Here is a 115,343-nt window from a genome sequence, read left to right on the forward strand (position 1 = left end):
GGCGGCTGCACGCCTTTGATCGGCAACGGCGAGATGGGACATTCGTCCTCCGTTTCTTCACGGCCAAGGATCGGGCGCCATCCGGCGTCCGATCCATTGTGCTGGTCGCGTTACTTGCTCAGCAGGTTCTGCTTGACCCAGTCGAGCGAATAGCTGGGGCTGATGATCTGGCCGCCCGGCAGCTTGGCGTAGTCCTTGAGGTTGCTGGCATCGACGGTTGCGACAGGCATGATCATCATCTTGGGCGCCTTGGCGCCTTTGAGCAGGGACAGGCCGAGCCAGAAGGCAGCGCCGCCAATGCCTGGCGTCGTGTTCATCGAGACCGTCTGGTAACCGTTCTTGGCGTTCTCGTCGGCCCACCATTTGACGAAGTCGGTGCCGCCGCCACCTTCGATGATTGGCATCTTGCCGGCATAGTCGCCGCCATACTGGACGAAGGCCTGTGCGATGCCGACGTCGTCGCTGCCGCCCTGGCCGAGCACGGCGTCGACATGTGGCAACGAGGGCAGCACATTGGCGATCGCGGCCTGCGCCACAGAAGCGGTCGCCTGGCCATAGACGGTGGCCACCACCTTGATGTCGGGATATTTCGCCAGCACCGACTGCTGCGCATTGAACATATCATTGTCCGGGGCCGAGCCCTTGACGCCGCGCACCTGGATGACGTTGCCCTTGCCGTCGAGCATCTTGAACACGGCCTCTGCCTGGGTCGCCTTGTAGCCCTTGAAGTCGAAATTGAGCTGGTAGTTGCAAGGCGCCGACGCGACCGAATCGAAGGAGACGACGATGATGCCGGCCTTGCAGGCTTTTTCGATGATGCCGTTGACCGCGGTTTCCGAGGCGGCGTCGACCGCCAACACGTCGACCTTCTTCAGGATCAGTTCGGCGATCTGGCTGTTCTGCTGCGCCACCGAGCCGTCGCCGTTCATGACGATGTAGTCGGCGATCTGTCCGGCGGCCTTGGCTTCCTTGGCCGAAGCCTCGAACGCTTCCACCATCTGGTGGCGCCAGGTGTTGCCGTAATAGGCATTGGTCAGCGCGATGACCGGCTTGTCCGACGACGCCATTGCGGGCAGCGCCACTACACTGATCAGCGCGGCGCTGGCCACCCCCGCCACGATTGAACGTTTCATTGTATCTCCTCCCAGAAAAACCATAGGACGCAGCGCATCTGCTGAGGATCACGCTATGTCAGGTACATATTATACCAGCATACCAAATAGGCAAGGGCGTTTGCTTTCCCCCGCGAGGCGTAAGCCTGTCCCAGGCGTCGAGTGATGGTTTCGGCGGTACGCTCGGCCATGCTTTTGGGGGCGGCATCAAGCCGAACCAGATCAGGCAAATGCGATTCCGGGATGGTCTTCAGCCTGCCATCGTCCGAATGAAATCGCGGAAGTGGCCTGTCGAGGAAGGCCCCAGACGATCACAGCGGTTCGCCAAGGGCCTATCGGTTCAACCGAGGTTTTCTCCCATGCGGGTGAAGCGGGCCGGGTCGGCCTTCTCCAACCGCAACGCCAGGAGGTATCCCACCACGGCGGCAGCCGGGATCAGTGCCGGCAAAATGATCCCGAGTGCACCGCCGGTGGTAACGGTAAGATCGCCGAAATGCACGAAGATGTAGACGAACAGGGCTGCCATGATCAGGCCGGACAAGGCAGGCAGGATCAAGGTCGACAGCGCCGAGGCCTCTCTCTGCCTCCTGCGGAAGAAGACGATCACCGAGAGTGAGGTGACGGTCATCATGCCCAGCACGCCGAGCGTGCCGATCTGGCTGATCCAGGTAAACATGTTGAGCACGGGATCCAGATGGAGGCCGGCGAAGATGGCGAGTGCGGTCAGCGGACGCTCGAAAGGCGGCATCATGCATTCCATCGCGCCTTGCTGGCCGCCTGCAATTCGCCCTGGACGCTGGAATTCTTCGAACGGCTCTACGCGGCGACCGAGCGCTAAAGGTTCTGCTCGCATCGGCATTGCCGGTGGGTCGTGATGTCCAGGCCGAGCACAGCGCGCTTGCGCAGGCTGCGCTTGACAGGGACGCCGAGAGGGCCTCGGTGCTGCTGAGCCAGCATTACTTTAGGACGGTGGAAGATCTGGCGGGGGCTATCAGCTTTAACGAAGTGAAGCTGCGTGCCTCACACTGATGAAATACGCCATGGCCAAGCCATTTGCGACAAAGCCCTCAATGCGGATCGGCTGGCGAAGGGGCGACGCGACGCTGAAAATATTTTCACGGCGAATGGCTGGTCACCATTGGACCATGCATGCCGGTGTCCTGGACGGAATTTTCCCGGCAACCGGCGGCACAGGAAAATACTGGGTCGTTGTCTGGACATCGATAGCAGTCTCGTCGTCGAAAATCCGGGCGATGAGGTGCAGCGCTTCGTCGAGACCCGACGATATGCCGCCGCCGGTCAGTCGGTTGCCTGACTCGACAAAACGCGGGTGGCCCCTCGCCACCTTGATTGCCGGGAAGCGGCGCAGGCAATCGACGAATGCCCAATGCGTCGTCGCCCTGTGGCCGTCGAGCAGTCCGGCCCGGGCCAGCAACAGCGCACCCTCGCAAACCGAACAGACCCATTTCGCATGTTTTGCGACCTGGCGCAGGTAGGCAAGATATGGCGATGCCGGGTCGCTCATGATCCTTGCGAGCGCATCGGGATCACCGCCGGGCACCCACAGTATGTCCAGTTTGGGCGTCGCCTCGAAGCTGGCTTGCGCCTCAAAGCGCACCCCATTCAAGCTGGTGACGGGCGCGCCATCGATCGACAGGAGAACCGTCGCCAGCCCCTTCTTCTTGTCGACCCAGGAGAACATCTCAAGTGGACCGGCCACATCGAGCAGGTTGACGCCTTCATAGACCGGGATGCCGAGTTTCATTGGATCGCTTCTCCCTGCTCGAAATGCCCATGGCGTGTTCCTGACCCGCCTCCCGATCCTCGCCATGGCTGCGACGCCGCCGTTGCCAAAACGGCGTGTCCCATCGTGCGGCGGCTGCATAATGCGCGGCAAGCGCCGGGACGTAGTCGGCAAAACCTTGCGCGGCGATTGCCGCGTAGCGGGCGCGAGCGAAATCGCCGCGCCCTTCCAGCATGTCGGATGCCGCGTAGGCTGCCAGGATGCCCGAGCGCAACGCGTGCACGATCCCGCGTGACGACAGCGGGTCGGCGCAGAACAGACTGTCGCCCGCCGCGACCCAGCCTTCGCCGGCGGCCGGATCGATCGTTGCGGTTCCCGCCGACTTGACCATGCTTGCGGTTTCGACAGCGTCGGGCGGCACGAGCGGCGCGATGGAACGTGTTTCGGCCAAGGCGCGATACCAGTGGTTTGCATCGCGCAACTCGCTCCCCAGATCGGGATCGGTGAGGCATGCCACCACGCGACGCTCGTCCGGCAGGTCGGCGCTGTACCACCAGCCTTCGGGGCGGGCCTCGACGACCATCCGGCAATCGCCCGGCGCGCAGTCGAAGAAGCGTGTGTAGGCTGCAAGGTGTCCATGCATCCGGAGCGTCGCGCCGAAGCACCGCGCCAGCCTCCAACCGCGGCCGGTCGCCCAGATCACCCCGCGTGCGGCAATATCTGCTTCGGCCAGCTTGAGCCGCCAGCCTCGATCGTCGCGCACTGCCGCATGCACGGTTGAGCCAAGCCGCGTCTCCACGCCCGCCGCTTTGGCTCCCTGTAGCATCAGCCGGTCGAATCGCGCCCGGTCGAGTTGCCAGCCGGGTCCTTGAGCGGAAAACATGCTGTGCCGCTCGGAGGGAGCTTCATCGGCCCACACTGAAACAAGCGCGCGATTTTCAACGAAGCCGGCCTCGGCAAACGTCGTCCACATGCCGAGCTGACGCAGCAATCCTTGCGCCACCGCGGGCAGCACTTCTCCCGGCTTTGGCCGGTCGTGCCGTCCAGCCTCCAGCAGGATCACACTCCGCCCAGGCGCATGACGGCGCAGCATCAGCGCCGCGGCAGCGCCCGCCGGCCCGCCGCCGATGACGGCGAAGTCAACTTGCCCGGACGGCATAGAAGGACGCCACCACCCCTGCCGGGTTGGTGCTGCCGCCATCGCCCGAATGCGGGATGGTGCGCACCACCGAGCCGACGATCGCCGGCACCTCCAGCCGGTCGGTGCTGTTCGGCCAGACGGGGACGAGCCAGCCAATATAGTCGTAGATCCACTCCTCGCCGCCGACTACGCCCTTGCCCTGGAAACGGACCTGCATCGGCGAGCCGTAGCCAAAGCCGCCGCGCAGATCGAGCGACCATCCCGGACCGCCGATCGTTCCTGCGAGTTCCGTGTCCGATTTCTCCGCGATGGCCAAGGTGCCTTCGCCGAAGAGCAGGTCGTTGGCCGCCTTGCTGATATCGGGGTCGTTGAGGAAGCTGCGATAGGTCCAATTGCCGACAAAAGGATTGGTCATCGTCATTCTCCCGAATCTTCGACGCAGATGTATTTGACGCTGGGCGAGGGCTGATCGAGCCCGCCGCCGGGATTGCGGATCATGAAGCCGAGCTTCGACCACTCGGTCACCATTTTGAGGTCGCCGGCCAAAGTCTGCGGAATGCCGCGCGCCCAGTTGCGGAACTGGGGATCGGGCTCGGCGGGGTAGTAGACCTGCATCGGCCGGTGCGCCGGCCACCACAGCGTCTCCCACACACGCCGCTCGCGCTCCATCAGCGTGTCGCCGACGCTGTCGGGATAAAGCACGTTCCATTCCTCGTAAGTGACGTCGATCGTCTGGGTGGAACATTCGTTGAAGTCGGCCTGCCAGGGCAGGCCGCTGAGCTTGGTCAGGTCGCCCGGCTGCAGACCTGTATCGAAATCGCTGCCTTGCGACAGCGGGTCCGAGGCATAGGCGATATAGCCTTCCTCGCTGACACCGGCGCCCCAGCGGTTGGCGTTCTCCTGCGCCGCGGTCAGCGCGAAGCTATACCATTCGGGGTCGGCTTTGATGCGATAGGGCTCGCGCCAGATCGCCGGGTTGCGGATGATCCACGTCACCTCGCCGCCGGGGCAGAAGGCGCCGCCGAGCCCGTTGGACAGCACGCCCTGGTCGAGGCCGCGACCGCCCGGCACGTTCCAGTCCTTGTAGGGCTGCCATGGATCGATGGGCGGCGCGAAGCCAGCATCCACCTCGTCGATGAAGATGCCGGCCGCCCATTGCCGGAGCAAAAAGAGCTGCGTGTCGGTCAGCCGCAGGAACTTGCTGACCGTCTTGTTGGTGATCGGGTTGTCGCCGGCCAGCATTGGCATCAACGGCAGGTGATAGGTGCGCGTCGCCGGGTTGGCTTCGAGCCGGAACAGGTTCTCCTCGCCAGGCTTGCGCAACAGGTCGAACAGATATTGCCGCGCGGAGCGGCCCGGATCGGTCGTCGCGTCCTTGGTCGCCGCGGCGAGCGCACGGTCCAGCAACTGGCCGGAACGGTACTCGAATGCCAGCCGGCGCAGCGCCGCTTCGATCGGCTCGTCCGGGTCGCTCGTGCGGTCGGGCTCCGCCGGCTCCTGGCGCGAGGACGAGCGGGCAAGCGTCAGCAACCGCTTCTTGGGTGGCGCAGCGGCTGCGGCGATGCGCCCGATGACGTCGGCGACGGCCGCATCGAATGCGTTGCGCGCTCCTTCATACGTGCTGTCCGCCGCGGCGTCGTTCTCGCTAAACACCTGCCGCCAGCGCATCGCATAAGCACGCGGCGCCTCGCCATCCTCAGGCGGGCAGACTGCGGTGGTGAAGGCAGTGGCAGCCGCCTTGAGCATGGCGCCGGCATCGCCGACCAAATCGTCTTTCGCCGCGCCCGGTGCTTGCGTCGCGTCGAGCAGCATCAGGCTCGGCTCGACCGCCGCCTCGAGCAATCGTCCGGCGACATGATCGTCTTTCGCCCGGCCTTCCTTTTGCGCCAGCGCGCGCGGCGCGACGCGTGGCGGGATGCACAGGCGATAGGGGTCGAACGTCCCCCGGCTCGATTGATTGTGCGGAAAATTCGACTGTTGCAGGATGTTGGCGAAATAGGAAAATTCGTCGGCGCGGAAAATGATCGGCCAGATGTCGCGCCAGAACCAGGGCCGGTAGGCTGGATTCCACTCCACCGGTCCCGCTTTCCAGTGCAGCAGGGCCGCCGTATCGGTGGGATCGATCTTCTGCGGCGCGTCGAAAGCCCCAGCCGTGCCGTACATGTCCGTGCGATAGGCGAATTCGCGGATCGACATGTCCTCGACCACGTCTTCTAGCGTGATCATGTCGAGCACTTCAGGCGCATAGCGGGGATAGCCGACCAGCACCCAGGCCGGATATTCGACATCGATATAGCGCAGCTTCTGGACGCGCTCCTCCATCATCACCAGCCGCGCCATCACCGGCCCGTCCGAGATGTCGTCGAACCAGCCGTCGCTGTTGGCGTAGGTCTCGATGCGCGGATGGCCGAAGCCTGAGAGGAACGAGCCGCTGTTGCCATGCCCGCCCAGCACCAGCAGCCGCCCGTCATCGTCGGTCATCATATCGCCCAGCGTGTCGATGTCGTTGGGCACCATCCCGGTCGGGGGGAAGGTGACGGCATAGGCCGGATTGGTGTCACGCCCGAAGCTTGCCTTGCGCCGCGTCTTACAGTCGACGGCCTGCGGCCCGGCGTCGATGATCAGCCTCTGCCGTTCGATCGGATCAGTGATATCGGGGTTGCGTTGCGGCGTGCCGGCGGGATAGCCCGCTTCGCCGCGCAAGCCGTCGAAGGTGAACCATGCCGCCTTCTTGTTGGCGAGCTGGACACGCCACTGGATATCGACCAGCTTGCCGCTGTTACCGCCGCCCTCGACATGGTCGTCGATCTTCAGCGGCACGCCTTCAGGGTGTGCCTCGTCATAGGCGAAGATCTGGAACCGCGCGGCCTGGCGCTTGATGCGGCCCTTATTGTCCTTGAAGTGCTTGATCGGCGCATCGCCCTTGGCGGCATTGCCGTTGGCGTCGCATTCGATCGGCAGCTGCGCCGGCTTTTCCGGCGAGATGCAGAAGGCTTCCGGGCTGTCGCCGAGCCGGGCGATGCCGACGGCGGGGTGGATGCGATAGGTCATTGGGTCGGCCATTTGATTTTCCCTCGGGTGCCAGTGCCGGCCGTGTCTTCTTGATTAGTCGAGAAAGTTGAGCGAGACGCCGTCGAGCCACAGCAGCTCGCGGTCTTCCTCGTAAGTCGCGCCGATGACCATCAGGCTTACCGTGATGCTGGTGGCGCCGACGGCGATCAGCCGCCGCGCGGCGCGCGTCACGTCGATGCGATGGTTGCGCGGCGTGTTCATCGAGCGCTCGCGCAAGTCGAACTTGCGGCTCTCCGCTGGCGGAATTTCACAATGGCCTGGCCCGCCATAGCATTCGCCATGGCCGAACACCGCGGCATAGCCGGCATAGCCAGGCACGTTGAGCGGCGTGCTTGCATCGGCGTCCGGCGTGTTGAGGAACACGCGGATGAAGCAGGAGCGCGGCAGTTGCGGCACACGGTGCAGCCGCACCTCGGCCGAACGGAAGCTTTTCGTCGCATCGGGCACCGCGATCGGCGCCGACACGAAGCGTCCGACCGGATTGGTCAGCCCAACCGGCATCAGGCATCCGCCACGCACATATTCATAGCCGAAGCGGTTCATATCGAGCGTGTCGCGCACCGCGTAGCTCCACGGCGTCAGCGCCGAATCGAGATCGGCAGGCAGCCCGTCGGGATGCTCCTGCTGCCAGCGCCACCATAGCCGGTCGATGTTGGCGTGCACCGGCCAGAAGATCGGATCGTAGGACGCGGTCAGGTTCGAGAACATGTCGCCGAACTGCGGCTCGGAATAGAGGTCGTCGCGCTGGTGGAATTTTCGGCCGGCAACGCGCACCGCGCTGTTGCGGTCGGCGGGCGCGTCGGTCTTGAAGGCCGGGTTCATGCCGCCGGTCCAGATATGCATGGTGTTGTGCGGGTTCTGGTCGAGGAAGCCGAAACTGTCGACATAAAGGCTGCCGCCACCGAAATCGCGGAAGGTGCGCAGCGACAGGATCTCGTCAATGTCCTCCTGCGCCGGGTAATGATAGTGGATGACGGTGTTGATCGTGCCTTTGCCGAACTGGCCGGAATAGCGCAGCGGATACCAAAGAGAATTGGCGTCGAGCAGCGCATCGATCAGCCGCTTGCGGTTCTCGCCCGTCACATAGTCCTTGCCGCAGGCGTCACTGACCGCGTCATAGATCTCGGTCGGGTTGGCCCAGAGCTGGCCGACGAGCGTGTCGATCTTTGCCGGGAAACCGTGATCGCGCAGGAAGCGTGCCGAGTCTTCCGTCAGAAAGCCTTTGAAAGCATCGGGGAGGATTGCGCCCTTGCCCGGATCTTGCGGCTTGTAGCGCTCGGCCGGGAAATCCCACCACGGCATGGTCACATCAGGGCAGAAATCCTGCAGCGCCTGCTCGAATTCATAGAGATACACGCGATGCCAGGGCAGGAAGCGCTCCCAGCCATGCTGGCAGTGGTTCTGGTGGATCAGCGCCAGATTGTTGTAGCTGCGTTTGTCGCCGACCCATTTGTTGAGCTTGTAGAGCTCGCGAAAGGCGTGACGCAGGCGCTCCTTCTGCGGGCCATCAAGCACGTCGACATCCATGCGCTGGCGCAACTCGCCCTTGGCATAGCGCCACGCCGCCGGATCGGATGCAGGGCCAAAGATGGGACCGGGGAGACCTTTCACCTCGACGCGGGCCTCGGTCGCCACGCTGACTTCGCCGGCGAGCGCGACCGTCTCGATCAGCTCTCCGGGGCAGCCTTCTTCGATCCAGGTCTCGATGCGGTCTATGTCGTCGTCGGCGACCGGCTTGCCGCCCCAGGGCAGGCGAGGGAACTGCTTGCCGTCGAAGGGCGGCAAGCCGCGCAGACCGCGAACCAGCGCCGAGCGTGCACCGCGACCCTTGGCGTCGCTGGTGCCGCAGCAGGTGTTCGAAAGCGGCGCAATCAGCGGCATGCCGTGCAATTGCAGCCCGAGGAAATCCGGCAGCGTCAGCCCCGTCAGGCTGCCTGGCCCCTCGTTGCCGCCGGCTGCGGTGAGGATCGCCTCGACGTCACTCCAGGTGAACGGCGCGCCGGGATTCGGCGCCTGCGCCTTACTTGTGGGCATCGTGGCCACCCATCTGCATTTGCCCATCCATCCCCTGCATCAGCATGGCGTCGCCCTGCGTGGGACCGACCACCTGGTCGGGCAGCACCACGGCAACGTTTTGCATCATGCCCTGGTCCTCATGGTCGAGGATGTGGCAGTGGAGCACGTACTCGCCGATATAGCGTTCGTAGCGGGTGCGCAGCGTGATCGTGTAGATGCCTGAAAAGCCCGTGGGCAGGGTTTGCGGTATCAGGCTCTTGATCCACAACGTGTCTTTCCACACGCCCTTGAGCCCGGGATATTGCGGATCGGGCGCGCCGGCGATGTCGTCTACCGCTCCAGGAGCGCTGACGTCCTTGCCGAGGGGATCGGTGATCGAGACGATCTGGAACGGATTGACGTGGATGTGGAACGGATGGCTGACGAAATGCGATTGCAGCGTCCAGACCTGCGCCTTGCCGAGCGGCAACTGGCGGTCGATGCGGGTTGGGTCATAGGGTTTGACGTCGGCGGTGTTGAGGCTGTTGCCGACCTCGAACTTCACGTCAGGCCCCGTCGTGTCGATGAAGAAGGTCAGTTCCTGCGTGCCGTTGCCCTTGACCTCCGCGTCCGTGATGTCGGGGTGCGGCGTGAAGCTGGTCAATTTCATGCCGGCCTTGAGATTGGCCACCACCGTCGCCTTGACGTCGGCGGGCATGTTGGCCTCGGCAAGTGCAACCAGCTTGCCGTTGATGTAGGTCTCGACATTGTCGACCGGCTTGCCCGGCGCGACATCGACCAGGCCGAGCAGCTGCGGCCCGACATCAAGGCCGTTGACCACGCCCGATTTCGGGGCTGAGGAATCGATCACGCAGTAGCGCCCGGCCTCCGGAAAGACCACCAGCGCGTCGAAGCGGTAGCCGGGTTGGAACGTCGCCAGCTTGGTCATTTGCGCCGCCGCCATCGTCAGGCCATCGGCGGCGACCAGCGCATAGGGCACCGGCTTGGTATCGCAGGTGTCCTTGATGAAGGAAGCCGTGGCGTCAGCCGAGAGCAGCGTCTTGACGCCAGGCTTGAGCTTGCCGTCAAGCACCTTGAAGAATTGCAGGCTGATCGTATCGCGCACGCCGGCGTGGATCATGCGCCAGCGCTCGATCTGGCCCTGTTTCGCCGTCAACGGTTTGTCGGGGTTGAACACCTCGCCGTTGAGCGAGGTGTAACGCCCGGATGCCGGCCATGTGCCAGGCCCGAACTGGTCGTAGCCCTCGATGCCGCCGACATCGCCGGGGTCGCAGAAATAGCGGCCCTTGATGTTCTGCTTGATCGGGCCGAGGTCGCCGGGCCTGGCCGCCGGCCCGCGGCAGGCATACTGGATCTGCTGCATCACCAGCACGCGCTCGGGCACCGCCGAGGTCGGGATCAGCGTGTCGATGTCGCCATGCGCTGTCGGCGTCGGCGGACGGTTGCCGCGAATGATCAGCGCGCCAGCCATGCCGCTCGACACCTGTAGCGCCGTCGAGCCGTGGCGGTGCGTGTGGTACCAGAACGTGCCCGAGGGATGATCCGACGGGATGTTGTACTCGTAGGTGAACTTCGTCTGCGGGTTGATCGACAACAGCACGTTGTCGCTGTTGCCGGTCGGGCTGACCCACAGCCCGTGGGTGTGCAGATTGGTGCCGTTGAAACAGTGCGGGATGTCGGGCATCTGCCCGCCGGGCATGCAGCCCGGATCGCCGGGCTGCGGCCCCGCCGGCAACTGGTTGTCGAGCCTGATGCGCACCGTGTCGCCCGGAATTGCCTCGATCGTCGGCGAGACATAAGGCGCCTTCGGATCGACGCCCTTGCCGCTATAGCCGCGCAAATGCACCTTGTCGTATCCGCCGGTCGACGGATTGTAGATCTGGTTGTCGATATACTGGATCTTGAGATCGAGCAGTCTGTCGCCGCGCACCGGCGCCGTATTGCCCGGCAGCGGCGCGGCAGGCGCCACTTCAGTCAGGATGGGCTTGGCAATCGGTGCGCGCTCGTCCTGCAGCACCGGCGGATTGAGGATCTCGGCCGCCGCGGGCAGCGCCGCGATCAACCCCAGGCCGCTGCCGAAAACACCGGCGAAAAACCGCGCACGCGTCATCGATCCTCCACGCAACATGGGGCTCCCTCACTCTGGCTATTGATTATCCTCTCCAAGCATATTGCGCTCGATGCTGAGGTATGTCCAGCTTCTGTTGCTGTAGATCGCAAAATTTTACTTGAGCGAAATCTTATGAACGGATTCCGCCAACTCGCTTATACGGCTCATGATCATTTCGTTTCGAATTTCGTTCTATTTGTAACAAGTTGAGAGATGGCGGTTGCCTGTCACGCCAAGCTGGCACGATCGCTGGTTGCCGCCTTTGGCAAGCCATGGGACCCATCAACTCTCATAGACAGTAATGAGCGGTGACCGGCTGCCGGCATCACATCGGGTTCAACGTCACCGTAGGCGCGGTCGTCATGACCTTGGGGCTACCGCTTGCGATGGCGCCGCTGCCGAAATAGGCGATGTACACAAGGGCAGTGCCCCATTTGAATTCGAATGAATAGCTGTTGCCACCAGCCGTCGCGTAGTATCCGGCCGGCGCCGCCTTGGCCGTTCCGGGGCCGGTGTCGCCATATTGCCAATTCAGCGCAATCGCATAGGCATTGTTGCCGCTGGCGTCCTGGGGGCCGCCAATGAAGGCGAACAGGCAGAGATCCGCTGAATTCGCGTGAAAGCCAAGCTGCATCCATTGCGGCACGGTGGTCGCACTCAGCGTGCTGTAGAGGGCAACCGCGATAGGCTCGCCGGTGATCGGCAAGATCGCCGGCTTCGCGCCATAGCCTGGACCGAAGGCAGCGATCCAGATCGGCGTGTTGGTGCTCACGCTGGTGTTTGTGAGGGTCAGATTGTTGCCCTGCCAGTTGTTGATCAGAACCATCGGCTGCAAGAGCAACGCCGGAGCGACCAGGAACTGCGGCTGGCTGCCGCCGCTGGTCAGCGCCAGCTTGCCGGAATTGTTCATTTGCGATGTGTTCTGGTAGGCCAGGATCATCGATCCATTCGATGTCGGCTGCATGGTTGCGCTGTCGCGCACGGCAAGCGTCAGCGGCGCGCCATTCCAATTGGTCTCCACAAGGGATTGGCCCAGAATGTTGAAACCCGAAGGTGGTGGCATGGCTTCCGTCTGAACTGCGTTACGGCAACTCTACAGCGATTGCAGCAAAGCCGTCACTGGCGATGCAGTCTGCGGCGAGAGATTGACGACATAAACCGTCGCCGCTCCCCAATTGAAGGGCAGTGCGTATCTGTTGCTGCTGGTTGTGGCGTAGAATCCGGCCGGTGGAGGCGGCAATGGGGGCGGGCCTGTGTCCCCGCCCGGCGCGTTCAACGCGATCACATAGGCATTGTTGCCGGACTGGTCCTGCGGGCCACCGACGACTGCGACGACCTCGAGATTGCTGGTGCTCGAGGAAAACTCCAGCTGCATCCAGTTCGGCGTCGTCGTTCCCTGCACCGCCTGGCGCATCGCCAGCTGCATCGGCGTGCCGGCCGTCAGCACACCCGGCTGGACGCCGGGGATGCCGGGGCCGTAAGCCTGCACCAGGATCGGGGTTGCGGTATTGATGCTGACATTGCTGATGTTCAAATTGTTGGCGTGCCAGTTTGATGTGAGCACGCTGATCATCCGCGCCAGCGCCGGAACCGGAAGGAATGTCGGATCGCTGCCGCCGGAGGTCAAGGCGAGCTTGCCGGCATTGTTCTGCTGCGACTGGTTGAAGTAGCCGACGATGAGCGAGCCGTTGGGCGTCTGCGGCATGCTCACGCTGGCGCGATACGTCAGCGTTTGGGGCTGGCCGTTCCAGGCCGCATTCACCGTGCCCCCCGGGACGAGGTCGCTCATATCGGTTGTCCTCCCTTTCGCTGGCTAACTCTTTGTTGGGGCATGATCTCTGGACAAGACGGTTCCCATTTGGTCCGGCAAAAGCCGGTAGCCACTTTTTGGGATCATGCTCTTGCGCGGGAACCGGCGGCTCGGCACCGCCGGCTCCCGTGTCTGGGTTAAAGAGACAAGAGTTCCGCCGTCAGCGACGACGCCGTCGAAGGCGACATGTTCGCCACATAGACAACCGAGGAGCCCCAGTTGAACTCGAACGAGTAGTTGTTGCCGCTCGTCGTCGCGTAATAGCCTTGCGGCGCCGGCGGGCCGCCCGGGCCGGTGTTGCCGGCCGGTGAGTTCAGCGCGATGGCGTAGGCGTTGTTGCCGGTCGCATCCTGTGGGCCGCCGACGACGGCAACGACGATCAACTGGCCGGTATTCGTACCAAGCGTCAGTTGCATCCAGTTGGGGGTCGACGTTCCCTGCGCGATGCCGCCCGGCTTCAACGTCAACGCCGTGTTGATGGCAAGCGCCACCGGCTTCTGGCCCGGCAGCCCGGGACCGAAGGCCTCGATCCAGATCGGCGTCGCGGCCGCGACGCTGACATTGGTGACGGAGAGGTTGTTGGCCTGCCAGTTGTTGATGAGAATGCTGGGCTGCAGGAGCAGCGCCGGAGCAGTCAGGAACGACGGCTGCGAACCGCCCGAGGTCAGCGCCAGCTTGCCGGCATTGTTGAGCGAAGCGGTGTTCTGGTAGGCGAAGACCATCGATCCATTGGTCGTCTGCGGCATTGCCGCGCTTTCGCGGTAGGCAAGCGTGGTCGGTGAGCCATCCCAGTTCGCATTGGATTGGTTGACGCCGAGAATTTCGTATTTTGGGGCCGTTGCCATGATTTTCCCTCGCGGTTTGCGGTTTCGAACTGTCGTACCTGAATGCGTGTTGCAGAGCGGCGGGCCTGCAGGTCGAAGCGTGCCGGCGCGCTCTGTCGGTTTGTCTCAACATTGATCGGCCAAACCGGTTTGGCCGGTCTGGCCCGAAGTCTGGTTTCGAAACATTTCCTCCTTTCCAATCATGCGCTGCGTGACGCCGTCGCAAGTGCCCGCCTTGAGCGGTCAGTTCGCATCGATGTCCGTCAGGTTCAGTTGCAGGTTGCTGAAGCGCAGCACCGGCGTGTTGACGCCGCTGAGCGCTGCGTACAGCGTGATATCGAAGACCAGCCTGGCGCCCGCCGGCTCGGCATTGGCGCCGAAGACGATGCTTTTGCAGGAGGCCCAATTGGCGATTGTCGCGGCAAACAGCGCCGCGAAATCTCCGAGCTGCGCCGTCTGCTGGCCGTCGATCTCGAAGGACCGCGCCAGCACGATCGGAACCAGCGGGCTGATCGAGGCGCCGTCGAAGGCGCCGCCGGCAACGGCGGGGAACGGGAACTGGTAGGAGCAGGCGACTTTGACCCGCCTTGTCGTTCCGCTGGTCACGCTGGCCGCCGCATGCGCCCCAAGCAGCGACTTTTCCTGCGCAGGGTCGGCCAGCAGATCGGCCATGACGGTGTAGATGCGCTGGCACAAGCTTGAAGGCGATGCCGGGCAGGCCGCACCCGATCCCTGGCCCGGCAACGTCACCACGTCGATCGGCGTCGCATTGTCGATGAACGGCGTCACCGGCTGGCTCGGCCGCACCTGCGGTGTCTTGTAGATGAACTCCGGCACCACTTGCCACTGCGTGTTGTCGGCGGCTTCAAGCGTGATCAGGTTGCGTTCGATCTGCACCGAGGCAAGCGCATTCTCGGCCGCCAGCACGTTGAGCGCATCGACCTCGATCGTGTGCGCCACACCGAAATTGCCGGGCGGGGCATTGTCGACCTCGAACTGCAGGCCATCCGTGGGTGGCGGCTGGATCGGATGCTGGTTCGGGTACGGCGTCAGGTTCGATGGGTCGAGAGCGGTGACGGTGAGCGCGACATTGGCGAAGCTCGCTTCACCTTGGCTCGCCGTCCATTGCAGATCGATCAGCCGTGTCGTGCCGTCCGGCTGCAACATGTCGGTGACGACATAATTGTCGGTGACGTTGACCAGGCCCTGAACGAAGTCGAGGTTGAAGACCAGATTCCAGTCCTTGTTCGCCGTCACCTCGCCAATGGCGGTGGCAAAGGCGGCGACCGCGTCGGCCCAGGCCGGGTCGGCCGGGTCGCGCAGCACGGGGCCGATCGCGGCGTAGACAGCCGAGGTGCGCGCCAGCGCGGTGAACAGATCGAAGGGACCGCTGGGGCCGGCAGCGCCAAAGAGGTTGGGTGGCGGGTTCGACGCAGCACTGAGATCGGTGTTGTAGGTGACGGCGGTGTTGATCTGGTCCTGCGCCACGAGGAAGGCCTGGTAGGTATAGAGGTAGCTCCAGTCGGCACCGTCGGCGATCGGATTGCCCGAGCCCGATGTCGGCGTGAAGCCCGACCAGGTCTGGCTGATCAATGTCGGCGGTGTCGGATACTGGCGATACACGACCGGGATCTTGGTCAGCGCGCCGGCCGGTCCGACATGCGGCACGCCCTGCGGATAGGGATCGACAAGCTGCAGCCAGATCGAGGGACGCGCCTCGCCGGGCGAGCCTGCCGGCGCCAGGAAGAACTGCAGATTGGTGACGGCAAAGCGCAGGTCGAAAGGCACCACCGCGGCAGCACCGGCATCCGGGTCGCCATAGAGGAAGGTAAGCGGGCTTGCGCCTGAACTCACGATGCCGACATGGGCGGTCGACAGGCCGGCATTCTGCTGCGTGGCCGCGAAGGTGCCGGCGCCCGAGCCGCTGGCGGTGGTGGTGATGGTGAAGGTGGTGTCGCCGGTGACGGTGGCGGCGTAGACGCCATCGTCCGGCGCTTGGCCCGAGCTCGCCTGGAAGATCATCAAAACGCGGCTGCCATCGGTCAGCCCGTGCGGATTGGTTGTTGTCGCCGACAGGCTGACGCCGCTCCAGCCGTAACTTCCGGCGAGCACCGCCTCGATCTGGCCGAACAGTTCGATGTTGCCGTCGGCCGCGGAAGACACCGTCTGGCTCCAGGTCACGTCATATTGAACGATCGTGTCGACGGAATAGGCCGTCATCAGCGCGGCGCGCATCTGTTGCTCGAACACGTCCCGAGCGACGCCCAGTGCGGCCGTCGTGCCGGTGAACGGCGATTGCGGACCGAACAGCCAATCGACCTCATACTGCGCATATTTCTGCGCCAGCGTTTCGCGGCCGAGCGCGATCTTGCCGTAGGAGTCCGGAGCGAGTTCGAAGGCCTTGGCCGCCGAGGCAGGCGACAGCACTTCGTCGACCGCCTGGAAGAAGCTGCGGTTGAGCTGGTCGAGGTCCGTGTCGATGAACAGTTGCTGCGCCGGCAGCGCCGGCAATTTGGACGAGAGCGTCGGCATGGGAACGCTGGCACTGTTCAGCACATTGTCGAGCGGCTTGGGCGAGAGGAAGCGCGGTCCGCCTCCGGCGGCACCGATCGAGATGTCGAGCAGCGAGGCGGCCGCTGCCCAGAGAGATTGCGAGCCGGCACGGGCGCTGCCCGAACCGTCATGGGCAAGCTTCAACGCCTTCAGCCGCTTGCGCGCCAGGCCCGTGCTGGACAGGGCTTTGCTGGACAGTTTCTGCGGCGATGATGCGTCGGCACCGTTCATGCCGATGGCGAGTTTCTGGGCCGGGAAGGCGCCGGTGAAGTCGGCTGCGAACTGCGACATGGCGCTGGCGCCCCCGGTCGCGGGCGCAAACCCCGTCGCAACGTTCTGCGCCGACGGCACCATCACCGTGCCGAACTGGTCCTTCAGATAGGGCGAGATCAGATCGACATTGCGGGCGATGCCGAACAGCACGACGATCTCGAACAGCGGCGGCAAGGCGCCGGGTCCGCTCACCGGCATCGAGATGGTCACCACGCCGGGGAAATTGGTGCTCAGCCCCGCCAGCCAGTTGACAAGGTCGGCGACCATACCGGTCACCTTGCTGGTGTCGGCCGCCGAGATCGGGAAACTGACAAAGCTCGTGCCATCCGCCTGCAAGGCAAGGCTAGTCTCGATATAGAAGGAGACGCCGGGGCCGGTGATCTGGTCCTCAATGGTGCGGTAATTGGCGAGCGCGGCCGCCTTCTGGTCGGCGGACATGCCGCTGAAGGCCGCCTGGCTCGGCGTCAGCACGATCTCGACCGTATTCGCTTGCGAGGCGTTAAAGCCATAGGTCGGCAAAACGCCCGGCCATTGGTCGACGGGCACGATCGGATCGAAATAGAAATTGGTATCGCTGTAGCTTGCCGGCGTCGGCAGCTGGTTGCCGAAGGCGTCGTTGACGAAGAATAACAGCGTGAACTTGTCGTCGATCGAAGCGTAGCGATTGGGTGTCGTCGAACCGGCATTGTCGGTGGCGACGTTGTAGAGCGGCGCGAACACCCGGTAAGTGCTGGTGGTCGCGGACTGGTCGGGCTTTTGCGGCTGGATCGGCGCCGACAGATTGCTCAAGCTGAAGCCCGTCGTCGCCTGGATCTGATAGGTGACGAGGCTGTAGAGCGCGTTGAGCGACGCCTTCGCGTCGCCCGCCGCGGCGAGGGCCTTGTGCAATTCGGCGTCGTCGGAGACACCTGAGGCGCGCAGCGCCGCGATGACATCGCCGCGCGAATGCGTCGTCGCCTTGGCGAGCAGCCCGGCCTCGGCGAGGGCTGTAGGCGCCTTCAACTGCATGACGCTTTCGGCGCGCGTCAGTTCGACGCCGAACGTGCCGGCGGCAACCTTGACGTAGCGGGTCTCCAGCGCCGGATCGGCCGTCTCGGCATAATAGACGAGGCTGGTCTGTGTGCCGGCGAGCACGACAGCATTGTAGTAGGGTTGTATGGCAAGTGGCGAACCGGGCTGGTTGGTTCCGCTGCCGGGCTTGTAGGTCACCAGCATCGTCACCTGCGCGACACCTTTGGCGAACAGCGCCGTCGGCAGTGAATTGCCTGTTTTGTCGACAAAGCGCAGATAGTAGCCCGATGCATTGGTGACCGTCGCCTGCTGGATGATCTGCAGGAAGCCGTAACCGCCGTGGTCGCCGATGTTGGTGCTGGCGCCGAAGGAGACAGTTGCGGGCACGCCGAGCGCGAAGCCCATCAGCCCTTGCGGCGGCTGCGACACCGTCGTGGTGTTGGTGCGCAGCGCAAAGACGGCGTTCGGATCGACCACGGCCGAGACAAGGCCCGGCGCCCCCGCCGCCGTCTGGAACAGAATCTGGATCGCGTCGACCGGCTGGTCACCGCCTTTGAGATCGTCAAGGATCCTGCCGAGCAGCGCTTCGTCCGCCTGGCTGGCGCCGGACAGCGCATAGACGTCGGGCAGCACGCTGCCTTGCGTGGCGCCCGGTATCTGCTTGACCGTCAGCGTGATGCTGGTGGCGAAGGTGATGTCGCCGGCAGGCAGCGGCGTGCCGTCCGGCAGATAGGCGCCTTGCGCCTGGCGCGATTTCACCAGAACGGGAATGGCTGATGTGCCTTCATTTGCCTGCAACTTCACCAGGCTGGGCGCGAACGGCCGCAGGCTGAGCGCGCCGGCGCTTGGCGGCGTCCAGGCGATGGCATTCTCCAACGCGAAGGATTGCGGCCCGGTCGAGCTGAGCGCGATCGGCATCGGACTGCCCGGCGCGGCGACCGAAGCCTCCTTCAAGCCGAGATACTTGCCCAGGACGTCCTGGGTCAGCGAGTACGAGGCGTTGACGGTCAGCCAGCCTTGCGTCGCGTCGGGATTGCTCAGCGCGATTGAGTATTTGCCACTGCTGGTAAAGCCGCCGGCCGGGAATTCCTGCCACAGAAGCGCAAACAGCGGATTGGTGGTCGTCAGCGCGGTTCCGCCGGGCACGGTAAGGCCGGCGGTATAGGGCAGGCGCACGCCGCCGCGGAACGCGCTCGACATCTGGCCGGCGAGACCCTGGAAGCGTGTCTGCGCGCCGGGTGTCGGTGCGGCCACCGCCGCCGTGAACAGCTTGTCGAGCGGCGACGAGGTCAGCCCGGCATTCTGCATGGTGACCAGCAACTCGTGCACCGCGCCACGGATCAAACCTTTGAAGTAGTCTAGGAAGATCTCCTGCGACAGCGGCGTCGTGCCGCCGGTCGGGTTGGCGGAACCTGGGTTCGAGGTCTGGTTGACGAACAGCTGGTTGAAATAGGTGTCGACCGTTTGCAGGTAGGTGTCCGAGACCGGGTTCTTCGACTGGAACTGATAGGCGAACTCCTGTGCATTGCCGTTGCCGTCCGTGCGCCCCGTGGTGGCGAGGTTGAGGAAGGGCGGCATTGGAAACACACTCGCCTTGGCGGCGGCGGTCGGCACCGAAAGCGTGGCGCTGAAATTGGCGAGCTGGCTGAGCACCGTCGGGTAGTCGAGCCAGCCGGTCAACGCATCCGGATCGCTGTCGATGTCCTTCAATCCGAGCGCACCGCTCACCGGATCGAATTCGAGCTGGACGACGGAATTGTAGGCCGGTAGGTTCAGCGCGTGCATGAGCGCGAACGTGGCAAGCTGCGTCGTCACCGCCTCGAAAGGCTGGAAGTCGGCATAGGTCGGATTTTGCGGCGGGTTGTCGTCATACGGCACGCCGAGCGAGGTCACGACCCATGGGGCGCCATTGCTCACCGCGTCCGGAAACACAACCGTCAGCTCCGGCAGGAACAGGATCGGCAGGTCCTTCGGCAGGTTCGGCAACAGGCCGATGGCGGGTGCCGCATTGGCAAGCAATCTCTGCCTGAGCCGCGCGAAGCCTTCGATCTGAGCCTGCTGCGAGGAACCGGCCAGTTGCCATTCGAAACGGAACGAGGCGTTGAAACTGAAGCTGATGGAAATGGAGAACAGGAAGAGGTTGATCTCCACCGTCACGCTGACGCTGACCGAGGCCTCGATGTAGAGCAGGATCGAGCCGCCGCCGCCGCCCGGCACGCTTGGCGGTTCCAGCGCCAGGATGATGCCGATCGAGGCTTCGAGCCGCACATTGACGCTGGCCTTTATGATGACGAAGTCGAGCGAACCGTAGAGCTCGCCGATGATGCCGAACTGGCCTTGCAGCGACAGCGCATCGGGTTTCTTGGCTAGGTCGCCGCCGCCGCTGGTGAGATAGCCGGCGGCACCCTGGATGATGCCGAAAAAGGTGACGCTGACACCTGCCTTCAGCGGCCCGGCGGTAAAATCCTTGCCGACGCCCAGCCGTGCGGCAAAGCCGAACGCGAGGATACTCTGATAGGTGCCTTTGAACACGTCGGGGTCGGTGGCCGAACTGAGGCTCGCTATGTAGAAGCCGCCGGAACCGGTCACGGGGATAGGCCCGGCCTGCGCCTGCACCTGGAAGCAGACGCTCCAATTGTCGCCGTCGGGGAAGCCGAGATCGACCTTCCAGTCGCCATTGGTGTAGACGTCGACGCTGAGCGTCGGCAGCGTCAGTGAAGCAGCACCCACCTGGAAGGTGCGCAAACTGTCCGGCAGGCTGAAGACAGCGGCGAACTTGCCGATCGTGTCGGAGATCTTGGTGTAAACGATCTCGAATTCCGCGCCCTTGCCGGCGCCGCCGGTGAGCCTCAAAAGCAGCGCGTAGAACGGCGTCACGTCATAGAAGACGAAGCCGACCTCAAGCACCTTCAACAGTGTGAAGTCGGTGACGATGATCCACTTGCCGTTGGGATGGTAGATGTCGGAGAATTTCTTGTCCTGCAGCCTATCCCAGAACTCGCCTTGCATGAATTTCAGGAACTCGTCGAAATTGGGCGGCGGCTTGGCCGGATCGGGACCGACGCGCTGGCCGACGCCGAGATAGACGAGATCGAAGACGTCGCTGACCGCGCCGAGCCTGGTCGGCACGGAGGCCACCAGCTTTTCCTGCGTATCGCCGCCGCCCCCGCCGCCGTCCTCGCCCTTGTTGTAGGCGCCGATCCAGCCGATCTGGTCGGCGCCTTCGGTCGGCGCGAACAGGCCGATGCTGATGGTGCCGTCCGGCGGCAGCCGCTGCCCCAGGATCTCGATGAAGCAATTGTGCATGCCGAGCACCAGCATCTGGGGCTCTGCGTCTTTGGCATATTCGAGATTGAACTGCTCGATCGAGATGGTCAGCACACCCTCGATCTTGATTTCGAGCTTGCCGTCGACCTGGGGCAGCTGGATGCCGAAGGCCAGCCCACCGCCATCCTCCGGGCTCAGCCAGCCGATCAGCACGCTGAACTTGAAGGCCGAGAGCGAGCCGACCAGGCCGCCCATCGAGCCGAGATCGAGGTCGAAGATCAGCGCGTAGTTGAACTTGTCCTGCAGCGTGATGCCGTTTTCCGCCAACCCCGGCAGTGTTCCAAGCGAATAGTAGTTCAGGCTCTCGATCGTCTCGTCGGCCTCGCCCGAATAGAGGAACGATTTGAGCTTGAACGGGATCAGATCGAGCAGGCTGGCAGCACCGCTGCGCTTTTCCGTCGCGCCGAGATCGAGCCGCAGGTCACCCGGCGAAAAACTGAGCGACGGCGTGCTCGTCGATGGCTGTCCGCTGGCCGGGATCGTCAGGTCGAAGCCGACTTCGATGCCGAGATTGGAGAAGGCGAGCTTCTCGAACGCGAACAGGTCGAGCACCTGGAACTCGTTGAACTCGATGTCGCCCCAGATGGCGAAATGCGCGCTGATGTGGGTGGTGTTGGCCTTTGGCGGCGTTGCCGCGGTTTCGTCGTCGAACGAGAACTGCAGTTTCGTCAGCGTGATCTGCTTGAGATATTTGTTGTTGGCCTTGCCGCTGTCGTCGGTGAAATTGAAGACGAATTCGCCATGGGCGACGAAGGAATAGACGCCTTGTCCCGAACTCGTGTCGTCGCCGCTGGTGCCATGCGCCTGATAGGAGCCCATGATGGCGATGACGTTGCCGCCCGCGGCGGCGGCGGCATTGCTGGCCGTGCTCTGCTCGGCATCGAGATTGACGCCGGTCTTGAACAAATCGTTGATGGTGAGATTGATCTCGCAGGCAAAGCTGCGCAGCTCGGAATTGGTGAACAAAGCGCGCAGATATTCGACCTCGAAACCGTAGTCGATGTCGAAATCGGCAGCGGCTGCCGTTTTGCTCGCCGCCTTTTCATAGTCGACCAGCGCGAAGGTCGCGCTTTGCGCCAGCACGGGCGCGGTCTGCTTCGGGTCGGCATCGGTGTTGTTGATGGCGATGCCGACATGATGGACGCGAAAGCCGGCAATGCCGGGATCTGTCATGCCGCCAAGCACGGCACGAACCGCGGTCGGCAGTTCGTCGAGCTGCATGTTGCAGTTGACGGCAAGGACGCCGTTGAAGGTGGGGTCGGTCACCGTCTGGTAGAAATTCCAGTAAAGCGACGTCGTGTCGGGCTGCGAGCCGCCATTCGGGAACACCGAGGCCTTCGCCTCGGCGATCATCGTCTGCAGGTAGGTCTGGGTAGCAGCGGCGGTGAATGTCTTGTTGAACGTGTCGGGCTGCGACCACAGCCTGGTATCGGCGACGAGTTGTTCGATCGTCTCGCCAGGATAGAACTTCATCATGAAGATCGGTGGCGTGCCGTCGGGAGCAGAGCGCCCGCCCGACGACAGATCGAACGTCCAGTCGCCGATCTCGAGCTTGTCATTGGTGAAATCGAACAGCGCCTGTCCGGTGCCGAGCGGGTCGGCATTGGCCGGGTTTTCGCTGACCACGGTGAAGATCTGGTTCTGCTGCACGGCCTTTGAGATCGACGGCCCCATGGCCTCGAACTCGAGGATGCCGGCGGCACTCGTTGCCATCTGCAGCCCGGTCCATGCGAGCGGCGTGCCGGCAAGCTCGGCCAGCATGCCTTGCGGCGTCATGGCCAGCACGCTCGGGTCGCCAGCGGCGGCCTTTGCCGCGCTGCGCTGCTTCGGCGCTGGAATGAAACCGGCTGCGCGCCTGGGGTTCAGCGCGCGCGACTCCATGTCGAGATAAGCGGCGGCTTTCAAATTGGGATTGGTCGAGAAATCGAGCCCGGCATAGGGAACCAGCGGTACGGCCGGCGCGTTGCCGGCATCCGTCCATGACGGCACGTGGAAATAATTGAGGAGATAGACGGTGAGGCCGGAGGCAGGCGCCGCGCCGGCAACCATCGCAGCCGAGCTGTCCGGCTGCTTGTAGAGTGGTGCGCGCTCCGGCTGCGACACGTAGGTGCCTTGCGAGGAGACAAGCTGCGCCCACGAGGTCGTCGCGGTGGTATCGAGGAAAGCGGGGTTGGTCGGCGAATCCTGCGCAGGCTGGATGCGGTAGGCCGGCTGGGCCGGCACGAATTCAAGTTTGTCCGGCGTCGTGCCGACGTTGACGGTCACGAATTCGGTGCCGGTGACGCCGCACAGCATCTGCACGGTTTCGTCCGCCGCGGCAGCGGCTTGATTGGCACCGGTGTCGAGCGCCAGGCTGAACTGCCCCGCCGGCGTCAGATAGTAATAGCGCTGTTCGCTCGGCGACTGCTGCGGCCGGCCGGCAAAGACGAGGCGGCTCGCCGTGGCGATATCGCCGGTGTTGACCGTGGCGAGGGCGAAAGGCTTGCCGTTGGCGGTGACGAAAGTCGAGCCGAGCAGCGGATCGGTGAACTGGAAGAAGCTGCGCGTCGCATCGAGCGGCCCAAGCACGTCAAGCGTCACGTCGAAGCCAAATGGCGTCGTCGAGCCGCCGGCGCCGCGAAAAATCGGATAGGCCAGGGCGTTGACCAACCCGCCATCGACCGGCGGGCTGAAATACATCATGCCGGCTTCGAACTGGACGAGATCGGCGGTGGCCAGTTCAAACGCCGTCCTGGCGGTGCCGGCGAACGGCCCGGAAAGGGGCAGACTTGCGAATGGCGCTTGCGACTGGAACGTGACGGTGGCGCCGGCGGGCGGCGTCGCCGTCAAGAGCAGTGTGGCCGGCGGCTGGCTGTTGGCGATCTGCAGGCTGTTGGAGGCGTCGTCGAACAGCACCGTCGTCGACAGTTCGAACAGATCCGGCTGGACTTGGAACGTCACGCTTTGCCGGAATGTCAGCGAGAAGGATTCCGCAACGGTTGGTGACGACGTGCCTTGTCCGGTGACCGAGACCAGAACCGGCGCGATGCTCAGCGGCTCGGGAAACCAGCCGATCTGCGTGCCGGCATTGGCAACGAAGGTCTTGCGGACGCTGCCCTCGAAAGCGGCCCAGTCGCGTGTTGCCGACGGCACGAAGAAGGCGATGTAGCCGAGCTGACCAGGATCGATCCAGTTCTGGGCGGTAAGATCGAAAGTCGGGTCAGTGCGCGACTGGTCCTGAAACAGGAAGGCAACGCGGGCGTTGGCAGGGGTATCAGCCAGATAAAGGCCACTCGTATCGCGTTTGAAAGCGATCATCCCCCACCTCCGTTGTGGCCATGGCGCAGCCATCCAAGTCCTGCAACCGTCGGCTGAAGACTTGGGATCGGCGCTCATTATACCTTGGCGCGAAGTACAACGATAAGACGAAGAAATATGTTTGTAAAAGACTATATTTGGGAGGGTTTCAAAGTGATATAAATTTTATCTATTTGTTGCTCCAGATAACCTATTTTTCTGTACATTAGCTCTATCGCAAGAAGGATAAAACCACAAATGCTTAGGTAGAAAAATCAATGGCTTAGTATGGTCGGACCGAATGATCTACCTCTGACCGCAGCCTTGCAGTATTCCCCGAGCGCGGCCGACCAGCCGTTTTTCGTGCATGGAGAGGCCGATCGTTTCGCTGGGCTTTGCCGTCAGGATCGGTTCTCCTCCATTGTCATGGCCTCACATTCGCGAGCGCCGGCCGCGCGTACCTCATCGGCAATGTCGGCGCCCGCGCGTCACAGCCACTGATGCGGGGCAAAGGTGGAGAAGCGACCTTCCAGGTGCGCTGTATCCCTTTCGGGGATTGGCACTGCCCTCGCGGGCGTTGATGAAGGTACTTTTGAAACGGCTTCTCCGCCACGTCGGTGCGACTCTGAAGACTGAGGCCGACGCGGTTACTGAGAACCTACTCTTTCTCAGTGGCGCTTTCTTTCGATCATCGCTATCAGGCAATCGGCAGCTTGCGTGCCGCTGAGGCCCAGATCCCGTACGCTGTTCATGTGATTGCGCCCATCCAGGCAGAGGTTGCGGACACCGTGCCCCTGCGCGCGCAAGAGTGTTGCGAAGTCGGCCGCCTGCTGGTGAAAAGGTGGCGTTTCCTGATCTCCGACGACAATGGTCGCTGCCGTGTTCGGGTCATGCCACCGCGTCATTGGCGTGAAGGCAACTGCCTCTTCGTCGGTGATGCCGATCAACGGCTTGAGGAAGGACGTCTGCAGCGGCTTCAGGTCGTAGAGGCCGCCCAGCAGCAGCGCTGCATGGATGCGCGATGGCATGGGCGTCTTTTCGAACAGGAAGGTGGCAAGGTGCGCGCCCGCAGAATGGCCACTGACGCTCAGCCGACCGGGATCGCCGCCGTGGCCGGCGATGTTGTCCAGCACCCATTGTTTGGCGCGTCGGACCTGCTCGACAATCTCTGCCATCCGGACCTCGGGCATCAGCGCATAGTCGACAATGACCGCAATCGCGCCGGCTTTGGTGACTGTGTCCGCGACATAAGAATAGTCGCTCCTGGAAAACATGCGCCAGTAACCACCATGGATGAAGATGTGCACTGGAAGGTCGCTGCGCCTTCCCAGGGGAAAGAACAGGTCGAGCCTCTCGGCTTTGCCTTCACCGTAGGGGACATCGGCGACCATGGGCAGCGTCGCCCGGGTTGCGGCGCTGCGCGCCACGATATCGGCGACGATGTCGTCAAAGTCGGCAACGTGATCGCGTGTGCGGAAGGGGTCTTTCGGCATGGGTGCCCGATCAGAAGGTGACGGCGATGTATTTCGCCTCCATGAATTCAGCGATGCCGTGGTGCTGGCCGCCTTCGCGGCCAAGGCCGCTTTGCTTGACGCCGCCGAAGGGCGCCGCCGGATCTGACATCAGCCCCCGGTTGAGGCCTATCATACCGGCCTCGATACCCGACGCCACACGCATGCCGCGCCCCACATCGCGCGTATAGATATAGGCTGCAAGGCCATATTCCGTGTCATTGGCGTATGCGATGGCCTGGTCCTCGGCTTCGAACATGGTGATGGGCGCCACCGGCCCGAAAATCTCCTCATGCGCCATGTCGGCTTCGGGCGAAACCGCAGACAGCACCGTCGGCGGGTAGAAAAAGCCTTCGCGGTCCAAAATCGAGCCGCCGCAAAGCACCTTGGCTCCCCGCTCAATCGCGTCTTTGACGAGACGGTCGATCTTGTCCACGGCCTTTCTTGTGATCATCGGACCGCACTCCGTATCGGCATTGGTGCCCGCTCCCACTTTGAGCGCCGCCATGCGCTTGGAAAGGCCGTCGGCGAACGCGTCATGAATGCCCGACTGCACATAGATGCGGTTGGCGGCGGTGCATGCCTCGCCGGCATTGCGCATCTTGGCGATCATGGCGCCGTCGAGCGCCGCATCAAGATCGGCATCGTCGAACACGAGAAAGGGCGCATTGCCGCCCAGCTCCATCGAACAGGAGATGACATGCTTGGCAGCCTCGGCAAGCAAGGTTCGGCCGACACCGGTCGAGCCGGTGAAGGAGAGCTTCCTGACGCGCGGATCGGCCAGCATGGCGAAGGTCAGCGGGCCGGGACTGGTCGTGGTGATGACGTTGACGACGCCGGCCGGCACCCCGGCCTCGCTGTAGAGCGCGGCCAAGGCGTAGGCCGTCAGTGGCGTTTCGCTGGCAGGTTTCAGGATCACTGTGCAACCGGCCGCCAATGCCGGCGCAATCTTCCGGGTCGCCATCGCGGCCGGAAAGTTCCAGGGCGTGATCAGCACGCAGATCCCAATCGGCTCATAGTCGACCACGATCCGGTTGGTGCCGGACGGCGCGGTGCCGAACTCCCCGGTGATGCGGACGGCCTCTTCGGCGTTCCAGCGGAAGAATTCGGCCGCATACGCGACCTCGCCGCGCGCGTCGCGCAACGCTTTGCCGTTCTCCAGCGCGATCAGCATGGCGAGCGTTTCAGACCGTTCGACCATGAGTTCGAAACAGCGTCGAAGGATTTCCGAGCGCTTGCGCGGCGCCGTCTCCCGCCATCCTTTGGCGGCCCTGGCCGCAGCCTCGACGGCGGCTGCGGCATCCTCGAGCGTTGCATCGGGAACCGCGGCGATCACGGCCCCGGAGGACGGATCGACGACATCGATGAGCCGGCCGTCGGAAGAGGGGCGCCACATGCCGCCGATGTAAAGCCCGTGCGAAAACCGGCGCACGTCATAGCCATCCTGGTCGATCTGCTGGGCAAGGTTCATCATCTTGTTCCGTTCGCTCAATGGGCGCTGGCCGCGAGATCGCCGTCATGGGCCGCCTGGACCAGGCGTCGCATGGTGGCGAGATCGAGGGGGCGCGGATTGTTCTTGATGAGTCGGTCGATGCCGAGCGCCTGCTCGGCGGTCCAGTCGAGCTTATCGGCGGGCAGGCCGAGATCCGCCAACGTCGAGGTGATGCCGATCGCGGCGAACAGCCGCCTGATCTCTTCGATGGCAGCGCCGGCCTGTTCGTCGTCACTGCGCCCATCCGCGGAGAGCCCGAGCGCGCGGCCGATCTCGGCCATTTCAGCAGCAGCCACACGCCTGTTGTAGGTCATGACGTAGGGCATCATGGTTGCTACGCCCAAGCCGTGCGGGGTGTGCGTGAGCGCGCCGGCCGGATACTGTACGGCGTGCGCCGCCGCCGTACCGGCGGTGCCGAACGCACACCCTGCCGCCAACGCGCCCATCATCACATCGGCACGCGCATCGGCGTCAGTGCCGTCCGTGCAGGCTTTCTGCAGACTGCGCCCCAGCAGCTTTATGGCCAGCAGCGCGAAATGATCCGTCAGCGCGGTCTTGCCTATGAACACGTGCTTTTGCGGCAGGTCCGGGTCCTCGCCGCGCCGCATGGCGGTGAAAGCCTCGATCGCATGGGTCAAGGCATCGGCGCCGGCGATCGCGGTGAGGGCAGGGGGGCAGGTCATCGTCAGTTCGGGGTCGCACAGAGCGACGGCCGCGATCAGATAAGGGCTGGATATGCCGACCTTGAGCGTCCGGTCGGGATCGGAAATCACGGCGACCGGTGTCACCTCGGAGCCAGTGCCTGCCGTGGTGGGCACCGCGATCAGCGGCAGCGTCGGGCCGGGAACCTTGAACTCCCCATAGTAGTCCTGGAGTTTGCCGCCATGGCTGAGCAGCAAGGCGGCGCATTTGGCGAAATCGAGACAGCTGCCGCCGCCGATGCCGATCACCATCTCGGGCCGGAACCCCTTCGCCTCGTCGACGCAGATGCTGACTGTGTCACGCGGCACGTCGGGGAGGACGCGGTCGTGCGCCAGCACCTCCATCGAGGCCGCCTGGAGCGATTTGACGATCTCCGCGAACACCGCGGTGCCGGCGAATCGCTCGTCGGTACAGACCAGCGCGCGCCGTCCGAATCTGCTGGCGACTGTCGGCAGCGCATGACGCTGGCTTTTCCCGAACAGGATTTCACGCGGAAGCCGGAGGGCGGCGAAGAGGCTCATGATGATCTTTTGTCCTTTGACGGCGGCTCAACTGGGAACTGGGAAAGGCTATCGCTACGGACCTGCCATCTGTCCGCAACGCCGCTTGAACGCACTGCGGCGACGCCCATGTGACGGCTCAAAAAAGTATCCGCTTTAAAATCGTATAGGATATAGGATTGCATTTTCTGGAGCATCGTGTTAGCAGTCCTCACTGTCAAGGGGCAAAAAGATGCAGACCGTGAGCTTAACCGACACGACTGAAACGACGGCCGGCGGCGGTCGCATCCAGCGCTCCAACAGCCTGGTCGAGGATGTTTACGAAGCGATCTTCGCGCAGCTTATGGCGCTGAAGATCGCGCCGGGCTCACGCATCACCGTTGATAGCCTGGTCAAGGAATTCAACGTCTCGCACACACCTATCCGCGAGGCGCTCGGCCGCCTCGAAGGCGAAGGCCTGGTGCTCAAGACGCATCTCATTGGTTATCGCGCAGCACCCCAGATTACCCGGCGCCGTTTCGACGAGTTGTACGAGATGCGCCTTCTGCTCGAGCCGCATGCTGCGGCCAAAGCCGCCGCTGCCATGGACGAAGCAAAGCTCAACACTTTGCTGGAAGCGGCCGGCGTGATGTCACGGCGCGAGGGCAAGGACGATCGCCTGCGCTATTCGAATTTCGCCCGGCAGGACGCGATCTTCCACGACAAGATCATGGAGTTTTCAGAAAACGAACTCATTCGGGAGACGTTGAGCCACCAGCACACCCACTTCCACATCTTCCGCTTGATGTACCATTCCCGCGTGACCGAGGAAGCGCTCGACGAACACGAGGCGATTCTCGCCGCATTCGGTCGGGCCGACGCGGACGCCGCCCAAGAGGCGATGCGCGTCCATATCGAGCATTCCCGCGATCGCTTGCTTCCGGCATTTGATTGAGGCCGGAATCGATGTCCATAGCCGGTGCGCGGCGCCGTCAAGCTCGATGCGCCGCTGATCACCCAGGCCAACGCCAAGGAATACTATTTCCCGGACTCGCCATTCTGACCCGATCCGATTTCACCGAAAGGCAGGGCGCGATCTGCGCCTTGCCCAGCCCAAAACATTGAGAGGAAGAGCCATGCCAGGTAAAAAAATACTGATGCTGACCGGTGAGTTCACCGAGGAATACGAAATCTTCGTCTATCAGCAGGCGATGGAAGCCGTTGGTCACACCATCCATGTGGTCTGCCCGGATAAGAACGCCGGAGACTTGATCAAGACCTCGCTGCACGATTTCGAGGGCGACCAGACCTACACCGAAAAACTGGGCCACTATGCGCTGATCAACAAGACGTTCTCGGAAGCCGAGAGACAGCTCGACCAGTATCATGCCGTCTATTGCGCTGGCGGTCGTGGCCCCGAGTATATCCGCACCGACAAGCGCGTTCAGGCGATCGTTCGTCATTTTCACGAAGCTCAGAAGCCGATCTTCACGATCTGCCATGGCGTTCAGATTCTCATTGCCGTCGATGGCGTCGTGCGCGGCAAGAAGGTTGGTGCATTAGGGGCATGCGAGCCGGAGGTGACACTCGCCGGCGGCACCTACATCGATCTGTCTCCGACAGAGGCCTATGTCGACGGCACAATGGTTTCGGCCAAAGGCTGGACAGCCCTCGCAGCCTTCATCCGCGAATGCCTGAAGGTGCTGGGAACGGAAATCCGGCATAACTAAGGATCGTCCAAGCAGACTTGGAGCGGTTCACCCATCCTGGTTTGAAGTTGCACCGCTCCAAGTGCACAAAGTTTTGGTCGAGACGCGCTGGTGATCCATACGCTAGATGGTTCTGCTAGCGCCTTGCGCTGCGCCACGCCTCGTATTCTGCGCGGGCGTCGTCATGCAGCGGATAATAGCGTTGCAACGGGGCGCCCTGGAGGAGCTTCTCGCGCGAGAACTCTTCCCAATCGTGATGCTTCTTCGCTTCGTCGATGACCTTTGCGGCCATTGCCACGGGAACCACCACCACGCCGTCATCATCGGCGACGATGATGTCGCCGGGGATCACCGTGACACCGCCGCAAGCGATCGGAACGTTGACGGCATTGGGATAGATGCTGGTCTGTACATGATAGTTGGGCGTCCAGCCGCGCAGCCAAAGCGGCAGGTCGAGCTTCTCGACATTGGGCCGGTCACGCATACACCCGTCGATCACGATGCCCGCGCCGCCTCTGCCCTTGAAATAGGTCGACATCATATCGCCGAAGACTCCCGAGCTCATGTCGCCGCGCGCGTCGACCACGACCACATCGCCCTCCTGCGCGTGATAGAGCACGTGCCGGTGCAGTTGCGTCTCCGGATCGGCGTATTCTCCTTCGTTGAAGAGGTCCGGCCGCTGCGGCAGGAACTGCAGCGTCAGCGCCGGCCCGACGATCGACTTGCCGTGGTTCTGCGCCACCGGTCCGACCATATGCGGATTGCGGAAGCCCATATGGCCAAGCGTGCCGGCAACCGTCGCGGCGCCGATCTCCCTCAATCCCTCGATCAGATCCTTGGACGGCCGGATGATGTCGGAGGTATGCGTCATGGTGAACTCCGGTTGAAATTGAACTACCAGTTGGTGACAGAACCATCGCGGCGCTTGAGGTGGGGCGCTTCCCAGAAACGGAAGCTCTGCGCCTGGATCGCTTCCTCGTTGACCTCGACGCCGAGCCCCGGCAGATCGCCGACCGGATAGTCAGGGCCGTCGAGTTGTGGTTGCACCGGGAAGAACTCGGAGCTGTCGAAGCCCAGCTTCCTTTCCGGCACTCTGGTCTCGAGCCAGGCGAAATTGGCGACTGCGGCGGCCAGATGCACGGTCGCGGCCGTGCACACCGGGCCGAGCGGATTGTGCGGCATCAGATCGACATAGTGCGCTTCGCTCCAGCCAGCGACCTTCATCGCTTCGGTGAGCCCGCCGACATTGCAGATGTCGAGCCGGTTGAACTGATGGATTCCGCGTTCGATGTAGGGCAGGAACTGCCACTTGCTGACAAATTCCTCGCCGATGGCGAACGGAATGTCGGTCATCGTGCGCAGGGATTCGTAGGCCTCCGGTGTCTCGTCGCGTATCGGCTCCTCGAGGAAATCAAGCACGCCGCGGCCTAGCTTGTTGCAGAAGCTGGCCGCCTCGGCCACCGACAGCCGATGATGATAGTCGATGCCGAGCACGACCTCGTCGCCCAGTGCCTCGCGGGCCTTGTTCAGCATCCGCGCGGTCACGCCGATCGACTCGCGCGGCTCGAAAATGTCCTTGCTGCTTTGCCCGGCGGGGAAGAAGCGGATCGCCTGCCAGCCCTGCGCGCGCAGCTCCCGGGCTCGTTCGATGGCAACGTCGCCCTCGGCCTCGTCTCCGGTCGAGGCAAAGGTGGGGATGCGGTCGCGCTGCTTGCCGCCGAGCAACTCGTAGACCGGCACCCCTAGCGCCTTGCCCTTGATATCGTGAAGGGCGACGTCGATTGCGGAAATCGCTGCCTGTAGAACGCGCCCGCCTTCGAAGTACTGGCTGCGATAGGCCTCCTGCCATATCCGCCCGATCTGCATGGGGTCGTGGCCGATCAGGAACTCGCGATAGTGCTCGACGGCGCCGGTCACCGCCCTCTCGCGGCCGCTCAAGCCGCTCTCGCCCCAACCGGAGATGCCCTGGTCGGTCTCGACCTTCACCAGCATCTGGTTGCGCGTTCCCACCCACACCGGGTAGGGCTTGATCGCTGTGATCTTGAGTCTCGTCGTCATCCAGGCCCCCGTCCCAAACGTCTGTCTCAGGCGGCCTCGAGAGCCATTTCGGTTTCGCCGTCGAACAGGTGCATCCGCTCCTGGTCGAACTCGAGCCAGATCTGCTCGTCGGGTTTGACGGCAATGTTGGGGGACACGCTGATGTTGACGATGGCGCCGGAGAGGAAGGCCTGCACGAAGGTGACGTCTCCGGTTGGTTCCACCGTATAGGCTTTGGCCGGAATGGCGCCGGGGACCGCGCTCTTGTGGAGTTTGATCGTCGAGTGCCGCGCACCCAGCACGATCTTCCTGCTGGTCGCCCTCTGGGCCTTGCGCGCGTTGGGTTGCGACAGCCCGAGGCTCCAGCCTTCCGCGCTCCTCAGAACGGTGTCACCGTTTGCCGTCGAGGCCTCCAGCGGAATAAGGCTCATCGCGGGGCTGCCGACGAAGCTGGCGACGAACGTGTTGGCGGGATGCGCGAAAACCTGCGCCGGCGAATCGTATTGCTGCAGATAGCCGCCGTTCATCACAGCCATCCTGTCCGCCATGGTCACGGCCTCGAGCTGGTCGTGCGTCACATAGATGATGGTTGCCTTGAGGTCCTGATGGAACCGCTTGATTTCGGAGCGCATCTGCACGCGCAGCTTTGCGTCGAGATTGGAGAGCGGCTCGTCCATCAGGAACACCGCCGGATCTCGAACAAGCGCGCGGCCGAGCGCCACGCGCTGTTGCTGCCCGCCCGATAGTTCGCGCGGCTTGCGCTCGAGCAGCTGTGTCATGTCGAGCACCCGTGCCGCTTCCCGGACCTTCTTGTCGATCTCGGCCTTGGGCAGCTTGCGCATCTGCAGCGGGAAGGCGAGGTTCATGTAGACCGACTTTTGCGGATAGAGCGCGTAGTTCTGGAACACCATTGCGATGTCCCGGTCCTTGGGATCGAGGTCGTTGACCACCTGGTCGCCGATGACGATGTCGCCCGATGTGATCGGGATCAGCCCGGCGATGAGGTTGAGCGTCGTTGTCTTGCCGCAGCCTGAAGGGCCGACGAGCGCAACGAACTCACCGTCATTGACCGTCAGCGAGACCTCGTTGACGGCTTTGAAGCCGCCATAGGTCTTGACGAGATCTTTGAGGACCACGTGGGCCATCGGCAACTCCCTAATGCTTGACCGCGCCTTCTGTCAGGGCGCGTACGAAGTATCGTTGCAGGACGAGGAACAGCACGACGACGGGCACGCTCATGATGAAGCTGGCCGCCATCAGGCCCGGAAAGTCCGTGGTGTTTTCCGAGAAGAAGCGCTGGATGCCGACCGGCAGCGTCAACTGTTCGTTCTTGGAGAGGAAGGTGTAGGCGTAGATGTACTCGTTCCACGCGCCGATGAAGGAATAGATCGCCGTGGCGATGATGCCCGGCGTCGAGAGCGGCATCACGATCAGGATGAAGGCCTGGAGCCGCGTCGCGCCATCGATGCGCGCCGCCTGCTCGAGCTGCACCGGGATGTTGTCGTAAAAACCCTTCAGCAGCCAGATCGCCAGCGGCAGGCCGAATGTCAGGTAGGTGAGAACGAGCGAGCCATGCGTGTTCACCAGCCCGATCGCGCGCATCAGGATGAAGAGCGGCACGAGAAAGATCACCGCAGGAAACATGTTGCGAAGCAGGACGGTGAAGAACAGGAAGTTCCGGCCCGGAAAGGTGAAGCGCGAAAACGCGTAGGCCGCGGGAACCGCCACGATCACCGAAAGGACGGTCGTTGCAGTGGAGACGAAAAAGCTGTTCCAGAAGAAGCGGAGAAAGTCCTGGCCGACACTGTTCTGCGGATCGAGCAGCTTCTGGTAGCTGGCGAGGGTCGGTTGGTCTGGCCACCATTGCGGCGGGAATTGCATCGCGGCGAAGCCGGACTTGATCGAGGTGAGCAGCATCCAGATCATCGGCAACGCTGTGTAAAGCAGCATGAACACCAGGAAGATGCGCCCGCCCCACCGCCATCCGTCGAAGCGGATGCGGCGACGCGCCTGGCCTCGAGCGGCTGTCTCGGCAATCGTGCTCATGCGCTTCCATCCCTCCGGTCGTTGCCGCTCAGCGCGCGGACGTAGAAGTAGCCGAACGTCATCAGGATGAGGAACAGCAGCACCGAATAGGCCGAGGCCACTCCCCAGCGCTGGCGGCCGAAGGCGAGCTCATAAATGTGGGTGATCCAGATATGCGATGCGTTCGACGGCCCGCCGCCGGTCATGATCCAGGGGATGATGAAGGAGTTGAAGTTGGCGACCGCCAGCAGAAGGATGGTCACCGTCGAAACGTTTCTCAAATGCGGGAACGTGACGTGCCAGAAGCGCTGCCATGCATTGGCTCCGTCGACTTTCGCGGCGCGCAGCAACTGGTCGGGGACCGTCTGCAGGCCGGCCATCATCATGATCATGGCGAACGGAAATTCGCGCCAGATGTTGACGACGATCAGCGAGGGCAGCACCGTCGAGACGCTGTCGATGAAATTCGGCGGCCGGTCTGCCCATCCGAGGCCGACCAGCACCGCGCCGATGATGCCGAAGTCCGAATGGTAGATCCACTTCCAGATATAGGAGGCGGCGACCGCGCTGATGACCCAGGGAATGATCAGGATGGCGCGCAGGACACCGCGGCCGAAAAAGTCGCGGTGGAGCGCCAGCGCGGCGGCAAAGCCCAGGATGAAGGAGATGCCGGTGGACCCCACCGTCCAGATCAGAGTGTTCCAGGTGACTTTCCAGAACACCCCGCTGGTGAGGATGGCCGTGTAATTGTCGAAGCCGATGAAGGTCTTGTCGCGAAGCTGCAGGCCGGGTGGCGTGCTGAAGAACGACAGCTCGATCGTGTAGTAGATCGGATAGGCGATGACGACGAGCATCACGGCAATCGCTGGGAGCACGTACGCGTAATCGGCGCGATGCTCCCAGATCTTGCGCAGCAAGCCGGATCCACCCGGTTGCAATCTTCGGCGAGCCTCGGTCTTGCCGGTCACGATCGTCACTTTGGCGTGCCCTTGTTGTTCGGAACGGACCGGCTGTCCCCTGGAACAGCCGGTCGGATCGCAGGTCAGGCTCGGACTAGAGTCCGCCCATCAGGTCCTTCACCTTCTGGGCCGCGTCGTCCGCTGCCTGATCGACGGTCATCGCTCCGGTCAGGGCATTCTGCAGCATGTCCGGGATGATGATGTTCATGATCTCGGGAGATTGCGGCAGCGCCGGGAACGGGATGCCGTATGGCAGCATCGAGGTCGTGACGTCGAGGAACTTGATGCTGTCCAGACGCTCCTTCATCCATTTGGTCTTGAAGCCGTTGAGATTGCCCGGATTCGAGCCTGCATAGGCCATCTTCAGCGACCATTCCGGGCTGGTCCACATGCAGATGATGGCCTTCGCGGCCGGTTCGTCCACCTTGCCGCCCTCGACATATTCAGGCTTCAGAATGTGGATGTTCGAACCGCCGAACACGACGGCGCGCTTGCCGTCGGGGCCGGTCGGGATCAGGCCGTAGCGCATGTTGTCGATGACGGTCTGCGCCTTGTCCTTGTCGGTGCCGGTCGCCTTCTTCTGCAGGTCGAGCATGACATTGTAGTCGGACGGGTGCGAGATCATCATACCGAGCTGGCCGGCGAGGAACAGCGGCTGGTTGTCGGCCTGCTGGTTGGTGAGTGCCGAAACCGGAACCGACTTGTCGCGAACATACATGTCGTAGGAGGCTTGCAGGGCGGCCTTGCTCTGCGGGCTGTCGAGCTCGATCTGCTTATAGGTCGGGTCCGCCGTGGCTTCGTCAAAGACGCCGCCGCCATAGGCCCACAACTGAGGCATGAAGCGGTACGGTGTATTGCCGGCATTCTTGCGGGCCACGAGGCCGTAACCGGCGATGCCGAGCTTGTCGTGGATTTGCTTGGAATACTTGACGACATCGTCCCAGGTTGCCGGAGCCTTGTTCGGATCGAGGCCCGCACGTTTGAAGATATCGGCATTCCAGATGAAGGCCATCGTTTCATTGTTGGTCGGAATGCCGTAGGTGACGCCGTCCCAGGTCACGGCTTTCATGGCACCGGGCCAGAAATCCTCGGTCGAATATCCCACGTCCTCGGGTTTGAGCGGCTGCAGATAGCCCTTTGAGGCGAACTCCGTACCACCCAGGATTTGCAGCCGCACCGCCATCGGCGCGGCATTGCCAAGCAGCGCCGTACGGAATTTGTCCAGGAGATCGTTGTAGGTGAGCGCCTGGTCCTCGAGCTGGATATTCGGATAAGTCTTGCGGAAGGTTTCAAAGAAGTCCTTGTAGTACTGGCGCAGGAGGTCGGGGTCGCCCTCGAACACGCCCTGATACCAGAACGTCAGTCGCCCCTTGTAGTCGAGCGGGGTGACCTTGGCGCAATCGCCTGCCGTATCAAAATCCTGTGTGCCTGCAATGGAGCGCACATATTCCGGCGACCACTTACTCAAGTCGACCGGCGCCGCACCCAGCGCCGGTGCGGACATCAACGATGCCACTAAGGCAGTGGAGACAGTGCCGCGCAGGACGGCACCGCCGAGTGTAATCCTCGTCATAGGTATCCTCCAGGTTTTCTCTCCCATGCCGCTCCGCATCGAGGTGGGCGGGCTTTACTCGTCGGCTGCGGGACATCTCCTCAAATGTATCCCTTCGAGCACTTTATACGTTTTCAGATCGCAGATTGGCTGTCAACGAAACAAATCGTACATTGTTTATGGAAATCGTGCGTGATATCGAGAAAGGCGTGTATTTATGGAAGGGGGAGCCGGCCTTGGCCGAAACGCGGGAATTCAAAGCAGAGCCACCCGAGGGCATCGATCCGCTTGGGGCCTCGAGCGAGGGCGCCTCGCTTTACGAACTGATCAGGGAGGACATCATCGAGGGGCGGCTCGCCGCCAATGAACGGCTGGTGGTCACCGATCTGGCCCGGCGTCACGGCACCTCGACCAATCCCGTGCGCGAGGCTCTGCAACTGTTGCGCGGGGAAGGCTTCGTCACCTTTCTCCCCAATCGCGGGGCACGCGTGCGGCCCATAGATCAGGATTTTGTCCGGGATATCTACGAGATCGGAGTCCTGATCGAGCCGGCTCTAACGCGATGGTTCGTGAATATGGCCACCGTCGAGGACATTGCCGAACTCGAACGCATCCAAGGTCTGATTGAAGAGAACAACTTTGCCGACACGTTCAGGCACAGCGAGCTGGATACGGCTTTCCACACCGTGATGTACCAGAGGCACTACAACCGCCATGCCGCCGAGCTTTGGTGGAAGCATCGCGAAGTTCTGCGCGCGGTGAGCCGGCGGTTCAATTTCACGCTCGCCCGGCGTGCCGCGATCCTTCGCGAGCACCGCGAACTCATCGCGCTCGTAAAGGCGGGAGAGGCAGACAAGGCAGCCGAACTCATTGCGCGCCATGTCGAGGGTTCCGGGCGCCATGTCCTCGAACACATGCGCGCGCGCAACGCCGCTCGGGCAGGGTAGAACATCAGGTCAGGAACGTCGTTGTCCTGGCCATTTCGGATAAAGGCAGTTGAAATGAAAATCACGAGCGTTCGGCCGTGGCTGATCCAGTCCGATGCTTCCTATTGGGGAGAATACCTGTTCGTCGAAGTGACGACCGACGAGGGCGTTAGCGGCTGGGGCGAGATCACCACCACGACAAAGCTGGCCAACCGCGCGCTCTGCACGATCCTGCGGCAGATCGGTGCCGCCGTGACCGGCGAGGATCCCGCGCGCATCGAGTATCTGTGGCACAGGATTTTCCGCAGCTTCACCTATATGGGCAGCCGCGGCGCCGCCGTTGAATGCGTGAGCGCCATCGACATAGCCCTGTGGGATATCGGCGGCAAAGTCCTCGGCAAGCCGATCTATGAGTTGCTGGGCGGGCCGGTGCGCGAGGAAGTCGCGCTCTACACACATCCCAACCAGGCCAAATTCACCAGCAAGGAGGCTGTGGTCCGCGAAATTCGCGACATTGTCGAATCCGGACACACGGCCCTCAAATTCGATCCGTTCCCGCATCAGGGCCGTAGCCCTGATGGGCAGTCGCGCGAGCAGCGGGACGGCTACCTCGATGGCAGCATGACCCGCAAGGACGAGCGCGAAGCGGCGGAACTCACGGCGCTGATCCGCGAAACGGCGGGCCCTGACGTCGACATCCTCATCGATGCGCATGGCCGCTTCGACGTTCCCACCGCCATTCGTCTCTGCCGCAGCCTCGAGGAAGCCGGCCAGATCGACTGGTTCGAGGAGCCCTGTCCGCCCGAGAGCCTCAACGCCCTCAAGCAGGTGCGTGACAAGGTCAGTGCCCCTATCTCGTGGGGCGAGCGTGGCCATACGAAATGGGATTTCGTGCCGGTGCTCGAGAACAAGCTCGCTGACTACATCATGCCTGACGTCACCTGGACCGGCGGCATTACCGAACTGAAGAAGATCTCCGCCCTGTGTGAAGCCTACTACATCCCGGTCTCGCCACATGACGCCGCGGGACCGATCAACGTGGTTGCGGGAGCGCAGGTGATGATGACCGTTCCGAACTTCTACAAGCTCGAAACGTCGGAGTGGAACCTGGGCAAATACGATCACCTCATAGACAGACCGCTCGATGTTTCGAACGGCAGCCTCAAGCTGACGTCGAAGCCTGGTCTCGGTGTCGAGATGAACCGCGATTACCTTCAAGCCCATGAGATCGAGCTGAATTAACAACGCTCGATGCCGACCGGCGCTGGGGAGCGACAAGCCCCCACGAGAATGAGGACAAGTCATGCCAAAGACGGGTGGAGCCGGCGAGGCTCTCAATCGGATCAACACGAATTCCAGGCCATCCGAGCTTCGCATCACCGACATGCGGGTGGCCGAGATCGTTGGCGCGCCGTTCACCTCGGCGCTGCTCAAGATCTACACCAACCAGGGCATCGTCGGGCTTGGCGAGGTGCGCGACGGCGCCAGCGCCACCTACGCGCTGATGCTGAAAAGCCGGCTGCTTGGCGAGAACCCTTGCGACATCGATCGCCTGTTTCGCCGCATCAAGCAGTTCGGCGGTCACGGCCGGCAAGGCGGCGGCGTGTCGGCGGTCGAGCTCGCGCTGTGGGATCTCGCCGGCAAGGCCTATGGTGTTCCGATCTACCAGATGCTCGGCGGCAAGTTCCGCGATCAGGTGCGCGTCTATTGCGATACCGATGCCGAGAAACCGAGCGGCACCGAAACCGGGAAGCGCCTCAAGCAGCGTATGGACCGCGGTTTCACCTTCCTCAAGATGGACCTGGGCTTGATGCAGATTGCCCATGTCCCGGGCGCCGTCGCCGCGCCCGCCGGCGCGCTCGAAGGGTTTCACGCCAACCCGCGCAGCCGTGGCGGGACACCAGAGGAGCGCAAGGCCCGCAATCTCGCCTATGACGCGCAGAACGTGCAGCACCCGTTCACGGGCCTGCATTTCACCGAAAAGGGGATCGACCTGCTCGAGCAGTACATCCACGAGGTCCGCGAGGTGATCGGATACGAGATCCCGCTCGCCATCGACCATGTCGGCCACATCTCGCTGCAGGACGGCATACGCCTGTCGCGCCGTATCGAGAAATACGTTCCGGCGTGGCTGGAGGATGTGATCCCATGGCAGCACACCGAGCAGTACCGGCAGTTGCAACAGGCCACCACGGTGCCGATCTGCACCGGCGAGGACATCTACCTCAAGGAAGGATTCGAGCCTCTGCTCAAGAGCGGCGGTCTCTCCGTCATCCACCCGGACCTACTCACCAGTGGGGGCATCCTGGAGACCAAGAAGATTGGCGACATGGCGCAGGACCACGGCGTCGCCATGGCGATCCATATGGCCGAAAGCCCGATCGCCGCGATGGCCGCCGCGCATGTCGCCACCGCGACGGAAAACTTCATGGCGCTCGAATACCACTCCGCCGATGTCGACTGGTGGGACGACATCGTCACCGGCCTGCCCAAGCCGCTCGTCAAGGACGGCTTCATCACCGTGCCCGACAAACCGGGGCTGGGCATAGACGATGTGGTCGACGAGGTGATCAGCCGGCATCTGCAGCCCGGTGTCTCGGGGATATGGCAATCCACCGAGCATTGGGACAATGAATATAGCTGGGACCGGACCTGGAGTTAGCCCAGCCCTCCTGCCATCATTCCCCCAGGCTCACAGGGCCAACGACCGACCATTCGTGTCGACCTCGCCCAGGCGAAGAAAGAAACGGACGAAACCATGATCTACGAACTGCGTATCTATGACTGCCTGCCGGGCAGGCTGCCGGCTTTGCTCAAGCGCTTTTCCGAGCAAACGCTGGCCATCTGGGAGAGGCATGGCATCCGCCAGGCCGGGTTTTTCACCACGGCGATCGGTGAAAAAAGCAATCGCCTCACCTATTTCCTCGCCTGGGAATCGCTGGCCGAGCGTGAGGCGAAATGGACGGCTTTCGTGACCGATCCGGTATGGCAAAAGGCCCGGGACGAGTCTGAGCGCGACGGGCAGATCGTTGCCAATATCAGCAGCCAGCTGCTCACGCCGACGGCTTTCTCGTCTGTGAAATAGGACTGCGCCATGAAGATCACCGACCTGCGCTGCGCCGTCATCGGCAAGCACCCGATCGTCCGCATCGTCACCGACGAGGGTCTTCATGGCCTTGGCGAAGTCGAGTTCACCAAGACCTATCTCAAGCCCTTTGTGCTGCATTTTCGCGAGGCGTTGATCGGCGAGGACCCGACCGACGTCGAGCGGGTGATGCTGAAGATCCGCCAGCGCGGCTCGTTCAAGCCCTATGGCGCCGCCGTCTCCGCCATCGAGCATGCCTTATGGGACATCGCAGGCAAGGCGGCGGGCGTGCCGGTCTACAAGCTGCTCGGCGGCAAGCTGCGCGACAAGGTGCGCGTCTACAACGGCTCGATCCGCCGCAAGCGCGCCGGCGACCGGCCGGAGGACTACGCCGCCGACGTCAAATGGATGATGGAGCAGCCGCAGAACTTCTTCATGGTCAAGCAGGGAATCTCGTTCCACTCCAACATGAAGGACAGCATCGAGGGCTTCCATTACGGCGTGACGCAGAAGAAGGCCGGCTATCACGGCGCCATGGATCAAGGTGTGATCAGCGAACGCGGTTTCAATCACATGCTCGACTGCGTGATCGCGATGAAGGAGGTGCTGGGCGACAAGGTCAGCCTGGCGCTCGACTGCGGCCCGGGCTGGATGCTGCCTGATGCGATCAAGTTCGCTCGCGCGGTCGAGAAGTACAATTTGATGTGGCTGGAGGACATGCTGACCGGCGACTATGTGCCGTGGGTCAATCCGCAGGCCTATCGCGAGCTGACCACCTCCACCTCGACGCCGATCCATACCGGCGAGCAGATCTACCTCAGGCACAATTTCAAGGAGCTGATCGAGACGCAGGCGGTCCGCGTCATCGGTCCGGACCCGGCTGATATCGGCGGCATTGCCGAGCTCAAATGGGTCGCCGAGCATGCCTATATGCACTCGATCCTGATGGCGCCGCACGGCACCGCGAACGGCCTGCTCGGCCTCGGCGCACTGATCAACGTCTGCGCCACCTTGCCCGCCAACTACATCGCCTTCGAGTATCCGAGCGCCTCCGACCCCTGGTGGGAGGATCTGGTGGTCGGCCTGCCGGCGCAGATCGTGAAGGACAGCATGGTGGACGTGTTGGAGGCGCCGGGGCTGGGTCTCGATATCGACGCTGAAGCGGCCAGGAAATATCTCATGGAAGAGGATATGGGTTTCTTCGACTGAAACTCCATTCGCCCTGCACGACGCTACCCGTCAGGGCATCAACCGGGTCGTTGTGTGCGCCAGTCATGCTCTTGCCGGAAGCCAAGGACGTCGCGCAGCTTGCGGTTTGAGATCGGTCCCTCGAACAAATCCATATCTGACTTTTTTCTCACGAGAAACTCAATAAAATCAACGATCTTATGCGTCCTCCGGGCGCCGATCTGCTGACAGAGACTTGCCCGGATTCTTGGCGACAGAATCGAACCAAACGTGAAGCTGTGGTGCGACGCTCATCGTGACTTTGAGGCAGGCTGCGCCTCCGCATTTGCATGTGGCTGGGCTCTGTGCGGTTGCGACCGCACGGCCCGAGTAAACCGAAGTCTAGGTCGCTGCGGCAGCTTCGCTTGCTGTTGCTCTGAGCAGCATGCCGAAGAGGTCGCGCGGCTCATCGGGGTCGGCCAGCATGTCGAGTTCCTGGTAGAGGCCGGTCGACTTCAGCTGATCCCTGACATAGCGCAACGCCGAAAAGTCCTCGATGGCGAAGCCGACGGAATCGAATAGCGTGATCTGGCCGGCATCGCGCCGGCCCTTAACAGTGCCTGATATCACCTGCCACAGCTCGGTCACCTGATGATCCGGCGCCAACTGCTGGATCTCGCCCTCGATGCGGGTTTGCGGCGGATATTCGACGAAGATGTCGGAGCGCAGCAGGATATCGCGGTGCAGTTCGGTCTTGCCCGGGCAATCGCCGCCGACCGCATTGATGTGGACGCCGGAGCCGACCATGTTGTCGGTGAGGATGGTGGCATACTGCTTGTCGGCGGTGACGGTGGTGATGATGTCGGCGCCCTCGACCGCCTCCTGCGCGGTGGTGCAGGCGGTCATGTCGAAGCCGAGGCCGGCGAGATTGCGGATGCATTTTTGCGTCGCCGAACGGTCGATGTCGTAGAGGCGCAATCTGTCGATGCCGAGCAGCGCCTTGAAGGCCAGCGCCTGGAATTCGGCCTGGGCGCCATTGCCGATCAGCGCCATGCTGCGAGCGCCGGCCGGCGCCAGGTGCTTTGCCGCAAGGGCCGACATCGCCGCCGTGCGCAATGCGGTCAAGATGGTCATTTCCGATAGCAGCACCGGATAGCCATTGTGGACGTCAGCGAGCATGCCGAACGCGGTCACCGTCTGGCGACCCTCGCGCATGTTCTTCGGGTGGCCGTTGACATATTTGAAGCCGTAGACCTCGCCATCGCTGGTCGGCATCAGTTCGATGACGCCCTCGGCGCTGTGCGAGGCGACGCGCGGCGTCTTGTCGAACAGCTGCCAGCGGCGGAAGTCGTCCTCGATGTAACCGGCAAGCTCCACCAGGAAACGTTCGACGCCGATCTTCAGCACCAGCTTCATCATATGATCGACGCTGACAAACGGCACGATGTTGAGATTGGGGATCACGGTCAAAAGCTCCTGGTCGGGCGGTCCATGATCCTGCGACCCATCAGGCTGGCCGTCAGGTCCACCATCAAGGTGGCTGTGCGGCCGCGCTCGTCGAGAAACGGATTGAGCTCGACAAGGTCGAGACTGGTGACGAGGCGGGAATCATGCAGCGTCTCCATGACCAGATGCGCCTCGCGGAAAGTGGCGCCGCCGGGCACGGTGGTGCCGACCGCCGGTGCAATCGATGGATCAAGGAAATCGACGTCGAAGCTGACATGGAGCATGCCGTTTTCCGCCGCGACGCGGTCAAGGAACGGGCGCAGCAGCTTCTGCATGCCGTGCTCGTCGATGGCGCGCATGTCATGCACGGTCACGCCTGTCTCGGTCAAAGCCACCCGTTCGGCGGGATCGACGCTGCGCACGCCGAAAGTACAGATACGGGTGGGATCGACGCTCTCCTGCAGGTCAGGGAAGTAGCCGGCGAAGCCGGGCCGACCGCTGACATAGGCCAGCGGCACGCCATGCAGATTGCCGCTGGCGGTGGTGTCGAGCGTGTGAAAATCCGGATGCGCATCGAGCCATAGCACGAATAGCGGACGCCCAGCCTCGGCGGCGCGGCGGGCGAGGCCCGACACGGTCCCGGCCGAGATCGAATGGTCGCCGCCGAGAAAGATCGGCATGGCGTCCTCGCTCGCCGCGTAGGCGGCCGCGGCAATGGCGGATGTCCAGGCCGATATTTCGGGCAGGGCCTTCAGCGCCAGATTGCCATGCATAACGCGCCTCGCCGGAATTGCTTGGACGGCACCCATATCGTCGACAACGTGTCCGAGGCCGGACAGCACCTCAACAAGGCCCGCGGTCCTCAGCGCACTCGGCCCCATTTCGCAGCCCATTCTGCCGGCGCCGTCCTGCACCGGTGCCCCGACGATTTTGCAACGCATTGTTTTTCCCGCGACCAAATCCTGATAGCCGCGAGCAGATCATGGCGAGCCGGCGATACGAATAGGCAGAATTGGCAATCCGGAAAGCATTCTCTATCATAATGGCAGCAGAACTGATCAAAATGGTAACCTCGATGGGTGCGCCCGATGGATACGCTTGACGAACGGCTGGTGACCTTGCTGCGACATGACGCGCGGCGCAGCGTGTCGGATCTCGCCATCGATCTGGGCGTCTCGCGCGCCACGGTCAGGGCGCGCATGGAGCGGCTGGAACGGTCCGGCGACGTCATCGGCTACACGGTGGTGCTGCGCGCCGACGCTGTCGATCAGCGCATCCGCGGCATCATGCTCATCGAGATTGAGGGCCATGCCGCCGACCGCGTGGTGCGGGCACTGGGCGGCTTCCCCGAAGTCTCGACCATCCATACCACCAATGGCCGCTGGGATCTGGTGGTCGAACTCGGGACCGCATCACTGACCGATTTCGATGCGGTGCTACGGCGCATCCGCCTCATAGCCGGCATAACAGGCAGCGAAACCAGCCTGCTCTTGGCCACGCCGCGCACAACCCGAGCACGACTGACTTAGAACCCCATCAAGACCGGCATGCTGCCAGCCGGTTCCTTCAAGATACCGTCAGGGTAGGTGAGGCTCGTGACAGTACTTTTTCGTCTTAAACAGTTGAACATAAAAGAGTATCCTGCCACGGACGATGCGCGCAAAGCTGCACCGTGACTGGCAGGTTCCCAGCTTTTCTACTCCGTTGTGCCAGCTTTTTTTCTGCGCCGATTGGTGTGCGACTGCGCGACGGCCATTCTTAACTCGGGTGTGATTTCCAAAGGCGCATTCTCTGCCTCATGTGGGTTCTGCAGCCCCTGGACGTGGACGGTGGGGAATGGGAGTTCGATGCCCTGCTCCTTGAAGGCCTGGCGGAGGCGTAGGAAGAATCTGCCTTTCATACTGAAGGCACCTCCCGGTCTGGTTGTGACCTTGACCCTCAAGACGATGCCGTACTCGCCGAACTCCTGTACGCCCTGCATCTTGATCGGTTCGATCACCCAGTGTTTGAATTCTGGATCTTCCGCCAGTTCGAGGCCTATCCGCTTGATCAGCTTGCGCGCGAGCTCGATATCGGTGTCATAGCCAACGGTGACGTTGAACTTGTCGGTGACCCAGTCGCGGCTCTGGTTCTGCACCGCCCCCAGTTCGCCGAAAGGTATTGTGAACAGCGGGCCACGATGGTGGCGCAGCTTCACCGAGCGCAGCGAAAAGCTCTCCACCGTACCCCTATAGCTGCCCGATGAAATGTATTCGCCGACACGAAAAGCATCGTCGAGCAGATAAAACACGCCTGAGATCACATCCTTGACGATGGTTTGTGCGCCAAAACCCACCGCGACGCCGACGACGCCAGCGCCGGCGATCAGCGGGCCGATCTGGATTCCAATTGAGGCGAGCATCATCAGCACCGCCATCACGATGATCACCGCGAGCAGAATGTTTTGGATGATCGGCAACAGCGTGTGCAGCCGCGCCTGATGCGGATCGAGGGTCAGGATGTCCTCATCGCCGATCACCGCATGCGGTGTGTGGATGCCCAGCTTTCGTTCGATCAAGGCTTTGATGATGGACCAGCCGAAATCGGCTGCAAGCGCAATGACCACGACATTGATCAAGCCGCTTAATATGAGCATGGTCGTCGTATCGCTCTCCCGCATGGATTGCATGTCCAGACCCCAGACACGCGCGAGAAAGTAAGCCGCCGCCAGGATCAAAATCATCCTGATGCCGCGATCGATGACTGCGATTGTCACCGCCGGGATCGTCGGCCGGCCAGCATCTTCCGAACCCGGCCGCAGGACGAAATTAACCCCGCGCTGCGTCAGCACGATTGCCAAGGGCAGGACGAATGCGGCGAAGGTAAACCAGAACCATGTATACAGGCCGGCGATGCGCTCCAGGAACAGAACGACGAAATAAGCAGTCAATAACCAGGTCACGCCCACATGACCGCTGCGGTGCGCGCCATCTGCCGCCCTTCTTGGTCGTCGCCAAGCGGCAAGCAACCACAGAAACAGCATCACGAAATCGGCGCCCAGAGACAGGACCATCATTCCGTCCCGATCGATGCCGAGACCGGGCAAGAGGTTAAAGGCGGCGGCGAAGAAGGCGAAGACACCGACGATCCGCGGCAGCCAATAGAACCAATGGTCAGCCGTTTCGTTGGTGATCGGCAAGGCACGAACCTCGACGGCGTTCTCGACCTTCATGAAGGAAGGGACGAGCAGGGCCAAAACGTAAGTGCGCACACCCCATGTGAAGACCGCAGCCATCAGGAATGTCAGTACAATCTCGCGGATCAGCATTGGCCAGTCGAACAGCATGAACGCGCCGGCGCTGCCCAGTGCGAACGAGACGATCAGCATGCTGGAATAAAGCAGGCGGCCACCAATCTTCTTGGCTCGCCCGATGGGCGTATCCTTCGATTGCGCGATGATCCAAAGACGAAACGGGCGGGTGAGCTTGTATGTCGCCCAAGTGAGCGCCAGGCCGGCAGCGATGAATATCGTAATCAGCACCAATACGCCGGCAGGCCCTTTGCTGGACATATCCTCCATGGTCTGTGCCCGAACGCGCGCGAACTGGCCTGGCAGCAAGGGCAAAGTTCGCACGATTCTTTCGATATGATGTTTGATCCGATCGAGCGTCGAGGATGCCATCGTATTCATCTGGGCTGGTGCGGCCTCGGCGCTGGACGATGCGTCGGCCGGCGAAGCGCCTGCCTCGGCAGGCGTTCCTGTTGACCCGGCGTCCTGTTTTCGTTGTTCGGCCACCCAGGCCTTCACTGACGGATCATCGAGTAGCTCGAACAGCTGTTTGACCCTCTCAGGCGGGACGGTCGCCGGTGACTGCGCCTGTACCGGGCCAGCCAACAGGAGGGCGATCCCAAAGACGAGCGGCCTGGCAATCAGGACAAACGTCGCCGTCAGATCTTCGAGACGCCATGCCGGGCGCGCCAGGTTCCTGGCTCCCAATCGTGGAATCATGAGTGACATCGTGCTGTAACCTTCCGGCCAAATCGGCGAGCGACGACATCTATGTCCGTCGTTGCTCCTACCTTGAACAAGCCGATGTTGTGGTGCAAGGCGTCATCGGTCCGGGCTAGATCGTTGCGCCGGATACTTGGCGATGTCTACTAGCCGCAGGGGCAGGGCATTTCGGTCTCGGCCCGGGTCTCCGGGCGTTCCATAAACCGGGCATCGGTGATTCCGGGCGCAGAACGCCGGCACCAGGTCCCAGGCCCATACTATGAGAGCATGAGCGCGCTTGCCATTCAGCCCTGTCACCAAGTCTTTTGCCTGTCTCTAATTCGCCCCGACCTTGACAGAACAGAGCTGCCATCCGATGCCGTCATCCGTTTTTGACATTCGCCGACTCTTGCCGAAGAAAACGAAAGCTCGATGGCCAAGGATAATGCGAACGGCGGTACTGCTTCCGAAGCCCTCGCGTGGACCGCGTTGTGGAACGCCGCGTCGGATTGCGGCCGCGGCTCGCGCTCGATCGACCCGCAGCCCCTGCGCGCGCTGCCGGCAGGACGCAAGTGGGTGCGTGAGGCAGCCAAGGTGGTCTTCGATGGGCTTATGGCGGGAAGCCTGTCGGCGCCAGGGCAATTGGCTGCCAAGTGGGACAGGTTCGGCGGGGCCATCACAGAGTTGATCGTCGAACTCGGCAAGATCTGGGGCGATCCCGCAGCGGGTCGCCGCGTCCAGTATCTCCTTGAGCAAATGCTTCTCGACGTCGACGACCTTGCCGCGCCGCGCAGACTGGCCCTGACACTCGGAATTCGCGTCGACGCGCAAAATCCGACCTCGACCGAACTTCCGGAGGGGGTAGATCAAATCTGCGCCCGGCTGATGATGGATAGCCAGATAGAGGCTCGCGTGCAGTTCGGCGCACTCGGGACAGTGACAAGGCGTCATTGGCTTGAATTGACCCAGGATTTCGTGCCCATTGAGCGGCTTGAACCCCGGTCTGATCAGGACAGCCACTTCGCCAAACTCGCGCAATTGGCCGCAGAAGCGCAGGAGCTGGTCCGGTCGAGTGCCGAGCCTATAGAACCCCTTCCAGCGCCACGCCGTGCACCGGCCGCGGATGGGCACGACAAGGATCGGACGTCGTTCTGGGATCGCCATTTCGCGACCCAGGATCCCTGGAAGTACGGTTCGCCCTATGAGCAGGAAAAATATGAACGGCAGCTCGAAATTCTGCCTGCCGGTGCCATCGGACGGGCGCTTGAGCTGGCCTGCGCGGAGGGCCACTTCACGCGGCAGCTGGCGCCGCGAGTGGGCCATTTGACCGCAACTGACATCTCCGCCGTAGCCATCGGGCGGGCGCGCGCGCGATGCAGCGATCAGCCGAATGTCGAGTTCGGCGTACTGGATTTCTCTGCCGATACGCTGCCGGGCGAGATGGATCTGATCGTCTGTTCGGAAGTGCTCTACTACCTGAATGATCTCGCCGAGTTGCGGCGCGTCGCTAAAAAACTCGCCGAGGCGTTGGCGCCTGGCGCCAGTTTCATCAGCGCGCATGCATTCGTGCTGCGTGACAATGTTGAAAAGACGGGCTTCGACTGGAACACATTCGGTGCACAAGCGATCTCTGAGGCTCTGGCGGCGACCGAAGGCCTCGTCCTCGAGCAATCGATCCAGACCGAGCTCTATCGCATAGACCGCTTCCGCCGCCTGTCACCAGACGAGGTGGCGGCGGAACCGAGGATTGATCATGTGCCAATCCGCGCCCGCATCGAAATAGGGGTCGCGCGAAAAATCGTCTGGGGCGGGGCGCGGGCCTTGCGCCGCGACGTCGCCCGCAGCGAGCGGCGGCAGCGTGTCCCTGTCCTCATGTATCACAGCATCGCCGATGATGGTCCGGCCGCGCTCGCCCGTTTTCGGTGCACGCCCGCCGCATTCGGCAGCCAGATGGCATGGTTGCGCGCCAATGGCTTTCACGCGATTGCGTCCGAGCAGCTGGAATGGTCCATCGCCAAGCGTGAGCCTTTCGCTGGCCGCCCGGTGCTCATCACCTTCGATGACGGCTTCCAGAACTTTGCCGACCATGCCTGGCCGATCTTGCGCGCCAACGACCTGACCGCGGAAGTGTTCCTGGTGACGGACCTGGTGGGTGAAAGTGCACGGTGGGACGCCCACAGCGGGCCGCCGACGCCGCTTATGGGGGCCGGAACGGTGCGACGCCTCGCCGGTGAGGGTGCCTTCTTCGGAAGCCATATGGCGACGCATCGCGCGATCGATGGTCTGTCGAGCTCTGACTTGGCCGCCGAGCTCCTGCGCTCTCGTATGTTCATCGAACGATGGACTGGTCGGCCGACCACGGCGTTCACGGCACCCTTCTCTGTAACCGACCGACGGCTTGGCCGGCTGGCCAGGGAGTGCGGCTATCGGATCGGCTTCGGCGGCAGACACGGACCGGCGGGCCTCGATGGTGATCCCATCGACCTTCCACGCATCGAGATTCGCGGGGATCGCTCGCTTGATGACTTTGTTGCCATTGTCGAGGCCGTGCTCGATGAACGGTGAACTTGCCTATTGGGCGACTTGCGACACGGCCGACATCAGCTCCCGTGGGTTTGGCGCCCCAAACATGTATCGCCCACCCTCCGGAACCTCCGTGAAGCTCCAGCGCACGATCCCCTGCCGGTCGAGCAGGAACTGACCGACCAGTTGTCCGTGTCCCGTTGCCATCATCTGTTCGTCGGCCTCGGTCACTTCATAGGGGTCCTTCTTCTCGAGGAACTCGCCGGCCGCAAAAGGATCCATTGGGCCGGGCAGCACGCCTGGTATGTCGACCCGCAAGCCCTTTGCCGCTGCCATCGCGACCTTGTACGGCCAGTTCGTCTCGTTTTCGGTGAATTCGAGATTGGGCAGTCCAAAAGCACGATGTGAAGCACGTTCGGGGTCGGAGGCCGCAAGCAGATTCGGCATCGGGTGGTAGCGGAAATAGAGACGCGCCCGTTCGATCGGCGTGTTGACCACCGTCAGGCTCTCCACACCCTTTTCGCGCAGCTCCGGATCAAGCCGCGCTTGGGCGGCGATATGGCGCCGGCAAAACGCGCAATGCAGACCTCGAAACAGGCCGACCAGCACCGGCTTTTGTCCACGAAAGTCGTCAAGGGCGATCTTGCCTTCCTGGGTAATGGCGTCGAGTACCACGTTCGGCGCGCGGTCACCCGGTTGAAGCGGTACCAAGTCACTAGGCGCGGACATTTCAACCTCCAATCCCGGCTAGTCGAGGAAAGGCAGCACCACGAGCGATTCCGGGTCGAGCCCGTGCTGGGCGCATATATCCTGCGCCAAGGAAAAGTAGCGTTCGGCCTCGGCCAGGTTGTCGAGGTCGAGATTAAGCGTTGCCAGGCCATCATAGCATGGAAACAGCAGTTGGGGTTCGCCCGTTTCGCGGGCCACGTCCAAAGCGTCGTGGAACAGGCCAACCGCCAGTTCCGGACGGCCGTTGCATTGGTGGATCTGCCCGAGCACGATCAACGGCACCGGCAGGTGCTCGCGCTGGTCGAGTGCCCGGTCGATCTCGATGGCCTTCTCGGCGGCAGGCACGCCCTCTGTCGGACAGCGATCCGTGAAGGTACAGCAGGCGACCGCCAGATTGGCCAGCAGGCGCGCCTGGAAGCCCAAATCACCGATACGGCGCGCCACGTCGAGACCGCGCCGACAGACTTCGATCGCCCGTGCCGGATCGATGGTCGTGTAAAGCACGCCGAGATTGGTGTAGCCACGGCAGGCAGCGCCCAGCAGACCGGCGGCTTCGGCCAATTCGATGCTGCGCTCAACCTGACGCACGGCCTCATGGTTTCGCCCAAGGCGAGCCAGCGCGACAGCCTTGGTATTGAGTGCCTCGGCGGTCACCAGAGTGGCATCGCGCCCCACCTCGGAGACATGCTCCGTTGTCAGACTGCCTACGCAATCCAGCGCCGCGTCCGCCCATTTTGCCGCGAGAGCGTGATCTCCGCTGCGGAACGCCTGCCGGCCACGCTCTTGCCAGAGATGCGCCTGCTCGACCGGGGCATCCGCTCCCTCGAGGAGCGCTGCCGCTTCGGCGTAGCGGGATTCTGCGTTGTCCCGCTTGCCGACGTCCCAGAGCAGCCTGCCGATCTTGCGCAAAACGCGCGCCGAAGCGACACGATCGGCTGACCCGCGGTATGCCTGCAGCACGGTCTCGTAATGCTGGTGCGCGATCTCGCGGCGGCCTGCCGGGCCGCTCAAATCGGCAATGCGTTCTGCAATTGCCAGTTTGAGCGGTGTTTGCCCGATTGCGCCCAACGCGGTCAGTGCCCGCTCGTAGAGACGAAGCGCGTCGTCATTGGCGTATATCATTCGAGCGCGGTCACCCGCCGCCTGCAGGTAGCGCGCGCCTCTCTCCCGCTCGGCGCTCAGTGCGAAATGATGACCGAGCACGGTCAAATCCTCGAGCCGTTCCGGCTTGTCGCCGTACAGTTGCTCCAAGGCGGCACCGACCCGCCCGTGGATGTCGGTCCGGCGTTGCAGGAGCAGATTCTGGTAGATCACGTCCTGCAGCAATGTTTGCGTGAAGCGGTAGCTTTGCGACGAGACCGAGCCTGATCCGGCAACTTCCTCGATGATTTCCGCATCGCAAAGCAGTTCGCAGCCGGCTTCCAGCCGGCCGGGGTCGGCCGTCACGGTTTTCAGAAGCGTGGCATCGAAGCGCGGGCCGATTACCGCCGCTTCCTGGGCCAACCGGCGCACCTCTTGGGGCAGCCGGTCGACGCGAGCAAGCAACATTGCCTGGATCGTGGCGGGAATGTCGGTTGCGACTTCGCCCGCCACAGTCCGCCATCGCTGGCCCTCGCGCATCAGTGCACCGCGATCGATAAGGCCGCGAACGATCTCCTCTACAAAGAGCGGGTTGCCGCCCGCGCGCTCGAGGATCTGGTCGAGAAGCCGTCCTGCAGAGTTTACCCAGCTCTCGCCGAGAAGCGCCGCCAGCAGGCTGCGTCCGTCATCCCTGTTGAGCGGCGAAAGCCTGAGCGCCGTGTGGCTGACCCGACTTGAGTCGAGCTGGCCGTTGTCCGGCCCCGGACGATGCGTGACCAGCAACATCAATCGCGTGCGCTCCAACCTGTCCATCACGAAACGGAGTGCCTCGAGCGACACGGCGTCGGCCCAATGCAGGTCTTCGACGACAATCAACAGCGGCGACAAGGCAAGCCGCCGTTCGATGATCGTGCGGACGGCGTAGAGAATTTGCCGCCGCAACTGCTCGGGCTCGACATGCTGCAAGGTGGCGTCGGGGTCGCCAAGGCCAAGCACATGGTAGAGCAAAGGCATCAGCCGCTTCGCTTCTTCGCCATGCAGGCCGAGATCGGCAAGCAAGCCTGCGAGCTTCCCCCGCATTTCGTCCCCATTGTCGTTTTGCATCATCCCGGCAGCACTGCGCACCACCGCGCCCAGGGCGCCGAATGATTGTTCGCCCAGCGGTGAGCAGGTGGCCTGCCGCACGGCGACGTTGCGAAAACGATCCTCGTCGTCGACCCGGGCGACGAACTCCTTCACCAGCCGCGATTTCCCGATGCCGGCTTCTCCGACGAGGCGGACAAGTTGGGCCGAGCCGCCGCACGCCTGGTCAAGGCTCGCCAGCATTCTGTGGAGCTCCGCGCCACGACCTATTATCGGCGCGCTGAGGCCGAGTGCCTCGAGCCCACGCGCTGCACGCGGCGCCGCAAGCGGTGCATCCAGTCGATGGACGAGCACACTGCCAGCCTTGCCGCGCAGCACGACATCACCCAGCGGTTCGTAGGAGAAGGCATGCCGGGTCAGCCTGTGCGTGAGCTCGCCTACCAGCACCTCACCCGGTGCGGCCAGCGATTGCAGGCGTTGCGCCGTATTCACCGTATCGCCGGTCACCGAATAGGATTTGGCGGTGCCGATGCCCAATCCGCCAGTGACGACCGGTCCGGTGTTTATGCCGATGTGGAGCAACAGAGGCGTACCGGAGTGGCGGGCGTTTTCGCCGAGCCGCGCCGTCCGGGCGATCATGTCGAGAGCGGCGCGAAGCGCACGTTCCGGATCGTCCTCATGCGCGACCGGCGCGCCGAACAAAGCGAGCAGTGCATCACCGATGAATTTGTCGACGAAACCACCAAAGTTTCGCACGGCCGCCGTCAATTCCTTGAACAGTTCGTTCTGCAGCGCTTGCATGACCTCGGGATCGAGCTGCTCGCTGAGTGTCGTGAAGCCGCAAAGGTCGGCGAACAGGACCGTTACCGTCCGGCGATCGGCGTCAGAGACGGGATGGAGCCCATCTTCGCTTTCGATGTTCGCAAGCAGCGACGGCGTTCGAGACGGCGGCACAATGGTCCGGCTTGGCGTCGGAGCAGGCCGTTCGACGGCTTTGGCGGGCGCACCGACGCTTGTCCCACATTTCGGGCAGAACTCGAAATCCGGTGCGCAGCGGTAGCCGCAACTGGCGCATGGCGCGGGCTGGCGCCTGCCACATTTCGGACAGAAGGCGAAGCCGTCCTCAACCTCGAAACCGCAGCCCGAGCAGTCCATCGAACAAGACCCCACTTGGGGCCGTGACGGCGTGATCTCGCTACGCAGTTCACGGCCAGCGTATCCACAAGGATGAACCGATATACGTCGGCCAGCAAGCGGCAGCTCAAATGGGCACCGGGGCGATCGGCATGGGCCTGTGGCAGAGCGTTGCCGATCCGGGCGGCTGCGTGGCCGTCGTTTGCGAAAGTTCCCTCTTGCCTCCGTCTTCCTGCTATTGTGGAGATGAGGAGACGGACCCTTGAGCGAGAATCGTAAGCTGGCCGCAATCCTGGCTGCAGATGTGGTTGGATACAGCCGGCTCGCAAGCGCGGACGAAGATCGTACTTTGGCGAGGTTGCGGGCACTGCGCAGCGACCTGATCGATCCAATCATCGCAGTGCACAACGGACGAGTGATCAAGCGCACCGGGGATGGGGCGCTGGTTGAGTTCCGCAGCGTGGTGGATGCCGTGCGCTGCGCCATCGAGGTTCAGAACGGTATGGTCGAGCGCAATGCCGGCGTGCCGCAGGACCGCCGCATCGAGTTCAGGATCGGCATCCATCTGGGGGATGTGGTCGAAGAAAGCGACGGCGACCTGATGGGCGACGGCGTCAACATCGCCTCGCGTTTGGAGGGCGTCGCGGCGCCCGGCGCCATTTGCCTGTCCGAGGATGCCTATCGCCAGGTCAAGGCGAGGCTCGACCTCTCGGTCAGCGATCTCGGCAGCACGCAGTTAAAGAACATCGCCGAGCCGATCCGGGTCTATTCGCTGCAAGTCGGCAGCGCCGGGATCAAGGCGGCCTCGACCTCGGAAACCGCGACGAGCCGGCCGGCGACGGCAGCGCCGCCCAATCTGTCGATCGCCGTCCTGCCCTTCGCCAATATGAGCGGCGATCCCGAGCAGGAGTATTTCGCCGACGGGATCTCCGAGGACACGATCACGGCTCTCTCAAAGCTGTCGCAGCTGTTCGTCATCGCTCGCAATTCGTCCTTCACCTTCAAGGGCAAGAACGTCCATGTGCAGGAGGTGGGCGCGAAGCTCGGCGTGCGCTACGTGCTGGAAGGCAGCGTCCGCAAGTCCGGCAACAGAGTACGAATCACCGCGCAGCTCATCGACGCAACCACGGGCGGGCATCTGTGGGCCGAGCGTTTCGATCGGGACCTGACCGACATCTTTGCCGTTCAAGACGACGTGACACAGCAAATTGTCGGCGCGCTCGCGCTCAACCTGACGGAGGTCGATCAGCAGCGGCTCGTAACCGAGCAAACCGACAACTTGGAAGCATATGACTGCTTTCTTCGTGGCCGAGAGCAGCTGTGGCGGTTCACGAGAGAGCAAAACAACCAGGCTCGGGAACTCTTGCAACACGCCATCGAACTGGATCCGAAATTCGCTCCCGCCTACGCGTTCCTCGCTATCGCACACGGGCTGGATTACATAAACCGATGGAGCCCGTCCCCGTCGATGTCGATGGAACAAGCGGAAGAGTTTGCAACACGTGCAGTGGCGCTCGATGATCGAAATCCTTACGCGCATTGGGCACTGGGCATCATCAATCTGCATTTGCGACGGCACGACATGGCCATCCGCGAGGCCGAGCGTTCGATCTCCCTCGCTCCAAATCTTGCTGAGGGGCACGAAAGCCTCGGCAATACGCTCCACTATTCAGGGAGGTCCGAGGAGGCGCTTGCGTGTTTCGATCGGGCAATGGCCCTGAACCCGTACTATCCGGACATGTTCCTGCACTTCCAGGCACAAGCGATGTTCCAGTTGGGCCGGTACAAGGATGCCGTCGCTTCTCTCAAGCGGCGTCTTGTTCGTAACCCCGGCACTGATGTCTCACGTGTGCTTTTGGCTGCGAGCTACGGCCACTTAGGTCGCTTCGACGAGGCACGGGTGGAGTGGCAGGAAGCGCTTCGCGTCAATCCCGACTATTCGCTGGAATACCGCCGCAAAGTCTTGCCCTACAAGAACCCCGCCGATTTCGAACTCATGGTCGACGGGCTCCGCAAGGCCGGTATCGTGCAATGACAGGTGAGGCTCAGGTCGCCTTGATCCCTGCCTGGCCGATCTTGCGCCACCGAGCGTTTTCGCGAACCAGTTTCAGGTCGTCGGTCGTCTCGGCAAAAGTCCGCAAACGGTATTGCCGGAGCAGGTCCGGGAAGAGCGCCCCTTCCGGCAGGCCGGCGAGCTGCTCGCGGACCGAGATCTTTTCATCGATGACACGCATGCCCCAGGCATTTTCCCGAACCTGCAGCTCCGCGGCCAGATCGCGCTCTTCGGGCACGTTTTCGTCTAGCGCAGCCAGCAGGATCTGATGGAAAAGCGCGACATAGCCGATCTGTCTCAGGCCGCCCACAACACGCACCCGCGGCAATATGGCTAGGACGAGGAACGACAGGAACAGGTTCGGCAAAAGCACGCCGTCCAGCAGCGCCTGCCTGAGATGCGGCCGTTCGAACGGGATGGAAAGACCATGCGGCCTGTCAGGCTCGATCAGGTGCCCGTTATCGAGGACGAGCTTGCGTACGCGCTGCTCGCGAATGCCCCAGAAATAGTCCGTGGTGTTGGGCAGAAATCTGCCGAATGGCCCCAATGCGGCCGCTTGCAAGGCATGTTCGAGACGCTGGCGTCTTGCGGGCTCGGTGAGCAGCCTGGAAGGAAGGCTGCCGTCATATTCCAGATGCCGCGCCATGGCAGAGGCGGCGAGCCGATCGCCGATGAAAACCGGCCGGGCCAGGCCGGAACGATCCCAACTGGCGACCAGATCCTCATTGAGTTCGGTCAGCGCATCGGCGGCGGTTCCAAACACCTTGTCCTGACTGGCAAGCAGTGTGTCCAGCCAGCGGCTGGCATCCGTTTCATCGCCCACCGCTTGGAGCGCGCGCTTGTTGAGGGAGACGGGACCGGCCGCGCAAGCGCTTTTGCGGCACAGTTTGTGGCGCCCCATGCCAAACAGGTTGACCTTGTCGTCGCCGACATCGAGCCATCCCGGTCCCTCCCGGCCGATGGTCTCCATGGTCATCGTCGTTCCCATGAAGCAGAAGAAGGCCGACAGCCCGTTTTCGACCGCGCCGAGCCAGGCAAGCAGGAGGGCATCGAAGGTGATCCGGTCCATCAGGAGCAGGCAGTGCAGGCCGGACTGGATAATCGGTCTGTGTTCGAACTCTTCGAGGGCCTTGCCGATCGCCTCAGGCTGCATGATCGCACCGAGGCGCTGATGCAGGACCTCGCGCAGGATCGAGCGGGCAGCGATCGCCGGCGCCGATGCAGGCCTTGCCACCGGCCGCAACAGATGGCGGGCGTAGTCGGAAACCGGTGCATTCCAGTTCTGCTCGATGTCGCGCACGACTTCCGGGCAGAGCCGCGACAGCACAGCCAGAATTTCCGCCGGAGGCGTAGGGGTTGGGTCAGAGACGGCGGTCATCGATCCCGTCTAGCCGCTTGCGGTGCAAACGCCAAGGGAGACCGGACTTGCCGGGTGCGGCCCAGATCATCAACTCGATCACCGCCGAACCGCTCTAAGCCAAACAGCGGATCTTAGAACCGCAGCCGGGCCATGCTCAGGAGGTCGTGGTACTGCCCGTCGGTAAAACCGGCCTTCACATGCCGGCCTTCGACCTCGAAGCCGTGGCTTGAGTAGAGACGGATGGCCGGTTCGTTGTCGGCATAGACGGTCAATTCGACCCGTTTCAGGGCCCGCCAGTTGTCGGCCACGTCAAGCAGCGCGCCAAGTATGGCAGAGCCGATGCCCTTGCCGACAAAGGCATCGTCAAGACCGATATTGATCTCGCCGATATGCGAACGGCGCGGCGAACCCTGCACGACCAGGCTGCCATGGCCGACGACCTTGCCGTCCAACTCAGCGACGATCCAGGTGGTTTCCTGGCCGGACTTGGCGATGCGCCGCTCCACCTGCTCCACCATCTCGAAGGGCATCCTGAGCGTGCCCCAGCGGAAGCCCGGCATGTTGAAGATAGCGCAAAGCGCCTCCGCATCGCTTGGCCGTATGGCGCGGAGCAGCGGCTGGATTTTCTCGGAAGAGGTCGTGCTGGTCATGGCGTTCCCGGCTACAGCAATTCCAGGAAAAGTGTGAGCGGTTTTCCGCCCGGAATTGCGTCAGAACAAAGTGATAGAGCAGTTCGCCGTTTCCTTGAAACGGTGAAATGCTCTAAGGCAATCGGCTCGGCACGATGCACCGGACGTCACCTGAAAATCCAGCTATCTCTGCAGCCTATGCCGCCGATTGCGAGCCAAAATAGCGGGAGGCTGCGTAGAGTTTGAAGACGCCGCTGATGCCGATCCAGCCAAAAAGGGCAAGCCAGCACAATGTCCTGGTCGCAACCCAGTCGATCCGATGCACCGCAGCGTCGGTGATGACGAGGCCAAGGATAGCGAGCAGGCCGACCAGAAACTGCGCCAGGCCGAGCACCAGCAGTTCCTCGCGCGGCGCGCTTTTCCAGACGAGATATGTGCCGCCGGCGCCGGCGAGGAAGATGGCGCTGTAGACCTGGGCGTGGAAGGGATCGACCGGCCATGGCCAGCTGCTGCTGACCACTTGGGGAAACAGCAACATGCCGACGCCGTAGAGCCCAAGGATCGCGGTTTCCGCCAACATATAGCCGCGCCATGCGGGATTGAGGGTCACGCCTTTTGCCGAAGGACGGGCCCTGGCCTGCCATAGGAACAGCCCAGATACCGCGGCCGAGGCAAGATAGACCAGGAACCAGAGCCAGGCCGCTTTTCGTTCGAAGCTGAAATAGCCGAGATTGATCAACGAAACCGCCGACACGATGACGGTGAAGATGAAGGCCATGACGAGCACCAGCCTGCCGGGCGACCAGCGATTCCAGAACAAGAGCGCCGCCATCACCGCCATTTCGGCGGTGTAGAAGCCACCGAGGAAGCGGGCACTGAATGGCGTGACGGGCCAGGGCCAGCGCGGCTTGACCAGCGCCGGCGCGAAAAACAGGCCGGCGCCCACGATCAGGACGATGATGACCCCAGCGGAGAAAATGCGCAGGGCTGCTGGAAATGGCGGGTTGTCGGACGTCTGCATGGAAGAGCCCCAAAGGTGAATACCCGTGGACCATCATAGTGCCGCTTGCGGCCGGATGGAAATCGAGCTGTCACCAGGCTTGTCTATTCGAATAGCCGTACGATCCGTTTCGACGTAAAATGAATCACTCGGACCAAGGAGCGGTCCGGTCAACACGCCTCGAGAGGCGCATTTTCCGGAGCCTGCACGATGAACGAAGCTCAGGATCTGTTCTCGCTTCTGCGGCAATCGACCGATGTCGACCCACGGGCAATCGACGCGATCAAGCGAACCATCGCCGAGGGCGAGGATCGCGAGCTTTGCCGCATCAATGTGCCGGCCTTCGCCGGCAAGCATGGCCTCGACGAGGAGCGCGCCATAGGTGCCTTTCTCCATGCGGCGCGGGTGGGCATCTTCGACATTTCCTGGAATGTTCTGTGCCCCGGCTGTGGCGGCGTGCTCGATACCAACGCCACGCTGAAAACCCTGCAGAAGGACGAATACACCTGCGCGCTGTGCTCCGAGGGCTATTCGCCGACCCTCGACGAGATGGTCGAGGTGACATTCACCGTCAGCCCCCGCATGCGCAGGATTGCCGCCCACAATCCGCACGAACTGCCGTTGATGGAATATTTCCGCCAGATCTACTGGGCGTCCGGCGTCGATCTGCCGGATGAGGACTTCGCGAAAACGATCGAATCGTTCTCGCTGGAAGATATCGAGCTTGCACCCGGTGAAAAGGCGGTTCTGCCCATACAGCTTCCGTCCGAATTCGTCATCGTCTTCGAGCCGGTAACCCATTCAGCGCAGTTCATCGACGTGAAGGGCGAACCGACAAAGGAGCGCCGAAGCCTGTCTTTGGTCTTCGACCGCGACCATGTCCAGAACCAGACGCTGGAGATGCAACCCGGCCCGTTGCGCATTTCGCTAGAAAACAGAACAGACACCCGCGTGCTGCCGACGGTCTTCATCGCCGGCCAGGCATTGCATGATCTCCTGGGCAAACGCCGGCCCTTCCTCACCGCCAAGCGCCTGCTCACCAACCAGACGTTTCGCGACCTCTATCGCGCGGATACGCTCGACATCAACCAGCGCCTGAAGATCACCAGCCTGACCTTCCTGTTCACCGACCTGCGCGGATCGACCGCGCTTTACGAGCGGGTGGGTGACCTTTCGGCCTTCGATCTCGTACGCGCGCATTTCCAGGTTCTGCACGAGATCGTCGCGGCGGAGGCAGGCGCGGTGGTGAAGACGATCGGTGATGCGGTGATGGCGACCTTCGCGACGCCCGATCGTGCGATTGCTGCGGCCCTCAGGATGCGCGATGCCATGCGTGCGCTCAACGACAAGAGCGGGCGTGAGGATCTGCTGCTCAAGATCGGAATCCATGCCGGCCCCTGCATTGCGGTGTCTATGAACGAGCGACAGGACTATTTCGGCCAGACGGTCAACATTGCTTCGCGGGTCCAGAACCTTGCCACCGCGCAGGCGATCTTCGCCACGCATGCGGTGGTCGACGACGATCTCACCGCCGATCTGTTGCGCAGGAACGCGCTGACGCCGGTGCCCCACGAGGTCTCGCTGCGCGGCATTGAGCGAGAGATAGCGGTATATATGATCCCTTGAAGAGCGGGGCGTTAGGCCCTTACACGCGCCTGTAGATAAAATAACGATCGGCTGATACCGAAGGCGGCGGCGGGAGGCGTTGTAACTGCGGATGATCGAGCGGCGTGCCGCTGACCGCGAGGCCGCCGACGCGAAGCAGGCGCGCGGTCAGATCGGGAAGCCAGGTAGAGGTCACGGCATCGCGATCTTCATAGCCGGTGCCGATGTCGGCATGAACAAGAGCGGCGTCGATGCCAATGAACCTGCTCGCCGTCTCGCGTATTTCGCCGAGCACGAGGTTTTCAGCTTCGGGAATTGAGCTGGAGTGTGCGGCAAGTGCGCGGTCGAACGCCACGATCCGGCGTCCGGGCAGGCGCTCGCGCAGATGGTCGAACGTCCGGCCGTTGCCGAGGCCGAGTTCGATCACAGGCCCCTCGATCTTCGCCACCTCGGCGCAGACTAGATCGAGAATGTCGCGCTGTGCGGTCATCCTGCGGATGAAACTCTCGAGGCGACTCATATGCGTTTGTTTGTCCTGAACCAGCCCAACAGATCGGCAATGAGATCGGCAATGCCCGTGACCAGAACGGGTCGCGGGTGGAACCCGAGGGCGACGGGTTAAACCCCGATCGAGTCCCGCCGCATATAGAGGCGAACGATGAACACCGCAACATCCGAACAAGGCTGCCGACAAGGGTCATACCGGGCCGAGTCGGCGCCCCGGCGCGTGTCGGAACAGCGATCTCACTTGTAGGGGTCTGCGGCGTCCCGCAACCCGTCGCCGAAGAAGTTGAACGCCATGATGACGAGAATGACGGGGAGCATCGGCAAAAGCAGCCATGGATAGAAAGCAATCACGCTGACGCTGCGTGCCTCGGTGAGCAGGATGCCCCAGCTGGTTGTCGGCGCCCTCAGGCCGAGCCCGAGGAAGCTCAGCGCCGTCTCGCCCAGGATCATGCCGGGGATGGAGATCGTCGCCGTCGCGATCAGATGCGACATGAAGCCGGGAATGAGATGCCGTCCGATGATGCGGCTGCTGCTGGCGCCCATCAATTGCGCGGCCAGAACGTAGTCCTCCTCGCGCAAGGCTAGAAGCTTTGAACGCACGGCCCGCGCCAGTCCGGTCCAGTGGATCAGCCCGAGGATGACGGTGATGCCGAAATAGATCAGGATCGGACTCCAGGTTATCGGCATGATCGCCGCCAGAGCCAGCCACAGCGGAATGCTGGGGATCGATTGCAGAACTTCGATTATCCGTTGAACGATCAGGTCGAAGATACCGCCGTGGTAGCCGGCCAGTCCGCCGATGACAATGCCGAGCAGGAAGCTGAAACTGATGCCGACGAGGCCGATTGTCAGTGAAATGCGTGCGCCATAGATGATGCGCGAGAGCACATCGCGTCCCAGCCTGTCGGTGCCTGCCAGAAAGAGCTGGCCGTTTTCGGCAGGGCAGACAAAATGCCTGTCACCTGCGATCAGGCCCCAGAACCGATAACTGTCGCCCTTGCAGAAGAAACGGATCCGCTGAACATCATCCTGTTTGTCTGTGTAGTTCCGCTTGAGGGTGTCCATATCCAGCGTCATCTGGCGGCCATAGACGAAAGGCCCGACGAACTGGCCGTTGTGAAACAGGTGCACGCGCTGCGGCGGCGAATAGATGTAGTCCATGTTGCGCGTATGCAGATTGTAGGGCGCCAGGAACTCGCAGATCAGTATGCCGAAATAAAGCACTGCCAGGAATATGCCGGATACGACGGCAAGCCGGTGCCTTCGGAATTTCCACCACATCAGCCGCAACTGCGACGCCTGATAGACCTTCGATTGCTCTGGCGTCATCGCCTCGACCGACTGCAGGTCAAAGGGCGCGATGGAAACGTAGTGTTGCAGTGGAGCACCCGGAGCGGGCAGTGGCGATTGCGTGTTCATTTGGTGCTGCCGCCCTGCAAACGAATTCGTGGATCAAGCAGCGCCAGCGCCAGGTCGGAAATCAGCACGCCGATGACCGTCAGGAAGGCGAGGAACATCAGGAACGACCCTGCCAGATACATATCCTGGCTTTGCAGCGCCCTGATCAGCATCGGCCCGGTCGTTTCCAAGGACAGCACGATCGCGGTGATTTCGGCGCCCGAGATGATGGCCGGCAGGATAGATCCGATGTCGGAAATGAAGAAATTGAGCGCCATGCGCAGCGGATATTTGACCAGCGCTTTGAAGGGATGAAGGCCTTTGGCACGCGCGGTCACGACATATTGCTTGTGTAGCTCGTCGAGCAGATTGGCACGCAGTCGTCGGATCATGCTTGCGGTGCCCCCGGTGCCGATGATCAAGACCGGGATCCAGAGATGGGCGAGGATCGACTGCGCCTTGGCCCAACTCATCGGCTCGCCGAGATATTGCTGGTCCATGAGATGGCCGATGGACGTGCCGAACCAGATGTTGGCGAAATACATCAGGATCAGCGCCAGCATGAAGTTCGGAATGGCAAGGCCGAGAAGGCCCAAGAACGTCAGGCCGTAGTCGCCCCAGCTGTATTGATGCGTGGCGGAGTACATGCCGATCGGAAAGGCGATGAGCCAAGTGACGATGATCGTAACGAAGGAAACCAGCACGGTCAGCCACATTCGGTCGCCGACGACGTCGCGAACCGGCAGCTCATATTCGAAGGAATAGCCGAAATCGCCGTGCAGCATCCCGCCGACCCAGTAGAAGTAGCGAATGACCGGCGGCTGGTCGAAACCATATTCCTTGCGCATCATCTGGATGCGATCGGAATCCACCGCTTCGCCCTGAGCCCGAAGCTCGGCAACATAGCTGTCGAAATAGTCGCCTGGCGGAAGTTCGATGATCGTGAACACCAGCGCCGATATGACCAGCAGCGTAGGAACCATCACGGCGATGCGCCAGACAATATATCGAAGCACGTTCAGGTCTCTCCAAGCCAGAATGTATCCGGCATATAGACACCGAGATAGGCAGTCGGGTCGTAGCCGTAGAGCGCCTTGTCAGGCAGGTTGCGCAGCCGCGAGGACGCCAGAACCGGCTGATACGTTGCGTTCACCGTGCCGATCGAAAACACCTGATCGGTGTAGATCGATAGCATTGAATTCCAAATTTCGGCGCGCTCCGCGGCTTCGGTCGATGCGTTCCAGCGCTTGAGCAAAGCCATCAGCTCGACCACGGGCGGAAGATCGGGCGCCTCACCGACCGTGCCATGAGACAGATAGTGAGCACCCCAGAGCGGCCATTGCAGCTGGTCGTCGACGGTGGGGGCCAATTGGTACGGGTTCATGTCGGCGGTCGGCACGCCGTTGTCGATGCCCGACCACATCGACATCATGATCTCGCCGCCAAGCGCGCGGCTGCGGAAGATGTCGCGCTGCGAAGTTCGGATGAACAGGGCAATGCCGATCTTGCGCCAGTGATCGGTGATGAGTTCGAGCGCGTCGGTTTCCAGGGTGCTTTCGCCGGCCGTTTCCACGATGACCTGCGCCGGGCGTCCGTCGGGAAGTATCCGCAAGCCGTCATCGTCACGCCTCTGAAGCCCGACCTCGTCGAGCAGCGTATTGGCCTTGTCGGGATCATGGGCGACCCAGGCTTTCGCGAATTCCGGCCGGTAGAGCGGGCTCTCCGGCAGAACCGTATCGGCACTTTCCTGCGCCAATCCGTAAAACACGGCCATATTGATCTCGCGCCTGTCCACAGCGAGCGAAAGTGCCCGGCGCACGCGCACGTCACGGAAGAGGCCACGCCACACCTGGTCGGCGCAATTCAGATTGGGCAGCAGCGCAAGGCGCGAGCCCTGTGTGCGTTTCCACAGATGCATCTTCACCGGGTAGCGCTTCTCCGCGTCCTTCAGGAAGGAGTAATCGGCGAAGTCAATTCCCATGCATTGCAGGTCGCTCTCGCCCGCACCGGTCTTGGCGGAAATGATCGCCGACGAGCTGACATTCATGACAATCCGGTCAACATAGGGCAGTTGCCGGCCATTTTCGTCTATTCTATGAAAGAATGGGTTGCGCTCGAAGACGAACTGCTCAGCCGGCGGCTTGGTCCGGTTCTGCCAGGGATCCAGCGTCGGCAACTCCGGGTTCTCCGGGCGATACTGCCGCGACATGCGGATATGCAAGAGCGTCCATTTCTTGGCCCGGTACTCCTTCATCAGGCCGGCGAGTCGGAATGGATCCTGGTATTTCTTGTGGAACTGCTTGAGATAGGCGGCCGGCAGAACAAGCGGAAGCGGCGAAGCAGCGGCGAGCTTTGGCAGGAAGTCGGGATTGGGCGCATCCCAACTATAGCGGACCCTCAATGGATCGACGATCTCGAAGCGTGGTGGCTTGCCGTCCGCCAGCAGGGAAGGGGCGAGCCCGCCTTCCGAAAGCTCATCGTTCAGCCAGACATCTTCCCAGCAATAGCGAAAATCCTCCGACGTCAGCAGGCTGCCGTCGGACCATTTATGTCCTTCCCGTATCTTGAAGGTGAACACGCGATCATCTGCTACGTGGAAACTTTCGAGGATGTCGGCTTGCAAGTTGAGCTTTTCGTCATAGCCGACCAGGCGAGCATACCCGTAGATGGTCATCATCCGGATATCTTTCTGGCTGCCGATGATCGTGCGCAGCGTACCGCCATACTGGCCGGGCTGCCGACCCATCGCAGCGAGATTCAACGCACGCGGGCTCTTGGGCAGGCGTTCGGCGAGCGCCGGCAGGGCCCTGGCCTTCAACTGCGGCTGAAGAAATTCCGGCTCCAGATCGGCGGCGCGCAACGTGCCCGGCAGAAATGCCGAAGCCATGAGACCAAGGACGGTGCGGCGGCTGATCAATGGCGTAGTTCTCTGACATCGGCCGAACGTCGGGCCAGCACGAGGTGGCCGCCGCCAAGGTCGAGCGGCGACAGCATATCCTCGTCGCCCTCGTCGCGGAATTGTGGTCCCCATGCGCTGGTATCGGAAGCGCCCCCGAGCTTCAGCGTCTTGAAATCCATCGGCCTGTCGAGATCCGGGAAAGGCACCGCGGCGACCAGTGAGCGCGTGTAGGGGTGGACCGGTTTCCTAAGCAGAATTTCGCGCGGCGCAAGCTCGACGATACGCCCGCCGCACATCACCGCGATTCGGTCTGCCATGTAGTCCACCACGGCCAGATTGTGGGATATGAACAGGTAGGTCAGGCCGAGCTCCTTCTGCAGGTCCTTCAGGAGGTTCAGGATCTGCGCCTGGACAGAGACATCGAGCGCCGAAACCGGCTCGTCGCAGATCAGAAGTTCAGGCCCCAGCGCCAACGCGCGCGCGATGCCGATACGCTGACGCTGCCCGCCGGAGAAACTGTGCGGATAACGCTTGATGAAGCGCGGATCGAGCCCGATTGCCTGCATCAGGCTCTTGACCGTGGCCAGTCGGGACGCGGCATTGCCGCGTTGATGGATTTCCAGCGGCTCGCTTAAAATGTTCTCCACCGTCATGCGCGGTGAAAGCGACGAAACCGGATCCTGGAAGACCATCTGGATTTTCGCGCGCAGCAAGCGCAGGGCGTCTCCCTCGGCCCCCAAGACGTCGATTGATCTGTCGCGGCCGTTGAAGACCACGGAGCCGCCGCTCGGGGTGACTGCCCGCATCAGCATCTTGCTGACGGTGGTTTTGCCGGAGCCGCTTTCGCCGACAAGACCCAGGCACTCACCCCGCCTGATATCGAAGCTCACGCCGTCCACGGCGCGAACAGTGGTTTGATGATCCCCGCCGAACCATCCGGACTTGCGGGTGGTGAAGACCTTTTTCAGATCCCTGACCGACAGAAGGATGTCGTCCGGCCCCGTCGATGCCGGCGCCGTCTGCTTGCCGAGCAGGTTCCCGACATTCACCGGCACCTCGCGGAGCGCTTTCAGCCTTTCGCCAGGCTTCAGGTCGAAATGCGGAACGGCTGCCATCAGGCCCTTCAGGTAAGGGTGGCCCGGTCGGCGGAATATCGCCTCCACAGGTCCCGCTTCCATGATCTCGCCATGGTACATGACCACCACCTCGTCGGCGACATTGGCGACGACGCCGAGGTCGTGCGTGATCAGCAGCATCGCCATGTTCAGCTTGGTCTGAAGCTCGCGCAGCAACTGCAGGATTTGCGCCTGGATGGTGACGTCCAACGCCGTCGTCGGCTCATCGGCGATCAGCAAAGCGGGCCGGCAGATGAGAGCCATGGCGATCATGGCGCGCTGACGCAATCCTCCCGAAAGTTCAAACGGATACATGTCATAGGCGCGCTTGGGATTGGGAAAGCCGACAAGGCTGAGCATTTCCTCTGTCCGCGCCTTGCGCTCCACCCGAGCCATGGGCGTATGAATCTGCAGCGATTCGCTGACCTGGTTGCCGATCGTGTGCAGCGGCGACAGGGATGTCATCGGCTCCTGAAAGATCTTGCCGATGCGGCTGCCTCTCAACGCCCGGATTTCGGGTCCATCGCGCGGCATCTGCAGGATATCCTGCGTCGTGCCGGGCTTTTCAGGATCGGAAAACAGGATACGGCCGCGAACATGGGCTGTGTTCGGCAAAATGCCCATCACAGCCTGGCTGAGAACCGATTTTCCGGAACCTGACTCGCCCACAAGCGCGGTAACCTTGCCGGGCAGGACGCGAAGACTTGCGCGCCTGACGGCATGCAACGGTCCCCCGATAATGGCAAAAGAGATGCCAACATCTTCGATCCGCAGCAGATCAAAACCCGAATTCATTCTCGCACCAGCCCCACTCTGGCAGTCCAGAAAGCGAGACTAGCGCATTGCCAGCTTAGAGCAACTTGGATTCGAAACGGTCGCCCGTGGCGGGACCGACGACCGGACTGCCCGCCACGGCGTTCGGACCGGATTGGTGCGGTTACTGGAGCTTGCTCGGGTCGCCCGCCGATATCCGCGCGGTATCGCGATGAAGCAGCATGACCTGCTCGGCGTCCGATCTTCGGTCGTGAATCGGCTCCAGCGCGGCGTCTTCATCGAGCGCGAGAGCACCCGACAGATCGGGCGCAAGCACCGTCAGCTTCTGTTTGATGCCCCGCAGTTCCTCCTTGCCGAGCGTCAACCAGCTGTTGGTCCCGCAGTAGCTGGCGAAGTCTTCGCTGGCGAGAACGTTGTGCGGATATTTCTTGGTCAGGGTCTGGAGGCGCTGGACCTCGTTTACAGCCGAGCCGAAGGCAGAGAATGTGAGCCGGTCGGTAAGCCCGACATTGCCGAACATCACATTACCGACATGCAGGCCGATACCAAATTGTATGTCGCCCAATCCCTGCTCCTTCCTGCGCAGATTGAGATCCATCATGCGCGCGGTCGCTTTGTGCGCGGCCGCAAGAGCAGCCTGGCAGGCGACCTCGGACTGCGAGCGGTGCCTTTCGCAAGGGTAGACGGCAATGAAGCCATCCCCGATGAAACTCATGATCTGTCCGCCTTTGCGATTGAAAGGTGCGGCAACGGCGTCGAAAAACTGGTTCAGCGTATCGATATAGATTTCGCGGCCGGAGGTTTCGGCAAGCCTCGACGATCCACGCATATCGCCCATGACCAGCGCGGCCCGGATCGTATCGCCCTCGCCGCGCTTGATCTGGCCGTCCAGCACGCGCCTACCGGCGTCGCCGCCGAGATAGGTGGTCATCATGTTGTCGGCGAGCTTGGTGAGCACCGCCATCTTGGTTGCGATAGCGAGATGGCTCTGGATGCGCAGCAGCGCCGAAATCATGCTGTCGCTGAAGCCTGTTGCACTGTCGGTGGACCAGGACCCGATCATGCCCTGACTGGTGTTGCTGAAGGGATGGACGAAAGCCATGTAGTCGGTGACGCCGATAAGCCTGAGTTCATCGAAAATAGGAAACTCCGGCGGCAATGACGGGTCGATCCGGCGTCGCAGATGGTCGAGCTTGTTGCTGAGCAGATGGTAGTATGGGCTGGTCAGGAATCTGTCGGACGGCCCGCCGGGCTCGGCGCGGAAGCCTTCTACTTCGATGCCCTGGCCGCGAAACCAGGTGAAGCCAAGCGCGTCATAAAGCGGATGCAGCATCGAAAAGCTCAAATGCACCCGCTTCAGCGGCAGGCCGGCAGCAGCCAGCCGCTCGCAAAAGCCTTTTACCAATGTTTCCAGGTCGCTGCCCGCCAGCGCCGATTGGTTCAGCCAATCGGCAACCTTATCCATGAGAATGGTGGAAATTTCTGCTTGCGCTTTGCTCATGCTATCTCGAAACCCATTGAAGACCGGGCATTGTCCTTTGATCCGCCATAACACAGTCCGCCAACGACCCAAAGATAAAGCCCCGAAGTCAACGAGGCCGGCTTCGGCAGCATGCGGCAAGGAATTTCCCGGATGACCGTCCTTGCAACCAAGGAGCGGGCGTAACTGCATCTACGGCCTTATGTGGCGAGGCTGCCGGCGGAGTGCAATCACGATCCTGACATCCGGCAAAAAAATCGCCGGCTTAGACACCGTCAGGCCTTCACCACCGTGTCTCGGGCCAGCCCGAGGCGGCCAAAAACATTGCGTGTGTCGAGGATCAGAAGGGCGTGATCTGCGATGGTTTGATAGTCGATCGCATCGTGGTCGGTTGCAACGACGACAGCGTCGAAATCCTTCAAGGCCGCCTCGGTCAATTCGACCGAGCGGCGCCCCTTGATCGCCATATGCTCCCGTGTGGTCGGGATCTCGCTAACATGCGGATCGTGGAATTCCGCCTTGCCGCCCCATTCCTCGATGAGCTCAATGAGCCGCAACGAGGGGCTTTCGCGGATGTCGGGCACATTCTTCTTATAGGCCAGCCCGATGATGAGAATGCGCGAGCGGCTGAGCGCCTTGCCGCGGCGCCGGTCCAGCGCCTTCGCCAGTTCATCGACCACATGACGCGGCATGGCCGTGTTGATCTCTGCCGCCAGCTCGATGAAGCGGGTCGGCAGTTCGTATTCGCGCGCCTTCCACGTCAGGTAGAAGGGATCGATCGGAACGCAGTGCCCGCCAAGTCCGGGGCCAGGATAGAAAGGCATGTAGCCGAAGGGCTTGCTCTTTGCTGCCTCGATCACCTCCCAGATGTCGATGCCCATCGCACCGAGTACGACCTTCAATTCGTTGACGAGGGCTATGTTGACCGAACGGAAGATGTTTTCCGTCAGCTTGACCGCCTCGGCGGTCGCCGTGGTGGAAACCGGAACGACGGTCTTGACCACGCTTTGGTAGAAAGCTTGCACGAGCGCCGCCGCTTCAATGCCGTCGCCCGCCACGACCTTGGGTATCGTCGCGACTTCAAAGCTGCGGTTGCCGGGATCCTCGCGTTCGGGCGAGAAGCCGAGGAAGAAGTCTATCTTCGACTGCAAGCCGGTTGCTTCCAGGATGGGCTTGATCACGTCGTCGGTGGTGCCGGGATAGGTGGTCGATTCCAGCACGATGAGCTGGCCGAGGCGCAGATGCTTCGCGATAGTGCCAGCCGTGTTCGTGACAAAGGAGAGATCCGGCTCGCGGTGTTTCGTCAGCGGTGTCGGAACGCAGATGATGATGACATCGCAGTCGGCCAGTTCGGTAAAATCCGCGGTGGCGCGGAACCGTCCGCTCGCCACCTGACCGGCAAGGACTGCCGACGTCACTGCCTCGATGTAGGATTGGCCGTCGTTCAGGCTCTCGACCTTCCGGGCTTCGATGTCGAAGCCGGAGACCGGGAAGCCGGCGCGTGCGACCGCAACCGCCAGGGGTAACCCGACATAGCCCAGTCCGATCACGCCGACCTGCGCGGCGCGCGTCGAGATCCGGTTGAGAAGACGGTCATATATCGATTGTGAGGCGTCCAAAAGTCTGCTTTCCAGTCAATTCGGACAGGCTGTCCGTTGCCATGGTGAGGCTCACCTGGTCCCCGGAACCATGGCCGAGGCATATTGCGGAAGATCGGTTTCCGCAAGCCGTCATCAAACCGGCGCCTTCGCCTTCAGGCTTGCGGCAGCCATCGCATAGCCGCCCGCGGCGCCATCGATGAAATGAACATGATCGCGCTGCAGCGGCGAGGCGACGAGGCATGTCATCAAGGCCGATTTCTGGCGGTGCAGGCCGTAGCTGCAGATGCCCGTCTCTTCCGCCTGTTTCAGCCGGCTCTCGATCCGCTGCAACACATCCGCGTCAACGTCGATGGTCATCTTCAAGCCGTCGTCGAACTTCCGGAAATCCGAATTGCTGGCCACCTCGCGTTTGTAGACCTTCGGATCGAAACGACCGATGGTCCAGCCAAATCTGTCGGTGACCGCCGTAAGCGTCATCAGGAATATCACCCACAGCTTCGCCAGCCACCGCCGCCCTGGCGGCGCCGTGGCCCGCGCCTCGACATCAAGGCCGGCGGGCAAGAGACTGTAGCCCGGCCCTTCCACCGGCACCGGGTGGCCATCGCGCTCCTGCCTGCCGGCAAGGGCGATGATGTCGGAAGCCAGAAACTGAAAACCGCGCAAATCGCGCGACACTCCCGGTATGGCTATGATCGAGACGATTTCGCCGTGCCGGGCTTCTATCGGGTTCCAGCGGCAGGAGAGGCCGGTCAGATCCGGCCGCGCGCCGGCCGGCGCGGGATCTATGCGGTAGCGCCCGGCTTTCATCTCGGCCTCCGCCCAACTGCCGCCACCGCCGGCGAACATGGCATAGAAGACCGCTTCGGAGGCCTGGAACCGCGCCACGCGAACGTCGAGGCCTTGCGCTCTTATATCCTCTATTGGCACGATTGCGGCACGCAAGGTCAGGTCCAGTTCGTCCGCCACCCATCTCTGGACAGCCGCCAGCGCGTTGCGGGTGACCTCCAACGCCGAGCCGGGAAACGCCACGAGCGCACCGTCGCCGCCGAAGACAAAGGGGAGATCTTGCCGGCCCAGCGCATTGAGCAGCGCCGAAATGACGCTGGCGCCGGCCATGTTGACGGTTTTGTAGCGCCCGGCCTCGATCGCCTTGGTCGAGCCGACGATGTCGGCGGTGGCCAGCGCCCAATCATCAGGGAGAGGCCGATAGTTGTCGATATCGGCAACGCTTTCGAACTTTGCGAAAACCGGCAGGGAAGCGACAAACGGGTCGGACGCGGCAGCTGTTTCCATGAGCATCAGATAGCACATTCCACGGCTTGAAGGCGAAGGCGATCATGCTTTGAAATTGACTTGCGCAGGCTTTCTGGGGATAGGTCCGGCGATGCGAATTGCCTTCTACGCGGCGCTGAAGTCGCCCAACCATCCCGTTGCCTCCGGCGACCGCCAGATGGCACGGATGCTCATCAAGGCGCTGGAGCACGCAGGGCACAGCGTCGAACTGGCATCCGAATTACGCTTCTATCTACGCGATCCGGAATTGAAAAGTTTCGAAGCGCTCAAGATCGAGGCCCGAGAAGAAGCCGCGCGGCTGACCAAGCTTTGGGATCGTGACGGCAAGCCCGATCTTTGGTTCACCTATCATCCCTACTACAAGGCGCCCGACCTGATCGGGCCCGGGTTAGCGTCGGCCTTTGCTGTCCCCTATGTGACAGCGGAAGCCTCCTATTCGAGGCGGCGCAATTCCGGCTTGTGGGCCGATGCGCAAGCGTTGGTGGCGGGCGCCGTCGCACAGGCGGCGCTGAACATCTGCTTCACGCAAAGGGATCGTCAGGGACTGGCGGATGCGACCCCCGACGCCGCTTTCGGCATGCTTTCGCCCTTCATCGACACATCTGTGTTCCTGGAAACGCCGGCACGGGGTTGTCCGACGCGCCTCGTTACCGTCGCGATGATGCGCCAAGGCGACAAAGTCGAAAGCTATCGCATGCTGGCGCAGGCGCTCGCTTCGATCGGCCACCTGCCCTGGACCATGTCGGTCGTCGGGGACGGGCCGGCCCGTGACGAGGTCAAGGCGCAATTCGCCGGCTTGCCCGCCGACCGTATCGAATGGTTTGGCGCGATTGAGCCAGCCGCCGTGCCGGATGTCCTGTGCAGTGGGGGAATTTACGTCTGGCCAGGTTACGGCGAGGCCTATGGCGTTGCCTATCTTGAAGCGCAGGCCGCCGGCCTGCCGGTGGTGGCCCAGGATATCGCCGGCGTGCCGGAGGTCGTGCGGGATGGCCAGACCGGGTTTCTCACCCCGCCGGGCGATGTGGCGGCGTTCGCTTCCGCCATTGAAAGGCTGCTGGGCCGTAACGACGAAAGAACCATCATGGCCGCAAAAGCCAGACGTTTCGTCCTCGAAGAACGTTCCCTCGGTGGTGCAGCGGCGCGTCTGGCCGAACTTCTCGCGAAGGTCCCGGTTTCATGACATCCGATCAGATCTGGCAGCCATTGGTGGAACAACTGGCGCGCGGGCAACGGGCGGGCCGTAAGGCAGAGTTCTGGCTGCGCGACGATGACGCCGTGGAGCCGACGCCTGCGCTTGATCGGCTGCTCGACCTCACGGGCGAATTCGCGGTTCCGGTCACTCTGGCCGTCATTCCGGCCGTGACCGATGAGAAGCTTGTCGCCCGGCTTGACGAGGCGCCGCATGCCACGGTCGCCATCCATGGCTGGGCGCACCGGAATCATGCGCCCGAGGACCAGAAGAAGCAGGAGCTCGGCCCGCATCGGCCACGCGAGGTGGTGCTCGATGATCTGGCGCGCGGACTGTCGCACGTAACCGGCCTGCACGGCGCACGTGCCGTTCCGATGCTGGTGCCACCCTGGAACAGGATCGACGCCGGCTTGGTATCCGACCTTGGATCGATAGGATTTGCGGCATTGTCGGTCTATGGGCCGCCGAAGCCGGCTTCGCTGCCGGTCATCAACAGCAATGTCGACATCATGGATTGGCATGGCACGCGCGGTTGCCGCGATCATGGCCTGTTGGTTCAGGCTATCGCCGCGCAATTGCAGCATGCATTCGACGGCGGCGAACCGGTCGGCCTGCTCACCCACCATCTCGTACATGATGAATCGGCCTGGCTTTTCCTCGAAGGGCTGTTCACAGTCACCGCGCAGACCGAGGCCTGTGCATGGCTTCCGATCAGGACACTGATCGGGCGTAGCGCCGGCTCAGGAAAATAGCTCAGCGCTTTTTGTCTAATGAGATCGGAAATTTGAGCGTTTGGCCATCCCGCGCGGCAAAAGCGCCGGCAAACCTGTCTTTGGCCAGTTTCTCCATCTCGTCCAATTCCCCGTCGGTGCGCGACGGTTCGTGGTGAAACAGCGCAAGCCCGCGCGCACCGGCGGCCTCACAGAGCTTGACGCCCTGTTGCCATGTCGAGTGCCCGTTGCCGCGGTAGCGCTCCATTTCCTCCTCGGTGTAGGTGCAATCGTAAATGACGAGGTCGGCATCTTCGATCAGCCGGAGCACCGCCTGATCGAGTTTGCCCGGTTCGTGCTCGGTGTCGGTGATCACCGCCACGACGCGGCCGCCCCATTCGACCCGGTAGCCTATGCAGCCGCCTGGATGGGTAAGACTGCCGGTTCGCACCACCACCCCTTCGCGCGGCCGAAGCACGTCTCCGGATACGAAATCGCGGTAGTCGAGATTTGCCTTGCAGATGTCCAGTTTCACCGGAAACCACGGCGGCCGAATGAACTCATCGACCATCTCGCGGGTCGTCATGCGTCCAGCGAGATGCCCGGACCAAAGTGTAACCTTGAAGCCCCTTTCATAGATAGGCTTGAAGGCCGGCAGCCCGATGATGTGATCGTAGTGGCAATGGGTGAAAAACAGGTCGAAATCGGTCACGCCCGACGCCCGAAGCGCCCTGCCGGCAGGCCGCAGGCCAGAGCCTGCATCGAACAGAAGCGTATCCTTGCCGCACCGCATCTCGATGCAGCTTGTGTTGCCGCCATAGCGGGAGAATTCTGGCCCCGATACCGGAATGCTGCCGCGCACGCCCCAAAACCTGACCAGGAAAACGTCGTCGTCCATGCTACCCCTTCGCAGTCAAGTCGCCCATGGTAGCCAGTGCCATCACGGCGGCGAGGACTAAGCTCACGTCACGTGTCACTTGGCGCTTCGTGCGTCGATCAGATCCGCGGTCGTATGGCTTAGGCGATCGGCAAGAACCCGCACCATCTCGATGGTCATTTCCGGGAACTCCTTCATAAGCCTCAGGAAATGATCCTTGCGGATTCTCAAGGCTTCCAGCTGACTTGCGGCCCTGACGGTGGCGGTGCGGGAGCTGTTGCACAATATGGCGATCTCGCCAACTATCGAATTTGGCACCAGTTCGGCGACTTTTATCGGTCCGCTGTCGGAATCGACCAGAATATCCGCCCTGCCTGAAAGGATGACATAAGCGGCGTCTCCCTCGTCGCCCTGCCGGAAAAGGATCTCGCCGGCGCTGTAGCTCACGCGATCGGATGTGAACGCAAGCAGCTTGAGCTTTGCCGGCTCTACGCCAGAGAACAAGGGAACGCGTTGCAGCATTCCAACCTCATCCTTGAGCAGCATTGTCGCAAACCTTCCCAAAAATTCGCGTTTGCCAGACTAGAGCAACGGCCGCCCGGATGAAATCAATTCCGTTTCCGGGATGGCGAGACATCTCTCTATGACACCAGCTCTTTGAAGATACCGTTCCCGGCCAAAAGTGTCTCGTGTGTTCCGTCTTCCACCAATTGACCCGAGTCGAAGACAATGACGCGATCGAACATCATCGCCATTGCCGGGTTCGTCACGGCCCACACAATTGCCGGTGAGTGGCCGTTGCATCTGGCTTCCTCGAGCACGTTGCGCAGCACCTTGTCCTGCATGCGCTGATCGAGCGCCGACAGCGGCCGGTTGAGAATGAGGAAATCGGGACGCTTGAGGAGGGCACGGGCAACATCGAGCTTCTGTCGCTGTCCACCGGTCAGTCGCCTGCCGCCGGCGCCGACGTTGAAGTCCAGGCCGACATCCAGAAGCTCGGCATAAAGCCCCAGTTCGTCGAGAATGTCATAGACGATGGAGCGTATGCGGTCCGGCGCGTCGGGATGGTTGTTGCCCACACGCCCGAACAGGACATTGTCCATGACGGTAGCCGCGGCAATGTATTTGGCAGGATCATACCGTTCGACCGCATTCTGCAGCTCGGGCGGCAGGTTTTCATAGAACCGGTTGCGAGCGGCGACGATCTGGCTCATCAGCTCGTCGCTCAGCAGGCCGAAACGGTGCCGGGGCTCGATATAGGCAAAACTCAAGGTGACGATCATGGCTCGATCGCTCTCCGAAACCGCCTCGTAGGGACGGTTCTTGAGCCGTTGCAGCAAGGTTTCGTAGGCGGGTATCTCTTCGGCGCTCATGAAGGCGAGCTGCTGGAAGAACTGGTGATCGGGCGGCAGGTCGGCGAACAGCTCGATCGCCTGTTCGGCGATCTCCATGCCCATTTCGTAGAGCGTGCGGTCGAGGCCGGCTTGCTTCAGCACGGAAGCGAAATAGGGATTGGCCGCCAGGGCCCTGTCGGCCAGTTCGGGGCCGGCGGCGGCGCCGAAGAGCAGGTTTTGGCCGATCGTTGCTTCCTTGTTGTAGGCGCCCGGTTCGAAAGGAGCCACCAGTCCGCTGAGCCCCTCATGTTCCAGCCGGGCCCGCAGCGCCGCGCGCAGTTCGACGATCCGCCTGGGAAGCTCCGTGTGACGCTTGAGGTCGGCCGAAGAGCGCAGGCCAAGATCCAGGATGTCGCGCGACAGAACAACCGCGTCGAGCACCCGGCGCACGGCTTCAAAGAGGTCGTGCGGGCCGGTGGCGCCAGCGGAAGCGTAGTCGATCCAGTCGCTGTGGGTATCGAGATCCGTATTGCCGGACCGGCGCGCCTCGTTGATGTTCCAGCGGCGCTGGTCTGCCGCGGCACCGTCATAGGTCACCGACGTCAGCGGCGCATGCTTCAACCCGTAGAGCAGGTTATCGCGGAGGCTTGCTTGGAACAGGAAAACGTCCGACGAGGCATAGGACATGCGCCGGCCGGTCACGGCCTCAGGGAGTTCAAGCAGATCGTCGGCGCCTGAAGCGACCCTGCCGCTGTCCGGCCAGTTCAGCCGTGCGAAGGCTTCTGCAAGCGCCTCCGCTCCACCTGTTGCGGTGCTGACCAGCGCCACCGTCTCACCCGGCTTGATCTGGAGGGAGATACGGTCGAGGAGCATGGCACCGCCATCGTCCGCTATGGACAGACTGATCGCCGACAGCGGGTCGGTCATCGGACCGGGATCGTCGACTGTCAGGGCCCCGATTCTCGGCGCAATGAGATCCTCGACGGTAAACTGTTCAACGACCTGCTGATATTTGACCTGGACATCCTGCCGTGCCTGATCCCAATCGATCAGTTCCTTCATCGGTCCGGGCAGGTCCTTGTAGGCGCTGATCACGGCCACGAGCTGGCCGACGTCCAGCCGCCCCTGGATGACCAGATAGCCGCCGATCATGTAGAACAGGAAGGGCGTGACCTGTGCGAGAAAATTGTTGAGGAACTTTACCATGAATTTCCATTGGTAAAGATCGAAGCGGATCTTGAAGATGAGCCCGAGCCGGGCAGCTATGTCGGCGCGCTCGTAGTTTGATGTATCGTGGACGTGAACCGTGCCGATGCCGTCGACGATTTCGCCGACCCGGCCCGAAAGCGCGCGCGCCGTCAGCTGCCGTTCGCGCCCGAGCACGATCAACCGGCGCCGCATTCGCGGGATGAGCACGATCTGGATCGCCACGATGACGAGCGCTATCATCCCGAGCCAGACATTCTGAACCATGATGAACAGCATGGCCGTCAGCGCCTGGCCGCCAAGCAGCACCGGCTGAAGGAAGGCATCGCCGATGAAGCCGCCCAGCGGCTCGACCTCGTCCTTCACCATGGTCGCCACTTCGGCGGATTTCACTCGCGTGAAGTAACTCGGCGGGAACCGCAGCACACGATCGACCAGATCGAAGCGGATACGCCGCAGCATGCGCTCGCCGAGGCGGCCCTTGTAGGTGTTGATGTAGAGTTTGAACAGGCCGTTGATAACGACCAGCAACAGGAACACAAAACTGAGGGCAAACAGCGTCTCCTTGCGGTCGAGCTGAAAACCGGAAAAGAACTGGACCTCTCCAAAGAACGGCAGATCATAGTGCAGCTTCAGGAATGGCCGGGTCGCGTCCGCTTGCTCGAAGCCGCGACCTTGGATCGGGCCATTGACGATCAGCTTCGGCAGGTCGAAGGACATGAAATACGGGATCATCGAAAGCAAGACGATCAACACTATCCCGACCTGCTGCTTCTTGGTGTGTGTCCAGATATAGCGGGCTAGGCTGGGTTCCATATGCGACTGTGGGCCTTCAGTTTAAAGAACAAAAGTAAAAGCACCGGCTGGTGAACGGCGCATCGGCAATCATCGCCGGCGACACGCTCGGAGCCTGCGAGGCGGCTTTGCGGGCAAGATTGCGTTGTGTCGCCCGAAATCCCAACATACAAGGCGAATATGATGGATGTCACGCAACCACGCAATGTCGGCACGGACGGGCACGAGCAGGCCCTGGACCTCACGCGGGGAATTGCCGCTTATGTCAACCATCCTCTCGTGGCAGGGCTGGCGCGCGTCATCGCCAAGCATCCAGAGGCCGATATCGCCAATGCCTTCAACCACAAGCAGGTCGCCTGCAAGATGTGGGCGCTCGACAGGCTGTTCGAAAGCAGCGGCGGCCGGTTCGGGCGCATATGGGTTCTGGGTGGATGGTACGGCGTCTTGCCGGCAATGCTTTTCAACGACGCCCGCTTCGACATCGCGGCGGTCGACAGCATCGACATCGATCCCGAAGTCGAGCGGGTCGCCCGGACCCTCAACCGGCAAGCCGGAGATCGCTTCCAGGCGCTGACGGCAGATATGTACGCGCTCGACTATGCGGCCGGGGGGGCCGACCTGATCGTCAATACGAGCTGCGAACATATAGCCGATCTCCCCGCCTGGCTTGCCCTGCTTCCGCGAGGCACGAATGTTCTGCTGCAATCCAACGATTATTTCAGCGAGCCGACGCATATCAACTGCGTGGCTTCACTGGTAGCCTTCGAAGCCATGGCGGCGCTCCGGGAGGTGCGGTTTTCCGGCGAACTGCCGACAAAAAAATATACGCGCTTCATGCTGATCGGGACTGTTTGATGCATTTCGCTCAAAACTGCGCAGCGGTTTTGGGACAACGGCATAACCAAGGACTTGAAGCGCGTCGCACTCGCCAGACACGGTGCGTGTGAAAGCCGACAGGGCCGTTTAGGATCCATCGGCTGTTTGATCATGGGCCTTTCCGAAACCAGCCCCCATTTCCAGGGACCATGTTCGATACCGCTCGCGCAGGATCTGCGCCGAGTGACGCGCGCCTTCCAGGTCGAGACGGTGCGCGGATGGCATCGGTCCCACAAGTGCCTGTTCGATCGCTCGCGCCAAGCCCTCAGGCGTCAAGTCGTTTTCGGTCAGCACCGTTGCAAGACCGAGTTCTTCGAGCATCAGGGCGCGAACCGTCTGTTCGGTTTCGCCGCCGGCTGCGAATGGAACCAGCAAGGAGCGACAACCCGCGCGCAGGACATCGCAGACCGTGTTGTAACCTGCCTGCGAGACCGACAGGCGGGTGCCGGTCAGCAGGCTGGCGAAATCCTCGCGGAACCGGAAGATGGACAGGCCCGGCGTGGCATCGCGTGTGATCGCGTCAAACTCGTCTTTCGGCAGGTTTGGGCCGGTAATCAGGCACCATTTCCAACCGTTGTCGGCATTCCGCGCCGCTGCGATGGTGGCGTTGACAAGGCTCTTTCCGGCAGCCCCGCCGCCAACCGACACCAGGACGTCGAAGCGCTCGGAGGCCGCGGGCGGCGGCGGCGCGGCAACGAGCCCTGTGTAAGTGATCTCGGCCTTGATCGCCCCAGCCAGTGGAAATGTCCTGTCGATGGTCGCGAAAGCCGGATCGCCGTGGACCATGACAAGATCGAAATGCCTGTTGATGAGATCGACCGTTTCCTCGTTTCGGCCCGGCTTGACGCGCTCCTGAAGGATATCGCGGACCGACGTCGCCAGCAGCGGCCTGGGCGACGCCGCCTCAATGGCCTCGATCAGCGGCAAGAGTTCGAAACGCATCTGCCGGCGTCCAAATGGAAACGCCTCGATGATGACGATGTCAGGCCTGCAATCGCGGAATGCCTGCAGCAGCATCCCAGAACGCAATGTCTTGAAATCATCGTCGATGGGTTTGCCCTTTAGGTCGACCAGTCCGGAAAATCCTTCATCGCCGGAGGTGACGGGTGGCAGGGCTACAGATTTTACCCCTGGTCCCGGAAACCCCGCGATCGGCGCCCCGCCGGTCACGACAGTGACGTCGAACCCGTCATCGACCAGGGCCGCCGCAATGCGGCTGGCGCGCGCGAGATGGCCGATGCCGAGCAGGTGCTGGACATAGAAGAAAGCGCGCAGCTGCTTCATTCGGCAGCCCGCCACTCCTGCTGGAACAGTTGCTTGAGCTGTCCAATGCTTGCCGTATGATCGAAATTGCTTCGCACGCGCCGCTCCGCGGCGTCGCCCAGGCGGGCGCGCAGCATGGGATCGCGGATCAGGCGCTCCAGCGCCTGTGCCAGAGCAATCGGGTTTTCCGTCGGAACCAGCAGCCCGGTTTCCTCGGGCGATAAAAGCTCCGGCACGCCGGAAATATCGGTCGACACGCAGGCAAGCCGCTGGCTGGCCGCCTCCACCAGAACATTCGGCAGGCCGTCACGGTCGCCATTGGCAGTGATCCTGCAGGCGAGGGCGAAAATGTCGGCGCCTCGGTAGTGCTCAAGCACCTCCTTTTGCGCCAGCGCGCCTTTCCAGGAGACGCGGCCATCCAGTCCGAGCTTTCGCGCCAGCACCTTGAGTCGTTCCAGTTCCTCGCCGCCGCCGACATGCTCGAACCGCCACGCCAAATCGCCAGGCAAGAGGGCAAGGGCCTCCAGCAATGTATCGTAGCCCTTCTTTGCAACGGCGCGCCCGACACTCAAAACGACAACCGGTTCGCCCGGCGCCGAGCCGTCGTGCTGTTTTCGCGCCTCGCTAAAACTGCCGAAGCGATCAAGGTCGAGCCCGTGATAGCTCAGATGCACAGGCGAATTGCCGTTGGCCAGTGCTTTCAGACGGTCGAAGCCGGTTTTCGTGCAAGTGACCGTCCAGCGCGCCGAGGAAAGCTTGCCGGCCAGGTCCCAATCCGCCGAAGTCCAGATGTCCTTGGCATGGGCCGAGCAACTCCATGGCAGGCCACGAAGCTGGCTGGCATAGCGCGTCACCGATGCCGGCGTGTGCGCGAAATGTGCATGCAACCATCCCGCGTCTTCAGGCCATTCGGCCGCCAGCACAAGCGCTTGCCCGAAGCGGCGTACGCGATTGCGCGTAAAGTCGCGGGGGATATCGGCAGCCAGCGATCCGAGCGCGCGCCAGAAGCCCGGCCGCGGCAGACAAGCAAACAGCGAGCGAACCACGCGCAGCGGCTCTTGATGCAGATATTCCGGCAGATAGTGGACGGGCGCTTTGATCTCGTCATGCACAGGGTGGCGTTTTGCGTCGGTCGGCCGCCTGAGCGCGACGAGTATCAGATCGAACCCCGCACGCTCCAGACCGAGCAGTTCCTGCGCGATGAAGGTTTCCGACAGCCGCGGATAGCCCTTCAGAACCACGACGATCTTGCGATGTTGCAATTCAGTTCATGCCTTCAATGACCGACAGGTGATGGCCGGCCCGCCGGTCGAGCAGCTCCGCGACGATTTCGGAAATATGAGGCAACCCTTCCAGCGTCAGATGCGGATTGCTCTGCGATGGGCGGGGCCGGTCCGAAAGCACCTTCAGTGCATCGGCAAACCGCTGGGAATCCTTGGCTTCTTCCGGCAAAAGCATCTCGACGAGGCCAAGTTCGGCCGCGCGCCGAGCGCGGATCAGCTGTTCCTCGCGGGGCGTGACGCGCGGCACGATCAGCGCCGGCTTGTCGAAAGACAGTATCTCGCAATAGGTGTTGTAGCCGCCCATCGCCACCACCGCCTTGGCCCCGGCAATCAGGTCTTCCATGCGGTTGTCGAACTCGATGATCTTGACGTAGGGGATCTTGGCCCCCTTCTTGAGCAGCTTGTTGCGCTTGCGCGCCGGCATGTAAGGCCCAAGCACGATCAGCGCCCTGTGCTGCAATTGCGGATCCTGCTGATAGGCGTCGATGACGTCATGGATCAGTTCGGCGCCGTCGCCGCCACCACCGGTGGTGACGAGGATATAGTCGCCCTCGGGCCGGTGGCCGGGCAACTCGTTTCGCTGCAGGCTCCGTTGCAGGAAACCGAGGAACCTCATCTTTGCCCTGACTGCCGGCGGCACATCCAGGCCGGTCAACGGATCGTAGAAATCCGGCGGGCCATAGACCCAGACCTTGTCGTAGAACAGGCCTATCTTGCGCATCACATCCCTGCGTGCCCACTCGGCTTCGAGCAGATGCGGCGCGTCCATCACCTCGCGCAGGCCAAGCACGAGCGTGGTGCCCCGCGTCTTGAGGTAGGACAGCGTGTCCTCAATCTCACCGCGCAGGCCGAGCGGTTCCTTGTCGACGATGAAGATATCCGGCCGGAAGGTCTCGGCTGTGTGGCGGATGATCGACTGGCGCATCCTTAGCGTCTCATGCAGATCGATATCCTTTTCCAGCGAGGTGTATTCGCCGTTGCGCAACTTGATGACGCTGGGGATCTTCACGAAGTCGACGCGGGCGCGGTAGTCGAAGGCGCCAGCGATAGTCGCACCCGAAATGATAAGCACCTGAAGTCCGCGGAAATCCTCGACCAGCGAATGCGCGATCGTCCGGCAGCGCTGCAAGTGGCCGAGCCCGAACGTGTCGTGGCTGTACATGAGAATTCGAGCGTCTTGTGCGTGCTGGGTCATTGTTGAACGTCTTTTAGAACTCTCGCTTTGAGGGTCGTGGGCGACCCGCAGGCTTCGAAACCACCCTCACGGGCCTACCGACCTGTTCTGAACATCAGGCCACAATTTCAAGTTGTACAACCAAACGGTCCAAGGATGACGCTCTTCCTGATAGTGCATTCAAGCTGATCGTCGTCCGCTATACGACGTTCGACAATGTCGTCCAAGCTTATTAATCACTTCAAAGGTCAGGCTATTCGAGCCGCCGCGACAAAGCGCCTCGTTACTGAAAGTGGCGCCGGGCGTCGCACGGCGCATATTGTCGTAGACCTCACTTCGCGCGCGATTGCTCTCGGTCCTGGGAGACCAAAGGTGCTGCCCGTCAATCTCTTGACGGTCGGTCTGACTGTGATTCACCCACCGGAACTGAGCCATCTAGCACCCAAGCTAGCCGGAAACTCGGCAGGAATCGAGTGGATGCCCGCGCTCACATTGCGATACGGACTGAGCGCGCCATCAAAATGTCGCGAGCTGCAAAAAATCGCTCGATTGATCCCGATTGTTGGTGAAGCCTCAAATATTTCCTGCGGCGGTCTAAGGTGTGTTGAGATTCAGGTGATGCCGGCCTGCAAACGGCGGCTTTCTGCGCTTCCGGTGCTCCCGGACCCGGATGTCCGCTCCGCTCCGGTTCTCGAAAGCCACCATTTTCGGCTCGGCCTGACCTGAATCTCAACAAGCCTTAGTTGGTCTTCAGCTTGCCGACGCGGTTCTCGGCGATCCAGCGGGCGGCGAGCACCAGCGCGCCCATGCTGAAATCCTTGCCATGCTTGGCCACCATTTCTTGCGACAACTCGGCCAGCCGCTCGAAAAATTCGTCCTTGCTCTTGTCCTCTGGGGTGAGTTCGGTCTGCATTTTATCCTCCTGTATCTGCGGACGGCGTCCGCTATTTGAACATCTGCGCGGGAAAAGTGACGATTGCGGCGGTGCCATCGACAGACCCCATTGCCAGGTGCCGTCCGTCGCCGGACCAGGCGAGAGCTGTGACGGCGCTGCCCAGGGGCCTGACCAGGAGTTCGTCCCGCCCGCCGATCTGGGCGATCGTGATCCGGCCGTTGGCGTAGCCCGCGGCAATCAGCTTCTTTTCCGGGTGCGCCGCCACCGCCTCGACCAGAACCAGCCCGGCGCGGCCCGTCTCCAGGGCGCCGGAGGTTTCGCCGTCAACAGGCGGGGCGGTCATCGACCAGCCGGCGATTCGAAAAGCGCCCGAGGCAAACAGCGCATTCGCCGGCTGGCTCCAGCACACGGTGCGGACCGGCGATGGAAAGCCCGCGACGATGTCGGCGCGGCCCTCGGCAAGGCTGACCAGGGCAAAACCGCCGGCTTCGAGCCCGCAAGCCAGCCAGATGCCGTCTCTGCTCCAACGGATCGACACCGGGCGGGCGGAAAGGGGGATGTTCCGTATCAAGGCCGCGTCGCCTTCGGCCGCCCAGACCGACAGCTCTTCATCAAGGCCGCAGGCAAGGCACCGCCCGTCTGGCGAGAAGGCGAGGGCATCTGTCGATGATGCCACATCGCGTTCCAGTCGCACGGCATCGCCTTGGCCGTGCGACAGGAAGACATCGTGCCCGCTGCTGACGACTGTCTTGCCCGCTTTGGCGCTGTGGTCGATGGCGACGACCGGTCCCTCGATCTTGAGCAGAGCGCCCGCTGCGTCACCGCCGGCGGTCAGATGCAGCACCTCGCCGCTGGCCCCGCCGGCCAGAAAGCCGGAATCGCCATGGACGGCGAGTGGGATATCGCCGTCAGCGAATGCTGCAGTGGCAATCAATGGCACCGGGGGCTTTTCCCTGGGGCGGATCGTCGTCTGGCCGAGATCGTTGCTCACCCTGATCCGCGCTTCCGGCGGCTCGTGATCCGCGACCGCGGCAATGGCGACGGTCCCGTCAACGCAAGTGAAAGCGACAGCCGAACCGTCGGCGTTGAAGCGCAGATCGGCGATCGCCGCCTGCCGCTGCCAACTGCGGCCCAAGAGATCGAACAAGGTCAGGTTCTGCATCGTCTGCTGGTTCATGCTGTCTCTCCCGTCAGGTCTCGTTCGCCGTTGCGGCCAGTCGGCGATCGACGTCCTCGACATCGCCTTCGGCCGCCAGGATGCGATCCTCGCAAGCCGCGCATGCCTGCATGATCGCCATCGCGCTCCCTTCTGCCTCATGCAAGTCCCGCACCAGTTGCGCGCTGGCGCCGCTTCGACCGATTTCCAGCTCCAGGCGCAGCACGTCCATCTCGATACCGGCGCGTTTCTGATTGAGGCGCAGGGCCTCCGCGGTAAGCGCCGAGACGCTGGCGACGAGATCGAGCCGGCGAGCGAGCAGCGCGTTACGCTGGGCAGTGTCGGATGCTTTGGTCATGTTTCGCTCCCCGAAGATCCCTGCGGTTTTTCAAAAGCCGACAGCAATCTGGGCAGTGTGCCGGCCTGCGACTGGAACTGTTTTTCGGCCGTCTCGATGTGGCTCTTGAGCTGGTCCCAGATGTCGACGCGGATCATCGATGTGGTGTCACCGGTCAGGCGTTCGATCTCCTCGACACGGAACTGGCGCGTCAGCGAAACGCCGGAGAATACGAAGTCACGCAGCAGGATCGCGTGGCTTTCGATGAACAGATGGATCATCGGATGCGTCTCCGTGTCGATGCCGCCAGCGGCAAGCTCGGCCCGGATGAAGTCCTGAAAATGGCTCTGCAGGCGATGCTGGCTCTCGCCCATGAAGCGCATGACGAAGACCAGATCGCGGGGCATCAGCTTGACGAGATCGCCGGTGACGCCGTCGGCATGGCTGGACATTGGCCCGGGTGATCCTCGGCTGTCCTTGTCGTTCGGCATGGTCTTTCTCCAGCGCAAAGCCCATCGATGGACCGTCGCCTTCAAATAGTCCGGAAAGACCAAGAGTTAAACAGACAATGTGATTTTTGATATTTGCTGCGACTGCTAAATAAACATATTGCACATGCGAATATATGTTGAATATTACAGCCGTAAGTTACATCTGTAAAAGAATGTTACAGTTGGATACCGGGTATCGCGCCGAAAGAGCTACGATCTTGTTTTGAGAACCGGTCACGGGCGCCATTTCAAAACTGGCACGGCGCTTGCTTTGTTCATTTTCACAAGAAGCCCATCGCGCTTGACGCGGTGCCAAAAGAACGAAGGAACGGAGGAAAGCAGGACCGCTTCGATACGCCCATCGCAATTGCGGTTGGCGCCGCGGCTCCCTGCCAGACGTCTCGAAACCTTTGCCCCGATCCACTTGAACGGCCGGACCTCGGGTCGCGCCTTGGCGCGCAACCCTTTGTCATGCCGCTCGCACTCTCACTGGCGGTGCTTTGCCGCTTCATGCCGGGGTCAAGGGACCTGCGGCTCAAACCTGGTGGAGGCTTATGACCATGACGTCTCTGACGCTCAACAAGATTACCTCGCAACGCGGCATCTCCGTCGGCGAGGCGACCAAGAAGATTGCCGATCTCGGCTGGAATCCTTCCTACGTCCAGGAAGCGATGACGTTTCCGACCGACTACAAGATCAACAAGACGCCGCGCGACCCGATGAAGCAGGTCTTGCGGTCCTACTTCCCCATGCAGGAAGAGAAGGACAACCGCGTCTACGGTGCGCTCGATGCGGCCTTGCGTGGCGACATGTTCCGCAATGTCGAACCGCGCTGGGTCGAGTGGATGAAGCTGTTCCTGGCCATCATTCCCTTCCCGGAAATCTCCGCCGCCCGCTCGATGGCGATGGTCGCCCGCATTGCACCTGGCGAGGAACTCAGAACCGGCTTCACCATGCAGATGATCGACGAGTTCCGTCACTCGACGATCCAGATGAATCTGAAGAAATGGTACATGGAGAACTACATCGATCCGGCCGGCTTCGACATCACCGAGGAAGCCTTCGGAAAATGCTACGCCACCACCATCGGCCGCCAGTTCGCCGAAGGCTTCATCACCGGCGACACGATGACCGCCGCCTGCATGTATCTGACCGTGGTCGCCGAGACTGCCTTCACCAACACGCTGTTCGTCGCCATGCCTTCGGAAGCCGCCCGCAACGGCGACTATGCGCTGCCGACCGTCTTCCTGTCGGTGCAGTCCGACGAAAGCCGGCATATCGGCAATGGCCACTCGCTGCTGATGGCGGCGCTCAAGGAGCCGGAAAACCACCTTTTGCTCGAGCGCGACCTGCGTTACGCCTTCTGGCAGAACCACGCGATCGTCGATGCGGCCATCGGCACCTTTATCGAATACGGCACCACCAACCGCGACAAGAACAAGGAGTCTTACGCGGAGATGTGGCACCGCTGGATCTATGAGGACTACTACCGCACCTACATGCTGCCGCTCGAGAAGTACGGCATCAAGGTCCATCACGACGACGTCCAGGCAGCCTGGGAACGCATCACCAAGAAGAATTACGTCCACAAGGTCGGCCAGTTCTTCGCGGTCGGCTGGCCGGTCAATTTCTGGCGCATCGAAGCCCAGACCGACAAGGACTTCGAGTGGTTCGAGCACAAGTACCCAGGTTGGTACGCCGAGTTCGGCGACTTCTGGAAATGGTACGCCAAGCTCAGCCATAAGGGCGAGAAGGTGCTGCTGTTCAACAGCGATGTCGGCTACGTCTATCCGCACCGCTGCTGGTCGTGCCTCGTCCCTTGCCTGATCCGCGAGGACATGGTGGTCGGCGAGATCAATGGCGAACTCTACACCTTCGCCCACGAACTCGACCGCTGGACCGCAACGGTCGCCTTCGCCGACGAGTATCAAGGCCGTCCGACGCCCGCGATGGGCCGCTTCAGCGGCAAGCGCGAATGGGAGACGCTCTATGACGGCTGGGACTTGGCCGACGCCATCAAGGACCTGAACTTCGTCCGCTCCGACGGCAAGACGCTGGTTCCGCAGCCGCATCTGCGCTTCGACGACAAGGAAATGTGGACGCTCGACGATGTGCGCGGCAACACGCTCGGATCGCCGCTCAACGCGCTGCGCGCCATGTCGCCCGCCGATCGTGAGAAGCACCTGGCTGAATACCGGGCCGGCTTCACGATCAATCCCTGCAACTGATCAGGCCAAAGGGGGGCGGGTTCGTCCCGCCCCTTCCTTTCACTGGAGGTCCGTATGTCGGAAACCCACACGGTCAGGCTCAGCCCGGTCGGCGTCGAATTCGAGGTCGAGAATGGCGAAACGGTGCTCAACGCCGCTTTCCGTCAGGGCATCGCCCTGCCGCACGGCTGCAAGGAAGGGCAATGCTCGGCCTGCAAAAGCGTGTTGCTCGAAGGCGAGGTCGACATGCTGAAATACTCGACCTTCGCCCTGAACGACATGGAGAAGGAAAGCGGGCACGTGCTGTTGTGCCGCTGCATCGCCTACTCCGACCTGGAAGTCGAGCTTCTCAACTACGACGAGGAGATTCTGGCGAAAGCGATCGCCGTGAAAACGTACAAGGGCCGGATTGCTCGCATCGAGCAGCTGACCCACGACATTCGCGGCATCGAGATCGAACTCGGCTCCCCAATGAAGTTCTGGGCGGGGCAATATGTCGACATCACGGTTACCACGCAAAAAGGGGAGACGATTACGCGCTCGTTCTCCATGGCAAATACGCCGGACCAAACCCAAAAACTCTCCTTCATCATCAAAAAATACCCTGAGGGAAAGTTCTCTGGAGAACTCGATTCCGGAGGCATCAGGGCCGGAGCCGAAGTCACCGTCGTCGGACCTTACGGAACCTGCTTCCGCCGCGACGAACGGCAAGGACCCCTGATCCTTGTCGGCGCCGGATCGGGCATGTCGCCGATCTGGTCGATCCTCAACGATCACCTCAAGAGCGGCGAGAAACGTCCGGTCTATTTCTTCTACGGCGCCCGCACCCGCAACGACCTGTTCTACCTCGACAGGATCGCCGAGCTGGTCGGCAATCATTCCGACGTCACCTTCATTCCCGTGCTGTCGCACGCCAATGACGACGCCGAATGGCAGGGCGAGCGTGGCTTCGTGCACCAGAGTGTCGACGCCAAGCTCAAGCAACTGGCGGTCGACGGGCAGGGCGATGTCCATGCCTGTGGCCCGCCGCCGATGATCGATGCGCTGCAGCCGGTGCTGTTCATGAACGGCTTCGAAACGGAGCGGATCTTCTTCGACAAATTCACCACTTCGGCAGGTGCAACGCCGGCCCATTGAGGGCGGCCATGCCAAGCCAACCACAATCGCAACAAGGGAGAGAGACTATGCCTGCAACCTCGAGTTCAGTCGGATCCGGAGCCGCCGGTGCTGCGATCTTCGCCGACTCCGACAGCCGGAAATACCGGTATTTCGAGCCGAAAGGCCAGCGTGCGACCCACTATGAGGACATGACGGTCGACGTTCAGCCCGATCCGGAACGCTATCTGATCCAGGACTGGATCATCTCCTTCGCCGACGGCAAGGGCGCCTATGTCAAGCAGAACACCGCCGCCCAGAGCTCCAACTGGCATGCCTTCCGCGCTCCCGACCAGGAGTGGGAGCGCACGCACTACCAGCGCCAGTCGAAGATCGAGACGATGGTGCAGAGCGTCATCAACAATGCCCGCAAGTCGGGCGCGCCGAAAACCTTCGACAAGGCCTGGGTGAAGATCCTGCAGACCCAGCTCGGCGCCTGGAAACACGCCGAATTCGGGCTCGGCACCTCGCTGATGCAGGCGCAGCGTTACGGCTACACCCAGATGATCAACAACGCGACGCTGACCAACTCGTCCTACAAGCTCCGGCTCGCCCAGGATATCACGCTCTACCTTGCCGAGATCGGCATGGACCTGCCCGGCTGGGACGACGAACTCGGCAAGAAGGCCTGGCTCGAGGACAAGAACTGGCAAGGCACGCGCGAAGCGGTCGAGACCATCATGGGCGCGACCGATTATCTCGAGCAGTATTTCGCCATCAACATCGTCTTCGAGCCGCTGGTCGGCGAGGTGTTCCGCTCCGGCTTCCTGATGCAGATCGCCGCCGCCAACCACGACTTCATCACGCCGGCGGTGATTTCGGCGGCCGAGGCCGACTACGAGCGCAACCTCGCCAACACGATCGACCTCATCCACATGCTCGCCAACGACGAGAAGCATGGGGCGGCGAACAAGAAGCTGTTCCAGGGCTGGGTCAAGAAGCACGGCGCGCTCGCCGACAAGGCAGCCACCGGCCTGCAGCCGATCTGGTCGATGCCGCATTCCAAGCCGGTCGCTTTCGTCGATGTCCGCGCCAAATCCGAGGAACGGATTGGCCAGATCCTCGGCGAACTCGGCCTCAAGCGCTGAAACAGGGAGAAATCGTCATGTCACTAGCAGCACGCGACGCAACGCATTCCAATATCTTCAAGGCGATGAAGGACATCACCTTCGAGCAGACGATCTCGCATCAGTGCGGCGTCACCATGAACGACTCGGTCGAGGCGAGAGCCATAGCCGAATTCATGGGGCAGAAGCCGGGGGTGACCATCACCTACCAGCCAGCGCTGATCCGCATCGATGGCGACGGCAAGCTGATCTTCAAGATGGACGCGATCGGCGAGTATCTCGGCCGCGAGATTTCGGCCGAGACCTTCGAGGTCAACACCTCCACCCATTACGGCCGCATGGTGCGCGTCGACGACAACACCGTGATCCTGTTCGGCAACATGGATGAGATGTTCGAGTACATCGAATAGCCGCCCCAAAAAATCCGGCGCGCCGCCGGGTGCGGCGCGCCCAACCGATCAACGCGATTGCTGCGGAGGCAACCATGTACAGAACACCGGAAGGCAAGGACATTTTCGTGGTCGACGGCCACACCCATTTCTGGGACGGCAGCCCGGAAAACCAGAAGAACATCCACGGCAAGCAGTTCATCGAGTGCTTCTATGCCTACCACACGGGCTTGAGCCCGAAGGAACAGCTGTGGGAGAAGAGCAAGTTCGAGAAATACAGCGCCGACGATCTCTATCGCGATCTGTTCATCGACGGCCCTGACGATGTGGCGATCGTCCAGTCGACCTATCTCAAAGACTTCTACAAGAACGGCTTCAACACCATCGAGCGCAACGCCGAAGTGGCCAAGCGCTATCCCGAGCGCTTCATCGTCAACGGCGCCTTCGATCCGCGCGATGGCGAAAAGGCGCTGGAGTACATCCACTTCCTCAAGGAGACCTACAACGTCAAGGGCGTGAAGATGTACACGGCCGAGTGGAACGGCGCCTCCAAGGGGTGGAAGCTCACCGATCCCGATGCCTACAAATGCTTCGAACTCTGCGACAAGCTCGGCATCAGGAACATCCACGTCCACAAAGGCCCGACCATCATCCCGCTCTCGAAGGATGCCTTCGATGTCCATGACGTCGATCACGCGGCGACGGATTTCCAAAACCTCAACTGGATCATCGAGCATTGCGGCCTGCCGCGTCTCGACGATTTCTGCTGGATCGCGACGCAGGAAACCAATGTCTATGGCGGCCTGGCCGTGGCGCTGCCCTTCATCCACGCGCGACCGCGCTATTTTGGCGAGGTCATCGCCGAACTGCTGTTCTGGCTCGGGCCGGAGAAGATCCTGTTCGGTTCCGACTATGCGATTTGGACGCCGCGCTGGCTGGTCGAGAAGTTCTGGGCCTACCAGATCCCGCAGGATATCGCCGCCGAACGCGGCGTGCAGCTGACCGACGAGATCAAGGAGAAGATCCTCGGCCTCAACGCCGCGCGTCTCTACAACATCGACATCGAAGCCAAGAAGAAGGCGCTTGCCAGCTCGCCCTTCAGCATCGCGGCGGAGTAGGGGCCATGGCCACCGCCAGCGTTTCCGGCGGCCGCCAGAACGAACTCTGGCGGCGCCTTGGTGAGGTCAACGACCCCGAACTCGACGAACCCATCACCGAGATGGGCTTCGTCGAGAGGGGCGAGGTGAAGGGCGACGGCAGCGTGGAGATCGACTTCCGCCTGCCGACCTACTGGTGCTCGCCCAACTTCGCCTTCCTGATGCTGGACGGCGTGCGCAAGGCGCTCGACCAGCTCTCCTGGGCGCCGGCCTATCGCGTCAAGCTGCACGACCACATGTTTGCGGAAGAGGTCAATCGCGGCATGGCGGAAGGCAAGAGCTTCGGCGATATCTTCGCCGTGCTCGCCGAGGACCAGGATCTCGGCGGCTTGCGCGAAACCTTTGCGATGAAGGCCTTCAAGCGGCGCCAGGAAGCGGTCCTGCGCGGCCTCAAGGCGCACGGCCTGACCGATCGCGAAATCCTCGGCATGGGCCTGCCGGCCTATGACGTCGCGCGGTTCGAGCCGGGCGAGGCGGCCAAACAGCAGCCGCGATACCGGGCGGCGCTGCTCGAGCGGTTTCCCGATCGCAGGGCGGACGATCCCGTCTTCGTGACCTGGGAAGGGCAGCGCATTCCGCCTGGCGCCCTCAGCGCCCATCTCGCCGAACTGCGCGGTGTGCGCATCAACATGGAGTTCAACGGCGCGCTGTGCCGGGGGCTCAAGCAGACCCGCTACAAGGAACTGGATGTGGTCGACGGCGAACCGACGCTGGTCGATTTCATCATGGATCGCGTGCCGGCACGAACCGCGCCGAGCGCCTGAAGCAGAGCTGACAGCAACGGCCTCCCTTGCACGAGGCCCCCAACCAACAAGCCGCCCGTAAGGCGGAAGGAGGAATCATGCCCAAGATAATGCTCCACAATTCGGACGCCCGACGCGCGCTCGCCCGCGGTGTCTTCCGGCTCGCCGCTGCCGTCGAGCCGACGCTCGGCCCCAAAGGCATGAACGCCATGATCGACCGGCCGATCGGCACGCCGATGGTCACCCGCGACGGGGTCAGCATCGCTTCCGAGATCGAGCTGCACGACCGTTTCGAAAACATGGGTGCGCAAGTCGTCCGCGAAGTGTCGATGCAGACCAACGAGATCGCCGGCGACGGCACGACGACGGCCATCGTGCTTGCCAATGCGCTGATCCAGGGTGGTGTCGAGGCGAATGAACGGGGCGTGAAATCCGTCGATCTCTGCAAGGGCATCGACCTTGCCGTGGCGGCGGTGGTGGCCGCGCTCAAGGCTTCCGCCAAACCGGCCAAAGGCAACGGCATCCTGGCGTCGGTCGCCAACATCGCCGCCACCAATGCCAAGCTCGGCGCACTGGTGGCGGAGGCCCATCAGCGCGTCGGGATCGAAGGCGTCATCACAACCGACTTCAGCGTCACCACCGAAACAACGCTTGACGTCGTCGAAGGCATGTCCTTCGAACGCGGATATCTCTCTCATCACATGGTGACCGATCAGGAGAAGATGGAGGCTGTTCTCGAACGGCCCTACATCCTGATGACCGATCTCAAGATCAAGGAGCCCGGGCAGCTCGACGCGGTTCGCCGCATCGCCGACGAGGATGGCCGGCCGCTGCTGATCGTGTCCGAGGAAATGTCGCCGGAAGTGGTGGTGACGCTGCTCGGCAAGCAGGGACCTGGAAAATACCTAGTCGTCCATCCGCCGGAATATGGCCATTGGCGCAAGGCGATGATGGAGGATCTGGCCATCATCACCGGCGGCAAGGTGATCGCGCGCGATCTCGGCGGCCGGCTCGAGGATGTCACCGCCGAGGATCTCGGCACCGCCGACCGGGTGAAGACCAGTTCGTCCTACACCTCGATCATCCGCGGCGGCGGCGACCATGCGGCGATCGCCTCGCGCCGCGCCCAGGTGCAGCGGCAGTATGAAGCCTCGCAGCCCAACATCGACCAGGACAAGCTGCGCGAACGCCTGGCCAAGCTCTCCGGCGGCACCGCGATCCTCTATGCCGGCGGCGTCACGCCGGTCGAGCAGAAACGGACCATCCAGCTGATCGAGGATTCCTTGAATGCGGTGCGCGCCGCCTCCGAAGAGGGCGTCGTCGCCGGCGGCGGCTCGGCGCTTGCCCAGATCGCGCCACTGCTCGACAAAGTGGCGGCCGGCGTCGATGGCGATGTCGCCGAGGGCGTGCGCCTGGTGCGCTCGGTGCTGTCGCGCCCGCTGTGGCGCATCGCCGCCAATGCCGGCGCCGATCCCGAAGCCGTGGTGACCGAGGTCACCCGCATCAATGGCGGCTACGGCTACAACGCCTCGACCGGCGCCTACCAGAACATGTTCGAGGCTGGGATCATCGATCCGGTCCGCGTCACCTACACCGCGCTCGCCAACGCGGCGTCCGTGGCGACGCTGATCCTGACCACCGAGACGCTGATTGGCGATCTTGCAGAGGATGAGGATCCGACAGCCGGGCCGGCACGTGGCGGCGGCTCCGAAAAGCTCGGCCGCGCCTGAAGCAATCCAGACAATCTCGACCCAGACAATCTCTACATTCAAGGGATACGACGATGAAAGCTGCCAGACTCTACGAATACGACCCGAAGATGAACGTCCAGCTCAAGATCGAGGAGGTCAAGGCGCCGACCATCACCGCGCCCGACGAGGTGATCGTGCGGGTGGGAGCCGCCGGTCTTTGCCGCACCGACCTGCACATCATCGAGGGCGTGTGGAAGCCGACCATGGATCCCGAGGGCACGCTGTTGCCCTACATCATGGGCCACGAAAATGCTGGCTGGGTCGAGGAGGTCGGCAGCGGCGTCAGGTCGGTCAAGCGTGGCGATGCGGTGATCTGCCATCCCTTCCGCTCATGCGGCATCTGCCTCAATTGCCGCCATGGCGAGGACATGTATTGCGACAACGGCCAGTTCCCCGGCCTCGGCATGAATGGCGGCTTCGCCGAATATTTCATCACCAGCGAACGCTCGCTGATCAAGCTCAACGCCAACATCACGCCGATCGAGGTGGCGCCGTTGGCGGACGCCGGCATCACCGCCTACCGCGCCGCCAAGCGTGCCGCAAAGCTGCTGCGGCCAGGCAGTTATTGCGTGCTGCTCGGCATTGGTGGGCTCGGCCACATCGCGCTGCAATCGCTGCACGCGATTTCGGGTTGCCGCATCATCGCAGTCGATCGCGAGCCGGCGGCGCGGGTGCTGGCCAAGGACCTTGGCGCCGACTTCATCCTCGACGGCGGGCCGAATGTCGTCGAGGAAGTCGCCCAGATCACCGGCGGTGGCGCGCACGTGGTGATCGACTTCGTCGGCGAACTCGGTGTCGAGAACATCTGCTGGAAGATGGTGCGCAAGGGCGGGCAATTGTTCGTCGTCGGCTATGGCGGCAACATCAATGTGCCGACCGCGCATCTCGTCATCGAGGAGATCAACATCGGCGGCAGCCTGGTCGGCAATTTCACCGAGCTTGTCGAACTGATGGAGCTCAACGCCGACGGCAAGGTCAAGATGCACTACACCGAATACAATCTCGCCAGCATCAACACCGCCCTCGACGATTTCAAGAACCGCCGGTTCACCGGCCGCGGCGTCATCGTCCCCTGAGGTATCCGGAGGCCGGCCACCGGCCTCGGCCGCAATTCCCCAACCCATGGCGCAAATGCCATGGGTTTCTTTTTGCCCCTTATCAGGGGAAGCTGCTGTCAGAGGAAGCCGCGCCGGATCCCGTATTGGCCGAGCTTGCGGTAGAGCGTCGGCCGCGAAATGCCGAGCCTCAGCGCAACCTTGCTGAGATTGCCGCTTTCCGCGGCAAGCGCATTCTTGATCGCCTGGCGTTCCGCATCCTCGAATGTGCATACCGGCGCTTCGAGCATGGTTGCGGGATGGTCGCCGTGCGTGGCGATGCCGTTGCGATTGCCCGCACTGATTTCTCCGGGAAGATCCGGGAGTTCGATCGTGCCGCCGCGCGACAAGATGTGCAGGCGTTCGACCAGGTTCTTCAGTTCGCGCACATTGCCAGGCCAGCGATAGGCCAGCAGCGCGTCGAGTGCTTCGTTCGAAAACTCCAGCGGGTCATTGCCGGCCAGCTTCGCGATCTGCCGGTTGAAATGCTCGATCAGCAGCAGCACGTCGTCACTGCGTTCGCGCAGCGCCGGGACATGGATCGAGACCGCGCCGATGCGGTAGTAGAGATCGCTGCGGAAGCGTCCGGCGGCGACCTCCTGCTTGAGGTCGCGATTGGTCGAGGCGACCAGCCGCACATCCACCGGCCGGCCCCTGGAGTCGCCGATGCGGTGGACCACGCGTTCTTCCAGCACACGCAACAGGAAGGGCTGGATTTCGAGCGGCAATTCGCCGATTTCGTCGAGGCTGAGCACGCCGCCATTGGCGAGTTCGAAGATGCCCGGCTTGCCGTCGCGCGAAGCGCCGGTAAAGGCGCCGGCGACGTGGCCGAACAATTCGCTGCCGAACAATTCCTTGGTGATCGCGCCACAGTTCATGGCTATGAACGGGTCGTTTTCGCTACGCCGGCTGCCGGCATGGACCAGCCGCGCGAACAACTCCTTGCCGACACCGGTTTCGCCTTCGATCAGCAACGAGGTGACACCGTTCGACCCGGCCACCCGGGAGGCGATATCGACGGCGGCCAGCAATTTTTCGCTTTCGCCGACAATCATCGCCGCGGCTGTCCGCAGGTGTTTGTTCTCCTCCCGGCGGATCACCGTCATGCTGGAGACGGCCGGCACCGAGGGGAACACCAGAGCCGCGCCACGAAGGTCGCCGTCGAGCTTCAGCGGCGTGACATGACAGGAGCGCAGATGCGGCGGCAGCGCGTTGGCGAGATCGGTGTCCGAGCCGGAGGCCGGCAGGTTCATCAGCCAGCGGCCACGCCCTGGTTCCATCGGGCCGTCCATCATCTCCGTCGTGTCGCCATTGGGCACGTTGTTGCAGAAGATGGCGCGGCCGCGATGATCGACGATCACCAAACCGTCCTTCCGGCGGTAACTGGGCGCCGATGAAATGAAGGCTTCGAGCAGACGCGTGCGCTGCTCCTGCTGCTGCTCGGCCAATGCCTTTTCGATCTGCCTGGCGGTGGCGGCAACGAGGGCTGTGTTGTGCGGCCGGAAGATCGGCGAATAGCCCGACAGGTCGACGACGCCGATGATCTTGCCGTCCAGCGGATCGCGGATCGGCGCGCCGGCGCAGGTCCAGGATTTGATGCCGGCGCAGAAATGCTCGGCCGCATGGACGAAAGTCGGCTCACCGGTCCACAGCGCCGTGCCAATGCCGTTGGTTCCAACAGCGCCCTCGTTCCATTTGCCGCCGATGGCGAGGTGGATATCCATGCCGTCATGCAGCGTCTTCTTGTCGCCGATGGCGTCGATCAGCACGCCGTCGCTGTCGGCTAGCACCAGCATAGCGCCTGTCCCGTCCAGCAACTGGCCAAGCGAGGCGAACGACCGGCGCGCCGCCGAAAGCAGTTCCGCATTGGCGCGGGTCAGATATTCGATCTCGTCGCGATCACTGTTCAGCGGCGCTTCGATGCCTTGCGCGTTGATACCGCCGGTGGCGCTGCGGTACCAGGAATCGTGGATCAACGAGCGAACGTGGACCGGATCGCGCGCGCTTGTCGGCTCGTCGGAGAGAAAACTCTCCCAGGCGCGCATGGTGGCGCGCTCATCATAGTCGATCCTGTCCAGAACCAGCTGTCCGGTGGCCATCGACGCATGCGTCGCTAGAGCATCGGTTTTCATCGGATTGGGGCCGCTCGCGTGTCTCATTCAGTCATCACAGTACCTTTGAGGTATGCCATTTCTGTATGCTGTCGCGGATTGGACGTGCGCAGCCACGCCCAACAACCTGCCGTCAGTCGATGCCGAGTTTCGCGCCGATATCGCCTGCCAGTTGCTCCTCGGTATAGGTCGCGCTCAGCCGGGATCCGTCCAGCCCGGTGAGCGCCTTTGCGATGGTTTCGTCGACCGGCGAGAAGAAGCCGTTCTGCTTCGTCGCCAGCACGAAGATCTGCTCGCCGTTTCGGGCGCGGACGTCGCCGATATGATGAAGCTGGCGACCTGTGTTCTGATCCTTGGAAATCACACGGCCGTTCATGGTAACGCGGATGGATGGGCTCGCTTCGGCGGCGGTCGCAGCGCTGCCGCCGACGTGGATGATCAACCCTTCAGCCTTGGGCTGCTGGCGCGGCTTCTTCGAAGCCGAATAGCCGCCGCCGCTGATCTGGTCGGCAATGCGAGTGATGGTCGAGCGGTTCTGTTCGATCAGTCGTTTGACCTGAACATCCTCGCGCCGCGGGCCGTCCCGCTTGGAGATGATCTCGACCATGAATCCTCCCAGATTCGTTGGCTTGGCGGTGCCGTGGGTACGGTCGCTCTTATTTGCAGCGAACCCTACACTGCCATCGCCAGATGCGCCATTCACAATAGGTAGCGCCGAAATTCACGTCGTTGGTAGCAGGTGGCTGCTACACGAGATTGCCTGCTGGCCCTTCTGTTTCAAAAAGTTGTGCCTCGGAGCCGGACAGCCACGCCGAGGTGGTTCGACACGCATTGCGGACGCTTCACCTCTGAGGTAGTTTACACATCTGGATGAGGAAGGTGCCCACTGCCGCGACGGTTTTCGGTCTTTTTCCGGTTCCTGTCTCGGCGGATTGTGAGTTCTTCAACAGACCTTGATACCGCAATCTGGGGAGCTTGTGGTCGTCAGGTCGCGGCGGTTGAGGCAGTTGCCATGCTCCGACTTTGCGGATTGATCGCGGTCTTCCTTGTGGCGGTCCTTACGAGCTTCGACGCGTCGGCCGATCGAAGGGTCGCCCTGGTGATCGGCAATTCCGAGTACCGGGAAATCCCCGCTCTCAAGAACCCCGACAAGGACGCCGAGGACGTATCCAAGACGTTCCGGCTGGCCGGCTTCGAAGTGTTCGTTGCCAAGGATCTGACAAAGCTGCAGTTCGAAGAGCAGTTCCGCAACTACCTCGCGGCGGCGGACGGGGCCGATCTCTCCGTCGTCTATTATTCCGGCCATGGCTTTCAGATCGGCGGCGAGAATTTCCTGATCCCGGTGGATGCCTCGCTGAAAAATGCGGCCGACATAGAGGTGCAGGCGGTCAAGCTGGACGACGTCCTGCAGCAACTGCGCGCGAAATCGAAGATCCAGGTGATCATCCTCGATGCCTGTCGCAACAATCCGTTTCCGCGCAAGGATTATTGGTTGAGGGACCAGCTGATCACGGCGGGCAACACCGGTCTTGCGCAGGTCAAAAGCTCGCTGAACACGCTGATTGCCTTTGCCACCGAGCCAGGGGCGGCCGCCTATGATGGCGCGGGAGACCTCAGCCCGTTCTCATCCGCGTTCTCGCGTCGCGCGCTGGCGCCGAACCAGGAGATACGCACGGTCATGGCCGCGGTGCGCCGCGATGTGGTCGAGGCGACCGACGGCAAGCAGGTCCCCTGGGAAAACTCCTCGCTCATCGACGAAGTCGTGCTGATGCGCCGCGCCAGCCGGCCTTCGCTGCCGCCGGTTCTGGAGAAGGTCGTACCGTCGGGTGTCGGACCTGTTGCCCTGGACCTGCCGGAACCGGTCGATGTCGATGGCGGATCGATCACCGTCAGCATCGAAAGGCCGCCCGCGCTCGGACGCCTGTTGCTCGACGGCAAGGCTGTCGCGGTCGGCGAACCGATCGAGGGTAGGGACCTGCCGCGCCTGAAGATGGATGTGCCCAAGGGCGTCGGTACACCGGAAGAGGTCGACATGCTGGCCTACGCCACGCATGACAATTGGGGTGGCCAATCCCAGGGCATCATGGTGTTCCGTGTCAAGAACGGCCAGGGCGCCGAGGGCGAACAGATTGTCGCCTCGCTCGAGACCGAGCAGAAGCAGCAGGTGCTGGAGCGGGGCATCCACATCACCGGCGCCGCCGAGGCGATCGAAAACCGTGAGATCAGCGTTCCGGTCGGTGTCGGACCGGTTCCGCTGAAGCTGGATTTCCCAACAAACGATCCCGCGGTCAGCTTGAAACTGGCGAGCTATCCGGCAACGGGAACCCTGTCCCTGCCGGATCGTGCCCTGTCGCCGGAGTCGAGCCTGATGGCCGATGAGGTCGACCAGCTGCGCTACGAACCCCAGATCGGTGCGGCCGCGCCGGTCGAGGTCGGCTTCGAGATCCGGGCCGACAGCAGCTCATCAAAGCCCGCCACCATGAAGCTGTCGCCAAGCGTCGATCCCTGCGACCAGGCCGCCGGCGAGCCTCTCGACCTGCAAGGCGTCGTCCCAGGTCTGCTGCCGAATGAAATCGGCACTGAGGCCGTGAAGGCCTGCGAGGCGGCGGTCAAGGCCTATCCCGATGTCGCCCGCTTCCGCTACGAACTCGGGCGCGCGCTGCTGGCAGCCGGCAAGGTCGAGGAGGCCAAAAAAGCCGTCCAGGCTGCCGCCGACAAAGGCCACGTCCGCGCCGTGTTCGAGCTTGGCTACTTCAACGCGACGGGAACGGGAATGCCCATCGACCGCAAGCAGGCCAATAGCTTCTACGCGGCGGCGTCGGACAAGGGCGATCCTTACGGGATGACGTCATGGGGGCGTGCCTTGTTCAATGGCTATGGCGTCGAGCGCGACACCGGCAAGGGGCTGGACCTGCTGCTCAAGGCAGCCGCCATGGGCCATACCTACGCGATGAACGATCTTGCCGCGATCTTCACGGAAGGCCGCAATGGCGTGCCCGCCGATCCGGCCCGCGCCGTGGCCTTTCTGAAAGCGGGCGTGGAGCGGCAGGACATGTATTCGATGAACCTGCTTGGCCGCAACTACCTGGCCGGCGTGGGCGTCGAGAAGGATCCCGGCCAGGCGCAAGGGCTTTTCCAGAAGGCCATGGATCTCGGCCAGCCTTACGCTCCGGCCAGCCTCGCTCGCATGTACCGCGATGGTGTCGGCGTAGGGCAGAACCTCGATGAAGCGCAAAGACTGTTCGAGCTGGCCACGGCACGCGGCGATCAGTCCGGCGCATATGACCGCGCGGCTCTCGAAATGCAGAAGGGCGACAAGGCCGACCAGGTTACAGCTGTGCGCTATCTGGCCTTCGCCGTCGCGCTCGATCTTCGCAAAGAATTGCCGGGCGCCCAAGCGACGCTGACGAAATTCGCAGTGAAGGCGAAAACGGCGGCGCTGAAGCAGTTGCGCGGCGAACTCAAGTCGAAGATCGCGGCGAACGGCTCGCTGGACGACCAACTGGTCAAGACGGCCAGGGCGGTCTGGGAGCAAGCCAATCCGCGTCGGGACTTGTTTTGATCCACAAGGAGGCGATGGTGGGCAGGGCAGTAAAGCAGGCATTGATTGCAACGATTCTATCCGGTGCCCTGGTGGCACTAACGGGCTGCATGTCCGTCGCACCCAAGCCCGAACCGGTGCTGACGACGACGAAGCACAAGCCGAAGCTCGTTCGCACGACGTCGACGCCGAAGATCGGCCAGCAGAAGAAGGTCACCGCCAAGAAGGTGATTGTGCCGGTTGAGGAAACCACGGTTCCCCCGCCTGTCGTGCCTACCGCGGGCGGAGGCGGCGGCAGCGGCGGCGGCAGTGGCGGCGGTAGTGGCGGCGGCAGTGGCTGGGGAGGTTGACCAAGTCTCAAGAGGTCAGCGGCAGCTATGACCTATTCTGGTCGCAGCAGAACGGACCCCTACACCGTTTCAAAAGGCTTGGGGTCGCTGGGATTGAAAACAGCACACGAATTGGGCAGCATCGGTTCTTCGCCGATTATCCGGCCTTCTCAGGATTATCGGGAGTTGCTCGCCAACCAGCCGCAAGTGCACTATGCTCCCGCGTGGTGTCGGTATCGATACGGTTGTCCTGGGCAGGGGCGTTCCATGTACGAAGTCGTCGCATTCTTGTGGAAGACAACGTCGAAAGGCCCTGCTGCAAGGGTCTTTGGCCTGATCGTTGCGTCATTGCTGTTGCTCGGATCGCAAGCCGCCAGTGCCGCGCCGAACTGGACGCTCGATCCCACCGCTTCGGTGATCACCTACCAGTCGGTCAAGAAGAACACGATCGTCGAGACCAACAAGATCAGGAACATCACCGGCACGCTCAGCGCGGCGGGTGATGCCAAGGTCACGTTCGACCTTAATTCCGTCGATACCGGCGTCGACCTGCGCAACGTTCGCATGCGCTTCCTATTCTTCGAGACATTCAAATACCCGACCGCAGAACTGACCGCGAAGGTGGACCCCGCCGCATTCGCCGATCTCGCGACAAAGCGCAGGGTGAAGGCAACGCTGCCGTTCCGCCTCAATCTGCATGGCGTCGACAAGGATCTCGAGGCCAGCGTCGTCGTCACCATGATCAGCGACAACATGGTGTCGGTTGCCTCTGAAGCTCCGGTCGCTGTCCATGTCGAGGATTTCGGGCTGTTGCCGAACATCGACAAGCTGCAGCAGGCCGCCAACGTCACCAACATCGTGCCCACCGCGTCGGTGTCGTTCGATTTCGTCTTCACCGCCGACGGCAGCAAGCCGGCCGCCGCCCCGACCGCCGCGGCGAGTTCGGCCGAGGTTGGCCCAGTTGCCACCGATGCCGCAAAGGCGAATTTCAGCGACGAGGAATGCCTGAACAGGTTCGCCGTGCTCTCGCGCACCGGCGCCATCTACTTCCGGTCCGCCAGTGCGCGGCTCGATGCGAAAAGCCGTCCCTTGCTGACCGAGGTCGAAGGTGTCGTCGGCAAATGCCCGAGCCTCAAGGTCGAGGTCTCCGGTTATACCGATTCCGACGGCTCGCCGGAGGCGAACAAGCAACTGTCGGAGCGCCGGGCCCAGGCGGTTGCCGACGCCCTGATTGCCGCGGGCATTCCGCGCAACCAGGTCAGTTCCGCGGGCTATGGCGAGGAGCGGCCGGTTGCCGCCAACGATACGCCCAAGAACAAGGCGCTCAACCGGCGGATCGAATTTTCCGCGACCAAGCTCTGAGGTTGCGGTGAGGTCCGATCCGATCGCCCGCTGCGGTGGCTTCTTTCGCGCCGCCGGCCTCGCGCTGCTCGCCTTGCTGTTGACGTTGACGGCCGCCAGTGCCGAACGCCGCGTCGCCCTTGTCCTCGGCAACGCCCAGTATCAGCATGCGGCACCGCTCGCCAATCCGGTGCACGACGCCCAGGCCATGGCCGAACGCCTGAAGAAGCTCGACTTCGAGGTGGTTTCCGGCTTCGACCTGACCAAGCCGCAGACGCAGGCGACGATCGCCCAGTTCGCAAAACAGGTGCGCGGTGCCGATATCGCGCTGTTCTTCTACGCCGGCCACGGCTTGCAGGTTTCGGGCAAGAACTACCTGCTTCCGGTCGACGCCGCGCTGGAGGACGAGACCTCCCTCGATTTCGAGGCCGTGTCGGTTGATTTCGTTTTGCGCCAGATGTCGCGCGAGACCAGTATCAGGCTGGTGTTTCTCGACGCCTGCCGCGACAACCCGCTCGCCGAGGTGCTGGCCAAGACCGCGGGCGTCCACGGCGCGAGCAGCGGCCTTGCCGAGATCCCGATCGAGAATGGCGGCGCCGGCACGCTCGTCGCCTTCGCCGCCAGCCCCAATCAACTCGCTTATGACGGGTCCGGCGAACATTCGCCGTTCACCGCGGCGCTGCTTCAGCACATCGGCGAATCCAACGTCTCCATCACCGAGGCGATGAACAGGGTGACCGGTGATGTCTTCAAGGCCACCGCCGGCAAGCAGCGCCCCTGGCTCAATGTTTCGCTGACCACGGAGGTCGTCTTGCACAAGGTCGATCTCAATGCGCCATTGATCGTGGGCGAAGCGAGCGCACCTCAGGCCGAAGGCGGCTCCGAAGCGCGCAACACCGGCGCGGCAAGTACGTCAGGCCAAAGCAACGATCAGCTTGCGCTCGACGTGCTGCGCCAGAAAATCCCCAAACTGGCGTCGGATGCCCCGATCCTTTTCAACCGTCCGATCGATTTCGGCGATGCGGCAATCGACGGCAAGAGCATCGCCGAACTGATCAAGGGCAAGCCCCTGTTCAGTCCGGTGGAGGGGTTGGACAAATCGGTCTGGGAGGGCAAGCACTGCGACGGCTGCCATGAATGGAACGAGGCTCGGCTGTGCGATCAGGCGAAAAATTTCGCCGCCAACGATGTATCCGTTCTGCGCCTGCAACACCCGCTGGGAACACGCTTCAAGGTGGCGCTTGCCAAGTGGGCGCAAGGCGGCTGCAAGTAGGGCAGGAAGTATGGCGCATCCATCCGGTTTTTGCCGGGGTGGCGGCTCTAATAGGCATCCGCTGATTGGCGCAGCGCCTCGATCTCGGCCATCTGAATGCCCATTTCGACAAATGCCGAAAGAACGGCAAACCGGTCCGCGAGCGCGACACGGGCGAGCCCGGCCAGAATCCCGGCATTGACTGCATGGGCGGCAGGAAATGGTTGCAAGGCCGGTACCATCGTTGCGGCCGTAACCGAACTGTCGCGCCATCCGGCAGCGAGAGCAATCCAGCCGACAGGCGTTGTCGGCGGCGTCACTGCCGCTGTGCTGACGGCTGCCCGATGGCGGGGATTGTCGGGTTCCGCCACCCAGTCGCCAACATGCGCAAGCAATTCCTGATCGGTCCCATCGAACAGCTCGGTCAGGTGGCTCAGGCATTCATGCGCCCACCAGACCGCGGCCCGCTCGGGAAGCAGATAGGCACAGAAGGTAATCGCTTCTTCGGGAACGCGTCCGGCGAGCAGGTCGCGGCAAAATGCGATCGAGCTTTGGTCAGTTGGAAGGGCTTTCATGTCCCGGGCAATAGCGGGGCAAAACGTGAAAAGATCTCGTGCGGTCTTGAATCGGAGCCCATTGGCCATGATCGCCACGCTTTCATCGAGAAGCCTTGGCCACTCAAGCCTCACGCGGGGCGCTGGTCAAGTCTCAACCGGTGCCGCCGCAACACCCCTTGGCACGATCGTGCCCATCAGCGTTTATCGACAGACAATTGCCATGAACTTTGCTATCGTCATGATCGTCGAAATCGGATGCTCAAACAGGAGTAACCGCTATGCAGTGGGGCAGGTCAGCCTTTGTGTTGGCGGTCGTGTTTTTCTCGACCCACGCTTCCGCCGATCCCGTTCAGAAATCGGAAGACATCGTGAAGTTCTTTACCGGCGCGGCCGACCTCGGCAAGTCGCGGGGAATTTGCGTCGGCACCGAGGAAGAGTGCAAAAGCAAAACCAAGGCAAAGGACGCGCCGGGAGAAAAATCCAGCCTCGATATGCTGATCAATTTCGGCTTGGATTCGGCCACACTCGACACCACCGCGCGCGCTGAACTGGACGAGTTCGCCAAGGCGCTGAAGGACAGCCGGCTGAGCACGTTCAGCTTCGTCGTCGAAGGTTACACCGACGCCACCGGCACGGTGCATTACAATGAAGGCCTGTCGCAACGACGTGCGAAATCGGTGGCAGCCTTCCTGACGGCCAGCGGTGTCGATCCCTCCCGGATCAACGCGATCGGCATGGGTGAAAAGAACCCGCGCAGCCCCAACCCTTACGATCCGGTCAACCGCCGCGTGGAAATGCGGATCAAGACGCAGTAGCGCGCTAGAACTACGTCAAAACAAAGAGTTAGAGCAATTCACTGTTTCCGTGAAACAGTGAATTGCTCTGGGTGTCAGTGTTTGAGCACGCCCCCTATCGCCACACCGGCGCCGAAGATCAGTGCCCTGGTCAGGAAGTCGTTGTCGCGCCGGCGCGGCGGGGGATCATCCAGCCGCGCCATGGTCTCGCGGTTGCGCCACTTCGAAACGACCTGCTGCTTGCGGGGTTTCTGTGCCACCGGCCTTAGCGTGCGGGCCTTCTGCACAACGGGCTTCTTCGGCTGCGCCGCACGGGCCTGATCGGCGGTATATCCGGCACGCACGGCTTCCATCTGCGGATCTGACTGGATCACCAGGAACGCCAGTTGCTCGCTAGTCAGATAGGTGGTCTGCGGCAGTCCGTTATCGGCTTGCCAGATGCCGATCGCCTCACGGGTCTGAGAGCCGAGGGTTCCGTCGATGCGCCCAAGCTCGTTGCCCAACGCTTCGAGCCGCAACTGCAGGTCGATGCGACCCTGGCGGTCGAGGCCGATCGCACTTTCCGTCAACTCTGTGCCCGGCGTCTGCTTCATTTCGTCCGGAACGCTAACCGGCGTGCGCACGGCAGAGCCGGAACCGGCGTTCGCCTGGTTATCGAGTGCTGCGACCTGTCGGTTTTGAGCGTTCGGGCCGTTCAATTCGTCGATGTTCAGCCGCGCCACAGTGGCGAAGCGGCCGTTCGGAAACTGGTCGAGATAGGCTTGGTAGAACGGACCGGAATTGTGCTTCACGGCCTCATCCCAAAGACGTTGCTCGACCTCCCATGAAGGAGAATCACTGGCGACAGGAGTGGATGTCGCTGCTGCGTTCGATGCGTCGGCAACGGGATTTGCGGCCGGTACCGCTGCCGCGGCGGGTTTCCCAAGGAAAACCTCGCGTCCCAGCGATGCGTTGTGCCACGGCCGCTGGCGACCTTGCGTGGTTTCCGTCACTTCGCCGCGCACGCGCGTCAGCGCGCTCTGGATTTCGACGCCGGGTTCGGTCAGATGCCTGGCGAGCGCCGTCGAGTAAGGGCTGTCGGTTCCGTCGCCGTCGAAAGCGATGGCGCCAGGATCCGTCGCGTAGGCAATCAGCAGGCCGCCGGTGCCGACGCCGTCCGATCTCGCTTCGACCGGCGCCAGGCCGGTGCCCAGCGAAGTGGAGCGGCTTTTCGGCAGGGAGGCTGCCAGCGTTCTTGCCAGCGGATTGTCACGGCAGGCATCGAGGATGATGACGCCAATCGCCGGGTCGGGCGGTAACGCGGCCATGAAATCGTCGATCTGAATGGTCCGGGTCTTGAGATAGGCCGGCGATGTCAAATCGGCGTCGACCGGGATCAGGTAGTTCTTGCCGTCGACCTGCATGCCGTGACCGGCATAGAAAATGATCGCGAGGTCGGCGTCGTAGGCTTGCTCGGTGAACCGGCTGATGAGGCTGTGCATGCCTGCATTGTCCTGATCGACCCCTTCGATCACCTCGAAGCCGGCATTGCGCAGCGTCGATGCGATGAGGCGGGCATCGTTGGCGGGGTTGGGCAAGGTGACCGCATGGACATAGTCGCTGTTGCCGATCACCAGCGCGACGCGCTTGGCGTCAGGCGCGGCGGCCTCGGCGCCGAAGGCGGCAAGGAAAACCAGGATAATCCCACTCAGAAAGACCGCGAACGCTTTCATGGACCAGCCCTCCACCTACCAGGGTGCTAAATTCGTCAGCGACCGGGTCGCCTGTGCCGAAAATGGCTCCTGAACGTATGTGATCTTGACCGCGGTTTTGGTTCACGGACGGGCCTGAAAATAGTGGTGCCAATGGCCTGAGCGACCAATGCCGCGACGGGCAGATTCAAAGCGTATTCTGAATCGAGCCGATGAGGGCGGTGACGGCCTGCTTGTATTTTTCGAACTCCGGCGACGTCTGGCGGATCTCCGTGGTCGTCGGCGGCGGGGTGGCGTCGGTGGCAACGCGGCTCAGCTTCTGGCCCATCTTCCTTTCGGCCCAGTCCACCACATAGCTGGCTGTCTTGCCGGTGAGAAACGGGTTGGCCTGGATGACGGCCGCGCCCAGCACGGCGCTCAGTTGCGCCGAACCTGGCGCCGACAGCACCTGGTGCGCGCCTTCCATGCCGAGGAAATGGCAGAGATAGAGCCGGCCGGCCGTGATCTGGTGGCCGCGCGCCCGCAGATAGGCCTCGCCTTCGCGCGCCAGATTGCGCACCATCTCACGCGAAATGGTGGCGTCGTAGCGCAGGGCCAAGAGGTCGGCGGTCGACAGCGTGCGTGCAAGTTCCGGGCGATAGGTGTTCATCATCCGGATCCAGGTCTTGGTTATGAACTGGCCGGCGCCGGTTGCCGACGAATTCGGGTTCTTGGCGCGGGCGCTGCCGCCGCTTTCGACATGAACGATCCGCTCGGTCAGCGTTTCGACGGCGACATCGCCGGAATTGCCGGAACTGCCAGTGTCATAAGTGGCGACCATGGGAGCCGTCCCCAGCGGATCGATCGCCTCGCCGTTCTGGTAGAGCTCGAAATGCAGGTGCGGGCCGGTCGAAAGCCCGGTGGTGCCGATATAGCCGATGACGTCGCCGGCCTTCACCTTGGTGCCGACGCCGCTCGCAATGGCGAATTTCTGCATATGCGCGTAGCGCGTCTCGCGCCCGTTCGCATGCGAAATCTTCACAAGATTGCCATAGCTGCCGCCATCGCCCTGGAAGTTGATCTCGCCGTCGAAGGCCGCCATGATCGGCGTGCCGACAGGGGCTGCCCAATCGACACCCTTGTGGATGCGAACGACGCCGAGTATCGGGTGCTTGCGCGGGCCGAAGGTCGAGGTCATCACCCCGTTCACCGGCGTGACCATGCCGTTGGCGACACTCAGCGCGCGCACCTCGTCATTGCCGGTGACGCAGGCGAACTGGCCGTCGCTCTGCTGGAAGACGAAACAGTCGATGGTCTTCTCACCGCCCTGGACGCCGACATAAAGCACCCGCCCGGACGTCTCGTCCTTGCCGCGCGGCGTCTGCGAGTAGATCAGCACCAGCCGCTGGTCCTCGCTGGCGAAGGCGTCGAGGTCCTGTCCTCGCGACAGGTACATGATCGCCTCGCCGATGACGCCGGTCGGAACCTTGTTGCGCGCGGCCGTCGAATAGATCGCGTCAAGCAGGCGGTATTGCCGCTTGGGCCCGCCTTGATCGGTACCGGAATAGTTGAACAGGTCCTCGCGAACCCAGGGATCGACACCCGACACGAAGGCGCCCGCGGCGTTGCGCGTCAGCGTGCCGACAAAGACATTCTTGGCGTAGATCGAAACCTGCATGAGCGACATCGTCGTCGTCTCGCGGTTCGGCCGGAATCCGCGCATGGCAACGACATAGCCCGCTTCCAGGCCGTCGCGGTTGAAGAGCGCCTTCAGCGCTTCGCCCGCCAGCTTCGCATCGTCGGCGGAGAAATGTGCATCGAGCGCAACGCTGTCGAGGCTGCGGTCGTTGAGGATCTTCACGAACGTGTCTTCGGTCGCCTCGAAGCGCTGGTACTCGCTGGTCACGGTTGCGACGGTCGTATTGTTCTCGATCTGGGTCTTCTTGAAGGCGGGCAGCGCTGCCTCGCCCTGATCGATGGTCTCCCCCCAGCCGGCCTCCGGGTCGTCGGCATCCGCCTTGGGCGCCGAACCGGCCGGGGCCTCGCTCGCATCGGGTGCCGCCTGAAGCTCATTGTTCAGGTCGCCCTGCTGGTCGTCCGGTGCCGCAGCCGGGGCGGGTGGAGCGGCCTGCTCGGTGGGCGCAGCAGCCGGAGACATCGGAGCGGTCCGCCGCTGTGCCTGGAAGAACGCGAAGTCCTCCTGCGTCGACGGGATCGTGGTCATGAACTTTTCGCTGGCACTCAGCATCACGTCGGAGAGGATCGCGATCTGCGGCGAGGCGCCGGAACTGTCGAGCTCGGTCGGGCGCGCCACCGTATGGCCCTTGCTTGCCGTGTCTGCATCGGGCGCAAGCGTGATCCACATCGGATCTCCCGCCAGGTCGATGATGGCGGGCACATAGACGGATGCATCGGCTGGCACATCGTCCGAACCTTCAACCGCGTGCAATTCTTCGTTTTCGTCACCGAAGGACCAATAGTCCGCAGTGAAGTAGAAACCGGCGGCGATGGACAGCAGGACGATGACGGCGAAACCGGCAATCACCCTGCGCCAAAGCGTGCGCCTGCGCAGTGCGGCGCGCGCCTGTTTTTTCTCTCTGAAGCTGGTGTCGATACTGTGCGTCACGGGTTGCTTCCGGTCAGGAAGAAGGTCCACCGCACCTGTTCAAGCGTATCGACTTCGAGAAATTGCGCCGCGATATGGCCGCGCTGCCAGCATTCATCGATGCCGCGGATCGAAAACCGCCGCCGCTCGATGCACATCTCGGTCGACCCGGTCAGGATCGCATGGCCGAACACGTCAGTCGCATAGATGTAGATGTAGCGGTTCGTCAGTTCCTCGCGGATGACGTTCACGCATTGATTGGCGCCGATGGTCCACCAGCCGTCGGTCTGGTCCGCATTGTCGATCTTCTGGCCGACCGCCAGATTGACGACGTCGAGTGTCTGGTTGCAGACCGTGAATTCGGCGCGCGCTTCGCTGGACACCAGCACGGCCAGCAGCGCCGCTCCCGCCATGATTGCAAGCTTCATGCAGCCCGTCAGGGCAAGCAGGGCTCGAGCCGGATCACGCTGCTCTATCGGCAGGTCGGCAGACGAGTGAGGCAAACACGCGCGGCGGAGTTCCATCGGGCGTCCATGCTATCCGCCGAGCCGGAAATACTTGGCAGTGGCTGAAAATTGCGATCCGTCGGTCTCGATCTCCTCGAGAATTTTGGGCAGCACCACCGAGGCTGGTGTCGGGGTAGAGATGGCCGCCGCCTGGATATCCTGCGGGCCGGTGATCACCATGATGATCTGCGGCACGGCCTTCCCAGTGGCCTTGTCGGCCGCGCCGAGGCCGATCGGAATGCTGAAGGTGGCCTTGTCCGATTGCGCGACGATGCGGTCATCGAGATTGAACACCATGCCCTTGTGATCGATCAGCAGCACGCTGGAAATGAGCCCGCCGCGCGTCACCAGCGTGCCGCTGATCGGGGTGCCGTCAGGCACCGATGTCCGGTCGAGAACGAGCTGCGGCTTGTCGGCCGCGCTCTGCCCCAGGAAGTGCAGAAAATTGGTGACCTCGCATTGGCTCGGCTCGATGAGGCGGACGCTGATGTCCGGCTCGACATGGAATTTCGCCTGGAAATCGCCAAGCATCCGTTCGAATGGTTGCACCGCCGTGCCAAAACCCTCGATCGCGGCGGCGTTCTCGGCTGACGACGTCATGGTGGCATAGAAACAGTCGCCGCCGCCGAAGTCGCGAACCCAGGAGACACGTTGCGCGATGTCGTCGACGACCGGGGGGATCGCTGGTTTGGGCACATTTAACGCGACGACAGCCTGGTCCGGCTGTTTGGCTGGCGGGGATGAGACGTTTTGGCCCTCGGCATTCGCGGTATCCGTCTGGCTCGCGGTGGGCTTGGGCGCCGGCACGGTCGCCTTGGGCGCTGCCGGCTGGCTGATCTGTGGCTTGGGTTTCGGGGTCTCCACGGCCTCTGGCTGGCCCGGCGGCGGCGTTGAGACTTTCGCGGCTGGAGCGGTCGTCTCAGGCGCCAGAGCCGACATTTGACTGTTGCTGGCCATCGTATCCGGCTGGGGAGCCGGGGGTGTCTTTGCGGACGGCTGCGTGGTCGTTACCGACGGCTTCAGGGGTGCCTCGGTTTGCGGGGGAACAACGGGCTTCGCCGGCTCCTGCGCCGGCACGGTCTGGCTTCCAGCTGGTGGTGCACTGGCCTCCGTTTGCGGTTGTGCTGCCATCGCCGGTGGCTTCGGAGGCTCCTCGGTCTGCGAGGGGAGTTCGGCTGGCTTGGCCGGCTGCGGCTTTGGGGCTGCCTCCGCCTCCGGCTGGCTTTCAGCCGGCGCTTCGCTGGCCTGCGGCTGCGCTGATGGAACGGGCTTTGCCGGCTCCGGGGCGCTCGTGACTTTGTCCGCCGGGATCGGCTTTGACGTCTCCGGTGCGGGCTTTGATGGTTCGGGTGAAAGCGACGTCTTGCCGATGGTCGGCGGCGCCGGCGTCATGAAACCGCTCAGGTAAAGGCCCGCGCCTGAGGCGACAGCCAGCGTCGCCAGGGCAGCGATCGCAATGGTTCCGGTCCTCGTGGGTTTTCTGGCGACATTAGGTGCGGCCGCACGGGACGGGCTGGGGGGCGCTTGACGCTGCGGTTCGGACAGATGCGCGGGCCGGACATGCGGGACGAAGCGTTGCTCGCCCGGGCCTGTTGCTGTCGGCGCGCTATGCCCCGCGACATTGGATGGCTGCGCCTTGGGATCAGGAACAAGGGTTTGCCCGGCCGGTGGCAAAGCCGGCCGCTCGCGGGGTGTCCTGGATGCCGGCGGCGTTGTTGCTTCGTCTTCGTCGCGCGTCATCCTGGCGATATCAGCCATGCTGGCCGGCCGGTCCTGCGGATCCGGTTGCAGCATGGCTTCGACGATGCCACGGAAATCCTCGTCGATGTCGGAGAGATCAGGCACGGTCCGGCGCTTCTCGATGATCTCGAACTGTGATCCGCTCATGTCGATCGGCTTGCCGCGCAGAGCGGCGGCCAGCACCAGCCCAAGGCTGTAGATGTCGGACTGTTCTCTGACGTCGCCGCTGTACAGCCCGAGCTGTTCGGGTGAAACGTAGTTGTACTTTCCGGCGAACTTGCCGCCGATCAGCGTCTCTCCGCCCACGGTCGCCGATCGCGCTATGCCGAAATCGATGATCTTTGCGCGGTCGACCCGGCCCCCCGGCAAGATGATGTTGTCGGGCGAGAGGTCGCGATGGATTGCTCCCGCCTGATGCACGGCGCTCAGGCCGGATGCCAGGCGATGGCAAAGCTTGCGCACCGCTTCCGTCGGCATCGGCCCACGGCGCATGATGTCGAACAGCGACTCGCCGTCGACGAATTCCATGGCGAGATAGGGACGGCCGATCCCGGGATCGATGGTGAAGACATGGTATCGCACGACCGCGTCATGCGACAGATGGTTGAGGATCGAGGCCTCCTTGCGAAACAAGGACAGGATCGTCTGGTCACGGGCAAATTCGGGCAGCACGATCTTGATCGCGACGTGGTCTCCGGTCTGGATGTTGTGGCCGCGATAGACCTCACCCATGCCGCCAAATGCAATCCGCTCGTCCAATTCGTAGATGCCGCTGAGCTGCGTACCGACACCGGTGTTGGCCAGCTGCGGCGAAATTCGCGTCTTGTCGTCGGCGCTCATCAGCCTCGGTCCTCCGCTCTGGACAGATCAGGGTGGAGCGACTGTCCATTGCGCCCGTTTCCAATCTTCACCAGCACAATGGTGACATTGTCGGTTCCGCCCCGCGCCAGCACCGTTTCCAGCAGATTTTCGCACGCCGCCTGAGGTGTTGCCGACACCACCGCGGCCTCGATCTCCGCGTCAGTGACATGTGCCGTCAGCCCATCGGTGGCCAGCACGAAAATGTCCCCCGGCATCAGTTCGCCCTGCTGGAAATCGATGACGAAGTCGTCGCTGACGCCGACCGCATGCGTGATGACATTGCGGCGTGGCCAGGTGAGCGCCTCGGCCGCGCTGATCATGCCTCGGTCCAGCAGTTCCTGCACCTCGGTGTGGTCTTTCGAAATCTGCGAGATCGAGGCGTTGCGGATCAGGTAGACCCGGCTGTCGCCGGCCCATAGGCAGGCAAACCGTCCGTCCATCGCCAACAGGGCGGCGACGGTGGAGCCGATGGTTATGCCGCGCGATTCCGATATGCTGCGGATCTCGGCATTGGCCCGGCTCAGCCTGTCCTCGAAGCGCGCCCGCAGATCCGGAGCCGAGCTTGCAATGCCGATCGTGGCCAGGTGGTCGACAATGCTGGCCGAGGCGACCTCTCCGGCATCATGCCCGCCCATTCCATCGGCCACCACCCAAAGCCCGGTTTGCGGCTCGAGCAGGTAGTTGTCTTCGTTGACCTCGCGGACACAGCCCTTGTGGCTCACGCCGAAGCTGTCAAAGGGAAGGGCGACATCGCTCACCTTGCCACCAAACGCTTCTCAAGCGTCCTCTGCGGCGCACTGCCCGGCGCTCGCTCGTGCCAGTCTGCCACAGGCTCGACCATTAAAGTATCGAAATTAAGGTCCGGGCGCCTGAGGCTCATGCAGGATGTCGACGCGTTGAGAAGCGCGAAACCCATCTCAAAACGCCTTCGGACAGCTGAAATCGGAAAATGCCGGAAGCAGGAAGGGGCTGGGGCCGGAGCCGGTCTGGATCGTATAGGTGACGTCGCGCCCGCCGATCACGAAGCGCGCCTGGATATTGCTGTCGGTACCGGTGATGGTCGCCTTGTCCATGAGCCGCTTCAGCGCCCATGGCCCTTCGAACTTGATGCTGGAGTCGCGGCCCGGCATCTCCGGCGTCAGGCTCAGACTGGCGGATCCTGAGGCCGCTCCGCTCGGCCAGGTCACGATGCTTGGCGCATTGCTCGCCTGGTTGCTCTGGACCGTCTGACCATCGACATCGAGCACCGCCGCATCGGCATCGCCATGCAGTGAGAACGGCGTGAAGGTGATGCTGACCGAGGGCAGCGAACCGCCTTGGGGAAAAAACGCGCTGCGGATTTCTGCCGCCTGCTGGAAGCTTTTCAGCGTCGATTTCGACAGGTCGCGGCCGAAGCGCGCATCCTGTTTCCAGCTCCAGTCCTGACCACTCATGTCGATCAGCGATGCGAGATTTTGCGCGAAGAACCGGTCCATCAGCCCGCCCGGGGCGAATAGTTTCGCGAAATCCGCCATCGCCATGTCCTCGCCATTGCCGGCGAAGGGATAACGGCCGTTGATCGCCGCCTCGCAGGGCGCCGTGACCGCCTGGTCGAGCATCTGGTTCAAATTCGCCACGGAGGTTTCGGTGACGTTGCCTTCGAACTCGTTCGCCGTCGCATTGATCATTCTGGCGAGTGGCTTGGGCAGTCGCGAGGCATTGGCGCGAAGGGTGGCGATCTGCAGCTGCAGATTGGCGTTGACGCGCTCCGTCTGGGAAGGAACGTCGGTCGCCAGTTGCAGGCTCTGGTAGATCTCGCGGAAATTCTGGGTCAAGGCATCGATCGGGCGGTGTCCGGCAGGGCCGCTCACCAGGGCCTGGAACGATTTGAACTGCGCTTCGATATTGGCCCCGGGATTCTGGTTCTGCGCTGCCGCGGATCCCGTGCCGGCACGGCTTTGCGATTTTCCGGTGGCGATTTGTATGCCGATGCGCGCCAGGCCCTTGGCCATCTTTGCCGCGTCCTGCGACTGGCTTTGAAGCGTGCCGGCCTCAACTCCGGTGGCTGAGTCCTGGCCGGAAGCAGCGTTCCGCGTCAGGGCGGTTTCCTCGGCGATCGCCGTAAACAGCTGTTCGATCGGCGAGCTTGGCGAGGCGACGGCGGAAAGCACGACATAGTGCGGTTTGTCCTTCAGCATCGCCTTGAATTTCAACGCGTCGAGAACGCTGTTCCACGCCGTTGCAAACTCCTTCCCGTAACGATCGAGAAGTTCGGGGCCGAGCTTGAGCAACGCCTGGTCGATGCCGCCTTGCTCACCGCCGCCGCCGAGGACCCACTGGTCGTCGACCAGCATCTGCGCAATATGCGAGAGCTGTCCGAGATAGAAATGGTTGAAGCCGGCATAAGTAAACAGGCCGGGAACACGCAGGCCCGACAGATCGCCGCCGTCGACACGCTCGAACAGCAGCTGCGCTTCCGGTCCGCCTTTGACGGAAACCGAGAAATCATCCAGCGCTGCCGAATAGACCGCCGACTTGATCAATGCAGAGGCGCGGTCGGCAAGGCTCATGCGCCCGAGCGAACGTTGCGCGGCTTCGACGAGTGGCTGGTTGAGTTCGAAAACCGGATCATAGGCGTCATCCAGGGCAAGCATGGCGCGCAAATGCTTTTCGAGCTGCTCGCGTCCCGCGCGGTTGTTTTCGCCCGGATAGCGGTTTTGTTCCCAATCCTGCTTCATCCACGAAACGATCAGCGCGTCGTCGACCTTCGGCGCCTTGCCGCCGAGCATCAGATAGATTTTCAACGGTTCGTAGAGCGCGGCGGGATCGGCCATCTTGGCCTGGATCGTCCGTTCGGCCTGGATCAGCAGGCGCGATCGGAACATGCGTTCGAGCGCTTGCCGGTAGGCCGTTTTGGATGCCGAAAGCAGTCGCTCCCGCTGGCTGAGGCCGAATGTCTCCTCGATCGGTGTCGGCACGTCGCCGGTTTCGTACCCGGCCGGCAGGTCGCGCAACTGGTCGAGCGGGCCGATGACGTTTTCGAGGTCGACATCGGTGACCTCGGTGCTTTTGAGCAGCGTATCCGCCGTCGTGCGATACTGGCCCATGCCCTGTGTGGTCGAGGCGATCAGCGACCTGTTGGCGGTGAAACTCAGGGCCAGGGTGCCGAGGGCCGCCGCGGCGATCAACGCGATGGCGCTAAGCCCGGCAAATCGGGCGATCGCTGCACGTCTTGCAGCCGACTTGTCGTACGAGACCCAGCCGGATTCAGCAAAAATGACACCTGTCAGCAGATCGTGCAGAAAGAAGCTCTTGC

85 protein-coding genes (2 of these 85 only partly in view) are annotated in these 115,343 nt (G+C 62.4%); 28 read left to right on the top strand and 57 right to left on the bottom strand.

The annotated features are described in order from the left end of the window. From AC04SF_RS00270 to AC04SF_RS00345, 16 genes are all read right to left on the bottom strand, one after another. Positions 1 to 42: the beginning of an ATP-binding cassette domain-containing protein gene (locus AC04SF_RS00270; protein ID WP_488476007.1), read on the bottom strand. The gene continues 2,442 nt to the left of window position 1, outside the view; the window shows 42 of its 2,484 coding nt (coding positions 1–42); its start codon is at positions 40 to 42; its stop codon lies beyond the left edge, outside the window. A gap of 68 nt (positions 43 to 110) precedes the next feature. Next, complete coding sequence (locus AC04SF_RS00275; RefSeq protein ID WP_488476008.1) at positions 111 to 1,133, bottom strand: substrate-binding domain-containing protein; 1,023 nt, start codon at positions 1,131 to 1,133, stop codon at positions 111 to 113. A gap of 319 nt (positions 1,134 to 1,452) precedes the next feature. Further along, a complete protein-coding gene (locus AC04SF_RS00280; protein WP_488476009.1) occupies positions 1,453 to 1,863 on the bottom strand; it encodes a hypothetical protein in 411 nt (136 codons plus the stop codon). A 381-nt stretch (positions 1,864 to 2,244) separates the two neighbouring features. Beyond that, positions 2,245 to 2,877: a DJ-1/PfpI family protein gene (locus AC04SF_RS00285; protein ID WP_488476010.1), complete on the bottom strand. Its 633-nt coding sequence runs from the start codon at positions 2,875 to 2,877 to the stop codon at positions 2,245 to 2,247. After that, on the bottom strand, positions 2,852 to 4,015 hold the full coding sequence (locus AC04SF_RS00290) for an NAD(P)/FAD-dependent oxidoreductase (RefSeq protein WP_488476011.1): 1,164 nt from the start codon (positions 4,013 to 4,015) through the stop codon (positions 2,852 to 2,854). Before AC04SF_RS00290 ends, AC04SF_RS00285 begins: the two co-directional genes overlap by 26 nt. Continuing rightward, positions 3,996 to 4,412: a hypothetical protein gene (locus AC04SF_RS00295; RefSeq protein ID WP_488476012.1), complete on the bottom strand. Its 417-nt coding sequence runs from the start codon at positions 4,410 to 4,412 to the stop codon at positions 3,996 to 3,998. Before AC04SF_RS00295 ends, AC04SF_RS00290 begins: the two co-directional genes overlap by 20 nt. A gap of 2 nt (positions 4,413 to 4,414) precedes the next feature. Beyond that, positions 4,415 to 7,060: a LodA/GoxA family CTQ-dependent oxidase gene (locus tag AC04SF_RS00300; RefSeq protein ID WP_488476013.1), complete on the bottom strand. Its 2,646-nt coding sequence runs from the start codon at positions 7,058 to 7,060 to the stop codon at positions 4,415 to 4,417. Positions 7,061 to 7,102: 42 nt separating this feature from the next. Then, positions 7,103 to 9,103, bottom strand: coding sequence for a tyrosinase family protein (locus tag AC04SF_RS00305; protein ID WP_488476014.1), 2,001 nt, complete (start codon positions 9,101 to 9,103; stop codon positions 7,103 to 7,105). After that, entirely contained in the window at positions 9,090 to 11,195 is a 2,106-nt protein-coding gene (locus AC04SF_RS00310) for a multicopper oxidase family protein (protein ID WP_488476015.1), read from the bottom strand. Before AC04SF_RS00310 ends, AC04SF_RS00305 begins: the two co-directional genes overlap by 14 nt. Before the next feature lie 325 nt (positions 11,196 to 11,520). After that, positions 11,521 to 12,258 carry a hypothetical protein gene (locus AC04SF_RS00315; protein WP_488476016.1) on the bottom strand — a complete coding sequence of 246 codons (738 nt, stop codon included), beginning with the start codon at positions 12,256 to 12,258 and terminating at the stop codon, positions 11,521 to 11,523. Between the two features lie 30 nt (positions 12,259 to 12,288). Next, the gene (locus tag AC04SF_RS00320; RefSeq protein ID WP_488476017.1) at positions 12,289 to 12,984 is read right to left on the bottom strand and encodes a hypothetical protein; all 696 of its coding nucleotides are present in this window, start codon (positions 12,982 to 12,984) and stop codon (positions 12,289 to 12,291) included. A gap of 158 nt (positions 12,985 to 13,142) precedes the next feature. Further along, positions 13,143 to 13,850, bottom strand: a complete 708-nt coding sequence (locus tag AC04SF_RS00325; RefSeq protein WP_488476018.1) for a hypothetical protein — start codon at positions 13,848 to 13,850, stop codon at positions 13,143 to 13,145. Positions 13,851 to 14,072: 222 nt separating this feature from the next. Continuing rightward, on the bottom strand, positions 14,073 to 24,290 hold the full coding sequence (locus AC04SF_RS00330; RefSeq protein ID WP_488476019.1) for a hypothetical protein: 10,218 nt from the start codon (positions 24,288 to 24,290) through the stop codon (positions 14,073 to 14,075). A gap of 647 nt (positions 24,291 to 24,937) precedes the next feature. After that, entirely contained in the window at positions 24,938 to 25,762 is an 825-nt protein-coding gene (locus AC04SF_RS00335) for an alpha/beta hydrolase (RefSeq protein WP_488476650.1), read from the bottom strand. A 10-nt stretch (positions 25,763 to 25,772) separates the two neighbouring features. Further along, positions 25,773 to 27,251 (bottom strand): NAD-dependent succinate-semialdehyde dehydrogenase, encoded by a 1,479-nt coding sequence (locus AC04SF_RS00340; RefSeq protein ID WP_488476651.1) that lies wholly within the window; start codon positions 27,249 to 27,251, stop codon positions 25,773 to 25,775. A 17-nt stretch (positions 27,252 to 27,268) separates the two neighbouring features. Further along, the gene (locus tag AC04SF_RS00345; RefSeq protein WP_488476020.1) at positions 27,269 to 28,495 is read right to left on the bottom strand and encodes an iron-containing alcohol dehydrogenase; all 1,227 of its coding nucleotides are present in this window, start codon (positions 28,493 to 28,495) and stop codon (positions 27,269 to 27,271) included. Between the two features lie 211 nt (positions 28,496 to 28,706). Between AC04SF_RS00345 and AC04SF_RS00350 the strand changes: the two genes are divergently transcribed. Together AC04SF_RS00350 and AC04SF_RS00355 are read left to right on the top strand one after the other, a co-directional pair. Next, positions 28,707 to 29,408: a GntR family transcriptional regulator gene (locus tag AC04SF_RS00350; RefSeq protein WP_096455045.1), complete on the top strand. Its 702-nt coding sequence runs from the start codon at positions 28,707 to 28,709 to the stop codon at positions 29,406 to 29,408. Positions 29,409 to 29,589: 181 nt separating this feature from the next. Beyond that, positions 29,590 to 30,183, top strand: coding sequence for a DJ-1/PfpI family protein (locus tag AC04SF_RS00355; protein WP_488476021.1), 594 nt, complete (start codon positions 29,590 to 29,592; stop codon positions 30,181 to 30,183). A 115-nt stretch (positions 30,184 to 30,298) separates the two neighbouring features. Here the strand turns inward: AC04SF_RS00355 and AC04SF_RS00360 are convergent, their stop codons facing one another. From AC04SF_RS00360 to AC04SF_RS00385, 6 genes are all read right to left on the bottom strand, one after another. Beyond that, complete coding sequence (locus tag AC04SF_RS00360) at positions 30,299 to 31,033, bottom strand: ribonuclease activity regulator RraA (RefSeq protein WP_096455049.1); 735 nt, start codon at positions 31,031 to 31,033, stop codon at positions 30,299 to 30,301. Between the two features lie 23 nt (positions 31,034 to 31,056). Then, positions 31,057 to 32,220 carry a mandelate racemase/muconate lactonizing enzyme family protein gene (locus AC04SF_RS00365; protein WP_488476022.1) on the bottom strand — a complete coding sequence of 388 codons (1,164 nt, stop codon included), beginning with the start codon at positions 32,218 to 32,220 and terminating at the stop codon, positions 31,057 to 31,059. Between the two features lie 26 nt (positions 32,221 to 32,246). Then, the gene (locus AC04SF_RS00370; protein WP_488476023.1) at positions 32,247 to 33,344 is read right to left on the bottom strand and encodes an ABC transporter ATP-binding protein; all 1,098 of its coding nucleotides are present in this window, start codon (positions 33,342 to 33,344) and stop codon (positions 32,247 to 32,249) included. Between the two features lie 10 nt (positions 33,345 to 33,354). Continuing rightward, positions 33,355 to 34,245: a carbohydrate ABC transporter permease gene (locus AC04SF_RS00375; protein WP_488476024.1), complete on the bottom strand. Its 891-nt coding sequence runs from the start codon at positions 34,243 to 34,245 to the stop codon at positions 33,355 to 33,357. Beyond that, the gene (locus AC04SF_RS00380) at positions 34,242 to 35,201 is read right to left on the bottom strand and encodes a carbohydrate ABC transporter permease (protein WP_488476025.1); all 960 of its coding nucleotides are present in this window, start codon (positions 35,199 to 35,201) and stop codon (positions 34,242 to 34,244) included. Before AC04SF_RS00380 ends, AC04SF_RS00375 begins: the two co-directional genes overlap by 4 nt. A gap of 76 nt (positions 35,202 to 35,277) precedes the next feature. Continuing rightward, the gene (locus AC04SF_RS00385; RefSeq protein WP_488476026.1) at positions 35,278 to 36,756 is read right to left on the bottom strand and encodes an ABC transporter substrate-binding protein; all 1,479 of its coding nucleotides are present in this window, start codon (positions 36,754 to 36,756) and stop codon (positions 35,278 to 35,280) included. A gap of 215 nt (positions 36,757 to 36,971) precedes the next feature. Here AC04SF_RS00385 and AC04SF_RS00390 point away from each other — a divergent pair, with 215 nt between their 5' ends. The 5 genes from AC04SF_RS00390 (at position 36,972) to AC04SF_RS00410 (ending at position 41,955) form a co-directional block, all read left to right on the top strand. Beyond that, a complete protein-coding gene (locus AC04SF_RS00390; protein ID WP_488476652.1) occupies positions 36,972 to 37,682 on the top strand; it encodes a GntR family transcriptional regulator in 711 nt (236 codons plus the stop codon). 54 nt (positions 37,683 to 37,736) lie between these two features. After that, a complete protein-coding gene (locus AC04SF_RS00395) occupies positions 37,737 to 38,903 on the top strand; it encodes a mandelate racemase/muconate lactonizing enzyme family protein (RefSeq protein ID WP_488476027.1) in 1,167 nt (388 codons plus the stop codon). 61 nt (positions 38,904 to 38,964) lie between these two features. After that, positions 38,965 to 40,323: a mandelate racemase/muconate lactonizing enzyme family protein gene (locus AC04SF_RS00400; RefSeq protein WP_488476028.1), complete on the top strand. Its 1,359-nt coding sequence runs from the start codon at positions 38,965 to 38,967 to the stop codon at positions 40,321 to 40,323. 96 nt (positions 40,324 to 40,419) lie between these two features. Next, the gene (locus tag AC04SF_RS00405; RefSeq protein WP_488476029.1) at positions 40,420 to 40,746 is read left to right on the top strand and encodes an NIPSNAP family protein; all 327 of its coding nucleotides are present in this window, start codon (positions 40,420 to 40,422) and stop codon (positions 40,744 to 40,746) included. 9 nt (positions 40,747 to 40,755) lie between these two features. After that, a complete protein-coding gene (locus tag AC04SF_RS00410) occupies positions 40,756 to 41,955 on the top strand; it encodes a mandelate racemase/muconate lactonizing enzyme family protein (protein ID WP_488476030.1) in 1,200 nt (399 codons plus the stop codon). 360 nt (positions 41,956 to 42,315) lie between these two features. Here AC04SF_RS00410 and ocd read toward each other — a convergent pair whose 3' ends face one another. Together ocd and rocF are read right to left on the bottom strand one after the other, a co-directional pair. Continuing rightward, on the bottom strand, positions 42,316 to 43,377 hold the full coding sequence (ocd, locus tag AC04SF_RS00415; protein ID WP_488476031.1) for an ornithine cyclodeaminase: 1,062 nt from the start codon (positions 43,375 to 43,377) through the stop codon (positions 42,316 to 42,318). Positions 43,378 to 43,379: 2 nt separating this feature from the next. After that, positions 43,380 to 44,300 (bottom strand): arginase, encoded by a 921-nt coding sequence (gene rocF, locus AC04SF_RS00420; RefSeq protein ID WP_096455073.1) that lies wholly within the window; start codon positions 44,298 to 44,300, stop codon positions 43,380 to 43,382. Between the two features lie 147 nt (positions 44,301 to 44,447). On the opposite strand from rocF, the gene AC04SF_RS00425 reads away from it, so the two are divergent. After that, the gene (locus AC04SF_RS00425) at positions 44,448 to 44,888 is read left to right on the top strand and encodes an Lrp/AsnC family transcriptional regulator (RefSeq protein WP_488476032.1); all 441 of its coding nucleotides are present in this window, start codon (positions 44,448 to 44,450) and stop codon (positions 44,886 to 44,888) included. A gap of 167 nt (positions 44,889 to 45,055) precedes the next feature. On the opposite strand, the gene AC04SF_RS00430 is transcribed toward AC04SF_RS00425, so the two are convergent. Beyond that, positions 45,056 to 47,356 (bottom strand): mechanosensitive ion channel family protein, encoded by a 2,301-nt coding sequence (locus tag AC04SF_RS00430; RefSeq protein ID WP_488476033.1) that lies wholly within the window; start codon positions 47,354 to 47,356, stop codon positions 45,056 to 45,058. Positions 47,357 to 47,761: 405 nt separating this feature from the next. Between AC04SF_RS00430 and AC04SF_RS00435 the strand changes: the two genes are divergently transcribed. Further along, positions 47,762 to 49,894 carry an SAM-dependent methyltransferase gene (locus tag AC04SF_RS00435; RefSeq protein WP_488476034.1) on the top strand — a complete coding sequence of 711 codons (2,133 nt, stop codon included), beginning with the start codon at positions 47,762 to 47,764 and terminating at the stop codon, positions 49,892 to 49,894. Between the two features lie 6 nt (positions 49,895 to 49,900). Here the strand turns inward: AC04SF_RS00435 and AC04SF_RS00440 are convergent, their stop codons facing one another. After that, positions 49,901 to 50,581 (bottom strand): redoxin domain-containing protein, encoded by a 681-nt coding sequence (locus AC04SF_RS00440; RefSeq protein WP_183465167.1) that lies wholly within the window; start codon positions 50,579 to 50,581, stop codon positions 49,901 to 49,903. An 18-nt stretch (positions 50,582 to 50,599) separates the two neighbouring features. Next, the gene (locus tag AC04SF_RS00445; RefSeq protein ID WP_488476653.1) at positions 50,600 to 53,899 is read right to left on the bottom strand and encodes an adenylate/guanylate cyclase domain-containing protein; all 3,300 of its coding nucleotides are present in this window, start codon (positions 53,897 to 53,899) and stop codon (positions 50,600 to 50,602) included. 241 nt (positions 53,900 to 54,140) lie between these two features. Here AC04SF_RS00445 and AC04SF_RS00450 point away from each other — a divergent pair, with 241 nt between their 5' ends. Beyond that, on the top strand, positions 54,141 to 55,913 hold the full coding sequence (locus AC04SF_RS00450) for an adenylate/guanylate cyclase domain-containing protein (RefSeq protein WP_488476035.1): 1,773 nt from the start codon (positions 54,141 to 54,143) through the stop codon (positions 55,911 to 55,913). Between the two features lie 10 nt (positions 55,914 to 55,923). Here the strand turns inward: AC04SF_RS00450 and AC04SF_RS00455 are convergent, their stop codons facing one another. The 3 genes from AC04SF_RS00455 to AC04SF_RS00465 form a co-directional block, all read right to left on the bottom strand. Continuing rightward, positions 55,924 to 57,309 carry a hypothetical protein gene (locus AC04SF_RS00455; protein ID WP_488476036.1) on the bottom strand — a complete coding sequence of 462 codons (1,386 nt, stop codon included), beginning with the start codon at positions 57,307 to 57,309 and terminating at the stop codon, positions 55,924 to 55,926. Between the two features lie 113 nt (positions 57,310 to 57,422). Beyond that, a complete protein-coding gene (locus AC04SF_RS00460; protein ID WP_488476037.1) occupies positions 57,423 to 57,941 on the bottom strand; it encodes a GNAT family N-acetyltransferase in 519 nt (172 codons plus the stop codon). A gap of 175 nt (positions 57,942 to 58,116) precedes the next feature. Then, positions 58,117 to 58,941, bottom strand: a complete 825-nt coding sequence (locus AC04SF_RS00465) for a hypothetical protein (RefSeq protein ID WP_488476038.1) — start codon at positions 58,939 to 58,941, stop codon at positions 58,117 to 58,119. Positions 58,942 to 59,130: 189 nt separating this feature from the next. Between AC04SF_RS00465 and AC04SF_RS00470 the strand changes: the two genes are divergently transcribed. Next, entirely contained in the window at positions 59,131 to 60,546 is a 1,416-nt protein-coding gene (locus AC04SF_RS00470; protein WP_488476039.1) for a DUF5939 domain-containing protein, read from the top strand. A gap of 19 nt (positions 60,547 to 60,565) precedes the next feature. On the opposite strand, the gene AC04SF_RS00475 is transcribed toward AC04SF_RS00470, so the two are convergent. The 8 genes from AC04SF_RS00475 to AC04SF_RS00510 all read right to left on the bottom strand — a co-directional run bounded on the left by AC04SF_RS00475 (position 60,566) and on the right by AC04SF_RS00510 (position 71,610). Next, positions 60,566 to 61,045, bottom strand: coding sequence for a class I SAM-dependent methyltransferase (locus tag AC04SF_RS00475; protein ID WP_488476040.1), 480 nt, complete (start codon positions 61,043 to 61,045; stop codon positions 60,566 to 60,568). A 224-nt stretch (positions 61,046 to 61,269) separates the two neighbouring features. Beyond that, positions 61,270 to 62,451 (bottom strand): ABC transporter permease, encoded by a 1,182-nt coding sequence (locus tag AC04SF_RS00480; protein WP_488476041.1) that lies wholly within the window; start codon positions 62,449 to 62,451, stop codon positions 61,270 to 61,272. Continuing rightward, complete coding sequence (locus AC04SF_RS00485) at positions 62,448 to 63,446, bottom strand: ABC transporter permease (RefSeq protein ID WP_027031334.1); 999 nt, start codon at positions 63,444 to 63,446, stop codon at positions 62,448 to 62,450. Before AC04SF_RS00485 ends, AC04SF_RS00480 begins: the two co-directional genes overlap by 4 nt. Before the next feature lie 2 nt (positions 63,447 to 63,448). Then, on the bottom strand, positions 63,449 to 65,347 hold the full coding sequence (locus AC04SF_RS00490; protein WP_488476042.1) for an ABC transporter substrate-binding protein: 1,899 nt from the start codon (positions 65,345 to 65,347) through the stop codon (positions 63,449 to 63,451). Continuing rightward, a complete protein-coding gene (locus tag AC04SF_RS00495; RefSeq protein WP_488476043.1) occupies positions 65,344 to 67,239 on the bottom strand; it encodes an ABC transporter ATP-binding protein in 1,896 nt (631 codons plus the stop codon). Before AC04SF_RS00495 ends, AC04SF_RS00490 begins: the two co-directional genes overlap by 4 nt. A gap of 142 nt (positions 67,240 to 67,381) precedes the next feature. Continuing rightward, complete coding sequence (locus AC04SF_RS00500; protein ID WP_488476654.1) at positions 67,382 to 68,719, bottom strand: adenylate/guanylate cyclase domain-containing protein; 1,338 nt, start codon at positions 68,717 to 68,719, stop codon at positions 67,382 to 67,384. Positions 68,720 to 68,973: 254 nt separating this feature from the next. Further along, the gene (locus AC04SF_RS00505; protein WP_488476044.1) at positions 68,974 to 70,317 is read right to left on the bottom strand and encodes a nucleotide sugar dehydrogenase; all 1,344 of its coding nucleotides are present in this window, start codon (positions 70,315 to 70,317) and stop codon (positions 68,974 to 68,976) included. A gap of 114 nt (positions 70,318 to 70,431) precedes the next feature. Further along, complete coding sequence (locus tag AC04SF_RS00510; RefSeq protein ID WP_488476045.1) at positions 70,432 to 71,610, bottom strand: DUF3095 domain-containing protein; 1,179 nt, start codon at positions 71,608 to 71,610, stop codon at positions 70,432 to 70,434. A gap of 73 nt (positions 71,611 to 71,683) precedes the next feature. Here AC04SF_RS00510 and AC04SF_RS00515 point away from each other — a divergent pair, with 73 nt between their 5' ends. Then, on the top strand, positions 71,684 to 72,772 hold the full coding sequence (locus AC04SF_RS00515) for a glycosyltransferase family 4 protein (RefSeq protein WP_488476046.1): 1,089 nt from the start codon (positions 71,684 to 71,686) through the stop codon (positions 72,770 to 72,772). Further along, a complete protein-coding gene (locus AC04SF_RS00520; protein WP_488476047.1) occupies positions 72,769 to 73,533 on the top strand; it encodes a polysaccharide deacetylase family protein in 765 nt (254 codons plus the stop codon). Before AC04SF_RS00515 ends, AC04SF_RS00520 begins: the two co-directional genes overlap by 4 nt. A 1-nt stretch (position 73,534) precedes the next feature. On the opposite strand, the gene AC04SF_RS00525 is transcribed toward AC04SF_RS00520, so the two are convergent. From AC04SF_RS00525 to AC04SF_RS00535, 3 genes are all read right to left on the bottom strand, one after another. After that, positions 73,535 to 74,389, bottom strand: a complete 855-nt coding sequence (locus AC04SF_RS00525; RefSeq protein WP_488476048.1) for an MBL fold metallo-hydrolase — start codon at positions 74,387 to 74,389, stop codon at positions 73,535 to 73,537. A 75-nt stretch (positions 74,390 to 74,464) separates the two neighbouring features. Then, complete coding sequence (locus AC04SF_RS00530; protein WP_096455104.1) at positions 74,465 to 74,914, bottom strand: cyclic nucleotide-binding domain-containing protein; 450 nt, start codon at positions 74,912 to 74,914, stop codon at positions 74,465 to 74,467. 95 nt (positions 74,915 to 75,009) lie between these two features. After that, positions 75,010 to 77,724 (bottom strand): ABC transporter transmembrane domain-containing protein, encoded by a 2,715-nt coding sequence (locus tag AC04SF_RS00535; protein WP_488476049.1) that lies wholly within the window; start codon positions 77,722 to 77,724, stop codon positions 75,010 to 75,012. A gap of 162 nt (positions 77,725 to 77,886) precedes the next feature. Here AC04SF_RS00535 and AC04SF_RS00540 point away from each other — a divergent pair, with 162 nt between their 5' ends. Then, entirely contained in the window at positions 77,887 to 78,558 is a 672-nt protein-coding gene (locus AC04SF_RS00540; RefSeq protein ID WP_488476050.1) for a class I SAM-dependent methyltransferase, read from the top strand. 108 nt (positions 78,559 to 78,666) lie between these two features. On the opposite strand, the gene AC04SF_RS00545 is transcribed toward AC04SF_RS00540, so the two are convergent. The 3 genes from AC04SF_RS00545 to AC04SF_RS00555 are packed head-to-tail and all read right to left on the bottom strand — an operon-like array spanning position 78,667 to position 82,320. Then, the gene (locus tag AC04SF_RS00545) at positions 78,667 to 79,863 is read right to left on the bottom strand and encodes a glycosyltransferase family protein (protein WP_488476051.1); all 1,197 of its coding nucleotides are present in this window, start codon (positions 79,861 to 79,863) and stop codon (positions 78,667 to 78,669) included. Further along, positions 79,860 to 81,104: a glycosyltransferase family 4 protein gene (locus AC04SF_RS00550; protein WP_488476052.1), complete on the bottom strand. Its 1,245-nt coding sequence runs from the start codon at positions 81,102 to 81,104 to the stop codon at positions 79,860 to 79,862. Before AC04SF_RS00550 ends, AC04SF_RS00545 begins: the two co-directional genes overlap by 4 nt. Before the next feature lies 1 nt (position 81,105). Beyond that, the gene (locus AC04SF_RS00555; protein ID WP_096455114.1) at positions 81,106 to 82,320 is read right to left on the bottom strand and encodes a glycosyltransferase family protein; all 1,215 of its coding nucleotides are present in this window, start codon (positions 82,318 to 82,320) and stop codon (positions 81,106 to 81,108) included. A gap of 195 nt (positions 82,321 to 82,515) precedes the next feature. On the opposite strand from AC04SF_RS00555, the gene AC04SF_RS00560 reads away from it, so the two are divergent. Then, complete coding sequence (locus tag AC04SF_RS00560; protein ID WP_488476053.1) at positions 82,516 to 83,025, top strand: hypothetical protein; 510 nt, start codon at positions 82,516 to 82,518, stop codon at positions 83,023 to 83,025. Between the two features lie 13 nt (positions 83,026 to 83,038). On the opposite strand, the gene AC04SF_RS00565 is transcribed toward AC04SF_RS00560, so the two are convergent. The 4 genes from AC04SF_RS00565 to AC04SF_RS00580 are packed head-to-tail and all read right to left on the bottom strand — an operon-like array spanning position 83,039 to position 85,178. Next, a complete protein-coding gene (locus tag AC04SF_RS00565; protein ID WP_202351142.1) occupies positions 83,039 to 83,212 on the bottom strand; it encodes a hypothetical protein in 174 nt (57 codons plus the stop codon). A 31-nt stretch (positions 83,213 to 83,243) separates the two neighbouring features. Beyond that, complete coding sequence (locus AC04SF_RS00570; RefSeq protein ID WP_488476054.1) at positions 83,244 to 84,356, bottom strand: WD40 repeat domain-containing protein; 1,113 nt, start codon at positions 84,354 to 84,356, stop codon at positions 83,244 to 83,246. A 28-nt stretch (positions 84,357 to 84,384) separates the two neighbouring features. After that, on the bottom strand, positions 84,385 to 84,708 hold the full coding sequence (locus tag AC04SF_RS00575) for a hypothetical protein (protein WP_488476055.1): 324 nt from the start codon (positions 84,706 to 84,708) through the stop codon (positions 84,385 to 84,387). Beyond that, positions 84,705 to 85,178 carry a hypothetical protein gene (locus AC04SF_RS00580; RefSeq protein ID WP_488476056.1) on the bottom strand — a complete coding sequence of 158 codons (474 nt, stop codon included), beginning with the start codon at positions 85,176 to 85,178 and terminating at the stop codon, positions 84,705 to 84,707. Before AC04SF_RS00580 ends, AC04SF_RS00575 begins: the two co-directional genes overlap by 4 nt. A gap of 554 nt (positions 85,179 to 85,732) precedes the next feature. On the opposite strand from AC04SF_RS00580, the gene AC04SF_RS00585 reads away from it, so the two are divergent. The 8 genes from AC04SF_RS00585 (at position 85,733) to AC04SF_RS00620 (ending at position 94,723) form a co-directional block, all read left to right on the top strand. Further along, entirely contained in the window at positions 85,733 to 87,406 is a 1,674-nt protein-coding gene (locus tag AC04SF_RS00585) for an aromatic/alkene/methane monooxygenase hydroxylase/oxygenase subunit alpha (protein WP_202351141.1), read from the top strand. Between the two features lie 54 nt (positions 87,407 to 87,460). Beyond that, positions 87,461 to 88,522: an NADH:ubiquinone reductase (Na(+)-transporting) subunit F gene (locus tag AC04SF_RS00590; RefSeq protein WP_111547140.1), complete on the top strand. Its 1,062-nt coding sequence runs from the start codon at positions 87,461 to 87,463 to the stop codon at positions 88,520 to 88,522. Positions 88,523 to 88,569: 47 nt separating this feature from the next. Continuing rightward, the gene (locus AC04SF_RS00595) at positions 88,570 to 89,628 is read left to right on the top strand and encodes an aromatic/alkene monooxygenase hydroxylase subunit beta (protein ID WP_096455126.1); all 1,059 of its coding nucleotides are present in this window, start codon (positions 88,570 to 88,572) and stop codon (positions 89,626 to 89,628) included. Positions 89,629 to 89,645: 17 nt separating this feature from the next. Continuing rightward, positions 89,646 to 90,017: an MmoB/DmpM family protein gene (locus AC04SF_RS00600; protein ID WP_096455128.1), complete on the top strand. Its 372-nt coding sequence runs from the start codon at positions 89,646 to 89,648 to the stop codon at positions 90,015 to 90,017. A gap of 74 nt (positions 90,018 to 90,091) precedes the next feature. After that, positions 90,092 to 91,114 carry an amidohydrolase family protein gene (locus tag AC04SF_RS00605; RefSeq protein WP_488476057.1) on the top strand — a complete coding sequence of 341 codons (1,023 nt, stop codon included), beginning with the start codon at positions 90,092 to 90,094 and terminating at the stop codon, positions 91,112 to 91,114. Between the two features lie 5 nt (positions 91,115 to 91,119). Next, entirely contained in the window at positions 91,120 to 91,917 is a 798-nt protein-coding gene (locus AC04SF_RS00610) for an iron-sulfur cluster assembly protein (protein ID WP_488476058.1), read from the top strand. A gap of 77 nt (positions 91,918 to 91,994) precedes the next feature. Then, positions 91,995 to 93,626 carry a chaperonin GroEL gene (gene groEL, locus AC04SF_RS00615; protein WP_488476059.1) on the top strand — a complete coding sequence of 544 codons (1,632 nt, stop codon included), beginning with the start codon at positions 91,995 to 91,997 and terminating at the stop codon, positions 93,624 to 93,626. Positions 93,627 to 93,679: 53 nt separating this feature from the next. Beyond that, on the top strand, positions 93,680 to 94,723 hold the full coding sequence (locus AC04SF_RS00620; protein ID WP_136619350.1) for an NAD(P)-dependent alcohol dehydrogenase: 1,044 nt from the start codon (positions 93,680 to 93,682) through the stop codon (positions 94,721 to 94,723). Between the two features lie 98 nt (positions 94,724 to 94,821). Here AC04SF_RS00620 and AC04SF_RS00625 read toward each other — a convergent pair whose 3' ends face one another. Both AC04SF_RS00625 and AC04SF_RS00630 read right to left on the bottom strand, forming a co-directional pair. Next, a complete protein-coding gene (locus tag AC04SF_RS00625) occupies positions 94,822 to 96,840 on the bottom strand; it encodes a sigma-54-dependent Fis family transcriptional regulator (RefSeq protein WP_488476060.1) in 2,019 nt (672 codons plus the stop codon). Between the two features lie 145 nt (positions 96,841 to 96,985). Beyond that, positions 96,986 to 97,459 carry a hypothetical protein gene (locus tag AC04SF_RS00630; RefSeq protein WP_488476061.1) on the bottom strand — a complete coding sequence of 158 codons (474 nt, stop codon included), beginning with the start codon at positions 97,457 to 97,459 and terminating at the stop codon, positions 96,986 to 96,988. Between the two features lie 405 nt (positions 97,460 to 97,864). Here AC04SF_RS00630 and AC04SF_RS00635 point away from each other — a divergent pair, with 405 nt between their 5' ends. The 4 genes from AC04SF_RS00635 (at position 97,865) to AC04SF_RS00650 (ending at position 103,336) form a co-directional block, all read left to right on the top strand. Continuing rightward, the gene (locus tag AC04SF_RS00635) at positions 97,865 to 100,414 is read left to right on the top strand and encodes a caspase family protein (protein WP_488476062.1); all 2,550 of its coding nucleotides are present in this window, start codon (positions 97,865 to 97,867) and stop codon (positions 100,412 to 100,414) included. Continuing rightward, positions 100,411 to 100,743, top strand: a complete 333-nt coding sequence (locus AC04SF_RS00640; RefSeq protein WP_488476063.1) for a hypothetical protein — start codon at positions 100,411 to 100,413, stop codon at positions 100,741 to 100,743. The genes AC04SF_RS00635 and AC04SF_RS00640 overlap by 4 nt, the downstream gene beginning before the upstream one ends. 246 nt (positions 100,744 to 100,989) lie before the next feature. Next, the gene (locus tag AC04SF_RS00645) at positions 100,990 to 102,084 is read left to right on the top strand and encodes an OmpA family protein (RefSeq protein ID WP_488476064.1); all 1,095 of its coding nucleotides are present in this window, start codon (positions 100,990 to 100,992) and stop codon (positions 102,082 to 102,084) included. Between the two features lie 7 nt (positions 102,085 to 102,091). Then, complete coding sequence (locus tag AC04SF_RS00650) at positions 102,092 to 103,336, top strand: caspase family protein (protein ID WP_488476065.1); 1,245 nt, start codon at positions 102,092 to 102,094, stop codon at positions 103,334 to 103,336. Positions 103,337 to 103,383: 47 nt separating this feature from the next. On the opposite strand, the gene AC04SF_RS00655 is transcribed toward AC04SF_RS00650, so the two are convergent. Beyond that, complete coding sequence (locus AC04SF_RS00655; protein WP_488476655.1) at positions 103,384 to 103,959, bottom strand: DUF6931 family protein; 576 nt, start codon at positions 103,957 to 103,959, stop codon at positions 103,384 to 103,386. A 191-nt stretch (positions 103,960 to 104,150) separates the two neighbouring features. Here AC04SF_RS00655 and AC04SF_RS00660 point away from each other — a divergent pair, with 191 nt between their 5' ends. Continuing rightward, positions 104,151 to 104,687 carry an OmpA family protein gene (locus tag AC04SF_RS00660; protein WP_096455150.1) on the top strand — a complete coding sequence of 179 codons (537 nt, stop codon included), beginning with the start codon at positions 104,151 to 104,153 and terminating at the stop codon, positions 104,685 to 104,687. Between the two features lie 74 nt (positions 104,688 to 104,761). Here the strand turns inward: AC04SF_RS00660 and AC04SF_RS00665 are convergent, their stop codons facing one another. The 6 genes from AC04SF_RS00665 to tssM all read right to left on the bottom strand — a co-directional run. Further along, positions 104,762 to 106,378: a caspase family protein gene (locus AC04SF_RS00665; RefSeq protein WP_488476066.1), complete on the bottom strand. Its 1,617-nt coding sequence runs from the start codon at positions 106,376 to 106,378 to the stop codon at positions 104,762 to 104,764. A gap of 166 nt (positions 106,379 to 106,544) precedes the next feature. Continuing rightward, positions 106,545 to 108,962 carry a M23 family metallopeptidase gene (locus tag AC04SF_RS00670; protein WP_488476067.1) on the bottom strand — a complete coding sequence of 806 codons (2,418 nt, stop codon included), beginning with the start codon at positions 108,960 to 108,962 and terminating at the stop codon, positions 106,545 to 106,547. Next, positions 108,959 to 109,369: a DUF1036 domain-containing protein gene (locus tag AC04SF_RS00675; protein WP_488476068.1), complete on the bottom strand. Its 411-nt coding sequence runs from the start codon at positions 109,367 to 109,369 to the stop codon at positions 108,959 to 108,961. Before AC04SF_RS00675 ends, AC04SF_RS00670 begins: the two co-directional genes overlap by 4 nt. Positions 109,370 to 109,477: 108 nt before the next feature. Next, positions 109,478 to 112,027: a serine/threonine-protein kinase gene (locus tag AC04SF_RS00680; protein ID WP_488476069.1), complete on the bottom strand. Its 2,550-nt coding sequence runs from the start codon at positions 112,025 to 112,027 to the stop codon at positions 109,478 to 109,480. Next, positions 112,027 to 112,806 carry a PP2C family protein-serine/threonine phosphatase gene (locus AC04SF_RS00685; protein ID WP_096455160.1) on the bottom strand — a complete coding sequence of 260 codons (780 nt, stop codon included), beginning with the start codon at positions 112,804 to 112,806 and terminating at the stop codon, positions 112,027 to 112,029. Before AC04SF_RS00685 ends, AC04SF_RS00680 begins: the two co-directional genes overlap by 1 nt. Positions 112,807 to 112,965: 159 nt before the next feature. Then, a protein-coding gene (gene tssM, locus AC04SF_RS00690; protein ID WP_488476070.1) for a type VI secretion system membrane subunit TssM crosses the window boundary here: on the bottom strand, positions 112,966 to 115,343 show its 3' portion. Its footprint extends 1,183 nt past the window's final position; 2,378 of the gene's 3,561 nt are visible here — the last part of the coding sequence; its start codon lies off the right edge, out of view; the stop codon is at positions 112,966 to 112,968.

It is taken from the genome of Mesorhizobium sp. CNPSo 4671 (genome assembly GCF_057784245.1).

Excerpts from the sequence above, each read along its gene's own strand:
- AC04SF_RS00515 (WP_488476046.1), top strand. The coding sequence starts at position 71,684 with ATGCGAATTGCCTTCTACGCGGCGCTGAAGTCGCCCAACCATCCCGTT.
- groEL (WP_488476059.1), top strand. The coding sequence starts at position 91,995 with ATGCCCAAGATAATGCTCCACAATTCGGACGCCCGACGCGCGCTCGCC.
- AC04SF_RS00500 (WP_488476654.1), bottom strand. The coding sequence starts at position 68,719 with ATGAGCAAAGCGCAAGCAGAAATTTCCACCATTCTCATGGATAAGGTT.
- AC04SF_RS00340 (WP_488476651.1), bottom strand. The coding sequence starts at position 27,251 with ATGAACCTTGCCCAGCAGATCGACCAGGATGGCTATGACGTGCGCCGG.
- AC04SF_RS00595 (WP_096455126.1), top strand. The coding sequence starts at position 88,570 with ATGCCTGCAACCTCGAGTTCAGTCGGATCCGGAGCCGCCGGTGCTGCG.
- AC04SF_RS00365 (WP_488476022.1), bottom strand. The coding sequence starts at position 32,220 with ATGACGACGAGACTCAAGATCACAGCGATCAAGCCCTACCCGGTGTGG.
- AC04SF_RS00375 (WP_488476024.1), bottom strand. The coding sequence starts at position 34,245 with ATGAGCACGATTGCCGAGACAGCCGCTCGAGGCCAGGCGCGTCGCCGC.
- AC04SF_RS00475 (WP_488476040.1), bottom strand. The coding sequence starts at position 61,045 with ATGAGTCGCCTCGAGAGTTTCATCCGCAGGATGACCGCACAGCGCGAC.
- AC04SF_RS00310 (WP_488476015.1), bottom strand. The coding sequence starts at position 11,195 with ATGACGCGTGCGCGGTTTTTCGCCGGTGTTTTCGGCAGCGGCCTGGGG.
- AC04SF_RS00335 (WP_488476650.1), bottom strand. The coding sequence starts at position 25,762 with ATGCCGAAAGACCCCTTCCGCACACGCGATCACGTTGCCGACTTTGAC.
- AC04SF_RS00660 (WP_096455150.1), top strand. The coding sequence starts at position 104,151 with ATGCAGTGGGGCAGGTCAGCCTTTGTGTTGGCGGTCGTGTTTTTCTCG.
- AC04SF_RS00575 (WP_488476055.1), bottom strand. The coding sequence starts at position 84,708 with ATGACCAAAGCATCCGACACTGCCCAGCGTAACGCGCTGCTCGCTCGC.
- AC04SF_RS00290 (WP_488476011.1), bottom strand. The coding sequence starts at position 4,015 with ATGCCGTCCGGGCAAGTTGACTTCGCCGTCATCGGCGGCGGGCCGGCG.
- AC04SF_RS00345 (WP_488476020.1), bottom strand. The coding sequence starts at position 28,495 with ATGAGCCTCTTCGCCGCCCTCCGGCTTCCGCGTGAAATCCTGTTCGGG.
- AC04SF_RS00545 (WP_488476051.1), bottom strand. The coding sequence starts at position 79,863 with ATGAAGCAGCTGCGCGCTTTCTTCTATGTCCAGCACCTGCTCGGCATC.
- AC04SF_RS00510 (WP_488476045.1), bottom strand. The coding sequence starts at position 71,610 with ATGTGCTATCTGATGCTCATGGAAACAGCTGCCGCGTCCGACCCGTTT.
- AC04SF_RS00605 (WP_488476057.1), top strand. The coding sequence starts at position 90,092 with ATGTACAGAACACCGGAAGGCAAGGACATTTTCGTGGTCGACGGCCAC.
- AC04SF_RS00280 (WP_488476009.1), bottom strand. The coding sequence starts at position 1,863 with ATGATGCCGCCTTTCGAGCGTCCGCTGACCGCACTCGCCATCTTCGCC.
- AC04SF_RS00295 (WP_488476012.1), bottom strand. The coding sequence starts at position 4,412 with ATGACCAATCCTTTTGTCGGCAATTGGACCTATCGCAGCTTCCTCAAC.
- AC04SF_RS00530 (WP_096455104.1), bottom strand. The coding sequence starts at position 74,914 with ATGCTGCTCAAGGATGAGGTTGGAATGCTGCAACGCGTTCCCTTGTTC.
- AC04SF_RS00565 (WP_202351142.1), bottom strand. The coding sequence starts at position 83,212 with ATGCAGACCGAACTCACCCCAGAGGACAAGAGCAAGGACGAATTTTTC.
- AC04SF_RS00355 (WP_488476021.1), top strand. The coding sequence starts at position 29,590 with ATGCCAGGTAAAAAAATACTGATGCTGACCGGTGAGTTCACCGAGGAA.
- AC04SF_RS00590 (WP_111547140.1), top strand. The coding sequence starts at position 87,461 with ATGTCGGAAACCCACACGGTCAGGCTCAGCCCGGTCGGCGTCGAATTC.
- AC04SF_RS00495 (WP_488476043.1), bottom strand. The coding sequence starts at position 67,239 with ATGAATTCGGGTTTTGATCTGCTGCGGATCGAAGATGTTGGCATCTCT.
- AC04SF_RS00425 (WP_488476032.1), top strand. The coding sequence starts at position 44,448 with ATGGATACGCTTGACGAACGGCTGGTGACCTTGCTGCGACATGACGCG.
- AC04SF_RS00645 (WP_488476064.1), top strand. The coding sequence starts at position 100,990 with ATGTACGAAGTCGTCGCATTCTTGTGGAAGACAACGTCGAAAGGCCCT.
- AC04SF_RS00435 (WP_488476034.1), top strand. The coding sequence starts at position 47,762 with ATGGCCAAGGATAATGCGAACGGCGGTACTGCTTCCGAAGCCCTCGCG.
- AC04SF_RS00385 (WP_488476026.1), bottom strand. The coding sequence starts at position 36,756 with ATGACGAGGATTACACTCGGCGGTGCCGTCCTGCGCGGCACTGTCTCC.
- AC04SF_RS00405 (WP_488476029.1), top strand. The coding sequence starts at position 40,420 with ATGATCTACGAACTGCGTATCTATGACTGCCTGCCGGGCAGGCTGCCG.
- AC04SF_RS00560 (WP_488476053.1), top strand. The coding sequence starts at position 82,516 with ATGTCGTCCAAGCTTATTAATCACTTCAAAGGTCAGGCTATTCGAGCC.
- AC04SF_RS00320 (WP_488476017.1), bottom strand. The coding sequence starts at position 12,984 with ATGAGCGACCTCGTCCCGGGGGGCACGGTGAATGCGGCCTGGAACGGC.
- AC04SF_RS00360 (WP_096455049.1), bottom strand. The coding sequence starts at position 31,033 with ATGACGCATACCTCCGACATCATCCGGCCGTCCAAGGATCTGATCGAG.
- AC04SF_RS00300 (WP_488476013.1), bottom strand. The coding sequence starts at position 7,060 with ATGGCCGACCCAATGACCTATCGCATCCACCCCGCCGTCGGCATCGCC.
- AC04SF_RS00460 (WP_488476037.1), bottom strand. The coding sequence starts at position 57,941 with ATGACCAGCACGACCTCTTCCGAGAAAATCCAGCCGCTGCTCCGCGCC.
- AC04SF_RS00275 (WP_488476008.1), bottom strand. The coding sequence starts at position 1,133 with ATGAAACGTTCAATCGTGGCGGGGGTGGCCAGCGCCGCGCTGATCAGT.
- AC04SF_RS00635 (WP_488476062.1), top strand. The coding sequence starts at position 97,865 with ATGCTCCGACTTTGCGGATTGATCGCGGTCTTCCTTGTGGCGGTCCTT.
- rocF (WP_096455073.1), bottom strand. The coding sequence starts at position 44,300 with ATGCGTTGCAAAATCGTCGGGGCACCGGTGCAGGACGGCGCCGGCAGA.
- AC04SF_RS00470 (WP_488476039.1), top strand. The coding sequence starts at position 59,131 with ATGAACGAAGCTCAGGATCTGTTCTCGCTTCTGCGGCAATCGACCGAT.
- AC04SF_RS00675 (WP_488476068.1), bottom strand. The coding sequence starts at position 109,369 with ATGAAGCTTGCAATCATGGCGGGAGCGGCGCTGCTGGCCGTGCTGGTG.
- AC04SF_RS00325 (WP_488476018.1), bottom strand. The coding sequence starts at position 13,850 with ATGGCAACGGCCCCAAAATACGAAATTCTCGGCGTCAACCAATCCAAT.
- AC04SF_RS00585 (WP_202351141.1), top strand. The coding sequence starts at position 85,733 with ATGACCATGACGTCTCTGACGCTCAACAAGATTACCTCGCAACGCGGC.
- AC04SF_RS00445 (WP_488476653.1), bottom strand. The coding sequence starts at position 53,899 with ATGGACTGCTCGGGCTGCGGTTTCGAGGTTGAGGACGGCTTCGCCTTC.
- AC04SF_RS00520 (WP_488476047.1), top strand. The coding sequence starts at position 72,769 with ATGACATCCGATCAGATCTGGCAGCCATTGGTGGAACAACTGGCGCGC.
- AC04SF_RS00455 (WP_488476036.1), bottom strand. The coding sequence starts at position 57,309 with ATGACCGCCGTCTCTGACCCAACCCCTACGCCTCCGGCGGAAATTCTG.
- AC04SF_RS00430 (WP_488476033.1), bottom strand. The coding sequence starts at position 47,356 with ATGTCACTCATGATTCCACGATTGGGAGCCAGGAACCTGGCGCGCCCG.
- AC04SF_RS00630 (WP_488476061.1), bottom strand. The coding sequence starts at position 97,459 with ATGGTCGAGATCATCTCCAAGCGGGACGGCCCGCGGCGCGAGGATGTT.
- AC04SF_RS00350 (WP_096455045.1), top strand. The coding sequence starts at position 28,707 with ATGCAGACCGTGAGCTTAACCGACACGACTGAAACGACGGCCGGCGGC.
- AC04SF_RS00285 (WP_488476010.1), bottom strand. The coding sequence starts at position 2,877 with ATGAAACTCGGCATCCCGGTCTATGAAGGCGTCAACCTGCTCGATGTG.
- AC04SF_RS00655 (WP_488476655.1), bottom strand. The coding sequence starts at position 103,959 with ATGGCCAATGGGCTCCGATTCAAGACCGCACGAGATCTTTTCACGTTT.
- AC04SF_RS00610 (WP_488476058.1), top strand. The coding sequence starts at position 91,120 with ATGGCCACCGCCAGCGTTTCCGGCGGCCGCCAGAACGAACTCTGGCGG.
- AC04SF_RS00410 (WP_488476030.1), top strand. The coding sequence starts at position 40,756 with ATGAAGATCACCGACCTGCGCTGCGCCGTCATCGGCAAGCACCCGATC.
- AC04SF_RS00535 (WP_488476049.1), bottom strand. The coding sequence starts at position 77,724 with ATGGAACCCAGCCTAGCCCGCTATATCTGGACACACACCAAGAAGCAG.
- AC04SF_RS00395 (WP_488476027.1), top strand. The coding sequence starts at position 37,737 with ATGAAAATCACGAGCGTTCGGCCGTGGCTGATCCAGTCCGATGCTTCC.
- AC04SF_RS00370 (WP_488476023.1), bottom strand. The coding sequence starts at position 33,344 with ATGGCCCACGTGGTCCTCAAAGATCTCGTCAAGACCTATGGCGGCTTC.
- AC04SF_RS00480 (WP_488476041.1), bottom strand. The coding sequence starts at position 62,451 with ATGAACACGCAATCGCCACTGCCCGCTCCGGGTGCTCCACTGCAACAC.
- AC04SF_RS00440 (WP_183465167.1), bottom strand. The coding sequence starts at position 50,581 with ATGTCCGCGCCTAGTGACTTGGTACCGCTTCAACCGGGTGACCGCGCG.
- AC04SF_RS00680 (WP_488476069.1), bottom strand. The coding sequence starts at position 112,027 with ATGAGCGCCGACGACAAGACGCGAATTTCGCCGCAGCTGGCCAACACC.
- AC04SF_RS00600 (WP_096455128.1), top strand. The coding sequence starts at position 89,646 with ATGTCACTAGCAGCACGCGACGCAACGCATTCCAATATCTTCAAGGCG.
- AC04SF_RS00315 (WP_488476016.1), bottom strand. The coding sequence starts at position 12,258 with ATGCCACCACCTTCGGGTTTCAACATTCTGGGCCAATCCCTTGTGGAG.
- AC04SF_RS00570 (WP_488476054.1), bottom strand. The coding sequence starts at position 84,356 with ATGCAGAACCTGACCTTGTTCGATCTCTTGGGCCGCAGTTGGCAGCGG.
- AC04SF_RS00620 (WP_136619350.1), top strand. The coding sequence starts at position 93,680 with ATGAAAGCTGCCAGACTCTACGAATACGACCCGAAGATGAACGTCCAG.
- AC04SF_RS00540 (WP_488476050.1), top strand. The coding sequence starts at position 77,887 with ATGGATGTCACGCAACCACGCAATGTCGGCACGGACGGGCACGAGCAG.
- AC04SF_RS00665 (WP_488476066.1), bottom strand. The coding sequence starts at position 106,378 with ATGAAAGCGTTCGCGGTCTTTCTGAGTGGGATTATCCTGGTTTTCCTT.
- AC04SF_RS00525 (WP_488476048.1), bottom strand. The coding sequence starts at position 74,389 with ATGGACGACGACGTTTTCCTGGTCAGGTTTTGGGGCGTGCGCGGCAGC.
- AC04SF_RS00580 (WP_488476056.1), bottom strand. The coding sequence starts at position 85,178 with ATGCCGAACGACAAGGACAGCCGAGGATCACCCGGGCCAATGTCCAGC.
- AC04SF_RS00465 (WP_488476038.1), bottom strand. The coding sequence starts at position 58,941 with ATGCAGACGTCCGACAACCCGCCATTTCCAGCAGCCCTGCGCATTTTC.
- AC04SF_RS00625 (WP_488476060.1), bottom strand. The coding sequence starts at position 96,840 with ATGGCCACCGGACAGCTGGTTCTGGACAGGATCGACTATGATGAGCGC.
- AC04SF_RS00305 (WP_488476014.1), bottom strand. The coding sequence starts at position 9,103 with ATGCCCACAAGTAAGGCGCAGGCGCCGAATCCCGGCGCGCCGTTCACC.
- AC04SF_RS00400 (WP_488476028.1), top strand. The coding sequence starts at position 38,965 with ATGCCAAAGACGGGTGGAGCCGGCGAGGCTCTCAATCGGATCAACACG.
- AC04SF_RS00330 (WP_488476019.1), bottom strand. The coding sequence starts at position 24,290 with ATGATCGCTTTCAAACGCGATACGAGTGGCCTTTATCTGGCTGATACC.
- AC04SF_RS00555 (WP_096455114.1), bottom strand. The coding sequence starts at position 82,320 with ATGACCCAGCACGCACAAGACGCTCGAATTCTCATGTACAGCCACGAC.